Source organism: Sinobaca sp. SA16-1 (assembly GCF_059510515.1).
Genome location: NZ_JCAKFL010000004.1, coordinates 228,483 through 343,825 on the forward strand (window position 1 = coordinate 228,483; position 115,343 = coordinate 343,825).

Below are 115,343 nucleotides of genomic sequence, written 5' to 3' on the forward strand. Positions count from 1 at the left end.
CATCTCCAAGCTGGAAGGCAAGGATTGCTGTCTGCCGGGTCGTGCCGACAATATCGGCAAGCGGGATCATAATAGGCATCGTAATCAGCGCCTGGCCGCTTCCGGATGGAACAAAGAAATTAAATAATCCCTGCGTGCCAAGCATACCAAGTACGGTTACCGAAGACGGCATCGTGCTGACCACGGAAGCCAGTGCAAAAATAATGGTGTCGATAATCTGGCTTTCTTCCATCACGACCGCTACACCACGGGCGATCCCAATAATCATTGCCCCCATCAGCACTTCCCTGAATCCGTTGTTGAAACTGTCGCTGATTTCATTACCGGACATACCGGCAATAATTCCAACAATAATCCCCATTGCCAGGAAGTACCCGGCGAGCGCCACAAAATCCCATTGAAATTGAAGCACTGCAAAGACCATCCCTGCAAACATCAGCAGGGCGGTAATGCCGGCAATTTTTTGTCTTGTATTCATAAATATCTTTTCTTCCTGCACGTCATTGTGTTTCCAGAACTCTTCTGCTTCTGCCGCAGCTATTTCCGGATTTTTCTCTAATTTTCTTGCATACCGGAGCAGAAACAACACGCCGGCCAGAATAATAAAGGAAAGAACGAGGAAGCGGTAAGCTGCTCCGGAATACATCGGCAGATCCGCAATTTGGTGGGAAAGGCCGACCGTTCCCGGATTGGTAATAGCGCCCAGAAAACCTCCCGACGTGGCAATGAGTGCCACACCGGCTGCCATCATTTTATCGTACCCCAGTTTAATCATCAGCGGAATAAGAATCGGTATATACACCAGGCTTAATTCGGGCGTTCCGACAAACGCCGCAATCATGGAAAATACCACCATCAGAATAGGAATAATTAATTTTTTCCTGTGCTGGAATGTGGTCGTTAAGTACTGCACACCAAATTGGATCAGGCCGGTTTCTTTAAAAACATAGAACGCGCCTCCAATCATGAAGGTAAAAAAGACGACCGGCGCTGCATCAATCAGCCCCTGCGGGATTGCAGTCAGAAAATCCATAATGCCGATAGGTGCGGCATCAATATAGGAAAACTCTTCTGCGTTTATCATTTCCCGACCGCCCGGACCTTCTATTCTTTCATACTCCCCCGCGGGAACAATATAAGAAGCTAAACTCATAATAGCGATAAACAAAATAAGAATCACGTATATATGCGGAAAGGAGAACCGGCTTCCTTTTTTCGGAGAATCAGAAGTTTCTATGTTTTTTTCAGAAGAGGGTCCCGGCTTTTTAGCTGACTGCATATGAATAAATCCTCCTTGATTTTAAGCCAATAACGGCTGTTTTTGTTTTGTATAAATGTCCAGTGCTGCCCGGGCGGCTTCGCCTTTGTGAACAGCGGCGCCTGCATAAATAAGAGAAGCCTCCAGTCCCATCAGAACCTGCAGAACATTTTCCTGCCGGCAGCTGTAGCCCATCGTACCGATCCGCCATATTTTCCCCTGCAGCGGACCGAAAGATGAAGCAATTTCAATGCCAAACTGCTGCAGCAGAAAATCCCTGACCTCGTCTCCGTCTATTCCTTCAGGAATAGTAATACACGTTACGGTCGTAAGCTTCGCTGCCGGGTCCCCAAACAAGGTAAGTCCCATAGCTTCCAGCCCGGCTATCAGCGCCTGCTCATGGTAACGGTGCCTGCTGAAGCGCTCTTTGAGTCCTTCTTCCAGCACTACCTGCAGCCCTTCGTGAAGCCCGTATATCATATGTGTCGCTTCCGTATGGTGGTTCAGCCTGCTTTCGCTCCAATAGTCCTGAAGCTGCGTCAGGTCAAAATAATTGCTGTGGATCCTTCTTGGATTGGGGGTTTTTTCCTTTTGTACAAGCCCCTGCTCGATGTTTTTCCGCTCGGCTATTACCTTTTCCACCCGGTCGTTATATGTCAGCGGAGCAAGCCCGGAAGGCACGGAAAGGCATTTTTGTGTACCGCCGATAACTGCATCAATACACCAGTCATCCGTTTTTACATCCATGCCCGTTACAGTCGCTACGGCATCTACCACAAGCAGTACATCCTGGGAGCGGCACGCTTTTCCAATCGCTTCAAGCGGCTGCACGCGTCCAGTGGACGTGTCGCCATGAATCATACCGACTATTTTAGGATCCACCTTTTTTATTTCTGCAATAACATCGTCCGGATCAAATACCGTACCCCATTCGGCATGCATGCGGAATACCTCGGCCCCGCACCGCTCGGCGATTTCTGCCATCAAATAGCCAAACCGTCCAAAGATCGGAATCAATACTTTATCCCCCGGTTCAATCAGGCTGCACATGACTGCTTCAATACCTGCTCTTGACGTCCCATCCACCGGAAACGCCCATTTATTTTTCGTTTGGAAGGCCTGACGCAGCCGCTCCATCGTCTCATCCATAATCGACGTAAAAGCCGGGTCAAACTGGCCCAGCATACGGTTGGACATCGCCTGCCTTACCCGTGGATGAACCTCAACAGGTCCCGGTGTCATGATGGTGCGCTGTGGTATGTGTAATCCTTGCATCATGGTAGTTCCTCCTCTTATTCTGCCAGCCTGCGAATGGTTTCCAGAAGTACATTCGCGCCGTTAATACAGTCCGCCTTATCGCTCCATTCATCCGGATGATGGCTGATCCCCTGTCTGGAGCGGACAAAAATCATTCCAAATGGGACATGCTCCCCAAGGAGTAATGCATCGTGGCCGGCACCGCAGTTCATTTCATATACTGGAAGACCCGCGGAAACGCAGCTGTCTGCGATCATTTTTCTAATCTCTTCGGAGCAGGAAGCCGGCTCCACCTGCTTGGTTATGTGGTGTTCTATGTGTACATTCCGCTTTATCTCCTGTGCCTGAAAGCACTGTTTCACGCGGGAGAGCATTCGCTCTCTTTTGGCTGTATCTGTATGACGGAAGTCAATGGAAAAGGCCGCTTCTCCCGGAATAATGTTAATTCCGTCTGGATATACTTTTAGCTTTCCTACTGTACCAACTCCGCCTTCGTCTACAGCAGCCTGTTCCACCTCCAGCATCACTTCAGCCATCGCCAGGGCCGCATCCGAGCGGATATTCATCGGTGTAGCTCCTGCATGATCGGCCATTCCTTTTACTTTCACCTGAAGCCACAGCGGCCCCTGGATGTCTTTTACCACGCCTACGGAAAGCTGCTGCTCTTCCAGCTGCCTGCTTTGTTCGATGTGCATTTCTATATATGCTTTGACCGTTTCCGGAGCCCGGACAGCTTTATGAAACTCAGCAGGATCAAAGCCTGCCTGCTCATAGGCCTCTCTATACGTCATGCCCTGATCATCTTTAAGCTTCAATGTGTCGTCGCTTATTTTTCCAAACATTCCTCTGCTGCCGGTATAGCCGGCCCCGAAACGAACGCCTTCCTCGTCTTGAAAAGAAACTACTTCTATGGGATGGGTTATAGGAATTTCCGCTTTCATTAACGCTCTCACCGCTTCAACAGCGCCTATTACACCAAGGGTCCCGTCAAAGGGACCGCCATTTATGACCGTATCAATATGGGAGCCCGCAATAACCGCGGGAGCACCAGGAATACTTCCTTCCATTCTTCCAATAATATTGCCTACATTATCAACCCGGACATCCAGGCCGGCTTCTTTCATGTATTCGATCAACCGGCGTCTTGCTTCCATGTCTTCAGGTAAGAGGGCCAGTCTTGTAATGCCGCCTTTGTTATCCCGCCCGATCTGCCGGAAGGCCATTAGTCCATCCCAGAGCTGTTTTTCATCTACTTGGCATACAGCCAGCATCGCCTTCACTCCCGTCTTGTATTAGTTGACGTAAGTATAAGTCGAATTTTTCAGACAATCATTGTTTACCTTGTCCAAAAAAATTATATTCTATTGGTTATTCAGACCAGTAAAAATCAAATATACTTTTTCGTATATGTCACAAAGGCGAAAGTATCGTTTTCTCTTAAACGGCCTTATGGCAGATAATATGACAAAAAAATAAGCGTCCGCTGATGGACGCTTATTTTTTGCTGAGTTTTATTAACCGTGAAGCCGTTACATCAATGCCGCTGCTGTACAGAAGGTGAGGATGGGATACTGGTTCAGCGAAGTGGTTGGCCTGAAACAAGTCATTTTGCGATGCTTTCCAGCTTCCTTTCTCCAACGGCCAGGGTGTATGGGCAATCCGGCCCTCAAATAAGCCGCTTCTGCCTCTGCTCGTGTAAAAAATATATCGTTCTGTTAACCAATGTTCCAGGCTTCCCTTCTCCGCGTAAAAGATCTCTCCATCTCCTTTGTACACGGCGTCAAATCTTGTGTACGTATTCCTTCGCTTATGGGCAAACTGTATCCACTCCGGCGTGGAGGACACAGAAAAATCTGCCTGGTAATAAGGGATCGCGAATAACTTCTTTGCAAGGTAGACGCCCAGTGCTGATGAAGCATCCAAATTAAAAAAATAAACACCCTTTTTTTCATTCAAAGTGACATAAGTGCGCAGGTTCAGCTCGGGAAAAGCAAGCCCGGTCCCGTCCGGCATTACAGCCGGCCGAATATTTTCCATTAGAAAAGGCACTACTCCCAAATAAGCCCTTCCGTTAAATGTATCGAGCTGCAGCCCTTTGGGAAGACGAGCCTCCACTTCGATGGGATCCCAGTCCCAATGCGCAAATAGAGCCTTCTCCCACCTCATTTTTAACAGCCTTGGTTCCATAGGATCAGCTCCTCATTTCCTTTTGGTCCTATAAGTATAAAAGGAAAAGCAGCTTGTAGACAGGATCTTGCTTTTAATTTACGCAAATTGCTTGCAGTTGCCGTTCACGAGCAGTATTATAAAAATATTATATCTTTAGTATTGATACTTTTTACCTAATTAATATTTAAAAATTTCCAAATATTGACGATATAATGAGAAAACAACTATGCTTACTTGTTAACGGAGGGGATTATGGAAGCATTTACCGGATCATATAACTACTGGATTGTCCTTTTATCTGTTTTTATCGCTTCTTTTGCAGCCTACTCCGCCTTGGATTTAACTTCACGTGTGATTCATTCAAACGGCTGGAAGCGCAGAATTTGGCTATATATAGGTTCTTTTGTAATGAGCCTTGGCATTTGGTCTATGCATTTTGTCGGCATGGTGGCGTTCGAAATGGATATGCCCATGGTGTACAACCAATGGATGATGATACTTTCTTTTGCTGCGGCCTACATTGGGTCCCATATTGCCTTTTTTACGATTAACCTGAAATCCAGGCTGAATAACCGACGGCTCGTCCTGGCTGGCTTGTTTATGGGAGCTTCCATTTCTGCCATGCATTATATTGGAATGGCCGCAATAGAAGGCTTTACGATTTCATACGATTATGTTCTTGTCGCTTTATCTATTCTGGTTGCTGTTCTTGCTTCCATGACTGCTTTGAAGATGTTTTATGAGCTGGCCATGAGGGATGCTTCCTTTACATTATTTTTATATAAATTAGTCAGTGCGGTATTGATGGGCATTGCGATCAGCGGCATGCATTATATTGGAATGAATGCTGCATCCTTTACAGGAGACATGAACCACGATCATTCCGGCGGCATTGACTTAACGACGACTGCTATCATTGTGAGCGCCTTTATTGTAATGATTCAGTGCTTTTTTGTAGTTGGTGCTTTTACAGATAAACGCCTCGCTTCCCAGACGGTCATGCTTTCTGATAATGAACACCGCTATCAGTCACTGCTTGACCACAGTATTGATGCTATCTTTACGACCGATCTTAACGGCAGGTTTACGAAGATGAATAAATCCGGTTCCCGGCTGATCGGTATCCCCGAGCACAAATGGAAAAATGTTAACCTGTCCTCAGTATTTTCCGGAGAAGAAATGGATCATCTGTCTTATCAGTTCCGAAAAGTAGTTTCAGAAGAAAAACCTTCCAGTTTTGACTCTATTATTCAATCTAAAGACCATCCCGTTCATTTAAACACCACGTTAATCCCAATGTATTTGGGCAGTGAACTTGAAGGCATTCACGGGATAGTCAGGGATATTACCGCCCAGGTGGAGGCTGAAGAAGAAATCCATGCGATTGCTTACACTGATCAGCTGACCGGCCTGCCGAACCGCCGCTATTTTGTTAATAAGATTGAACAAACGCTGGCTGTATCTACTGAAAAAACCGTTTTATATTTTCTCGACCTCAATCGATTCAAGATGATTAATGACTCGCTCGGTCATTCTGTAGGAGACCTGCTCTTGAAAGGTGCTGCATTGCGGCTGCAGGAGTGTATAGATGACAGGGCTGTCCTCGCCCGGCTCGGCGGAGATGAATTCACCATTCTGCTGCCTATAATAGAGCATGATAATTATCCGACCGAAGTAGCAGAATCCATTATTAGAGCATTCGAGCAGCCCATCCAGGTTCTCGGCCATAACCTGTATATGTCCCTCAGCATCGGCATTGCCGTAGCACCGGAAGATGGAGAAACTTCAGATGAATTAATGAAGCATGCAGATATAGCAATGTACGCAGCGAAATCAAGAAGTAAAAGCACCTATGCGTATTACCACGCCAGCCTTTCTTTAAAAACGGAAACCATGCTCAGGCAGGAGCAGGAATTAAAACACGGTATTACAAACAATGAATTTTTTCTAGCCTATCAGCCGCAGATCAGCTGTATTGATCGTGCCATTGTCGGTGTAGAAGCACTGGTCCGCTGGAGGACAAAATCAGGAGAAATCAAAAGCCCGGGCGAGTTTATTCCACTTTCCGAGGAAACCGGTTTGATTATTCCTTTAGGAGAAGTTATTCTCGATATGGCCTGTCGTCAGGCGAAAAAGTGGGAACAGGCAGGCTCTCCTATCCAGGTTTCTGTTAATCTCTCGCCCAAACAGTTTCAATCCGACGACATTGTTGATTATGTAGCTGCCGTGCTGCACCGCTATGACCTTTCCCCTTCTCTGCTTGAGCTTGAAGTGACAGAAAGCATGACGATGGATCATATGGACCGCTCCATCGGCATTTTGAATAAATTCAGGGATTTGGGTGTGTCTTTATCTATAGACGACTTCGGGACGGGGCACAGTTCGCTTGCTTATTTAAAAGAATTTCCTATTCAGCGGTTAAAAATCGACCGCTCATTTATTAAAGACATTCACTCCGACGACCGAACAGAAAAAATCACCAGTGCCATTATTGCGATGGGACGTCACCTTAACCTTTCCATAACGGCAGAAGGGGCGGAAACAGCCGAACAGGTTTCCTACCTCGAAGATCATCACTGTTCGGATATTCAAGGTTTTTACTTCAGCAAACCGCTTTCTCCCATGGAAATTGAAGCCAACTATTTTGCAAACAAGTCAAACGGCTCCATCTCTTCTTAAATCCCTATCCGTCCGGCCTCCAGAAGTAATCGGGGGCCGTTTTTTCCCATTATCCGGACTTGTCACGGCAGCGGCAATAAGCTTATGATAAAACTAAGCTTTGGCAGAACAAATAAAGTAAATGAAACGTTTAAATAAAAAGAAGGAGTTTTTCCAATGAAACGAATTGCCGTATTCTGCGGTTCAAAAATGGGAAACAGCCCGCAATATAAAGAAGCCGCTTCGGCCCTTGGGTCACTGCTGGCCAGGGAAGGCATCGACATTATATACGGTGGTGCCTCCGTTGGAACGATGGGTGCCCTGGCGGACAGTGCGCTTCAGGAAGGCGGAAACGTCATTGGCGTTATCCCGCAGATGCTTGAGCAGAGAGAGCTTTCCCATCAAGGATTGAGCGAACTTTTTATTGTAAAATCCATGCACGAAAGGAAAGCAAAAATGGAAGAACTTGCTGACGGATTTATTGCTCTTCCGGGTGGCCCCGGCACGCTGGAGGAACTAGCAGAAGTGTTCACATGGGCCCAGCTCGGAGCACATAGAAAACCTGTTGCCCTGCTGAATGTTAATCATTACTATGATCATTTTTTAAGCTTATTTGCACACATGCAGAAAGAAGGCTTTCTCGAAGAAAGCCAACGCTCCATGCTGATATATAATAACGACGCAGCAGCGCTGCTCGCCGGCATGCGCTCTTACGAGCCGCCTCATGCCGCTCCTATTATTGACAGCTCTCAAACTTAACGAAGAAATGGAAATTTGGAAGGATCGTCCTGATGCTGTTCGAAGTATTGAACAGCCGGGGCGATTCTTTCTTTTAAGTCTGTGCATTCAATCCCTGATCCTTCCAGGTCCTGCCTGGCTCTTCTCGTATCAAATGATGCTTTGTATTCAAAGTAGTCCAGCGTTTCTTTGGGAATGCCCAGCTTTCTGCGTAAGGCTCCTGTAGACAACAGCATACGAAGAAGACTTATCGGGACTTTACGCTTTGGTTCGGTGCCATGTATTTCAAGAGCAAGCATACGCTGAATTTCTTTCATTTTATAAGGATTTGGATCCGTCAGGTGATACGTATGATTTTCTCCTATGGCTTCATGCGCCAGATAAAGCGAAGCCCGGATGACGTAATCAATCGGCACAAAGTTTCCTTCTGCTTCCCCGCTTCCCGTATACCCTCGAAACGCAGCCTGTGTTTGGTTCCGCATCGCTTTAATTAAATAATAAAACCCATCGAACTTATCCGTTTCTCCCGTTACAGAATCCCCCATAATAATACCAGGGCGTATAATCGTCACCGGGACGGTTCCCCGCAGCATTTTTTCTACAAGAAATTCCCCTTGAAACTTCGTTTGTTCGTAATTATTTTTAAAGTACTGCTGTTCATTAAGCTGGGATTCAAAAATCTTCCCTTGTCGCTTTCCCGCTATGTAAGCAGTGCTGAAATACGTATAGCGTTTTAGATGCGGCAGCTGTTTTACCCAGTCATTCACCATTCGTGTGCCTGTTACATTGACCGAATAGGCATAATGGTAAGAGACCGCCAGATCGTATACTGCCGCCAGGTGAAAGACGTAGGTCACCTGTTCTTTTATCTGTTTTTCATACGCAGAATCTATGTTTAAACCGGATTTTGTAATATCACCGGGAATAACCTGAATGCGGGTACGTGGAAATTCCCGTGCTTTTGCTGTCTCATTTGCTTTCTCTTCTGCCTCTTCCAGCTTGTCCGGGTGTACGAGAAGATAAATCGACTCGGTATCCGGTTTTTCTTTAAGCAGCTCACGAAGCAGCGCTCCTGCTACAAAACCGGGAAAACCTGTAATAAAATAAGAATTTTTCACGGAATTTCTCCTTTTCCTTTTTATTTTCGTTAAAAACGGGTACACATTTTAAAGAGGAGGGATGACACAATGGCAAATGAAGAAACAACAGCTCAAAAGATGGAAGCAACAACAGAAGAAGCGTTCAAATCTTTAGAAGAAGCAGAGGCGGCAGCTAAGCCGAATCATATTATCGTTTCTAATGATAACGGGGTAACATTTCTAGTTATTCCTGCTGAACGCAAAACAGTAGCGAATTCGCTCGGTTATGACGTACACGAGTAATTGTGAAATAAAAGAAGCTTCTTTCTAGGACTCATTAGAAGAAGCTTCTTTTTTTGCGTTTTTGTACGGACTTTTTATGACCGTCCCAGCAGGTATTTATAAACAGCCTGGGTGCCGCTGTCTTCTTCGCCTGCTTCTGCCATCGCTTCATATACTTTTTTAGAGGTACGCAGGCCGGGTGTTTCAATGCCGAGCTCTTCTGCTGATTCAATAGCAATTCCCATATCTTTAATAAAGTGTTTTACATAAAATCCCGGAGCATTATCTCCTTTTATCATTCTTGGAGCAAGGTTTGTTAAAGACCAGCTGGAAGCGGCGCCGGTGCCGATACTTTCGAGAACCTCTTCTTGATTGAGGCCGGCTGCTTTAGCATAGACCATGGCTTCGGCCACGCCCATCATCGTGGACGCGATGACGATCTGATTGCTCATTTTCGTATGCTGGCCTGCCCCTGCTTCGCCCTGCCATTTGATATTTGATCCCATCGCTTCAAATACGTCTGTCAGTGCGTCAAATGCTTCTTTATCTCCGCCCGCCATAATAGCAAGCGTGCCTCCCTTGGCACCGATGTCTCCACCTGATACAGGTGCATCGACAGCGTGGATATTTTTCTCTTTTGCCTGGTCATAGATAGTCCGGGCAAGTTTTGGTTTGGATGTTGTCATATCAATAACGTAGCTCCCCGGGCCGGCTCCTGCCAGAATTCCTTTTTCTCCAAAGTAAATTTCTTCTACGTCTGAAGGATAGCCGACCATGGTAATGACAACATCTGCCTGCTCCGCCAGTTCTTTGACGGTTGGAATCCATGAAGCGCCTTCTTTAATCAGGTCTTCTGCTTTTTCTTTTGTCCGGGTGAATACGAGCAGCGTATAGCCTGCTTTCATTAAATTCGCTGCCATGCTTTTTCCCATTACCCCTAAACCAACAAAGCCGATTGTCTGCAATGTACGCTTTTCCATAGATTCAGCCACCTTTTCGTTAATTATGTATTCTAGTTTTGTATACCCTTCCATGCGGGAGTCTTAAAACCCTTCTTTCTAAAAAAGACAGAGAAGGCTTTAATATCTCTTACAACGGCTGGATCACCGGTTTTCTTTCTTTATAGTAGCGCCACTCTTTAAAGCCTGTCTCCTTGAGCACCTGCCGGACTTCTTCCCATTCATCGCCTACGCGCTCCGGCACGTGGCTGTCAGATCCAAATGTTACCGGCACACCGTAATGACAGGCCATTTCCAATATACCTGCAGAAGGATACCATCCTCCGCAGTATTTCATTTTCCCGGAGGTATTCACTTCAATCGCTGTTTCTGTTTCTGCAATCACCTTCAGCGTCTGCTCTATTTCCGGAGTGTACAGCTCTGCGATATAAGGGAAATACCCTTTCAGCGCATCAATATGTCCTAGAATATCAAACATGCCGCTCCGCGCGGACTGCTGAATCAAATGATAATATTTATTTTTCACACGGAGCATCTCTTCGTCTGTCATGTCCTTCCAACGGTCCTTATCAAAAATGTTCCTGTCTTCAACGAAATGAACGGAGCCGATAATGTAATCAAGCTCGTATTTAGCATATGCATGCTTATACGTGGAGGCTGCTTTCGGGAAGTAATCTGATTCCACCCCTGCCAGCACGTCAATCCGGCCTTTGTATTTTTGTTTCAATGCTTCTATTTCCTGTATGTACCCTTCAAATTCGCTTGCTGCCATTGTTATGTGTGGATAAGGGTGGTCTGTTTTTTCGGCAAAATAAGGAGAATGATCGGAGATGCCAATAACCTGAAGACCCGAATCCACTGCCGCTTTAATATAATCCTCCATCGTTCCTTTCGCATGTCCACAGCGATAGTGATGAGTATGCATATCAAACTTATTCATAATATCCCCTCCTGTATGTAGTTTAGCAGATATCCGGCCTCTGTTCCCAGCGACTATTGCTTTTGTTGACAGAAAAGGAAAAATCATTATATATTCAAGGAAGTTTATAAGGAAAGGATTTATGTAGAGTGAAATGGAGTTTTGGCTTAACTATTATGTGGACAGGTGTCTTCATATTAGCTGTGCTGTTCTTTGTTGATAACACTGACCTGATGGAAATGACGGAAAATCCTTTTCAACCTGAAGTCTCAGCTGAAGAGATTATAGAATTAAATGGACTGCACCCGAGTGTGGAAGAAAAAAGAGACCGCGTAATACGCCGGGCAGGAGCAAGAGGAATAGATATCGTTATTACAGAGGAGTACCGTACCGAAGAAGAGCAGGAGGCGCTGTATGCGCAGGGCCGAACCGAACCCGGTCAGATAGTAACAGGGGCCCGCGGAGGAGAATCCTATCATAATTATGGTCTTGCCTTTGACTTTGCTGTACTTGATGAAAATGGAGAAGTTCACTGGGATATAGAGAGGGATGGAAACGACAGCGGCACTGCAGACTATAAGGAAGTCGGAGAGATAGGAAAAGACCTTGGGCTGGAATGGGGGGGAGACTGGCAGGGCTTCACGGACTATCCGCACTTTCAGCAGAGCTACGGCTGGAATATCAGCGATCTGCAGCGGGCGGAAGACGCTTTGTAATACCTCTCCGTTTTTTTGACTAAGTGTTCTCTTCATACCGTCCTTCTTTGTACCAGTAGAGCACTTGAATGACCAGAGCAATCACAACGATGAGAACCATCCATAAATAATTGACGTAGCCCGGACGGAAGATGCTCAATATTACAACAAGTCCCGCAATAAACCACGCCATATGCTGGGCATTTTTCCACATGGAATTCCCTCCTATTTGTGCGTCCTCCATCCAGTATACTCTCTTTTGGGAACAGACAAAAACCTTTCCACTCAATAGCGGAAAGGTTCTTTACTGTTCTGTTTTTGTTTCCATTTATAGATTCCCCAAAACGCTGTAATAATAAAAGCAGCAAGGGACACGATAAAGCAGATTCGGAAAAACGGCGGGTAATAAACAAATTCAATGGTATTTTCACCGGGTTCAATTTCTGTACCAAGAAAAGCAAAATTTGACTCTAGCACGTCCCGGGTTTCTCCGTTCACTTTAACATTCCATCCCAGCTCATGAGGAACCGGAAGCGTCAGATGCGTGTGATTTTCTGTATTATCAAATGCAAGCTCCATACGATTTCCATCTATGGTAACCTCTTCATCTTCATGGGTTTCAGAAGATACAGCCTGTTCAAGCGTTTCATAGGTTTCGCCGGCCAGTCCGAGGTTTTCCAGCGTATAGCTTCCTTCCGGCATGCGGATGGAAACAGTATCTGCACTCTCTACACGGATCGTAATGTCATTTACATCCGTCCGGTATAAAGAAGTATGCGATTTACGGTCTGTCTGAAACTCATTCACATCGAGCGGGTAACCAGGGGCCGCGTGATCGTTTTGCTCCAGATAAAAGGATACATAGAGATCTTCCCATGCCTCCGATTCTTCTCCAAGTACAATATCCAGACCGCCTTCTTCTTCTGTGACAGTCAGCTGCCCCTCATTGTACTCGCCGTTAACCGGCACGACTTCTGCTTGTTCCAGAATATCAGGGCTGTTGTTGGGAACCTCGGCAGACTCATCCGGATTTTCCAGTACAATACCTGAGAGCATGGCCTGTTCGCGTTCGGGAATTGAACGGTTTAATGCTTCTTCCCTATCATAAATCGTACTCGACGTCTGCACAAAAGGCAGAATGTTCGTATTTTCATAGATTACATAGTTGTCGCTTTCCATGTATTCTTCAAAACCATACGGCACGACTTCATCTTCTTCCTCTTTCGCATGCATTACATACTTTCCGCGAAGCTCGCTGTATAAATTCGCCCGGTCCCCAAAACCGGAATAACGGCTGACGCTTTCACTTTCCATATCAATTTCCAGGTCTTCATAATACAAAAACAACATAGTCTGATTCTGGATACTGGAATACGCACTTGTCCCGTGAAAACCTTGAATAAAAGGAATATTGTTTCTTTCGTCTTCCCCTCTCCAGTCAAGCCGGGGCATCGTCGTTTCATCCCGGGCCTGGAGACGGTCAATCAGTTCAATCTGTTCTTCATTCATATAGTCTCCGCTCAGCATATATTCACGGGTCACCTGATCTACATTATTGCCTTCGTGAAATTCAATGCGCTGATGGTTGTTCAGCACGAGAATGTTGCCGATCATAATAACCGCGAGCAGCGTGTAGCCAAGAACCGGATTGCGGAACCAGCCAAACAGCACAAATACTACCGCTATGACTGCAGCCTGAATAAGTACCAACATACCCTGGTTCGTATCATTATCTGCTACATCCCCTGTTACATACATGAATGCATACATCACCATAGCCAAAATGCCTGCCGTCAGCAGACGGCTTTTTTTCACTTTAGTCAGCAGCTGCAGGCCAACTGCGGTCATGCCGCCTATTGTGAAGCCAGCAAGGTACTCAAAACGGTTTCTTGGTGCGGAAAAGCCGTTAAATAAACTGCCGGCAAGCGGGCTGAAGTGCAGGATGATCAGCAGCAGACTAATCGACGTAAATAACAGAAACAGTTTATTTTTATAAAACGCTCCTATCCATACAAAAAGTAAAAAAACAGTAGGCAGCAGCAGTGTCAAACTTGTAAATAAAATGTTGTCGGAAAAATCAAATAGCGCTATGCTGTCTTCATAAGGCGGCCGATGGTTGTTAAGATACCCATAAGCCGCCGGAATAAAGCCCGGGGATCCCATACCAAAACCGAGCAGTCCGCCGAGCGTGTAGTGCTTAAACTGCTTTTTAAGCGGTGCTTCTTTCTTTTCAAGCCGGATCAGCCATCTGGCCAGAATATAAATACCAATAAAAATAAGATTAATATAGGCAAAGTAGAAGTTAGAGAAGACCGTCAGCGCAACAGCCACCACAAACCAGGCCGGCTGCTTTTCCCGGATGATTTTTTCTACTCCTAAAACGAGAAGCGGAACCCATAATAGGGCATCCGCAAAAAATTCCCAAAAAACCACGTGGCGGAAGTAAATAGCGCTGATTGCATATAAAGAAGCCCCCACAAAAGCTGGGACTGTCTGGATTCTCATGTAGCGGAAGACCGCCGTCGTGATCAGAATAATGACGGTGACCCGTATAACGCTTATCCATACGTTCGCCTGGGCCCAGAACAGCGCATCCGGCGAATCAATGATTCCTATCGTATCAAGTACAAAAACAACGGCTGCCGAAAAAAGGTATACCAAATTGGTAGAGTAGTAATAGCCGAGCTGACTGTATATTCCTGCTCCCATTCCAAAGGAAAAGGAATAAAAGAAATTTCCGCTTGTGTATTCGTTATACAACAGCGCCTTAAAAGGTGCTATTTGATTCAGACCGTCATTTGGTCCAAGCATGTAGCTGTCGTTCCACCATTCTCTTAGGAAGAAAAAATGGGAGAAGAATGCAGCGGCAAAGGCCGCGGCAATAAGAATAATGATTTTTCTTTTGTTAGTCATAGAGGCCCACCGTTATTTTTTTAGTATTTTTCCAGTAACAATAAATGTAATAGGGATAGTGAAAATCACAGCGAACAGCGGGGCTGCGTTACTGTTCAGCTGAAGCCATTCCACAAAAACAAATACAAGCGTCGAAGACACAGCTACATTGACAAATTGAGTAATCGGAAACTGCAGAAATTTCGACAGTGTCGGCTTAACCCGGTACGTGAAATACGTATTGAGAAAAAAGGAAATTACCAAGCTGACAAGAAAACCAAGAATGTGTGACACCATATAATGTAAAGACAAAAGATTGTGGCAGACTAAAAATACAACATAATAATTAAATGTATTCATGCCGCCGACAAGTACAAAACGAGTGAATTCCGTGTTAAACCGCTTCATTTCTTATTTCTCCTCGTAGTATTTGTCTCCTGGACAAGATAGTGCGGCCGCTGCTTGGCTTCATAGTAAATACGGCCAATATATTCGCCTATTACGCCCAGGCTGAATAAATGCAGCCCTCCCAGAAACAATACGGCTGAGATCGTCGTGAAATATCCCGGCACGCTGACGCCCTGCCGGAAAACCTGTACAAACATAATCGTAATATACACGAGTGAGAGCATCAGGATAAACAAGCCCACATACAAACAGATGCGCAGCGGTTTATGATTAAAGGAAATCATTCCATCGATTCCATAGTTGACCAGGTTCGACATGGACCATTTTGTTTCCCCCTGCTGGCGCTGCACGTTTTCATAGTGGATAATCTTCTGGTCGTACCCAATCCACGAAAACAGACCTTTGGAAAAACGATTGCCTTCTTTTAGTTCCAGCATGGAATCCACCGCGCGGCGGCTTAACAACCGGAAATCGCCAATGCCATTTTTTAAGTCTACATCCACCAGCTTATTCATTAATAAATAATAAAGATTGGAAAGACCGGTACGTACTTTAGAATCGCCTGTTCTATTGCGCTGGGCAATGACCTGGTCATATCCTTCTTCATATCCTTTAAGCATATCCGGAATCAGTGACACCGGATGCTGCAGATCGGCATCAATAATAATGACGGCTTCTCCTTTAGCATGCTCCAGACCGGCAATTAACGCTGCTTCTTTACCAAAATTTCTCGTAAAGGAGATGTAGCACACCTCTTCAAAAGCAGCGGCCAGCTCCTGCAATACCTGCAGCGTATTATCACTGCTTCCATCATCTATATAAACAATTTCGTATTGATAGTTCAGTGATTCAAATTCTTTCCGTAACTCTTCATGAATTAACGGTACGTTTTCCGCTTCATTATACGCAGGTATAATAAAGGAAACGGTTGGCTGCAAACCGCTCATAGCTGCTCCTCCAATTACATTTATCTCTTTTTTATCTTCTTGAACTTAGTTTCTGCTTTCTTACAATCATGCCTGGATCGACCGGCATAAAAGAATCATACCGATAATATAATATACCAGAAGACGGCTCGTTTAGTTTCAAAAGAGCCATGGAAAAGCTATGTGAAATTATGTAATTCTCTGCTTCCTGCATAAAGAAAGCCGGCCGGCTTCAGCCGGTCAGCTGTTATGCTACTCTGCCAGAAAATCCTTAATCACTCTATTTACAATTTCAGGTTGTTCATGATGAACCCAGTGTGTCGCTTCTTCCACAAGAACAAATTTTCCATCCAGGCACAGTTTAAGACTTTCCTTCGGGAGATTTTTGGATAAAAACGTATCATCGGCACCCCAGATAATCTGTACGGGCACAGGTACATTGTTATCTGTCCCCTGCAATTTTGTAGACTTGGAAAGAGACCGGTACCAGTTAAGCATCGTCGTCAATGCCCACGGCTGACTCCACGCTTCTTTATATTTTTTTATATCCTCAGGCGAGAACACGTCCGGCCGGCTGGTTTTAAGCAGTGCTTTTTTCATTGCTAGAAAGTCGTTGGCGCGAAGCGCTTTCTCCGGTGCTTCTGCCATTTGGAAAAAAAGCATGTAAGAGCTTTTAATCCACTGCTGTGGTTCTGTAGCAAGCACTCTTGGCATAACGGCCGGATGCGGGATATTAATAGGAATAAGCTTTTCTACATATTCAGGACGTGTCGCGGCTAAATGCCACCCGACAGCACCGCCCCAGTCGTGCCCGATAATAATTGCTTTATTTTGATTATGATGCTTGATCAAGCCGATAATATCGTCCCGCAGTTTATTTAATGTATAATTTTCCACGCCCGAAGGTTTATCGCTTAGATTGTACCCTCTCTGATCCGGGGCAATCACTCTATAGCCAAGCTCTGCCAGCATGTTTATTTGATGTTTCCACCCATACCAGAATTCCGGGAATCCATGGAGCAGAACGACCAATTCGCCATCGTCAGGGCCTGCCGTCGCTGTATGAAGAAGTATGCCATTTGTTTCTATATATTCAAAAGTGATATCTGCCATAATGTCAGCCTCCCTTTTGCTGGTTATTTCTTTTATATTCCCTCTGGTTAAAGGCGTAAACTTGCAATTGGAGTTCCCTCTGCCGGAAGGGCCTTTTCCTGCGCTTATGAAACCATGTTCTATTCCTTTTAGTTTTGCAGCTCCCAGTCGTTCTGCTTTAAAGAGCTGATCTGCTCATCAATGTTATCCTCGTTAAAACGAATACCGAAATCATCGGGAAGCTCATCGTTCTCTACGCCGGCCATACGATGTGCCATTAAATCACCGAGCGTCTGGTAATAATGATGGGCATCATAGAAATAATCAGGATTTCCCGTCACAGAATTCACATACATAAAATGTTCTACTTCCCCGAATACATCGGTGATGTCATGAAGCCACTGTTCGTAGTCTTCTTCTCGTCCCTCCTGCTGCATCGTGCGAAACAAGTCTTCCGTCACCGGTGTGGTAAACGCTGTGAATTCTGTATCCGGATGCGCCTCCCGCAGCTGCTGCATTTCCTCCTTGAAATTTTCATCATAGGAATATGTTTGTTCATCATACGTTACGTCTTCAAAATCCTGATCTTTTTCTTCAATTCGTTCCTGTGTTTCTTCCAATCCCAGCTTTTCTGTCGTCCCTGCATTACTGCGGTCATAGCTCCGATGAAAAGGTTCGTCATTTAAAGAGGCTGATGCATTTTTAAAAGATTGTTCCAGCATATCTCTTGATAAATAAGCTTTTAGAGGATACAGCCGGTCCTGCGCGTTTTCTATAAATGGTGCCGGATCGGTTACTCCCTTATTCTCAGACGTCGCAAAAAAATCAAACCCTATATACACTTTGTCGAGCGGCTCTCCTCTTTTCTCTTCCACATATTCCAGATAGGGGCCGTATTCCTTATGGCTCATATGCCCGGAGGACATATTGAATACATCCTCATCCCCGAACTCCTGCTGATTTATATAGGTGACACGGCTGCTGCCAATAAGCAGAGTATCAAATTCTTCCCCGGCAAAAGCCACACGATTGATTTTCTGCTGTCTTTCGTCAAAATCTTCCTGGACTTCATTCAGCCGGTTTTCATGATTAAAAAACCAAAGCGGATCGACTATTGCGTTAATAGAAAACATTATAATAAACGGCAGCATAATAATGCTTAGCATCCCACCGGTAAAAGCCGCAGCTTTTTTCTTTCTTATCATTTCTCTCCCGCCTTGTTCTCTCTTAGTATTCTTTTCTTTTATACCCTTAAATCCCCTGCATGCAACATGCTTTGCTGCACCTCTGTATTTTATTTTCTTTCTTTCCCCGTGTAAATAAGCCATCCTGCCTTTTCACTATAAAAAAAGCTTCCGCCGCAGCGGAAGCCTTACTTTATTCGTTTGGAATCATTTCTCTGGAAAGCTCGGTGTCTTTCACATATGCTTTTGGACTCATAATTTCATCAGGGTTAAAGTCATCAAGAGACTTTCCTTTTTGAATCCGGTTAGGAGCATCCGGATTGGCGAGAGCAGCTCTTGCAACGGCCACATAGTCACATTCTCCCCGGTCAATCATGCCGGCCGCCTTATCTGGATCTGCCAGATTCCCTGCTGTAATAACAGGAACGCCGCCGAAGGCTTTTGCCGCTGCTGCCATAGTCATTGTTCCTTCGCCAAAACCGGATTCGGCTGCATCGTCATCGGAAATGTGAATGTAGTCCACTTCAGACCGGCCGATTATCCCGAAAATAGTTTCGGCTTCTTTTTCTCCACCCGACCATTTATGGTTTGGATTGACTACTTTGATTTGGGAGATACGGATACCAAGCACCATATCATCTCCAATCGCTTCTCTTACTTCTTTAATAAGTTCCAGCAGGAAAGTCAGTCGCTTTTCTACACTGCCGCCATACTTATCGGTGCGCTTATTTATACCTTCTGACAAAAATTGATCCAGCAGATAGCCGTTTGCCCCATGAAGTTCGATGCCGTCAAATCCGGCTTCTGCGGCATAAATAGAAGCCTGGACAAATCCGCGCTTTGCTTCATCAATGTCTGCCTGCGTCATTTCGCGTGCCTGCTGAAACATTCCTTCTCCGCCGTAGGCACCGACTTTTTCTGCATTCGGATCGTAAGGAGACGGCGCAATCGTTTCGTCCTTATAGTAGCTGCCCTGCGACTGCGCTCCTGCATGCATAAGCTGAACAATCGCTTTTGAACCGTTTCTTTTTATATCCTCTACGATAGGCTTCCAGGCATCTCTGTGCTTTTCCGTGGCAATGCCTGCCTGATTTTCATAGCCCTGGCTGTACGCTGTATCCGGATAAGTTCCTTCTGTTATCACTGCGGAAAATCCGCCTTTCGCATAACGAACGTAATACTGGTGCACCCGATCGTTGGGCGTACCGTCTGCTTCCGAACTGACTCTCGTCATGGGACCGACCATGTAACGATTCTTAAAAATGTGATTGCTTATATTTCCCTGTTTAAATAAATTGTTATCAAACTTGTCCATTTTTATCACCCTGCTTATTTATAGTTAGTTATGGTAATCGCTATACCCTATACAGATCTATTTATAAACATTTCTTTATGCCTGAACGACGAGAACAATCATAAACGTAATGAGATAAAGGGAAAATAAAATGCCGCCGATACCGGACACAATTCCTGTAACAGCCATCGCCATGCCTTTTTCCTGGGCTGCTTTTATTTTTTTCCGGGCGTTTTTCCCAAAGATAATGGCCATCACCCCAAAAATAATACCAATAACCGGTGCAAATAAAGATAAAATGCCAAATACCATTGCTACAATAGCGTCTCTGTTTACTTCTGCTTCTTGTGCCATATGCTGCTGTCTCCTTTTATATAGAGTACTGCTGATTACAGCCGCTCTCTGCAAAATAGTCTTCAATCACCTGTTCATCTGAATGGGGAATGGACTGTCCTTTTACAATCTGCGCCCCATTTATACAACCGCTCGTCAACAAAACTATATCCCCTTCTTCTGAAAGAGACAATGCTTTCTGAACGGCTTCTTTTCTAGTGGGGGCGGTATGAATGGAAGGATCATCAGGATGTTTAAACCCGGAAAGCACTTTGTCTATGATCACCTGTGGCTCATGCTCACCCGGATGATCTACAGAAACGACAATATGCTCCGCTCTACCCTCAGCTGTTTCTGCCATTCGGGGCATTTTGGAAAAATCACGTATTCCTATTCCCATCAGCATTAATATAATCCGCCGACCGTTCTGCTTTTCCGCTTCCTTTAAAAGCTGATCCATTGCCGTTGGCGTATGGGCATAGTCTATAATGATTTTCTGCTTTTGCTTCCCCCATACTACTTGAAACCTGCCCTCCACCGGTTCTATTTTTTCCGCTGCTTCCAGTACACGGTTTAGCGCATATCCGCCGTGCAGCGCTGTACAGACCGCAGCGAGTACGTTGGCTGCATTGTATTCTCCAAACACCGGCAGAAAAACGTTATGAGTTTTTCCGTTCATTTCTATTATTGCACTCGTTCCCGCATCAGATGGCGTAAGGGCATATGCATGTATATCTGCCGGCACTTCCCGGTCGAGGCTGTACGTTAATACGCTGCCCGGAAACACAGAAAGAATTTCCGCCCCTAATACATCGTCTGCGTTCACTACGGCTTTATCAGCCTGTTTAAATAATTTCAGCTTAGCCTCTCGGTAGTTTTCAAACGTTTTGTGGTATTCCATATGTTCCGGCGACAAATTCGTATGCACGGCGACATCAAATAGAAGCCCCTCCACCCTTTTTTGATCAAGCGCAATAGAAGACACTTCCATCACAGCCGCCTCTTCTCCCTTTTTTACATATTCAGAGAAGATCCGGTGCAGATCAGGCGCCTCCGGAGTCGTCGGGGTACTCCCCCGAAACGCCAGCTTTTCCCTGGAAGACCAGATGCCGTTCGTGCCAATCATTCCGGCAGGTTTCCCCAGCGCATTAAAGATCGAGCGTATATAAGAGGCCACTGTCGTTTTTCCGTTCGTGCCTGTTACTCCCATTAAGAATAAAGAACGGTAACTGTTGTTATAAAATGCGGCGGAAAATTGGGCTGCCGCTGTTCTCGTATTCAATACTTCGATAAATGTAAGATCGGGATAGCGTATACTTAAATCTTTCATTCGTTGCCCGTTCTGACTTACAACCACTGTGCACCCTTTGTTTAGCGCTTCCTCAATAAAGGTTTCTCCGTTTTCGTTAAACCCTTTCATGCAGAAAAAAACAGCGCCTTTCTGGGACTTCCGGGAATCAAATACTATAGAAGTAACCTCGCCGTCTTCTTTGCCGAACACCTTGATGTAATCGAATATATGGTTTCCGGGGAACTGTATATACATTCATTGGCCTGCTCTCTATCTTTATTCGCCATTTATACAAGAGCCTGTTTTTCCTTTTTCCCCCTGCAGGAAAATACAGGCAAGTAATAAGATCGAGTAAAGTGTACCCCGCCGGACACATTTTTTTCAACTTACACCCATTATCATTAACAGCCTTTGTTTTATTTGGCATAATAAGTAAAATAATTCTCTTTATTAAAAAGATTATATAATAGAATAATGTCTCGACAATCTAAAAAAGGCTGCGTCCAAGGGCGCAGCCTTTTTACCTATCGATAGAGACAGCTGTTTCTTTCTGCCCTCTATTTCTAAAATAACGCGTCATTCAAATTCGTTACGACCCGGACCTCTTTAAATGAGATCCCCAGGTTTACCGATTTCTGGGCAATTTCCGGACGCATCCCGGAAAGAATCGTTTCAATACCGATCAGCTTTAAAGCGTGAGACAAATCCATCACTTTCTGTGCAACAAACTGATCTATGCTGAGCACACCGGACAGGTCGATAAATAAATGCTCAATATCTTTCTGCCGGCATTCTTCCAGCGTCTTTTCTGCAATAATCTCACTTCTGGCTGCATCAATATTGCCGATCAGCGGCAGAAGCGCCTGATGCTTTTTCAGAACAATAACCGGGGAGCTGAGTTCATTAATGACGTCTTCCTGCTCTTTTAGCTGCTGATCTGTTTTTTGAATCGCTTCACGCATGAACATTTGTATCGTAAAATCAAAAGCTTTGGTCACTTTTTCATTCCAGGCGAGAAGTTCATCCTGGGAGACTTCCCCGTGATGGCTTTTAACAAAGGATTTAATATATCCCAGCACCATGTCCCGGTAGCGTGAGAATTCTCTTTGCAGTGTAATAAGCGGTGTATTGACATATTCCTCTTCTTTTACTGTATCTGCAAACTTCTTTTCAAATTTCTCATAAAATTCTTCTTCTTCCGTATTAAATATTTCAACAAACTGCTGAATGAATGTAGTATTCATTTCTTTTAGTTTTTTTGTTGTTTCCGGATCATTAGAGGCGTAAATGGATGAGGGATCACTATCATCTATCGAATCATACCATTCTTCGCTTAACTGACTGGAATGAGATAATAAATAATCGTGCAGAAGCTGGTCGTAATTTTTAGCTGTTTTTTCCTTCACGTATACCTACCTCGCATTACTTTTTCTGTTACGTAATTTTCATTGTACCAGCTTATCATAAATTATATGCATTACATAAGTGCCGGCAGTCATATAGTCCAATAATAAAGGACAAATGACATTAACGTCATTTGTCCTTTCTCTATTAGAGCTGCTCTCCTCTGTCCAGGGTCAGCGTCAGCTGTTTTTCTTTTCCTTCTCTAATGACCGTTACGTTTAAGTTATCCCCGATATTTTTATTCGTATATACGTACTGGCGGAGTTCTGACATACTGGCTACTTCTTCGTCATCCACACCCATGATCACATCAAGTTCTTCAATTCCAGCTGATTCTGCAGCAGAACCAGGCTCCACCGACTGCACCACGGCTCCTGTAGTCCTGTTTTCCGGAAGATTAAGCTGCTGCTGGTACTGCTGGGGGAGGGAGGTTAAATCAAGCAGCGCTACGCCTAACGCAGGGCGTTTCACTTCTCCGTTTGATTCGAGGTCATTAATAATTGGCTGGGCGCTGTTGATTGGAATGGCCAGGCCGATTCCTTCCGTCGCTTCCTGGGCAATCTTCATGGAATTAATTCCGATTACCTGCCCCTGGGAGTTGATCAAAGCCCCTCCGCTGTTACCTGGATTAATAGCTGCATCGGTCTGAATGACTTCTGACTGCCAATCTGCGGTGCCGTCTTCATTTACATCGATTGGGATGGAACGCTCTGTTCCGGAGACTACACCTGTTGTAACCGATCCGGAAAACTGTTCTCCAAGCGGATTGCCAATAGCAATGACAGGTTCCCCGGATTTCAGTACGGACGAATCTCCAAATTCTGCCACCGTATCAACACCACTTCCATCTACTTTAAGCACAGCCAGATCGGTCCAGACATCTTCCCCCAGTACTTCTGCTTCTTTTTTGGTTCCGTCTGCGAGCGTAATTTCCACCTGATCAGCGCCTTCGACCACGTGGTTGTTGGTCACCACGTAAGCTTCTCCACTGTCTTTTTTATAAACAACCCCTGATCCTGTTCCTGCTTCCTGTTCCGTCTCTTCGGCGGCGTTCGTGTTCTCTTCGTATAAACCGTTTTGAGCTGCGGCAGCCTGAAGATTAGTCACCCCTACAATGGCATCGCTCGTTTTATCCACAGCCTCGGTCACATCCGAATTCACATCGTAAGAAACCGTTTCTGCAGCAGTCTGTCCGCTTGTCTGTGCATCAGCTCCACTCCCGCTTCCATCCGTTCCGCTTATCTGCGGGCCTGCAGCCATCATAATAACCGCTCCGGCCACCAGCCCGGAGAGACTTGATAAAAAGTAGCCTCTTTTTGTTTTTTTGTCCGACGTACCTTCTGTTTTTTCTTTATAGTATCCCATTGGTCATGCCTCCTTTTGTTTTATATTCGAATCGATGGCAGCGCGTGAAACATATTGATTTCTTTTTTTAGGGTATTCATTTTTTCATCAAGCTCATACAAGGTCCGGGCAGACTCTTTTAGGTTTTCCTGCAGGTACTTGGGCACATCATGGCGGAACTTATAGTACATCTTGTGTTCGAGGCTGGCCCATACATCCATTGCCATCGTCCGGATCTGCTGGTAGTTGTACGGTTTACCGGCACTTCCACTATTAAGTGGAGGCTCTGGCAGCCGTTTGGCTTCGGATTTTCGATATAATCCTTTTTCTGCATAAGAAGAAGGTCTGCCTGATCTTCAATAAGACGGCTGATATGGTAGACATCATCTGTAAACGAGCAGACAATACGCAGTCCGGCTATATCCCGAATATGGTTTTCCGCCATCGCCTCCGTGACCGGAAATCCTTTTCGTGTAAGCTTTTCTTCAATGGCCTGTTGTGATTTGATTCTCGACACCATATGATCAATTGGATTATGCTCGTGCAGCACTGTAAATTCTTCGTTTAGAATGTGCAGTCGCGTTTCCATCTCACAGAGGGCGAATCGCCTTTTCATCAAGCAGATCTCCCAGCTGTTTGCCTTGGTCTGCATCTTTATTCCTGCTCATCTGCTAAGGAATTTTTTATATCGTATTTTTCTTTTGTTTCTTCCAGCCAGGTCGTGTAATTTGCATCAAGCTTCTGGTCTTTCAGTGTTTCTTTGATCTCCGCTCTGCTGTTTTCAAGAGTCGGTTCCTCTGCTTCTTTTTTATCGGTGACGTGGATGATATGGAAACCGTATTCCGTTTCCACCGGCTCACTTATTTCATCTTTCTTCATGGCAAAGGCAGCTTCCTCAAATGCTTCCGCCATTTCTCCCTTGCCGAAAAATCCCAGCTCCCCGTCATTTTCAGCCGAAGCCGTGTCGGTCGAATATTCTTTGGCCAGCTCTGCAAATTCGTCTCCTTCATCAAGCTTTGCTTTTACTTCTTCCGCTGTTTCTTTGTCTTCTGTCAGGATATGGCCGGCTTCTACCTGCGCCGGCTCGCCGAGCGAGTCTTTGTTTTCTTCATAGTATGTTTCAATTTCTTCATCTGAGACGGAAATATCTGCTTCCATCAGCTTTTCGACTTTCAACGTCGTCTTTATCTGTTCTTCCAGATCTTCCATCTTAAGGCCGCTCTGGGATACAGCCGATTCCAGTCCTTCTGCTCCGCCGTAGGACTCTTCCAGTGTTGCTTTTTCTTCATCAATTTCTTTCTGCGTGACCTTCACTTCAGCTTTTTTGGCTTCGGCGTCAACTACTTTTTCTGTAATGATCGTATCCAGCGCTGCTTCTCCGGAAGAGGCAGCCATTTCATCGTACAGCTCATCTTTTGTAATCGTCTCATCGCCGACTTCAGCTACCGCATCGCTGCGGCTGAACCCTGTAATTAAAAGCCCTATTACAGCCGCTGCAATAACCAGCCCAATAAAATATCTCTTTTTTCCTTTTTTAAACATATTGAACGCCTCTTTCTTTTTGTCTGTTCTGGATACTCTTCCAGCATAATCGGGAATTATGAATAAACTATGAACAGACTATGAAAGAACAAAGAAACTTTAAAAAACCGCAGGGGAACTCCCCTGCGGTTTTACGGCTTTACTTAGGAAAACGGACGGTAAAGATCGTTCCCCTCCCTTTTTCACTTTTTACTTCAATTGTTCCTTCATGCAGCTCCACAAGACGCTTTACAATGGAAAGGCCGAGCCCGAACTCCCCAAATGTTACGTTGGCTCTTGAGATATCCGCTTTATAGAAACGGCGCCAGATTGTTTTAATTTTTTCCGGATCAATGCCCTCTCCGGTATCTTCAATCTCCAGTACCGTTTCCGATTCTTCTTCCCGGGCACGGAGCCACACCGTACCTTTTTCTGTAAATTGAATGCTGTTTTTTGTAATGTTCATCAAAATTTGGGTAAGCCTGTCGTAATCAGCAGACACCGTGACATGAGGATCTGCTTCAATAATAATCTGATTCTGCTTTTCTTCGGCCTGAGGGATTAAATGCTCCTTAATAATTTCGAATACTTCTTCGAGCTGCACCGCCTCTTTCTGCAGCACCAGCTGGTTCGAACGAATTCTCTCATAATCCAGGTTTTCATTTACGAGCCGGATCAGCCGTTTTGTTTCTTCATTGATCAAACGCAGCCCTTTTTCTTTCTGTCCTTCTTCAATCATGCCGCTCTCCAGTCCGCCGATCACTCCTTTAATTGTCGTAAGCGGCGTTCTCATTTCATGCGAAACGTCGGCAATAAACTGGCGGCGCCGGTTTTCCAGGCTTTCTATTTCAGCGTTGGAACGCTTTAAATCAGCGGCCATTTCCTGAAAATCACTGGCAAGTTCTCCAATTTCATCAAAATCAGACGAAGGAACGTCTACATCATAATTTCCTTCCGCAATAGAAGACGTAGCGTTTCGAAGCCGCTGGATCCGATTGACATGAAACCTGGACAGCAGGTAGCTGAGAAGCAGCGCCCCTACGAGCGCAATCAGCGCTGTGTAAAGCAGGTACTGATTGATCTGGGCGATGATTTCTGCAGAGCTGCTGATAGGGGAGACGAGCAGCACGCCGCCGGAGAAATCTCCATTTTCAAAAAAAGGCAGCACGACAAGGGAGACCGTCTGGTCAAAGCGTCCTGCATCACGCGTTTCTTCGACGAGCTCCCCATTTTGAATACGGGACCACTCCTCATCCGTCAACTGGGGGTTGGGAAAGCTGCCCGCTTCCGGATAAAGCACCCTTCCTTCATTATCAAACACGCTGAAATTAATGTTCTGCACGCGCAGCACTTCACTATATGGCGAGAGAGATGCCGGACTGACGCCGCTGTCCAGATCTGTTAAAATATCTTCTCCGTAGGCCGTCAGTTCATCTACTTTATCCTGATACACAAATTCCTCCACGAAATTGACAAACAGCAGACCAAGAAGCAGAAGTGCCAGAATCGATACGCCCAGATGACTTGCCAACAGCTGGTACATATACCTAATCTTCATGAGACACAGTTTCCGTTTCTTCAAATTTATAGCCTACACCCCAGACGGTATGGAAAATCGTGTGTTCTTCGCTCTCAATTTTCTTGCGCAGCCTTTTAATATGCACATCCACCGTGCGCTCATCCCCGTAAAACTGATAGCCCCACACCTGCTCGAGCAGCTGCTCTCTCGTAAACACTTGTCTTGGATTCTTTATTAAAAAATGCAGCAGATCAAATTCTTTTGGGGTTAAATGCAGCACCGGCGTCTCTTTATAGAATACTTCTCTCGTACGGTCATTTATTTTAAAATAACGCGACGTAATAATATGATCATCTTCCGCTTCTTCCGTCACACCCGCTGTTCGTCTTGTAACCGCTCGTATCCGTGCCATCAGGGCAAGCGGGCTGAACGGCTTTGTGACATAATCATCGGCACCCATTTCAAAGCCGATCACCTGCTCGGATTCACTGTCTTTAGCCGTAAGCATAATAATCGGCACACTCCCCTTTTCCTGTCTGATCTTCCGGCAGAGCGTCACGCCGTCCATACCGGGAAGCATCCAGTCCAGAATAAGCAGGTCCCATTCTCCCTGCTTATACAGCTCGTATCCCTTCAGGCCGTCTTCTGCAAAGGTTCCTGTAATCCCTTCTTTGGAAAAAAACATATCCAGCATGGAACGAACGCTCGCATTATCTTCAACGACTAAAATTTTCATCAGAGGCACCATCCATTATCTGTATTTGTAAAGGTATAAGCATAATACCATAAGCCTGCCCGGGAAAATAAGCCGGGACATAGAAAAAGACAGCCGAAAAATCCGGCTGTCCCTGCATATCAGCAGTTATTTTCTTAATTTGGAAAAATCAAAAGCAGGAACAATATCTTCCGCTGCTGCACGAGTCAGTAGAGATTCCACCGCGGCAAAGCCGTCTTCTCCAAGATCACGTGTAAATTCATTCACATATAAATCAATATGCGATTCGGCTACGTCTGTAGACATTTCCTGGGCATGCTCCATCACATAGTCCTTTGATGACTCTGGATGCTTCCAGGCATAATCGACCGAAGCCCGTACCCATTCCGTTATTTTGTCTGTATCAAGCGAACGTTTCGCAATAATAGCACCAAGCGGGATAGGAAGGCCGGTGTCTTTTTCCCACCAGTCTCCCAAGTCTTCCATCATATGCAGATTATAGTTCTGATAAGTAAACCGCGCTTCGTGAATCACCAGGCCTGCGTCCACACGTCCTTCCTGTACAGCCGGCATAATATCGTCAAACGGCATCACCTTAATGACAGGCAGGCTGTCCGGCATCATCTGCTTGGCCCAAAAACGGAAAAGCATATACGCTGTAGAGCGTTCGCTTGGCACCGCTACAATTTTGCCTCCCAGTTCTTCCGGTTTTTTCCCGTCTGCTGACAGAATCAGCGGTCCGCAGCCTCGTCCGAGTGCGCCACCGCAGGGAATAAGCGCATAGTCGTCCAGAACGTAAGGAAGTGCCGCAAAGGAAATTTTCATTACTTCCGGGCCTTCTCCTTTGGCTGCTAATGTATTGGTAATATCAATATCTGCGTATTGAACCTCCAGGTCGGGGGCTCCTTCTATTAAGCCATGCGCCAAGGCATGAAACACGAATGTATCATTGGGGCATGGAGAATAAGCTATATTCATTCAATCAGCACCTCCGATAATATAGAACTGGCAGCTTCAAGTGTCTCAAGCGCCTCATTGATTCGCCAGGCCGAGCGGTCACGCGGACCCACAACGTTGGATATAGCCCGAATTTCCATCGAATCCACGCCAAACATTTCTGCAGCTGTAGCGACACCAAATCCTTCCATCGCTTCTGCTGCTGCTCCCGGAACCTGCCGGGACAGCCTTTCTGCTGTATGGGCTGTCCCGGTGACGGTAGACAGTGTCAGCACAGGCCCGATGTTGATCACAAGACCTGAAGAACGAAGCGCACGCTTCACAATCTCTATTTTCCCTTCATCCACGAGCACGCGATCCGGCCCCATGCCTATTTCCTTAATCGTCTGAAAACCCGTTTCTGTTTCCGCTCCCAGATCAGCTGCGATAATTTCATTAGCAATGACGAGGGAACCTACTTCCGCGTGTCCCTCAAATCCTCCGCCAATGCCTGCACTTACAACAAGATCGTAGCGGGTTCGGACCAAAGCGGCGGCTGTAGCGGCCGCCGCCGCGGCCGCGCCGACTCCTGCTGTCACTACATCAAAGCTGCTTGACGCATTGAGACCTCTGAGAACAGCGTCTTTTTCAGCCGAAACAGACGTAACGACAAGAATATGGTAATCTCTGTCTTTATTTATAGGGAAATTCATCATCCTATCTCCTTTTCCATTCACACCATTCGTACGATTATATTCAGTGTAATGCATAGTAGAATAGATTGGCTAGTAGGACTGCCAGAATGAACAAGANTCTGTCTTTATTTATAGGGAAATTCATCATCCTATCTCCTTTTCCATTCACACCATTCGTACGATTATATTCAGTGTAATGCATAGTAGAATAGATTGGCTAGTAGGACTGCCAGAATGAACAAGAAATACAACAGTATAAATGGTACGAATAGAAGATCATGCTGCTCTCAACAAATATAGCGGTGCCGTTACTTTCTTCGTTCTTTTTCAACAATTTCAGCAGAAAGTCTTTCCAAATAATGACTATGGGGCATGCAGAATGTGATACGATAGAAAAAACCTTTTTTCTATCCATCCATACGAAGGGGGTAAGCAAATGAAAGCATCCTCAACTGTTACATTTGTCCGCCGAAAAGAACGTTACGCGGTTCTGCGTGGATTTCAATTACTGATTGATGAAAAGGAAACCGGACGAATCAAACGGAATCAGAAGCTGTCTTACACAGTAGAACCTGGGGTACACCACCTACAGGTAAAAAAAGAAGCCGGGGGCTCGGACGTATTCACCTGTGACCTGGCCCCCGGAGAAGAAGCAACCTTTCTCGTGCTTGGAAACAAAGAGGAGCCGCCTTCCCTGCAGCGACTGGACGAACCTATCTGAAAAAAAATAAGCAGACACGGCCGCGGGGCCGTCTCTGCTTATTTTGCTTTTTCCTTTAATAAAATATCTTTTTCCCCGGTCGCTGCCAGCATTTCATAGCAGACGTTTAACTCAGCAATTTTTGCATCCAAATACTCCATCGTAATTTCCATACCAAAAGGCAGAGCCAGCATATTAATCTGGTCAAATGCTTTATGAATACGTTTAGTCGCTGTTTCAAACTGACCTTCCACCAGGGTGGTAATCGTAAGCTCACATTCTTCGTTAAACGCACGCAGCATCATTTTTTTCATATTCACGTGGGAAGCCGGTACTTCTTCTTCCTCTGAAGCGTCAAAGGCGCCTTCATGGATCAGTACAGCACGGTCTTCCGTAATCATATCACGCTGCTGTTTTTTCCAGCTGTGGTAAAGAGTGCGGTACTCATCCGCTTCTTTAAAATCAAAGGCTCGTTCAAACGCATGAACGTCCTGAAGATTCACTTCTTCTTTCAGCTTCCGGTAGCCTTCCGTGATACTTGCTGTTTCGGCAAGCTCCATGACTTTCATGCCGAGCTGCTCATGTTCTTCTTCCAGATGACGCTTTGATTTCTGTAGCGATTCCATCTGGTCCCCAAAAGAATTCTGCTGATCCCACAGCTTAGTCATTTCCTGGTTTTTCGATTCAATCGTTCTGTCCAGCGCAGCCATTTCTCCAGTCCGCTGCGCCATATCGTGTTCGTACAGCTTTCTTTTGTCGGAGAATTCATTTTCAAGCTGAAGCACTTTTTCTTGGAACCGCTTGTTTAACTCTTTATTCATCTCCTGATAATGGTGGGTAATCGTCAATCGTTTATTTTTCTGCACATTCGCTAAAATAATAGCAGCTACACCGCTTAGAAAAAGCGTAGGAACAGCGAGAATACCCAACACCGTAATAAACCAGGTGGAATACCACCATTGATCTTGATACGTAAATGGTACATACGCAAACGGAACCTGCGTCTGCAGGTCTTCTTTTTCTTCAAGTTCGGTTTCTTCTGCTTCTGCCTGAAATTGCTGAAGCTGATTGGAAAGCTCCGCTGCTACGTCACCGGCTTTCGCCTGTTTAATATCTCTAAGCGTAATGCTGTAAGCCCCGGATTCAAATCCAAACTTCCGCTCATCCAGCAGCTTTATATTTTTTATTTCTTTGTAATCAAATGTGATAGACTCTTCCGGCTTATACTTTTTATTTAAAAACATAGCTCGTTCGTTCGTGACGATAAAAGCGCCTGGAAATTCCTGAGGCCCTGAAAGTTCAGAACGGCACCATCCGTAACAGCTGGCAGTGAGACGTTCGTTTTCCCGTTTCACTTCTTTTGTAAAAATTGTTAGAAGCGTATCGTAGCTTCCCATATGATCCCTCTTTTCAAAAAAATACGTAACTGTTTTCTAGCTTATCACAGTACCAGAGCAAGCGGAAGAAACGAACGATGGTTTCTTTTCCGGGCAGAACATAAAAAAAAGATGCTGCAGAATCCGGCAGCACCTTCCCCGTTTCAGCCTTCTGGATCAGCTGCGCTTTCATCCATATACATTACTTCCCATAGGTGGCCGTCCAGGTCTTCAAAACTCGCTCCATACATAAATCCCTGCTCTGCCGGATCCTGCGGGGATGTTCCGCCGGCCTGGACCGCGCTGCGGATGATTTCATCCACCTTATCCCTGCTGTCCACCTGCAGAGCTGTTATAGCCTCTATGCTCCGGGAGGTGTCGGTGATCTCTTTTTTCGTAAACGTTTGAAAAAAAGGTTCTGTCAAAAGCATAGCAAAAATCGTTTCACTGATTATCATGCACGTGGCATTTTCATCTGTAAATTGAGGATTAAATTCAAACCCGATTCCCGAGAAAAAGTCGATCGATTTCTGTAAGTCTTTTACTGGAAGGTTAACAAAAATCCGTTCTGCCTGCATACTCATTTCAGTCCCCGCTTTCTGTGTTTTATTTATTATAGTATTTATTCTACGCCGGCGATCTGATTCCTTTCGCCGTTCAACGCTGTTCTTCTTTTTCTACGGGGAGAACCTCTTTCAATTCATCCCGGACGCTTCGGCTCGACATCGGCACACCGGAACGGTAAGCGGCCCGGCACATAAGATGACCGGCTACCGGAGCTGTTAAAAACACGAAAAAAATTCCTAATATCAAACGGACGCTGACAAAGTTCTCCATGCCGGCGAAAAAAATGAAAGTGCCGAGCAGCGTACACAATACGCCTAGCGTGGCACTCTTCGTGCCGGCGTGGGACCGGGTATACACGTCAGGGAGGCGGAGAATACCGATCGCACTGAGCAGAGCAAGCGTGGTTCCAATAAGCAGAAGAAGGGCTACAATTGTTTCAATCACCGCGTCTGGACTCAATGATAATCCCCCTTTCAATGTATTTGGAAAAGGCGACGGTTCCGATAAAGGCAATAATCCCCATCAGCAGAATAATTTCCAAATAGGCACTCGTTCGAAAAGTAACGGAGAGTACAGCGACCACTGCAATTAAATTAATACCGATCGCATCAAGCGCAATCACCCGATCCGGCATGGAAGGGCCGATAATGACACGGTACAGGCCGACAAGAATGGAAACGGACAAAAATACAAGGCTGACAGTCATCGCAATATCAAACATCAACGGGTCACCTCCATAATAGCCTGCTCAAACGAATTTTTGGTCGCTATGACTCTATTCTGCGATTCCGGTATGTCCATTGCATGTATATAAAGCACATTGCCTTCAGCTGACACTTCCATTACTACTGAACCTGGTGTCAGCATCAGCAGCATCGCAAGAAAGGTAATTTCCCAGTCGGTGGAAAGTTCTGTTTCCATCTTAAAAATGCCCGGTGTTATGTTCAGGCGCGGCCGCAGGATCTGACGAATAACAAGAATGCTTGACGAAATAAGCTCTCTTATAAAAATAAACAGCAGCTTGATAATGCTCCAGAGCTTCCACATATAAAATTCCTTTGGAAAAAAGCGGCGGAATGAGAAAATAAGCGCCAGCCCGATCGCATAGCCTGTCATTAATGTGGTTACATAAATGCCTTCTTCATCTTGAAAGGATGCCCACAGAACAGCAATCAAAATATTAAGCAGTATTTGCGCCGGCATTTTCTATCCTCTCCTTTTCCATTACGAGTAAGCAGAACCAAGCACTGCTTCGATATAAAAGGCGGGGTTCATTAAGTCAGAAGCCGCTTCTGCAATGTACGGATTCACCCATTCGACTCCAATTCCCAGAAACAGGCTCACGCATATAAGCAGAGTGCAGGGAAGCAGCAGCCCATGCGTGGAGGTTTTTTCATCCTCCTTGCTCAGCTGGTTTTCTCCCCAGAATCCATTCATGAAAATCTTCATGGTGGAATACAATACGGCCAGGCTGGAAAGCAGCCCAATGGCCCCCAGTACATAAAACTGGGTTTCCAGCGTTCCCTGCAGCACAAGCAGCTTGCCAAAAAATCCGCTGAGCGGCGGCACTCCCACTAAAGCAAAAGAAGCAATGAAAAACATCCAGCCCAAGTACGGATGGTTTCGAATCATCCCGCTCATTTCTTTTAACTGGTAGGTCCCAACAAGCCCGACCATCGCGCCTCCAAGCAGAAAGAGCAGGGTTTTTACGATCATGTCATGAATTAAATAGTAAATAGCACCGGTGAGTGCCGCTTCCTGAAACACGGCGATGCCCACCGCAATAAACCCAATCGCAATGACAATGTTGTAAGCCAGTACCTTTTGGATATTACCGTACGCCACAGCCCCAATGCTTCCAAGTATCATTGTCAGGCCCGCCATCCAGGCGATAACGTTATGCGTAATGCCGGGTTCGTGGTAAAAAATCAAAGTAAACATGCGAAAAATGGCGTACACCCCTACTTTCGTCAACAATCCGGCAAACAGAGCAGAAACAGCGACAGGCGGGGCGCTGTAGGATTCGGGCAGCCAGTAAAAAAACAGCAGTGCCGATTTCACCGCAAAGATGACTAAAAACAGCAGCGCGATCGCGGTAAGCAGATCAGGCTGCCCCGCCTCGGCTACACGCACAGAGAGATGTGCCATATTCAACGTTCCTGTGACCGCATATAAGTAGGCAATTGCTACGATAAACAGCATAGAAGAAACAATATTAATCAATACATACATAATACCTGCCCGAAGCTGCTTTTTTAAGCCGCCGAGGGACAAAAGCACATAAGAGGCGAGCAGCATCACCTCGAAAAATACGAACAAATTAAAGATGTCTCCTGTTAAAAAAGAACCGTTAACACCGGTAATAAGAAATTGAATAAAGGCATAGTAATAAAAACGTTCCCTCTCCCATTCAATCGACTGAAAGGAGTAAATCAGGCATCCCAAAGCCACAATGGCGGAGGTGATGACAAGCAGCAAAGAAAAAGTATCCGCTACAAGCACAATACCAAAAGGTGCTTCCCAGCCTCCGAGGTTGAGAATTTGTATGCCTTCCCCTCCGACCTGGCGCAGCAGATGAACCGCTGTTCCCAACACAGCCAGAAACGAGAGGACACTCAACAGCCGCTGAATCATTACATGTTTAGGAAACAAAACGAGCAGAGCCCCTGTTAGAAAAGGAATGACAATAGGCAGAATTACTATATTATTCATGCTCTGTCCCCCGCAGTTTCTTCATGTCGTCGGACTTAAACTCTTGATAGGCCCGGTAGGCAAGCACTAAAAAGAAGGCGGTCGTTCCGAAGTTAATAACAATGGCTGTAAGTATCAATGCCTGCGGCAGCGGGTCCGCGTAAGCGGCCGCCTCTATTCCAAGCAGTGGAGCTTCGCCCTGTTTTAATCCTCCCATAGTCAGCAGCAGCAGGAGTGCTCCGTGCCCAATAATAGATGTTCCTAAAATGATGCGGAGCAGGCTTTTCGTTAGTATTAAGTACGTGCCGATGCTGAAAAACATTCCAATAACAAAGGCCATCACAGTCTCCATTATTCCTCATCCCCTTTGTTGCGGCTGATGCTTACAATCACAGTCATCGTCGTGCCGACGACCGCCATAGCCACTCCTATTTCAAATATAATAGTCGTAGCAATATCTATCTCTTCGTTGACAATCGGCATATAAAACTGCAGATGCGTCTGGCTTAGAAAAGGCACATTGAATACAAAGGAAGCTATCCCTGTTAACAAAGACACGAGCACGCCAAGTCCGGTAATCACTTTATAATTAATCGGAAGCGTTTGAGTAACGGTATCTATATCAAACGCCAGCAGCATTAAAATCAAAGCCGATGAAGTAACCAGCCCGCCGATAAAACCGCCGCCCGGATTATGATGTCCGGCAAAAAACAAATAAATTGCAAAAGTAAGGATAATGAACGTTACTATCTTTGTAACGGTCTGCAGAATGACATCATTAATTTTCACCGTCATCCCCCTTTTCCATCATCCGGAGACTGATTAAGGAATATACGCCCAATCCGGCAATACAGAGAACCATAATTTCGAGCAGTGTATCAAACCCGCGGAAATCAGCCAGAATAGCATTCACCATATTGCTCGAGCCGGCCAATTCGTATGAATCCTCGAAATAAACCGAAACAGAAGGAAACAGTTTATTTCCCTGTGCAGCTAATGTGAAACAAGTGATGAGTACACCCACACCGAGTGAAATAATTAAGTTTGGAATCTGTACGCTTCTTGCCGTTTCCCGGAAGCGGAATTCCGGGAGAAACCGCAGGCAGAGAAGGTACAAAGCAACGGAGACTGTTTCCACTACAAGCTGAGTCAAAGCCAGATCCGGCGCGCGGAAGATGACAAAAAACAGGGCCACCAAGTACCCCACTGCCCCAACAGCAATAATGGCCGTCAGCCTTTTGGAAGCGAGCATGACTGTGAGAGCGCCTGCAACAAGCCCTGCAGCCAGCAGCATTTCATACACTTCCACCGTTGATACATCTACCTGTTGAAAGGAAATACTGTCTGAGAACAGCAGCATTCCTCCGATAAGCAGAATAAGTATTCCCAAAATATATTGAATATAGTCTCTTGTTAAACCGCTCATATAAAGATTTGTAAATGAATACGCTTTTTGTTCGGCTTTTACAATGCCGGAAGCATACGCATTATTGAGCGTGTAGACCTGCGGGAACAAAGTAAACACACCCTTCCACTTGTTCCAGGTCCAAAATAAGATACTTCCAAGCGCGATCACGCCAAAGGTCATGAAAAGTTCGGTATTAAATCCGTGCCAGGCTTCAATATGGATAGAAAAGTCACCGGCATTTCCAGGCAGAACGGAAGCCACCATTGGTTCAAGTACGTAATGAACCAGCACGTTTGGTGCAAAGAAAATACCAATGACGAATGCTGCCAGCACCGCAGGAGAAATCAACATCCCAAGAGGTGCTTCTTTTGGTTTTTTTTCAAGACGCCGCGGACGGTATTTCCCCCGGAACGTATGAAAAATAAGAATCATACTGTAAACAAAAGTGAAAATACTTGCCACCCAGGCAACAGCCGGAATCAGCAGACCAGCCCCTCCTGCTGAAAACACACCAGCTTCCCCAAGGGAAAGAGAACTCGTAAAAAACAGCTCTTTGCTCAAAAACCCGTTAAACGGTGGTAATCCGGCCATGGCCAGGCTTCCGATCAGTGTAAGAGTAAACGAGATGGGCATCAGGCTCATTAACCCGCCTAATTTTCTCGTATCCCTTGTCCCGGTTTCATGGTCAATAATGCCAATCACCATAAATAAACAGCCTTTAAACGTAGAGTGATTTACTAAATGAAAGACTGCCGCCAGCACTGCTGTGGTATACAAAGCAGCTTGTGCTTCCTCCTGGACCGCTAAAGCAAGCGAGCCTATTCCGAGAAGCGATGTAATTAAGCCCAGCTGACTAATTGTAGAAAAAGCGAGAAGCGCCTTTAAGTCGGTTTGTTTCATTGCATTAATGGCGCCCCAGAACAAGGTAATCAGTCCGACCGATGTAATAATCCAAAACCATTCCCCGGTTCCTCCAAAAAACGGAGTAAAGCGGGCGATGGCGTAGATCCCGGCTTTTACCATGGTGGCCGAATGCAGATACGCACTGATAGGTGTGGGGGCTTCCATGGCATCCGGAAGCCAGATATGAAAAGGAAACTGAGCGGATTTTGCAAATGCGCCGATCAAAACAAAAATCATCGCCGGCAGAAACATAGAATGATCCTGCAGCTCTCCGGTCTGGCTGATAATACCGCGGATACTGTATGTACCGGCCATGGAATGAAGCATGATAATACCCACCAGCATTGAAAACCCGCCGCTTACGGTAATCAGCATCGCTTTCTGCGCGCCGTTCCGGGATTTTTTCCGCTGGTACCAAAAGGCGATCAGAAGAAAAGACGAAATGCTCGTCAGCTCCCAGAATAAATAAAAGCCAATCAGATTGTCAGAAAATACAACGCCGAGCATGGCTCCCATAAACAAAAGCATATACACGTAAAAGTTATGTAACAGTTCTCTCGTTTTTGATAAATAAAAGATAGAATATAAAACAACCAGGGCGCCGATTCCACTAATTAAAAAACCAAACACCAGACTTAGTCCATCTACATAAAACGATAAATTAATACCATAGGAGGGAATCCAGGAGAGCGTATAGAGCATCGACTCTCCTTCACTGATATCTACCAGCCAGCTTCCGAGCACAATAAAAATAATAAGGGGCAGCGGCAGGACAAACCAGCCGGTATGAATACGGGAAACATATCGGTAAAGGAAAGGAATCATAAGGGCATATAAAAAGGGTAAAAGTACAACGGAATGGAGCCAGGACAAAATGTAACCTCCTACTCACTGGATACAACAGAATCCATCATTTTTCAGTTTTTTTCTTCCTATATATTAGTATAAAGAAAGCCCGGCTGTTTCGCACATAATAATCACATAAACTTTCTTCGGATCATGATATAATTTAAAAGAGAGCGCTTCCAAAAAACCTCTAATTATTAATTGACAAAACTCACGGCGAGGAGTAGCCTATGGAAGAGCTTTACCAATAATCAAGAATTTATTTACACGAGGTGAAGGATCATGACCGGTAAAGGTACAATGGATGAAAGTATTCTAGTCTGTGTTTATTATGGGCCAAATGGCGCCAAGTTAATACGCAGAGGATGCAAAATAGCTTCCCGTCTTGACTGTCCTTTATATATAGTATCAATTGACCCTGCTCCCGCCGATAACCTGGACCACGAAAAGAGCCAGTATATTGAAAGCTGGAAGAAGCTTGCAGAAGAGTACGGGGCAACCGAGTTTATTCTGAAAGACAACGAAAAACGCCCTGTCGTTAAAGTGATCGGAGAAGTCGCCAGAGAAAAAGGCATCACCCAGATTATTATCGGCCAGACCGCCAAAAGCCGCTGGGAAGAAATCACGAAAGGATCTTTTGTTAATATTCTTTTAAAAGAGCTTCCGTTTATCGACCTCCATATCATTTCTGTTTCCAGAGAACTTAGAGATCATGACGGAGATTATGAAAAAGGCTGCCACGCTTACCTTGTAAGAGATGGAGATCAATATAAGATCAGCTTTAACCATACAAACGACGCGCAGTACGAAGGCATTTTCTTTAAAGAAACCGGTACCGACTTTAATAACGGCACCTTTAAGTTTATGAAAGACGGCGAAATGCTGGAAATTCATGTAACGGAAGACTATGTAACGGAAAGAGAAAAACTCGAAGTATAGGAAAAAGAAAAGACGAAACGCTGCGGCGTTTCGTCTTTTTTTACTTCAGGCGGAAAAACCTTCAGCTGTTGGTGGAACCAGAAGCGACCGCACCAACCATGGCGCCTGTCATAGCTGCCTGCTGGGCCTGCAGAATACTTTCCAGCGAAGTCTGGACAGTCGTTTCTATAATAGAAGCTTCTTCTGCGTACTCACTGACCGAAAGCTGCACGGCAATCGTAAAGTTCATTTTTTTATGCCATTTAAATTCTTTGGAGTCATTCAATGTTTTTTCAATTCTCACAATAAAATCAGCGAGCATTTCTTTTTCTTCGGCCAATGCCATAATTCCCACTTCCGGATAATGAACCGGCCGCACCTTCTTTTCCTGGGCTTCCAGGGTAACGACTACATCTATGGCATGTTTTACGAGAATATCGGTGTCTTCGTTATCACGCAGGGCCAGAATATGGCTCAGCATCTGCAGTTCATTGGATTTTTTAAAACCTTTGTCATTCAAATTCCGGTACAACTCTTCAATTTTCACCATCAGCGGTCCTTCTTCTACCGGCGACGCAGCCAGAAGCACCGCAATCGGATAATCCGAGCTGGACGTTAAAAACATATGGTCTTTTTTCATTAAGTCAAATACACGCTTGGATCTTTTTATCAGATCCATTCTGCTGTCTGCTTCTTTTTTCAAATCGATCACCAGAAGAGCGGAAATATACGTAAAGCTTCCTCTTTGAAAAGAACCGGCCACTAATTGATCATAGACTTCCATCCATTCATGATACTTGTCTTCAGGATCGTCAAAGCGAATGTCGAGCGTAGCCGCTCCTACATAAACCTGGGCGCCGTTTAAAGCACTGAAAACGCCTTTTTTCTTTTTCATGTACTCCGCAATTTCTTTAAACCGATCGACGTCGAGTTCTTTTTTCCGTACAACGTACATGGAAGAAATCAGCATAAGTACTCTTGCATCCACTACCTGCCACTTTAGTTCTTTTTTTAGAATCATATAGTACTTTTCATAGGTTTCCAGCTTGTTCATTAAGTTGTTCTCCATGCGATGTCACCCTTTCCGCATCTCTGTCTCTATCTCATGTACCATTATACTGCTTTACAAACCTAAACAGTACCTCCCTCGATTAAATGCCGGCAGAAAGAAGGCCCCTTCCCAGTGGAAGAGGCCTTTTTATTATTTTAATATAACGGGCTGCTTGGCAGTGCCGGGAAGCGGCTTTGTAAATGTTTTGGTCAGATAAAGCATATAAATGAGCCCCACCCCTACCCAGACCAGCCCTCCAACAATCGTCGGCGGATCGAGAAGAAACAAAAGCCAGAGCATAATAAAGGCTCCTATACCAGGCACTCCAATATAGAACACACGCTGGTACAGGGTCGTTGTTTCTTTCTGGCGGATGGCCAGGGCAATAACGGATATATTCACAAAGAAGAAGGCAGTAAGGGCTCCAAAGTTAACGAAACGAAGCGCCGCATCCACACTGATAAATAAAGCGAGAATGGACAGCACCGAAGCAAGGGCAATGTTGAACACCGGCGTTTTAAATCGTGGATGAATGTATCCGAATAATTTTTCAGGCAGGATGCCGTCTCTTCCCATGACGTAAAGCAGTCTGGAAACGGCAGTAATCGAGGCCAGCCCCTGCGTGAAAATAGCTGCGATTAAAACGGTCATAAAGATAGCATTCAATGCGCTGCCTCCAATAAGCGCCATGAGCTCCATCGCCGCGGAATCTATGTTCACGAACGAAAACGCGGGCTGGGCGAGCTGGATCAAATACGAACTGCTGATATGAAGCACGCTGATAATGCCGATCATAATAAAAATCGCTCTTGGAATCGTTTTCTGTGGGTCTACTGTCTCTTCGGACAGTGTAGTAATCGTATCAAAGCCGAGAAACGAGAAGATAACGACGGAGGCTCCTGCGAGCATAATTGGAACCGTCAGGTCCCCGGCAAAAGGCTGAATCGAGAACAGCCCCCCCGCTCCTTCCCCTGTCCACAGGCCGCGGATAAGAATAATACAAAAGGCAATAATAAACACGATCTGCATAATAACGAACAATCCGCTCAAGTTAGCAGAAGAGTTGATGCCCATTACCGCAATCGCTGCCAGCAGCACAATTAAGCCTATAATCCAAACCGGAGCCGGAATTCCCGGAAACTGTGCATTCAGGAAAACACCAAAGGTGATACAGGCAATAATAGGAGCGAATAAGTAATTAAACAAAAGCAGCCACCCTACTAAAAAACCGGCATTAGGATGAATTGCTTTTTTGGCAAAAGTGTAGGCAGAACCGGAGATAGGAATTTTTTTAGCCATAATAGCATAGCTCGTTCCAGTAAATATAACCGCAACAACTGCAAAAATGTAGGCCGGAGTTAAAAATCCCGAAGACCCTTCAAAAGCTACTCCAAATACGGAAAAATAAATCATCGGTGTGTTCCAGGCCAGACCCATAAAAACAACCTGCCATAATGTTAATGTACGTTTCAACTCAGCTCTTTCAGCCATTGTTTTCCTTCTTTCTGTTGGGATCATTTCCATCGATTAAATTATTCCAATATATCATTTCCTTTAACTAAAACGTCAGCCGGCCGGGCTGGTTGTGCTTGATGATGTTCATTCTCTGGAGTCTTTTTGTTTTAATCAACAACCCTGGCAGAAAATCTATCAACCTATTTTAGCTGGTGGCTTTCATTTTTCTACAAGCTCCAAGCAAAAATAATCGGACTCGAGTGTCTGAGATAACTATTCTAAAAAGTATGTTATATAACCTCACATAAGCGTTGTCTTTCCAAACAGCCTCTACTACACTTTTTATATACACCGCACACATAGCGATCCTCAAAAATAACATAAAGGCCTCCTTGCCTAAGGCATTGAGGGGCGACAAATGCTTTCTAGGGTTCCGCTGTCAGCTTCGCTTCACTGCTGGCAGGGCTGGTCCGAGAGAAAGCGGGCACAGCCGGATCACACGGGCTGCGGCTTACACGGACGGACAAAAGCCTGGGAGATTAAATTCTCTCAGGCTTTTTTTATTACCTTTCAGCCACCTGCTGAATAAGGCTTATGAATCTTAAAGGAGGAAACAATGATGAATAATTATTGGACGAAGTCACTGGAAGCCGGGGAAAAATGGTCGGGGGTTGTTAAAAAAGGCAGCCTGTTCCGCTTAACCGCTTCAGAAAGCACCGCTAATGTATCTATGCTTCTATTCAACGCTCATGATCGGACAGAACGCTACAATATGCCGGATACGCTGAAAGCTCAGCACACCTCCCATTTAACGAAAGGACATGTGTTGATGAGCGACAACGGCAGAGCAATGGCCGGTATTATCGAGGATGACACTGGGTGGCATGATCCTTTTGGCGGCTTTTCTAAAACCGATTGGACGGATGCCCAATTTGGAAAAACAACCTATCAATCCGAGCGGAACGATCGTTATCGCAGCGGAGAAGAGAATTTTTCCATGGAGCTGTTCCGCAATGGTCTGACGATGCGGGATACGGTTCCTGTCTTGAATGTTTTTTCAAAAACAGCCGTCGAGGCTGGAGGCGGCATGGTATTTCATCAAGAAAATGCCGGGGCCGGCCAAGCCGTTACGTTCCGGACCGAAATGGACCTGCTTATCGTCTTATCAAATACGCCCCACCCGCTTGATACGTCCACCGTCTACCCTTCGGTCCCTGTAAAGCTTGAAGCGGGTGCTGCTGAGCCGGTAGCCGAAAATGATATTTGTTTAAACTTATGCGAAGAAAACCGTCGTGCATATGAAAACACATGGGAAGCGCACCTGCTTGCTGAAGGTTTTATTGCTGCTCCTGTTTCCACTAAATAAATTTGGAAAATTCAATTATCTGGGAAGGATGATCGATAGTGACACAAGCAAAAGAAGTAACAACCAGCCACCGAAAAATAGAAGATGCCGTTTATACGCGGACGATTCCAGCCGGAAAAGGCTGGATGTACGATTTAGAACCCGGGCAGGTTTTCAGAATTACAGACCTTGAAGGCAACCAGGCGGCAGACACCCTCTTTTATGACGCCTTAAATCCGGAAGACAGCTATAGTGCGATTGAAACGGTCACCGCCCAGAAAAATATCTACCTTACTACCGGCTCGGTTCTCCGGGCAAAATCCGGCCGGCCGCTTCTCACGATTACCGCTGATTCGGTCGGCAGGCATGACACTGTAGGAGGAGCCTGCTCTGCAGAAAGCAACACGGTCCGCTATGCCCATGAGAAAAAAGCGATGCATAACTGCCGCGATACATTTATGTACGAATTATCGAAACGGGGCAGTCACTTTTCCAAACAAGACCTGGCTCCGAACATTAACTTCTTTATGAACGTTCCTATTACGCCGGAAGGCGGCCTTACCTTTGAAGATGGCGTCTCAGCCCCCGGCTATTACGTGGAAATGCAGGCAGAAACTAACACAACTGTACTAATCAGCAACTGTCCACAGCTTAATAATCCGTGCAACGATTACAACCCCACCCCGATTGAAGTAACCATCTGGAATAACTAATTCATCAATAGAAGAAAGGAGACTGCGTTATGTTTACAAAAGTACTCATTGCCAACCGCGGCGCGATCGCGGTACGAATCGAACGGACATTGAAAAAAATGGGGATTCCTTCCGTCGCTATCTATACAAAAGCCGACCAGGACAGCCTTCACGTGGACCAGGCCGATGAAGCAGTTTTTATTGGAGAAGGAAACGCCCAGGAGAGCTACCTGCATCCGGAAACCATTCTTCAGGCTGCTCTTGATACAGGCGCCGATGCAATTCATCCGGGTTACGGATTTTTAAGTGAAAATGCTCAGTTTGCCCGAACCTGTCAGGAGAAAGGAATTACTTTCATCGGACCTACTCCCGGGCAGATGGAATTATTTGGCTTAAAGCATTCTGCCAGAGAAGCCGCTGCCAACGCAGACGTTCCTCTTCTTCCCGGCACGAATCTGCTGGAGCATGCAGAAGAAGCGGTCGCTGCAGCCGCTGACATCGGCTATCCTGTTATGCTGAAAAGCACCGCCGGCGGAGGCGGTATTGGCATGAGAATCTGCCGCGACAAAGACAGCCTGCTTTCTTCTTTTGATGCCGTAACCCACCTGGCGGAAAATAACTTTAACGACGGCGGCTTGTTTCTGGAGAAATACATCTCTTCTGCCCGCCATATTGAAGTACAGATTTTCGGAAGCTGGAAAGGAGACGTCGTTTCTCTCGGAGAAAGAGACTGCTCCATTCAGCGCAGGAACCAAAAAGTAGTCGAAGAATCTCCGGCTCCCCTGCTTTCAGAGAAGGTTAGAAAAGAAATGGCTGCTTCTGCTGAACGTTTGGCATCTGCTACAGGCTATCAGAATGCCGGCACCGTTGAATTTCTGTATGACCCTGATTCGGAAGCATTTTATTTTCTTGAAATGAACACCAGACTACAGGTAGAACATGGTGTGACAGAGGAAGTAACCGGCGTTGATTTAGTGGAGTGGATGATTCTCGAAGCTGCTCGCGAACTTCCTGCCTTTCCTCCTATTACGATTCAGGGCCACAGCATACAGGCGCGTGTCTATGCCGAAGACAGCTTTCATGATTTCCGTCCGAGCGTCGGTCAGATCGACCGGGTTGAGCTGTCTTCTCTCGCCCGTAACGAATGCTGGGTACGCGACGGTCTTCAGGTCACTACGCTCTATGACCCAATGCTTGCTAAAGTTATCGTTCATTCCAAAGACCGGAACAGCGCGATTCAACAGCTCAGCGCCGCGCTGGCTGAAACCAAAATGTACGGCGTAACAACCAATCTTCTCTATATAAAAAGCCTTCTGCAGGAGCCTGCTTTTCAGCAGGGAGAAGTTCATACCCAGCTGTTAAACAGCTTTTCTCCTTCCGAGATGGCACTCGAAGTAATAGACGGCGGCATTCAGACAACGGTCCAGGACTGGCCGGGACGGGTCGGCCATTGGGATGTAGGCGTTCCTCCCTGCGGTCCGATGGATCCTCTCTCCTTTCGAATCGGCAACCAGCTTTTGCAGAACGATGAAAAAGCAAGCGGTCTGGAGCTGACGTTACAAGGCGGGTCCTATCGCTTTCGTGAAGCTATGTGGTTTTGTATAACAGGTGCCGATATGCAGCCGGCACTCGACGGAAAAAAGATCAGCCTGTACCATCCGACCTTTGCGGAAAAAGGACAGGTCCTCTCCTTCGGCCAGGCCGAAACAGGCATGCGTACGTACCTGCTTATTTCAGGCGGGTTTGACATGCCGCAGACGCTGAACAGTGCTTCTACGTTCACACTGGGCGGATTTGGCGGCCACGGCGGCAGAGCTCTCCGTGCAGGAGACGTGCTGCGTGTAAACGGAAATACTCTTCCTGCTGTCAGTGAACCTTTAGCAGCCTCAGAAAAACCGGCTATTCAAAAAGAGTGGACAATCGGAGTCGTTCCCGGACCACACTGCACGGAGGAATTTCTGCTTCCAGCCTACTTAAAGCAGCTTGAAGACACCGAGTGGGAGGTTCATTTTAACAGCTCCAGAACCGGGGTCCGGCTGATCGGCCCTGCACCGTTATGGGCAAGAGAAGATGGCGGCGAAGCGGGATTGCACCCTTCCAACATTCATGATAATGCTTATGCGGTAGGGACACTGGATCTTACAGGAGATATGCCTATTCTCCTAGGCCCGGATGGCCCGAGCCTCGGCGGATTTGTCTGTCCTGTCACGACAGCCTCGGCAGAATTTTGGAAAATCGGCCAGCTTCATGCCGGAGATACAATCCGCTTTCAGCTGTTAACCCTTGATCAGGCAGAGACCCTCCGCCTGGAACAGGAAGCCTATTTGAAGACGCTTCAGGAAGAATCTTCCCATACTTTACCTGTACTATCTTTTGATAAACATTCGTTTGATCCGAATTACCCTATTCTTGCCCGTGAAACTTCAGGCAGACGCTTTCCAATAACGGTCCGCTGCAGCGGGGATGAGAATGTACTCGTCGAATACGGGGAAATGGAGCTCGATCTGCTGCTTCGTTTTCAGGTGCAGGTGCTGATGGAAGCAATCCGCCAGGAAGAGGATTTTCCTATCATGGACCTGACGCCGGGAATTCGTTCTCTGCAGATCCGCATCAATCCACTGGAAAATAATGTCCAGCAGGTTTGTGAAAAAGTGCTGGAACTCGATAAGCAGCTTCCCGCTTTAGAAGATATTACAATTCCATCGCGGATTGTGAAGCTTCCGCTTTCCTGGGATGATCCGTCCACCCAGCTTGCCACCGAACGGTACCAGCAGAATGTCCGGCCGGATGCACCATGGTGTCCCGATAATCTGGAATTTATCCGCAGAATCAACGGTCTCGACAGCATTAACAGCGTAAAAGACGTCGTGTTTGATGCCAACTATCTCGTGATGGGGCTCGGGGACGTTTATCTTGGAGCACCAGTGGCCACCCCAACGGACCCAAGGCACCGGCTCGTAACGACAAAGTATAACCCGGCTCGTACGTGGACACCTGAAAATGCCGTGGGCATCGGCGGAGCCTATATGTGCGTTTACGGGATGGAAGGACCGGGCGGCTATCAGTTTGTCGGCCGCACCATTCAAATGTGGAACAAATTCCGCGAAACAAAAAGCTTTGAACCCGGCAAGCCATGGCTGCTCCGCTTTTTTGATCAGATTCAATATTACCCGGTCAGCGCCGATGAACTGCTCGAACTTCGGGAGGACTTCCTGCGCGGCCGGTTTGAAGCAGATATTACCGAAACAACGTTTTCTCTTAAAGAGTATATAGAAGACTTACAAACTGTAGAATCCGGTGCTGTTCAATTTAAACAGCATCAGCAGAAAGCCTTCCAGGAAGAACGACAGCGCTGGAAGGAACAGGGCCTGGCAGAATACGTGTCTGAACAGGATGTAAAGACCGAGCAGCCCGCTGAAGGACTGCCGGAAGGGACGTCTCCTGTCACCTGCTCCATTCCCGGCAGTGTATGGAAAGTATTAGTCGAGGACGGATCCGAAGTAAAGCAGGGGGAAACGCTTATTATAGAAGAAAGCATGAAAATGGAATTTATCATCGAAGCTCCCTGTGATGGATATGTGACCGGCCTGTCGATCAAGCCGGGAGATGAAGTCCATCCTGGACAAACTATTTTAGGGATCACCGAAAAAAAGGAGGTTTCTGTTTAATGCATGCTTATCAATCTATTGCTGCCTTAAGAAAAGCCTATACGTCCGGACAAATAGCTCCGGAATCTCTAATTGATCAGCTGATAAGCCAGGCCCGCGAGGAGGAATCCTATCACATTTGGATTACTCCCCCTTCCCTTTCCTTTATTCAGCCTTATTTGGACAGACTCAAGGACCTGCCGATAGAAGAAGCCCCTTTATGGGGAGTACCCTTTGCTTTAAAAGACAATATTGATCTAGCCGGTGTTCCGACAACTGCCGGATGCGAAGCATACAGCTATATACCTGAAAAGCATGCCACAGCCGCTGCCCGTTTGATCGATGCAGGAGCAATCCCTGTCGGGAAAACGAACCTCGATCAGTTTGCAACCGGACTGGTCGGCACACGAAGTCCTTATGGGGAGACAAAAAATGCCTGGGATCCTGATTTAATCAGCGGTGGATCGAGTTCCGGCTCGGCTGTCTCTGTCGCAGCAGGACAAACTCTCTTTTCTTTAGGAACAGATACGGCCGGATCCGGACGGGTGCCTGCCGCCTTAAATAATTTAGTCGGATGGAAATCAAGCTTAGGTGCCTGGCCTGTAAGCGGCATTGTGCCGGCCTGTGCAAGCATCGACTGTCTAACCGTATTCACGAATACGATAGAAGACGCCTCTCTCGTAGACTCGGTTATTCGCGGATTCGATGAAACAGATTCATGGTCGCGGTCCACCCCTGCTTTATCAGAAACAAAGCCGCAGTCTTACCTGCTCCCGGATAAAGAACCGGCGTTTTTCGGGCCCTTTGCCGAAAAATACCGCCAGGCATGGACGCGCACGGTGGCCGCACTGGAACAATCCGGTCTTCCGATCAAGTATGTATCTACAGCATTTATGGAAGATGCCGCCGCTGTTTTATATGACGGACCGCTCGTGGCAGAGCGTTGGGCGGAACTGGGCGGATTTGCAGACTCCCATCCCGGGGCTCTCCTGCCTGTTACCGAAAAAGTACTCCGTTCCGGCACGAATCCTGATTACACTGCTGCTGCGTTGTTTCAAGCCAGGCATCAGCTTAAGGCCTATACGAGAAAAGCAGAGGCTCTGCTGCAAAACAACGTACTTATCCTGCCTACCGCCGGCGGAACATGGAGCCGAAACGACGTAAGGGAAAATCCTATTCAGACGAACAGTGACATGGGACGCTATACCAACCACTGCAATCTGCTTGAGTTATGTGCTGTTTCCCTTCCCCAGCCTTTTGCAGATCACAGCCTTCCTTTCGGCATCACGGTATTTTCCAGTCAGGATAATGACTCTCTTCTGGTTGGCGCCTCGAGAGAAATACAGCGCTGCAGCAGCCGGCCGGAAGTAATGGTTGCTGTGTGCGGCCTGCATATGAGAGGATTTCCGCTTGAAAAACAGATGATCTCCCACGAAGCGTATTTTGTAAAAGAGACAATGTCCGCTTCCAGCTACAAGCTGGTTGAAGTACCGGGATCCCCGGCTAAGCCCGGCATGATTCGTTCCGAAAAGGGAGGCTCTCCCATTGCACTGGAGCTATGGAGCATGCCGCTTGATCAGCTGGGCTCATTTACAGCGGGCATTCCCTCCCCGCTTGGAATCGGCAAAGTAGAATTGGAAGATGGAACCTTCACCCCCGGCTTCATCTGCGAGGCAGATGCCGCTGAGTATGGAAAAGATATCACCTCCTTTGGGAGCTGGAAAGCCTATCAGAGCAGTTCTATATCTCTTTAAAAGCCTGCCGGTTGTTTCACGTGAAACAGACCGGCAGGCTTTTCTTATGTTTGTCGAAAATCGTACGTTTTCTTTGAGACGTTGTGTTTTACATAAGGAACTGTTTTAATATGTATTATATATACATATTAAAAGGAGGCATTTTATGACGACTCAAGGAACACTTTCCACCCGCACGATTGATATTGTAAAAAGCACCGCCCCGGTTTTGGCTGTGCATGGAGAAGCCATTACGACAAAGTTTTACGCTATGCTGTTTGAAGCCCATCCGGAGCTGCTGAACATGTTTAATCATACCAATCAGGCAACCGGCGCCCAGCCAAAAGCTTTGGCGCAGGCTCTGCATGCCGCTGCCTCTTACGTAGACCGTCTTGAAATACTGGAGCCCTTTGTGGAAAAGACAGCCCAAAAACATGCCAGCGTCGGCGTGAAGCCGGAACATTATCCAATCGTCGGCCATTATTTAATCAAAGCGATGGAAGACGTGCTTCAGGAAAATGCCACACCCGATATTTTAAACGCATGGACCGAAACCTACGATACCGTCGCTGCTATTTTTATTCAGGCCGAACAGAAATTATACGAAACAAAAGCCGAAGAACCTAAAGAATGGACAGGTTATAAAGACTTTACGGTGGTCGATATTGTACAGGAAAGCAGCAGAATGAAGTCATTTTACCTTCAGCCTGCCGACGCCTCCCCCGTGCCTTCTTTCCTGCCCGGCCAGTACGTCAGTCTGCGCTGTTCCATCCCCGGAGAAGAATACACACATGTACGCTCCTACAGCCTGTCTGACGCTCCCGGAACCGGCTGCTATAGAATTACGGTCAAGCATGAAGAAGATGGGATCGTTTCTTCCTATCTGCATGAACAGACAGCGGCTGGACAGCATATCGAGCTGTCTGCTCCATATGGCTCCTTTGTGCTTCAGACGGACGATCACAAACCTATTGCCTTCATCAGCGCAGGTTCCGGCTTGACACCGCTTGTCAGTATGATAAAGTCCCTGCCTGATTCCTACAGAGCTCCTGTTACGTTTATTTATGCTGCCAAAAACCACAGCCGTCATCCTTTTCAACAGGAAATCAGCAGTGCCGTCCAAAAACTTCCCGTTTCCCAGGCGCTGACTTTGTATACAGCTCCCGAAGCAGACCACCCGTCTTCTGCTCACTTCGGAACGGAAACGACGCTTACGCCGGAAACACTTCAATCCGCCCTGCCGCAGGAAGATACCCGCTGCTACATCTGCGGACCTCCTGCTTTTGTGGAAGCGGCTGTCTCCTGTCTTCATGAAATGGGCCGGCATGACATTTTTACCGAAAACTTCGTCCCTGTTTCTTAATCTCCATCCTTCTTATGTTAAGATAATGCATAGAATGAAGAAGGAAAGAGAGTTGTACTGTTTGTGTTTACATTAATTGATTTCTTTTATTTGCTGCTTTCCGCCCTTGTGATCCTTCCTGTCGTTTCCATCATCCGGGAGTCCGGCTACTATTTAGTCGTGAGCCTGCTCGGCGCTACCAATAAGAAACTGACGGTAGGAAGCGGTCCCGTGCTGTTCCGAACCGAAACGATTGAAGTCCGCCGCTATTTCTTCATGTACAGCTGGTTTGAATACGATGAAATCAACCCGGATAAAAAATTCTGGCACGGTTTGATTTATGCTTCTCCTATGCTGAGCAATATTATAGTAGCTGTTACCATCAACAGCTTGATTATAGGAGGAATCCTCCCGGACTGGGGATTTTGGAACCAGTTCTTGTTTTATGTATTCTATTTTGTACTGTTTGACGCTCTTCCCGTTTACCTTCCCGACGGCCAGCCCTCGAACGGCCGGGCTATTTTTGATTTGATCTGGCACGGTCAGCGCTCGGATTATTCAAAAGAAAAGCAGGAAGACCAGGAGGGCCGGACACAGGCCCAGGAAGAAACAATGCGAAACCGGGACAAAGATGAACGAGAACGTGATGACCACTCCCGTATGCGTTCAAGAAACACCAGAAAACGATGATAAAAAAGCCGCTCCCTCTAAAAGGAGCGGCTTTTTACTATTTCGTAAACGTATTTTCCAGTGTGCCTATTTCATCAATCGTACATTCCACCTTGTCGCCTTTTTTCACAAATTCTGCGCCAAGCGGGCTTCCTGTTAAAATCACATCACCCGGCTCAAGCGTCATCACTTTGGAAAGATAAGACACCATCCGCTTTAGAGAAACGATCATCAGATCGGATTTGCTGTTTTGTTTTTCTTCTCCATTCACAAATGCTTTCACGTACACATTGAGCGGATCTAAATCCGTCTGAATCGCCGGTCCGAGCGGTGTAAACGTATCAAATGATTTACCCACGGTCCAGTGCCCGGCTTCATGGAAAAACTGCGGGGCCGTCACGTCGTTTCCTACCGTATAGCCGAGAATGCTGTCGAGCACCTCATCTTCTTCGATGTTTTTCGTTCGCTTTCCAATGACTACAGCCAGTTCAGATTCAAACTTAATCTCATCCACGCCTTCCGGAATGCGGACTTCCGCTCCTGAACCAATCAATGAGGAGGCCGGCTTGTAAAAGAAGACCGGAATCTCCGGCTGTGTATCCGGCAGATCTTTTTTGTCTCCTACATAATTGGCTCCAATGCCGATAATTTTCTCCGGCTCTACAGGGGCCAGCAGGGTAACATCTGCATGCCCGTGTGTTTCTCCGGTTGCTTCTCTTCCTGAAAACAGATCCCCTTTAAACGGCTTAAGTCCTTCTTCGGTCCATTCTCCATAATAGTGATTCGACTGGTATTCATATCTGCATAGTTTCATCGTATTCTGCCTCCATTTATTAGGGTTCTGTTACTGTACAGCTTTTTTTACTTCCAGGCAGCGGCCGGGCATCGGAAAGAGCTTGCCCTGGTTCAATAAATTGCCCGGATTGAATACTTCCCGGATTCTCGTTTGTGCTTCGATCTCTTCATCCGAAAAGATAAACCGCATTTCTTCAATCTTCTCAATCCCTACTCCATGTTCTCCCGTTATTGATCCACCCGCGTCAGAGCAGGCTTTCAAACAAGCTGATCCGGCGTCTACCGCCTTCTGGGTTTCTCCTGGATTTCTGGAATCAAACAGAATCAGCGGATGAAGATTGCCGTCCCCTGCGTGAAAGATGTTGGCAATACGCAGTTCGTACTTCCGGCTGATATCATTGATCTGTTCCAGCACTTCCGGCAGACGGCTTCTTGGAATAACACCATCCTGGACCAGATAGTCAGGGGAAATGGCTCCCATCGCTCCAAACCCGGTCTTACGGTTGGCCCACCATCTGCCGCGTTCCGCGTCGTCTTCCGCCACTTTCACTTCTTTGACGTGATTGTTCCGGCAGACGGCAAGAATTTCTTCAATCTGCTCGTCAATACCAGCGGCAATTCCATCTACTTCAATTAACAGCAGCGCTGCAATATCCCGGGGGTGTCCGACAGGGAACGATCCCTCTTCCACCCCTTCTATCGCCGTCTGGTCCATCATTTCCAATGCCGCCGGCACAATGCCTGCGGAAATGATGTCTGATACGGCACGACTGCCGTCTTCCACCTGGTCGAAGTAAGCCAGCACCGTCTGCTTCATTTCAGGATTCTTTAAAATACGAACTGTGATTTCTGTGACGACACCAAGCGTCCCTTCCGAGCCGGTAAGAAGGCCGAGCAGGTCATACCCGGGGGAGTCGGGCACGCCGTCTTCCCCAATCGAAATAATGTCTCCGTTTGGCATGACTACTTCAAGGCCGAGAATATGGTTGGTTGTAACACCGTACTTTAAACAGTGGGCGCCGCCGGCATTCTCTGCTACGTTCCCTCCAATTGTACATACATACTGACTGGATGGATCCGGCGCGTAGTAATAGCCTTTACTGGAAATGGAATTGGTTAAGTGCAGATTCACATAGCCCGGCTGCACGACTGCTTTTCGATTTTCATAATCGACACTCAGCAGCCCTTTCATTTTCACAAGGCTGATGATTACTTCCTTATTGAGCGGTGTTGCACCTCCGCTCAGCCCTGTTCCGGCACCACGGGCCAGAAAAGGCAGGTCGTTTTGAGAACAATATTTAACAAGTTCCGCTACTTCCCTTGTGTTTTTTGGAAACACGACGGCCTTCGGCGAATGTTGATGAATCGTGAAGCCATCGCAGTTATAGGAAAGCATGTCGACATCTTCAAACAGCACTTCTTTTTCTCCGACTATCTTAAAGAATGCTTCAATATGATGGTCCTGGTTTGCACTGATTTTCTTTTTTCTTCTCATTAACTGCATGCCATTTACCCCTTTCCAGAAGTTTGTAACTGCCGCTGTTCTTCTTTTTGTTTTTTATAAGCCCAGTCCAGCAGTTGAATGGTGTGGACAATACGCTCGCTTCTGCCGTATTTCTGTACGCCCATCGCCATCTGCAGCATACAGCCTGGGTTCCCCATCGAGATCATTTCCAGATTTTCCGGTATATTTTCCATTTTCCGATCCAGGACGGCATTGGCCATATCAGGATTTGTCAGGTTGTACACGCCGGCGCTTCCACAGCACGTATCGGCATTTGGCATCTCTACCACGTCCACCCCTGGAATGTCCCGTAGGATTTGACGGGGCTCATCTCTTACTCCCTGCCCATGGGCAAGGTGGCAGGCATCATGATAGGTAATTCTTGTTTTCATTTCAGTCTGCGGTTTCTCATACCCTGTATCGTACAAGTACTTTGAAATATCCTGAATTTTTTCGGAAAATTCTTCAGCTTTTTCTTTCCAGGCCGGCTCGTCTTTAAATAGTTCCGGGTATTCCTGCAGCGCGCATCCGCACCCTGCTGAATTAATTACAACCGTATCGGAATCGCTGAATGCTTCAATATTCTGCTTCGCCAGCTTGCGCCCGGAATCCCGATCGCCTGCATGCACATGAAGCGCTCCGCAGCAGGTCTGATTTTTCGGTATGACTACTTCGCTGCCGTTATGCGTCAGAACATCGATGGTCGCGTCATTAATATCGCTGAACATGACGTCCATGATACAACCTGTCATAAAGGCTACTCTGCCTTTGACTTCGTCGCCCTTCGCAGGAATAACCGGCATGTTTTTGTATTTCTCACGAACAGGATGACCGACGTTAGGCATAATGGCTTCCATGCCGGAAAGATGATCAGGCATCAGGTTCATCGCCCCGGATTTCCGTGTGAGGGACTGAAGGCCGCTGCCCTGATAAAAGCGGAGCAGGCCGCCGACTTTATTTAAGCGGTTCGTGTGTGGAAACAGCTTTTCCAAAATGGTGGAACTGAAGGCTTTCTTCCAGCCGGTGAGCGGCTCCGCCCGCCGGATCTGACCCCGGGCTTCTTCAATCAGCCCGCCGACTTCCACGTCCGCCGGACAGGCGGTAACGCAGGCCCGGCAGTCCAGACAGGTAAAGACAGCGTCCGAGAACGACTGATCCATCTTGATTTCCCCTTCAGCAACGGCGTGAATTAAATGCACGCGCCCTCTTGGGGAGTGCTGCTCCTGACCGGTTTCTAAATAGGTGGGACATGCTTCGAGACACATGCCGCAGTGAACACAGTCATCCCATTTGGCTGGATCAGGATGGTCTTCCGGGAAATAGTTGCTTAAGCTTTTTGTCGAACAGGCCGGCTGCTTTTCCATTGTGTAATCTTTTGCCATACTCATTTTATATCCCTCCGACAAATCGACCCGTGTTCAATACTTTCTCAGGGTCTGCTTGTTTTTTTATACCGCTTAGTAAAAAGAAATAGGACGGCTGATTTCCCCATACGCTGATCTGACGGCGTACAGCAAGCGGAAGATGGGTAATGACAGCATACCCGCCTAATGCTTCTGCCTTCTCCCGAATACTCTTAATTGCTGTCGTGACACTACTTTCCGGACCTTCTATATACATCTTTGCCACACCATGACCGAGTCCGCCGTGCGCATAAACGGAAGCTCCGCTCTCCTGATGCAGACGATCGGTTTCCACCATTAAATGAAACACGTCCATATTTTTACTGCCTGTCTTTACAGACGCTTTAATGTCAGAAGTGGACGATGGCTCTTTAGGTGACAACTCCGTGAAACGCTTCCAAAAAGAAGCAGCTTCGTCTTTTTCCATGACAGTCATGCTCATTTCTGCCGGTTTGTTTTCCGCCAGCCAGTTCTCCTGAAACGCGACCGCTTTTTCAACGTCTTCAAAGGCAACTGCGAGCGTGTAGCTTTCTATACCGGCTAATTTTTTCGATAAAGCAGGATTCATCAGTTCCAGCGAGACAGGTTCCAGCGTGGAATCCAGAAAACCAACCGTAAACGGACGAAGCTTTTCCCACTGGTCTTTAGAAAAGGAGAGCAGTACGAGCTTTTCCTGTTTCGGAAGCGGACGAAGCTTCAGCGTAATCTCTGAAATCACACCGAGCGTTCCCATGGAGCCGACAAACAGCTTGTTCATGTCGTAGCCGGCGACGTTTTTAACGACTTTTCCGCCGGTACGGGTAATCCTTCCATCCGGATAAACGACCCGCATTCCGATCACATGGTCTCTGGCAGAGCCGTACTTTAACCGTTTCGGGCCGCTGTTGTTGCTTGCCACAATGCCTCCGATCGTCGAATATTCCGGCCATTCCGGGTCAAGCGAGATCATTTGGTTATGGCCTGCCAAAAACTCTTGAATGTCTTTCATCACTGTCCCGGGCTTCACTGTAACCGTCATATCACCGGGAACATGCTCAATTACGCCGGCAAATTTTTCAAGGGAAAGCAGAATATCGTCATTGTCTTTTGTGCCGCCGAATCCCCGCTTGGTGCCTCCGCCTATTATCGATACACTTTTCTGGTTTTCACTTGCATAGGTTAGAATCCGGGCAATTTCTTCTTCTGTTTCGGGATATACGGTATGATCGCCCCCATTACCAAGTGCGTGGGCCTGCTCTGTTTTTGTTATCTGCTGGGGGGATACCACTTCTTCAAGTTCCATATCAAACACTCCTTTCCTTATCTTCCCATAGAATACTTTCCTGCATCTTCTGTTCGACGTACGACAAATGCTTTACCATCGCCTGACGCGCACTTTCCGGATCCGCTTCTTGAATGCAGCGGACAATGTCAGCGTGCTGAGCAATAATTTTTTGAGAGGAAGCCGGATCAGCTGCCAAATACAGATGAAAATCAATCATCGCTTTTTTTGTCGTGGACGATAGAAATTCCATCAGCTGCACAAGAATCGTATTACCTGCGGCTTTGGCGATTGATTGATGGAAGGCGTAATCCAGCTCCCAGCTGTCCGGACCAAGTGCTGCTTCCATCGCTTTTGCAGCTTCGGCTACTTCGTCTGCCTGCCTGGGCGTCCGGTAGCTCGCTGCCTCTTTCACCATTTCCGTTTCCAGCATTTTTCTTACTTGAAACAGCTCCTGAATTGCCTGCTGGTCTGGAAGAAGAACACCGGAACGAAACAGTTTTGCTGCATCAAAAGGAGAAACAAAAGTACCTTCTCCTTTTTTCACATAGACAAGCCCTTTTCCTTTTAAAGTCGAAATGGCATCACGTACAGCGGACCTTCCTGTTTCAAACAGGACACACAGCTCTCGGACGGACGGCAGTTTTTCGTGGGCTTCGAACGTGCCGGTTTGAATCTGGGTTTCGAGTTCGGCCGCAACGTGTTCCGAAATGTGGACAGCGGGAACTTTTTCCACCTCCATAATCAGTCTCCTTTCTTTGTTATCACATATCAGACAACCTATGTTGAAAAGAAAAGCCGATCCTTACGATGCAGGTACCGGCTTTCTATAGATCGTGTAAAAAAAGGATCACTAACCACGTGATCCTTTTTATTTGTTATTTTCTTCCGCTTACAAGCGCTTCTTTCACTTCACGGCGTCTTCTGTGCAGAATTGGCTCCGTGTAACCGCTTGGCTGTTCCGTTCCTTTAAACACAAGATCACGGGCAGCCTGGAAAGCGATCGATTGATCCGGATCATCACTCATATTTCTGTACTCCGCATCATCGGCATTCTGCTCATCCACTACTTTGGCCATGCGGAGCAGCGTTTCTTCAATCTGCTCTCTCGTGCATATGCCCTGGTGCAGCCAGTTTGTCATATGCTGGCTGGAAATACGGAGGGTCGCTCTGTCTTCCATTAAGCCGACGTTGTTAATATCCGGCACCGTCGAGCAGCCAACACCGTGTTCTACCCAGCGTACAACGTAACCTAAAAGTCCCTGGGCATTATTATCAAGTTCTTCCTGGATCTCTGTTCTGTTCCAGGCGGCCTGTTTATCAACTGGAATAGTAAGAATGTTATCTTTATGATCTTCATTTCGTCCGGCAAGCTCTTCCTGCACGTCGTGCACATTTACCTCATGGTAGTGAAGAGCATGCAGGGTAGCAGCTGTCGGTGAAGGAACCCAGGCTGTGTTCGCGCCTGCTTTAAGCTGTCCGCTTTTTTGTTCAAGCATCAATGCCATCAGCGAAGGCATCGCCCACATTCCTTTTCCAATCTGTGCTCTGCCTTTAAGGCCTGCACCCAGTCCTACATCAACGTTTGATTTTTCATAGCTGCCAAGCCAGATGGACGATTTCATTTCGCTTTTGCGGATCATTGGCCCGCATTCCATTGATGTATGAATTTCATCGCCCGTTCTGTCGAGGAAGCCTGTATTGATAAAGACAACTCTTTCTTTTACTTCTTTGATGCAGTTTTTCAGGTTAATGGTCGTGCGGCGTTCTTCGTCCATGACGCCGATCTTTAACGTATTGCGCTTTAATTCAAGCAGATCTTCAATGCGTTCGAACAATTTATTGGCAAATGCCACTTCCTTGGAACCGTGCATTTTCGGCTTAACGATATAAACGGATCCTTCTCTTGAATTGTGCAGTTCGCCGGTACCGAGAACGTCATGCTTGGCGGCAAGGCTTGTGATTACGCCGTCCATAATGCCTTCCGGTACTTCATTTCCATTTTCATCCAGAATTGCATCTGTTGTCATGAGATGTCCTACGTTTCTCATGAATAAAAGTGCTCTGCCGTGCAGACTCATTTTCCCACCGTCCAGAGACGTGTATTCCCGGTCTGCATTCAGCTTTCTCGTCATCGTCTTTCCGCCTTTATTAAATTCAGCGGTAAGCGTACCTTTCATCAGGCCTAAAATATTGCTGTACACGTTTGTCTTGTCTTCTGCATCTACGGCAGCTACTGAGTCTTCGCAGTCGATGATCGTTGTCGTCGCAGATTCCAGCACAACGTCTTTTACGCCGGCCCCATCGGTTTTGCCGATCGGATGACTGCGGTCAATTTGAATATCTGCATGCAGGTTATTATGCTTAAGGAGAATCGAAGTCGGCTCATCGGCAGAACCCTGGTAGCCCTGAAGCTGGCTTTCGTCTTCAAGCGGCACGGTATCTCCGTTTTCCAGTTTTACGTTCAGGCTCTTTCCTGAAATGCTGTACTGCACAGCATCTGTGTGGGAAGCGCCTTTAAGCGGCACGGTTTTATCGAGAAACGACTTTGCGTACTCCACTACTTTGGCCCCGCGCTTTGGATTGTAGTCTGATCCGGCTTCAGCTCCGTCTTCATCGCTGATCACGTCGGTACCGTATAAAGCGTCGTACAGGCTTCCCCAGCGAGCGTTTGCTGCGTTTGCCGCATATCGTTTATTGTCGGCCGGTACCACTAACTGCGGTCCTGCCTGTTTGGTGATTTCTTCATCCACATTGCTTGTGCTGATCTTAAAATCATCTGTTTCCGGCTCTAAATAGCCGATTGATTCAAGAAATGATTTGTATCTTCCAAAATCCCCCCGGCCGTTTTCTTTATGCCAGTGGTCAATTTTTTTCTGAAGCTCTTCTCTTGTTTCCAAAAGCTTTTTATTTTCCGGAATTAAATCATGAAGAAGTTCATCGAAGCCTTTCCAAAACGTATCCTGGTTCAATCCACTTTCGGGAAGTGCCTCGTTGTTAACGAATTCATATAATTCAGAAGCCACCTGGAGTCGTCCGATTTTCTGGTAATTTTGCATATATACATTCCTCCTTCAGGAATTTATTCGATAATATATTTTATTTTCTGATTATATTCATTGTATATGAAAGCGCTGTTTTGTAAAAATACTTATCTGGAATACGTGTTATGCCTTTTGGCTATAGAAAAGAATTGAATACACGTTATAATAGAAAGAAAGCGATTTCTAAAAGGAGAGAACAACATGGATATTCAACATTTGAAATATTTTTCGGAAGTTGCCAGGCAGCTTAATTTCACAAAAGCATCTGCTTCTCTCCACATCTCCCAGCCTTCTCTAAGCAAAGCTATCAAGCATATTGAAGAAGAAATAGGCGTGCCCTTATTTTACCGCTATTCTAAAAAACTCGAATTAACCGATGCCGGAAAGGCAGTACTGGTGAATGCCAAAAAAGTACTGGAAGCCTTTGACAATATGAACGAAGAATTAAGCGACATTATTGAATTAAAAAAAGGCGAAATCCGCATCGGAATTCCGCCTATTATTGGGGCTGCTTTTTTTTCGCAGCTCGTCAGCCGTTATAAGGAAGCCCATCCTTCCATTGATCTTCTCCTGACCGAGGTCGGCACGAAGTCCATCAAACAGGGGGTGGATGAAGGAACCCTTGATATCGGCCTGATCTGCAACCTGCCGGTCGAACAGAAAAATTTCGAGATGGAAAAGCTGCTGAAAGATCCTTTAATGCTGATTGTTCCTATCGGCCATAAATTCGAAGGCCGTGCTTCTGTTGCTATAGAGGAACTCGCAGACGAACGCTTTATTTTATACCGAAACGACTTCTCTTTGTATGATCGGATTATTGAAGAGTGTGAACAGTACAGCTTCTCCCCCAATATTGTCTGTGAGAGCTCGCAGAAAGATTTTATGGTCGACATGGTCGAAGCAACGCTTGGCGTAGCGCTTCTCCCAAGCAGAATCTGCCGGGATATTCACCAAAAACAGATTGCTGCCATTCCTCTGCATGACTCCAATTTACACCTCGAGCTCGGCATGATCTGGAAAAGAGATAAGTACCTGGCATTTGCCGTTCGGGAATTCATTTCTATGTCCCAAAATCATCTGGTTCACTCGACTTGACCGGTCAGCCAGCTTTGCATGATATCCACTGTTTGGCTCGTCTGCTCCGCTGAAGAAATAGAGGCTTCACCGTCACCTCTCTGCGGCCCGTAGCTTCCAAACCCGGCATGATTGCCGCCTGCCAGGTTCGCGGACTCAGTAGTGTCCGGCAGATAAGCCGCCGCTTCATGGTAATTTCCCTGATTAAGTACGCCGTCCTGTTCGGCGGTGATGCTTAAAACGGGAAGGCCGGTTTGATCGAGCCGGCCGCCTTCATCCGGATACGAAGCAAGAAAAAAGACGCCCTGCACTGCCGTTTCGTTTTCAGCTGCATACCTTGATGCCATAGAGCCTCCTAAAGAGTGGCCGCCAATAACAAATGCTTTGTCCGAATTCTCCTCGAGGACACCATTTGCCCGGTTTGGGGCCATCACGGCCAGATTGAAAGGCATTTTCATAATGTATGTTGTGAATCCTTCTTCCGCCAGTCCCTGAGCCAGCGGAGCATAAGCCTGTTCCTCCACAAGACCTCCCGGATAAAAAATAACCGAAGGACCCTGTTCCTGTTCTGCCTGAAATACAATCCAGCTATCTTCTTCCAAGGCAGCCCATTCTGTCATACTTTCCCTGGCTGCAGCATCCGGTGGATAGGGCCGCAGGTATACAAACAATGCGACGGCTGCAGCTGTCATTATAACAACAGCTCCAATAAGCAGACGCTTTCGTGAAAACAGTTTTTGTTCATCCTACTGCCTTCTTTTCTGTTGTTTTTTGTTTGTTTTTTTATCCTTCTGCTTAAACCAGCGAACCGCATAATTGACGCAGTCCTCCATTTTAAAAAGCCTGATATGGGCAGAGCCGATTTTGCCAAACCCTACGTCCTCTTCTTTTTCAAAATCTGCTCCCAGCTCCACAAATAACTCTTCCCTGAATTCAATATCTTCCCGGGCTTTCCAAATGGTTTCTCCATTTTCAATGACCGGGTGACTTGTTTTTATCTTATCCTGGTAGGTAATCCGGTATTCAGCCAGATGAAAACTTGTGTTGCTGTCAAATTCCACTCCCAGCAGAAGCACATACGCACCTGCTTTGTATAACTTTCCGAGGGGGCTGTTTTCTCCAAGAGCAAAATCATGGGGGTGGCCTTCCATTAGAACGTCTTTGTTTTTCCCCCAGGCAGCAAAAGAAACCGCCGGGTGACTGCTTCTTCTGACATTTTGAAAGGTACGGAAGGTTTCAGGAATGGTCCCCATACCGGATGAAGGAGAATAAGCCGGATGATATCCCGGCATATCCGCTTTCAGGCGGGCATGCCATTCTTCCGGGACGGGAGGATCATTCCATTCGTACGGATCAGACAGCATCGGGGTCTGGGTCGGCATCACAATGGTGCCCTCTTCGGTTACCGTATCCATCAGTGCCAGTATGACGTTCACAGCACCTCCGCTCACCCATCCAATGGAGGAAAGAGAAGAATGGACGATCAGCGTCATCCCTTCTTCTATTCCAATGGAGCGCATATCTTCTATAAGAGACTCTCTCGTTTGGAGCCTTTTTTTCGTATCTATCTTTTCAGTCATTGTGAACCTCCGGTGGTTGTGGTATTTTTAATGCTGTGTGTCTTTTATTTTACCGTGAGAAAGACCAGAAAGTATAGATATTAACAAAATGGAGGTTCTTTTTATGATTTATCAATTAAAACTGCAACTAAAGCAGAGCAAGCCTCCTGTCTGGAGACGTGTTCAGCTTGACGGCCAAACACCACTTGCCGATGTTCATTCTATTATAGCAACCAGCTTTCTGCTTGAAGAGAAAGCTTCTTATACTTTTTCTATAGAAAATACGCCGCTTGATCACGAAGCTTCCCTGGCTTCTGTTCTGAAAGAAGAAAAAGACCAGGCGCTTTACGAATCAGACGCAGACAGCGCAGCCGGCTACCTCGTTCAACTTGAAAAAATCGTGGATGCAGATTCAAAAAAAACATACCCGCTCTGCATTAAAGTAACAAAGCCTTTAGAACAGCACGGCGAAGAGTTCAATGAAACAAAAGAAAAACACCGCTTGAATGAAGCATTTGCCTCCCTGCAGGCAGCATCCAACCAAGGCGTGACGTCCGGCAGCAGCAAAAACATTGCTGTACCAGGTATTCCTTCGGCTGAGCAGGCAACTGCATCCGAATGGAAAAACCTCTTCGAACAAGCAAAAACATTTCATCGCCTCGCTCCATGGGAGCGGATCGAAGACCAGGAAATCTTTATTGTCCGGGATGAACAGACGGACGAAACAGCTTACTGCAGCATCCTGAAAGGAAACACCAGCGTGCACGGGATTGCCGTCTATCATGGAGAAGAAGGCAAAGACGCTCTTTACAGCCTTCTTCACGGAAATAATTACCAGGCACTACATCAAAAGTGCATCATTCTAACGTTTGACAGACAAGAAGACCTGGAAACAGACGATGCCCGCATTATTGAAGAAGCTGGTGCTTCCTTTGGCGAAGGACAGCAATGGCCCGTTATCCGCAGCATGCTGCCGGGTTACTATCCGTGGTTTTTAACTTCTTCGGAAGCCGTATTTATGGCGAAAGTGCTTGAACAGGCCGCTGTCATTGATGATCACGTTCGAAACGACGAGAACTTCCTCGAAGAAACGTCTAAAAGACAGCGCCGGGCCCGTCTATATACAGGCAGCGAATGGGTCGACACCGAGCTTCCTTTTACGTCTTCAGACGAGCCTCTCCGCTATACCGGAGGGTTGAAAGTAGACCAGTGGACAATGACCCGCCTCCAGAAGCAGCCGCAGATTAAAACAAAACTTGCGCTCGGTGTTTTTACACTTCCCAATGCTCTTCAAAGCGAAGAAGAAGAGCGTCCACTGCTTGTAGAAAGCTCTATCTGGTTTAACGCAAATAACGAAAAAATGATTGACCATAAAGAATTTCCATTCTTAAAAAGAGCAGCGTACCTGCAGAATAAACTAGTAAACATTATTTTTAACCATTTAAAAGGACGCCCTTCCCAGATTTTAGCCGCTGATCCGGAAATCTGTGACATACTCATGCCTGTCGCTAAACAAATTGGAGTCGAAGTGTATTTAACATCCAAACTCCCTCCAATGGAGAAATTGATGAAGCAGATGGCCCAGTCCAAATAATAAAAAAAACAAGGCAGATTTTTATATCTGAGCCTTGTTTTTTTATTTATAAAGCGGGATAGTTATAGTATATAAATGTCATTACTGCGCTTTTCTCTTTTTAGTACCCAGACTTTATAAAAAAGGAGGCGGCAGAAAATGAAAGCTTTAGAAGGCAAAATTGCGCTTGTTGCCGGTGCCACCCGCGGAGCCGGCCGGGGAATCGCAGTCATGCTCGGGGAAGCCGGGGCAACGGTCTATTGTACCGGACGAAGCACCCGGGGCGCTCCATCTGACTTGAACAGACCGGAAACGATTGACGACACCGCAGAAATGGTGACTGCTTACGGCGGTGAGGGTATTCCGGTACGAACGGATCATACGGTTGTTTCCGAAGTGGAAGCTTTATTTGAACGAATAGACCGCGAGCAGCAGGGCCGGCTCGATCTCGTCGTTAATGATATTTGGGGCGGAGAAAAATGGACGGAATGGAACACTCCCTTCTGGAAGCACAACCTTTCCAACGGCCTGATGATGCAGGAACGCGCTGTTCACAGTCATATGATTACAAGCTATTATGCCGCTCGGCTGATGATCAAAAAACGAAGCGGTCTGATCGTGGAAATAACGGACGGCACCGATTACAGCTACCGCGGCAATCTCTACTATACACTAGCCAAATCTTCTATTATTAATCTTGTTACTTCGATGTCCGAGGAGCTGAGCCCTTATAATATAGCTGCTGTTTCGATCACGCCGGGCTTTCTCCGCTCCGAGGAAATGCTGGATCACTTTGGGGTTAGTGAAAGCAACTGGCAGGATGCGGCTGTTCAGGATTCGCATTTTTCCCAGTCGGAGACGCCGTTTTTCGTCGGACGCGCGATAGCTTCGCTTGCCGCTGATCCAAAGGTTTTTTCGAAAACGGGCCGCCACCTTTCCAGCTGGGGGCTGTCCGAAGAATACGGCTTTAAAGACATTGATGGAAGAAAGCCGCATTGGGGCAATTACTACAAAACCATTAAACATATGTATTAGCCCCCAGGGGGGCGGGGAATTATTCTGCTTCCCCTACAACGGTAAAGCGTTCGTTAACGTGCTGCGGATGTTCTATTTCATCGAGTACAGCTGCTGCGTAATCGGGATAGCTGATATAGCTGTCCCCTTTTTTGTTTACAAGCAGGTGATCCTTCCCTTTTTCGTAAGAACCAGTTTTCACACCATCTGCATCAAACATGGCAGAGGGGCTCAAAAACGTCCAGGTGATATTTTCTGCTTTTTCAAGATGCGTCAACAGCTCTCCCATGCCGCCGGCCATCGGTTTATAAGCATCCGGGAACTCCGGCGTATCAATAAGCCGGGTCGTTTTATCTTTATCAACGTACAAGCTTCCTGCTCCTCCTACAACGAGCATCTTAGTATCGACTGCCTGCAGTGCCGGGATCAGCACTTCCCCCGCCCTTACATAAGGTTCTCTTTCAAAGGAACCAAACGCGTTAACTACTACTTGATAAGGTGCCAGGTCTTCTCCTGTAAGGTCAAATATATTTTTCTCCACTACAGATACATCGGCCGTATCGACTTTGGATGCATCCCGAACCATTGCCGTTACTTTATGTCCTCTGTTCAATGCTTCTTTTGTAATAAATTTCCCTGCTTTACCCGTTGCTCCAATAATTCCAATATTCATCTGTCATCCTCCTGTTTGTAACTATTTTTGTTACATTACGGTGGTAAAAAAAATCTCTTTCTTAAGAAAAGAGATCATTCATAATATTTTTCAGCGTTAAACCGGCCAATTCCTTTTCCATTGCCTGCTGGGCGCTGTGAAAAGCTGTATCGAGAGCACCTTGAATGTTTTTTCCCACCGGACAGTTCGGGTTAGGACTTGGATGTATCGCAAACAATGCCTCTTCTTCTTTCTGCACCGCCTGATAAATATCCAAAAGCGTGATTGCTTCCGGTTGTCCAGCCAGCGCGAAACCGCGGATGCCCGCCTGTGATTCAAGGAGCCCTGCTTTTTTCAGCATGCTTCCTATTCTGCGAATAACGACCGGATTCGTATTTACGCTTCCGGCAATATATTCAGATGTCAGCTGCTCTCTCGGCACCGTAGCAGATAGAGCCAAAATATGGACAGCTACTGAGAATCGAGTATTAATCATTTCTTCACCACCATTGTAACCATTATAGTTACAATATAATGTATTGTCAATCGTTTTGTTATTTCATAAAAAAAAGCGCCGGGAAGGCGCCTTTCAATGATTATCGTGTATTCATTTCACTTGGAAGCGGTCCTTTTCTTTCCCCGCGGTCCAATTCGTTTAATTTCTGCATTTCTTCTGAAGTCAGCTCGAAGTCAAACACATCAAAGTTCTCTTCAATCCGGGATGGGGTAACGGATTTAGGAATGACAATAGAATTGTTCTCCAGGTGCCAGCGCAGAACAACCTGTGCCGGCGTTTTGCTGTGCTTTTGTGCGATACTCTGCACAGCCTCATCTTCCAAAACATCTCCACCCTGCATTAATGGGCTCCACGCTTCCACAAAAATATCATGTTTGGCACAGAATTCCTTTACTTCTTTCTGGGCAAGGTATGGATGGCATTCAATCTGATTGAGCACCGGCTTAACGTCACACTCATCCAACAGACGCTGCAGATGATCCACATCAAAATTACAAACGCCGATTGCCTTTACTTTTCCATCGTTATACAGCTTTTCCATTGCTTTATACGTATCGACATAATTATCAAATTCCGGTGTCGGCCAGTGGATCAAATAAAGGTCAACGTAATCCATACCCAATCTTTCCAGACTCTCGTCAAAAGCACGAATCGTATTATCGTAACCTTGATCAGCGTTCCATACTTTTGTTGTTATAAATAAATCCTCACGATTAATACCGCTGTTTTTAATTCCCCGGCCTACGCCATTTTCGTTTTTATAAATCATTGCTGTATCAATGGAGCGGTAGCCTGTCTGAATCGCTTTTTCTACTGCGGATGCTGCTTCATTGTCCTCAACCTGCCATACTCCAAACCCAAGCTGGGGCATGCTCAATCCATTATTCAATGTTACGTGCTGCATAGTATCGCTCCTTCAATTGATATTTCGAATCCAGAAATAATTATACCATTCCTTTTTCAAAGGTGCTTGTTCCTTGCTTACCAGGGTTTTTTTACGAAATTTGTTCGTTATAAGAAATTAATATAAATAAAATATATCGTTGTACACACTGTGATGAAAGGAAAATGTAAATACTTTCCCAGAAAAAACACAATACCCTGTTGTGTTTTATAAAGAACGAGTCTATACTATCGTTACGTTCGTTATAGAGTTTCATAAATAATTTTTTAAAGAACAGGAGATTGCGAATGCCCGCTTGGTTTGAATCATCTAATCAGTTTATACAATGGTCGTCCCCGTTTGTGTTCCTTGCTCCTTTTTTACTGTCGCTATTCTGGATAGCCGGAGCCTTAATTTTTGCCTGGTACAGGGAGCGCAGAGAGCCGCTCGATTTAAATGAAATTGATTGGCCTCATGTTAATATCTTAGTACCCTGTTACAACGAAGAAGAAACTATAAGGGAAACGATACGCCTTCTTCACGAACTTCCATATCCGTCTTTTGATATTATCGCGGTTAATGATGGAAGCAGTGATCATACAAGCGATGCCCTTCATGACCTTGTTGAACATTATCCGAATTTAAGAGTAATTGACTGCCTTGAAAATAAAGGAAAAGCAAACGCCCTCCATATGGCGGCTCATGCTTCCAACGCAGAATACCTTGTCTGTGTAGACAGTGATGCCATTTTGGATCCTTATGCAATTCACCACCTTGTCCGTCACTTCTTTCATAAAGGAGAAAGAGTCGGTGCCGTTACAGGAAACCCGAGAATCCGTAACCGTGACACGCTACTCAGTCGTATGCAGCTTGTAGAATATGCTTCTATTATCGGCTCCATTAAAAGAACACAGCGTGTTATCGGAAAAATCATGACCGTTTCCGGTGTTGTGGTAGCCTTTCGTAAAAAAGCACTCATTGACGTAAAGCTGTGGGACCGCGACATGATTACAGAAGACATTGCGGTCTCCTGGAAACTTCAGGCTAATTTCTGGGATATCCGTTTTGAGCCGCGTGCTTTGTGCTGGATGCTTGTTCCGGAAACCGTTAAGGGAATATGGAATCAGCGCGTCCGTTGGGCCCAGGGCGGCCAGGAAGTAATGTTCCGTTACTGGTACTTAATGTTCAGCTGGAAACACCGCAGACTTTGGCCGATTTATATCGAGCAGTGTATCAGCACAGTCTGGTCCTTTGCGTGGGTAACTGTCACCTTCTATTTGATTATGTTTTCCAACTCACCGCAGGATCTGCTTATCTGGCTGACCTTTACGTCATTTGCTCTTGTGCTTTTATGCTTGATTCAACTGTTTGTTTCGATACGAATCGACTCTCAGTATGACCAGATTAAACGTTATTACTTCTGGGCTGCCTGGTACCCTATTTTCTACTGGTTTATTAACGCATTTGTTGTTGTAGCCGCTATGCCGAAAACAATTAAGTCCCGTCTTAAAGGAGGATACGCTACATGGAACAGCCCCGATCGTGGCCAGCGCAAAACCGATTCATAATACAGTCCCGCCAGTCTTACCTGACATCTTTTGTCTCTATTATTTTGACTCTGGTGCTGTGGGCTTACAGTGCTATGGTCGCCTGGTTCTTTATCAGCGCCGCCTTGTATATTAACGATCCCTATTCGCGATTGTTAAAAATTACTTTTAAAATAACGAATGGCGAAATACGGGTATTCATGCTGAGTACGCTTGCTGCATTTGCCGTGATGGTCGCTTTGCTGTTGATCTGGAGAAAATACAATTACCACCGTTTCGGCTCTTTACGAAGAAGAAGCTATCCAAAAACATCTACAGTAAAAGACATGGCAGATCTGGAGCTTATGTCTAAAGAGGATATAGAAAAACTAAAAAGTTCACGCTATGTCACCTTTACCAAAAGTCCGGTAACGGAAATTCTTAAAGAGAGGAAGCGGTCATGAGATTGAAAAAAGGAATGAGCATACTTCTGGTTATTGCGGTTATAGGAGGAATGGCTGCATTTCTTATTCCCCATTACCAGGCTGAAAGCGAAAAAATTCACCAGCTTGAGGAACCGTTGAACAACGACGGGTGTCTTGGTCTGAACTATCACCGGATAAAAGACAGCAACGCTTTTACTAAAGGCGTCGAAACGATGACCAATTCTGATGAACTGACAACGTATACGGTTTACTCTGACGACTTCGAAGACCAGCTCGATAAGATGATCGAAGAGAATGCCACTTTTGTTACTCCGGATGAACTTCGTGAGTATCAGGAGCAGGGGGAGTTTCCTCCCAACTGCGTATGGATTTCTTTTGACGATGCAGATAAAAGTATTGTAGACGAAGCTCTTCCTATACTCGAAGAACGGGATATACCTTTTACTGTATTTGTTATTTCCGGCCAGGTCGGCGAATACGATTTTGAAAGCCAGCCGCTTGCGGACTGGGGAGACCTCAGAACCCTCCGCGACAGCGGACTGGCCACAATCGGCTCGCATACCCATGATCTTCATAAGCTCGCTGAGGAAAATCAAGACAAAGCTATTTTCCTAAATGAAGAAAATCATGATATGTTTGCGGAAGACCTTGCCAAAAGTGTAGACGTGCTTGAATCTGAACTCGATATTGAAGTAACCGAGTTCGCTTATCCGTTCGGAGCAGGCTCTGAGGAGCTTGCAGATATTTCCAGGGAACAAGGCATGGAAGGCACTCATATCCTTGCCCCCCGGGTAATTATGGCTGATGAAGACCCGCATTGGACAAACCGTATTCTACTGAGTACTCCATTTTACGAAGAAAATATTGTGCCGTATCTGGAAGAGAACAACCCAGAAGCATCATAACGATACAAAAAGAGAAAGCAGCTACGCTGCCTTCTCTTTTTTTGTTTACCATGGAAGCCACTTTTTATAAAAAGGCTTTTTCTTTTTGTCAGTGGTTTTGTTTATATGAAAATAATCCAGCACGTCCCCGTCATCGGCTTTCCATATGCCGATACCCCCATATCCCCGGGACCGTGCCGTCCGCTCGGCCCTTTCTATCGTAAGAGGCGACGAAAAATAGCAGGCCGCCTCTTCTGTTTCCCAGAAGCATTCCCCGTCTTTGTATTCTTTAATATACGCTTTATGAAGAACCGCTTCTGCAACCGCTTCATGGGTAGTCACATACCTGCCTTGAAAGGAGCCGTCCTCCTGCTTTGTCCATATGCGGCCAAACGCATTCACACCGACCAGAATTTTTTCTCGATCTTTTTTTCTGATCGATTGGTCCACGTAATCATACACCTTCTGATGAAACGCATCCGGGGCGTGGGGCTGAGGAGGCTCATCGTCCACCCCCTCCGTGTAGGACATGATTTTCAAAGCATCTACGCGTTCCGCCAGAAATCGATAATCCGCCCAGCCTGTCCATTCCTCCAAATCATAGGAAGTACCGGTTACAGCCGGAACCGTTTGATGCAGCAGCCTCTCCTTCCGATGAAGAACGGAGGCTAATTCGGATATAAACTCATTCATCGCCTCCCGGTCCCCGGGATACACCCACTCCAGATTAATGGTGACTCCGTCCCAGCTGCCTTGTTCGCAGATTTCTGCAATTTGAGTAATATAAGTAGATCTATTTTGAAGAACGCTGTGAGCCACAGCTCCATCCGGTTCATCCAGTTCAAAGCTGAAATTGGAAAACACAAGCAATACAGCCGCTCCATGGTCTTTCGCCGCCTGCTTATCTTTGTCATTTATGCGGCCCGGCTCAATGTGTCCGTCATGTTCAAAGTAATACGTATCAAAAGCAGCATACGCAAAAGAGTGGCGCCGCAGCACCGCCGTTCCGGCTGCATCGTATTCAATGGATATCTGCCTCGGGGGCTTTTGCTTCCGCTCCGATTTCTGATGGAAAAGGCCGCCCGTGTAAACATCCAGCTGCCGGAGAATCGACGCGTTGTCTTCATCTCCGTATACCATAAACCTCGGAAGGGCATAGCGGTCATGCCGCAGTCCCGGTTCGGCTGGTTCTGCCTCGGGACGAATGCGTTCCGGATAAACACTCCACCCCGTCTGCAGGTTTTCTTCTTCGAGAACCTCCCGGATTACAGGGTGTACTGCGGTTCCCGCTTCCTTCCATTGAGGATAGTAGGCACCAAACGGAAAACAAAAACCATCCGCCTTCCGCTGTTTGTTTCGTACCGCCGCTTCCATAAAAACAAAAGGGCTTGTATCCTGTCTTACTGTTAGAAAACCCTCTTTTTCGGCAGGAAGCCCTTTTGTTTCCAGCGTTACTATATAGGTTCTTCCTTTCTGAAACCTGTATGGTTTTATTGCCACTTCCTCTTCTTCCCATCCGGGAACATAAGAAGCGGCTTCCATGCGGGTTCCGTTCTCTAATTCCTGGATAGTAACGTTCATTCTGAATGGATACCAGGAGCCTTCCGGGCGGCCCCAGTTGAATTGTAGGAGCTCCCCTGTGAAATCAGCCGGGGCTTTGTAGGAAAAAACAGCCTGTATTGTGTCTCCAGCCGAATCTGTGCCGGCTGTGCCTTTTTCGACCGGATGCTTTTGTTCTATTTCTCCTTCATGCCAAATCCACTCTGCGTCCAGGTACGTTTCCACTGCAGAAGTCCAACGCTGCATATCTTCCCGGATCAGCTGCTGATAATTCCGGTCGTTCATCGGCGAACCTTTGCCGCTGCCGAGTATCCCTAACAGTTTTACCGGCCAGGGATTACCGGCTGTGAAGTCCGCGGACACGTCCGTACTAAAGGCGGTGCTGTTTTGTTTGGTATTGAGCCTCGCATGCGCACGAAACATACCGGTGCCTTGACTACTGGTAATAAAGCGGACGGTCGTCTCTTCTCCGTGCTTTACTTTTATGTTTTCATTAAAAGAAAACACCGTCCAGTCATTTTCCGTCCAATCCGGTGAAAGAGGGCCCTTAAATACGGATGTTTCATTTATCCGTATCTCCACCTCTGCCTCGTAAGGCTTTCCGACATGCCCGCAGGCAAATAGGGTAAGGTCCTGAACATCCGCAGTTTCCACCGGTTGAAAGGTAATGGAGGATTCAATGGGCCGGTTCGCTTCCAAATCCGTGCCGAACAGAGGAAAGGCCAATGAGTCTTCCACCAGCCTTCGTTCATATACTTTCGGCGTTTCTGCCTCTTCTTCCCAAATCACAATTCCGTCTTCCATCCACGGCGGTCCTTCCAGAAAAGGCACCCCTGCGGCTGTCCCCTCTTCTTTATTTAATACATAATGATGGGCATCATACGTATGATGCAGCAGTTCAGTCCAGCCGCTCTGCACATAGGCTGCGAGCTGAGCCCACGATAAGTACCCTTCTTCCGGTACGCGCTTTCGCTGTCTTGAAGCAATAACCGCAACACCAAAGGGAATCTTTTCTTGTATGAGCCACTGCGCGGCCGGGTCCATGCTTTTCAGAGCGTCATCAAAATGAATGACAGCCGGTGGAGGGCCGGCGGGGCGTCCCTCGTACCATGCTGCAAACTCTGAAGGGTGGATAAATATATAGCCTTTGTCCCGCAGCATGTTTACTTGTTCTTTTATATCACCAATATAGGAAACCAGCTCATCCGTTTCGCTTTTATCCTCTGTCACGCCGTGATAGCATAAAATAACCGGATATCTGTTCATGGCGGGCCTTCTTTCTTTTTATATCGTATTCTTCTTTTTTACCCATACGCTGACGGCTAAAAACATAATTCCGGCCATAACATGAGCAAGTGTCCAAAGAATATTGCCGGTGAAAAAATAAACAGCCGCCCCGAGCCCAAGATTCCACACGCCGAGCAGAATCCAGATGACTACGAGAAAGATCTTAAATTTACTATGCTTCATTTTTTTCCTCCTTTTCTTCTCCACTTCTGTTACGTATTTATACACGATTAATGGTAAAATATTGGTATTCATACTGGGAAAGAAGGAATACCCATGTTACGGATGCTGCTTTTCCCTTTGCTTTCTTTCATTCTTTTAATGTGTCTGACCGGAACGTATTTATTACTAGAGCCATATGAACAGGCTCTTTTTTCACTGCTTTCCAGAGATTTGCTTCTGCTGTTGACAGGCGGGGCTCTTGTTCTTTTTTTATTTTCCATGCTTCCTGTTTTCACAGCGCTCTATAAAAAGCGCAGCAATTCAAAATCCCAGCAAAAGAGGTGAAAATAAATGGATTCTTTCATTATATACGTAATTCTGGGATTTATTTATTTCCTGGCTGCTCTTGCTGTCGTTGTTTTCCTGCTCGGAAGCCAGCCTATCGCAGCCTTTGTTATTCTCGCAGTGCTTGCTGTCACCATCTATCCTGCTAAAAAAAAGGTGGATGGCTGGAACAGGCGCTGGATCGACAAAAAACAACGCTGATTAAAAACAAGCAAAGCAGGCTCCCGTCTGCTTTGCTTGTTTGTTTCACAGCTTGATCACCGGACACGGCTTAAGCGCCGTCTCTGCGACAGCTTATGCCCTTGAATGATAATAACGGTGCATACGCCAATTAACAGCAGGCCGATCGCTGCTGCAAGCCACAGCCCTCCAGCCGCAGCAAGAATTGTAAACATCGCCGTCATCAAGACATAAACAACAGCAGCCCTCGGTTCCCAGTAGGCGGAACGATTCAGCTTAAAGCCGGCATGATTGCGCAGGACGAAGAACAAAAGCGCATGCATGAGGATGCCAATAATAAACCAGCCCTGGAAATTAGAAAAAGGAATATCATAATACCAGCCTCCTTCATTCCACAGCCAATATTCCTGGAGCTTGTAGTTAACCGGATCGAGTACAAAATCAATGCCGACTACCAGTAAACCTCCCAGAAAAATAAACCCCGGCGCCCGGCGCCACCTGCTTGCTGTTGGAAGCAGCCAGTATATATACTTTACGATGTTGTGCGATGTCGCTACAATTGCCACCCAGGCGGCACCAATTGTAAGCGGCACGCCAAGAATCATAATTCCAAAATCAGAATTGTACTCGTAGCTTCCGAAAAACAAGTTATACTGGACGCCGATCCCTTCCAGCGTCATTGAAAAGAAGAAAATAATCACTGCCAGTACAGTACCAAGCGCCGTTCCGTAGGTTCTCGCCAGATAAACAGCACCGATCAGTCCGGCTCCCCATAAATAAACAGCGTTGGCCCATTCCAGCCAGGACGGCACAAGATCAAGCAGCAGAAGAACGACACCAATACTGTACCAAACTAGAAAAAAACGAAACAACCAGTGATCCCAATCAGTATTTCTCATCTAATACCCCGCTTTACCTATGTATTGTACTTTCTCTAATATACAGAAGCCCCCGTTAGAAGAAAAGCAAAGCGCCGTTTGAGACAAAAGAAAAGATCCCTGCATCAGCCGGGACCTTTTTCGTTTACTTTGAAACAGCCTGCGGATGATTGTCAGTAACAATATCCAAGTCTGCAGCTTTTGCGTTCGCTTCTACCTGCTCCGGATTTTTACAGCCGGGAATTACGGTGGAAACAGCCGGGTGCTTCAGGCACCATGCCAAAGCCCACTGAGACATGGGAACACCTTCCGGTACTTCCGTATTATACAGTGTTTCTACCATTTCCAGCTTCCGGCGTGTCTCTTCTTTGTCGTGCCGGTGACGGACATCGTTGTCGGCAAAGACCGCGCCGGGCTTATACTTGCCGCTTAAATAACCGCTTGCCATAGGAACGCGGGCCATGACGCCAAGATCCTGCTCTTCGCAGAGGGCAAATACTTCCTCTTCCGGCGTCCGGTCGAGACGGTTATATACAATCTGCATGCTTTTGGCTCCAACGTCTGTGGCATGCTTTGTCTGATACGTATTATCATTCTTGCTGATGGACAGGCCGATATGCCCTATCTTGCCGGCTTCCACCTGCTTATCAAGCATCGTCCACAACGCGTCATTATCAAATTCTTCATCCACGCCGGAATGAAACTGATAAATATCAATATAATCGGTGCGCAGGGCTTTCAGGGAATCCTCCAGCTGCTTTTGCACCTCTTCTGCATCATAATGGCGGGTACGCTCATACAAATCATGAAACTTATGACCAAACTTCGTGGCGAGCACCCAGCGCTCCCTGTTATTTTCAATGGCTGCTCCTATGAATTTCTCAGATAAGTGATCTCCATAGCATTCTGCCGTATCAATAAAGTTGATGCCGGTTTCCTCCGCTTTGGCGAAGATGGCATCTACTTCTTTCTGTTTGTAATCGACGCCCCATTCTCCCCCAAACTGCCACGTTCCCAGACCAATGACAGATACATCTAAATTTGTTTTTCCTAATCTCCGGTACTTCATATTATTCGCTTCCTTTCTGTGCTGAAAGTCTTTTCTATTATATCTTCCCATAAAAGCATGTATCCACACTTTTCCTGCTGTATGCATTAGAAAAAAACACGCCCTGCTGCGGCGTGTGTTGTTTCTTTCATTAAGACGTTTTCTTTATGCGCGCGGAGCCTTCTTTTGTCTGCTCCAGACGTGTCAGGATGATCCCGGGAGACACTTCGAGTTCCTCGGCCTCCTGAAAACCGGTGCTTTTATAAAGCGAGAGTGCGGGCTCATTCACACTTCCGGTACATACTGTAGCAAGGTCCCAGGAAGGCTGGCGGAGTACAAAATGGACAAGCTGCCTGCCGATGCCTCTTCTAAAATATGAAGGAGATACGACCAGACGACAGAGTTCAAGCATACCATCTTTCAGCTGGTAGGAGACCAGTCCAATCACGGCACCGTCCCGTTCATAGCCATAAAAAGATTCCCCGCACGTTCTGAGAGCGGACTCATTGTCGCGCATAGGGGGAATATCATCTGTTTCCATCATATCTGCTTCAATCCGATAGGCCGTACGCTGCAGATCCAAAATACACTGCGCGGTATCTGCGTCTTCCAAATCTAATGGAATAATCATATATCCGTGCTCCTTGTCCGTTCGCGAAAGCCTTCTCCAGCGAAGAAGGCCTTCTGAGTAACCATTATTTTATCACACTTCCGCTTTTTCTACATGAATGCGTCCGGAAAAGAACGTTGCTCCGCCGCCCATGTCTGCCAGCCTGTCCGGTGTCAAGTCATTCACGCGCCTTGCCGTACCTGGTGCTTCTGCCCAAAGCCCCTGCGTGACAACTACGCCGGAGAGAACCGCATCTCCAACCGATACCGGAAAACGGCACTCCCCCCGTGGGTTATACAGGCGCACCATATCCCCATCCTTAATTCCCAGAGATTCCGCGTCCTTATCATTCAGAAATGCTTTAGGTTGTTTTTCAAGTTTGGTGTGCTTCGCATTATGGGCAAAAGTAGAGTTCAGAAAATGGTGATTGGGCGCCGGAATAAACAGAAAATCCCCTTCTTCGTCAGGAAGCGGCTGATATGTCGGCACCCCGGGGAACCCGGCTTTCTCCATTTTCTCTGAAAACAATTCAATTTTTCCACTCGGCGTAGCAAGACGTTCCAGCCAGGCTTCGGAGCGCTGTGCTTTTATATAATGATCCTGTTTCAAGTTTCCCAGTGTAACATGCGCCGCGCTGTCATTTCCAGTGTTTCTAAAAGCCTGGGCAATCATCTCTTCGTCATCTTCATACAAAGCCGGCTCATCAAATGCCATTGCTTCGGCCAGCAGACGGAAGACTTCGGCATTATTTTTGCTTTCCCCGTAAGCGTCTATTACCGGCTGCTGCATCTGGACGTAATGATGCCAGTACGAGGTATAAAAATCAGTACTTTCAAAGCTGGAGGCCGCCGGGAGCACGATGTCGGCGTAGCGGGCAGTTTCCGTTGCAAACATATCGTGGACAACCAGAAATAAATCCTCGCGCGCCAACCCTTGATGCACTTTATTAGTGTCCGGTGCCACAAGCGCCGGATTGCTGTTATACACGTACATCGACCGGACCGGGGACTCTGTTTTTGTTGCCAGCGCTTCACCAATCTGGTTCATGTTAATAGTGCGCGTTCGTTTATCCGCCAGTAGATCCGGGCGCTGCATGGCGGTTGTATTAAAAGCAAGAACGGCGCTGTTGCCTTTAATGGCTCCGCCTCCTTTTTTCAACCACTGGCCGGTCAGTGCCGGCAGACAGGCAATCGTACGGACGCACATACCGCCATTGTCATGGTGCTGAATGCCGTTGCCGATGCGGATAAACGCCGGCTCCACCTTGCCGTACATCCGCGCCAGCTCATATAAATCGTCGATGCGGACCCCGGTAATAGCTGCCACCACTCCGGGAGTGTAGGAGGCCGCTTCCTGTTCCAACTTGTCACAGCCGACCGTATACTTTTCCAGAAAATCACGGTCTACAAGCTCTTCTGCAAATAAAATATGCATCATCCCTAAAGCCAGGGCCGCATCTGTACCGGGCTTTATAGGAATGAACCAGTCGGCAAAACGGCCGGTCTGGTTTTTATGAACGTCAATGACGACTACTTTGGCGCCTTTTTTTCTTGCCCTTTGAGCCAGGGTAATCTGGTGCATGTTTGTGCTGACCGCATTAATCCCCCAAAAGATAATTAATTTCGCTTCCTCTGTGTCTTCCGGATCGGTCCCTATGCTCGATCCCATCGTATAGTTATAGCCGACGCCGCCGGCAGTGGAACAAATCGTCCGCTCGAGGCGGCTGGCGCCCAGGTAATGAAAAAAGCGATGCCCCATTCCTTCCGCGCTGAGGTTTCCCATATTTCCGTAAAAGCTGTACGGCAGAATGCTCTGCGGCCCTTCCGTTTCTATCAGCTGGTTCCAGCGCGTTGTTATTTCCTCTATTGCTTCTTTCCAGGTAATACGTTCAAAGGTGCCGTCTCCTTTTTTACCGGTCCGCCTCAAAGGGTGAGTCAGGCGCTTGTCATCATACAGCCGTTCTGTCATATGACGAACTTTGTTGCAGATCGCTCCTTTTGTTACCGGATGATCGGGATCGCCTGCTATTTTTTCAATACGACCTTCTTTTTTATGAATCAGCAGCCCGCACTGATCCGGACAGTCAAGCGGACAAACCGACTTATATATACCATCCTGCTTCACTTGTTCCATGCTACTCCTCCTCTATTTTCAGTAATATTTCTTCAAGAGAATGAACGGCGGCAGACAATTTATCAAGGTCGCCGGCTTCCAGAGACTGCAGTTTCCCTGCCACACTTTCATGAAATAAGCCATGCTGTTCTAACAGGAAACGTTCTCCTTCTTCTGTCAGATTTACATACATGACCCGCTTGTCTTTCTCATCTCTGCGCTTTTCCGCCAGCTTGTGTTCAAGAATCTTATTTAACAACGGCGTTATATTTGATTTTTGAATGCCCATTTCTTTCGCAAGATCAGTCGGCCGTATGTTGTGCTTTTCCTGAAGCATGCGCAGGATAATAAAATGCGTATGATGCAGGCCGTCGAAGTGGAGGGTCTGCATAGGGGGCATTAGCTTTCTTTTAATAAGCGGAAATACGGCAAGCAGCCGATCTGCTGCCTGCTGTTCTTTTGTTAGTGTCATCGTCGCACCTCTATTTTATCTTTCCTGTCTTTTTCTGTATAGATCAATTGACTTCCCTTCGTAAAAGAGGAATAATTAGTTATGATATCATAACTAATTATAACAGAAGCAGGTGGCAGAATGAATAATATTATCGAAGTTCGTCAGCTCATCAAAACATATAAACACAAAAAAGCCGTTGATAGCATTGATTTCGACGTCAAGGAAGGAGAAATTTTCGGTTTCCTCGGACCGAACGGAGCCGGGAAAAGTACCACCATCAACATGATCTGCACGATGCTTGCCCCGACAAGTGGAAGCATTACTATTAACGGCTTTGACGGGAATAAAGACCGCCGTGATGTCCGAAAAAGCATCGGCATTATTTTTCAGGAGAATACGCTTGACGAGAAGCTGACGGCAAAGGAAAACCTGATGCTTCACTGCCGGTTTTATAACGTGCCCCGTGCCAAGAGAAAAGAACGGATTCAGGAAGTGCTGATGATCGTGGACCTCGTGGAAGAAAAAGAAAACAGAGTGGAAACGTTCTCCGGTGGAATGAAAAGGCGCCTCGAAATCGCCCGCGGCCTGCTTCACTATCCGAAAGTGCTGTTTCTCGATGAGCCTACAGTCGGCCTTGATCCACAGACAAGAGCCCATATCTGGGAATATATTCTCCGCTTAAAAGAAAAAGAAGGCATCACGATGTTTCTAACCACCCACTACCTGGATGAAGCGGAAATCAGCGACCGGATCGCTATTATGGATCATGGCAGAATTATTGCAATGGACTCTCCGGAAAACTTAAAGAACACGCTGGGCGGTGACATTATTGAGCTTTCCACCCAGGACAATGAAAAAGCACTTCTTGAAATTCAGGCAAAAGCTCCTGAAGCGGAAGTAACCACAAAAGAAGATATGATCTATTTAAAAGTAGCAAGCAGTGATGCTTTTATTTCCGAATTCATTAAAAATCTGGATGTACCTTTAACCCGGCTGAACATTAGAAAGCCAACATTAAATGACGTATTTCTTTCTTTTACCGGACGGAATATCGGCAGCACGGAACCTAACAAACAGTAGAAGGGAGGCATAAAGCTATGGAAGGTATTTTTGCAATATGGATTAGAGATATCACCCGTTTTTTCAGGGATCGTGCCCGTTTGATCGGCTCTTTTTCGATGCCCATTTTATTTCTGCTTATTTTTGGCGGAGGCATGAGCGGCACGATGGAGAGCTTGATTGGAAGCAGCATGCCCGATGCCGGAGATGATTTTCATTACCTGCAGTTTGTTTTTCCGGGGATTGTTTCGATGACTCTTTTGATGACTTCGATTTTTTCTTCATTATCTATTATTGAAGACAAGAACTTCGGCTATATGAAGGAAATACTCGTTTCTCCAATTTCAAGAGTAAGCATTGCAATCGGAAAAGTATTAAGCGCTTCTACGATTGCTACTTTTCAGGGAATCATGCTTTTTCTTCTCATCCCGTTTCTTGGGATTGATTACAGCCTCACTTCCCTGCTGCTTGTGATACCATTTATGTTTCTGCTCGCCTGCGCTCTGTCTTCATTTGGATTATTGATTGCAAGCTTTCTGCGTTCCACTCAGGGCTTTCAGCTCATTGTTCAGATTCTTGTTATGCCGATGATCTTTTTATCAGGTGCGCTGTTTCCTATTAACAATATGCCCGCCTGGATGGACGTCGTCGTCAAACTCAACCCGGTTACTTACGGTGTCGATGTGATGAAGAAAATAATGATAGATGTGGAGAACCTCTCCCCTATGATTCGGGAAGCGATGGGCCTCAACCTTCAGCTGTTCGGAACCACGCTTACCGTTGCGATGGAGATCGCATTTATTTTTGTTTTTACCGTCATTCTTATTCTATTAGCTACGTTAAGCTTTAGACGTGCCAATGCCTGATACCCTGCCCTATTTCTCGTATAAATAGATAATATATCTTCATTACTGTAAAAGCGGACCTCATCCAAAAAAGATGAAAGGCCCGCTTTTTTTATCCTTAGGTGAACATTTTTATTGCACATATGAATAATGATACAATTAATATACAAGCAGCGCATAAAAAATACAGTACTTATATACCAGGAGGTATTTTATATGAAAAAAATGACTGTTCACAGTTTCTTCATCTTATGTTTTCTTGTTATAGCAGCCTGTGGAGATGATGCTCTGCCGGAAGAGAACCTGCCGGAAGACATGCCAAACCCTGCAGAAGATGAACCTGAAGAGGTAGAAGTAGAGATTACTGAAGAAGATTGATGAACACTTTACTATATTGTAAATATATAATAAATTCCCTCTTTAACTAGTTTAGAGCAGCAATATTTATTTCCTCACCAAAAAGCACGGAGCTTATTTTTTATAAGCATCCGTGCTTTATTCTTTTCTATTGCGATGATTGTTAAATTGCTTGTAAAAATGGCGCCCTAGACAGGATTCGAACCTGTGACCTACAGCTTAGGAGGCTGTTGCTCTTCCTCTGAGCTACTAGGGCATAACTGCTTCTGTATTGCCTTTATGATTATGCGCTATTTTGAAATAACTGTAAACCGAACATATGTTCAATTTCTAAAATAAACGGACAGTGGTTATCGCATTCTGTTTATAGGGTATAGAGTAGTATTCTTTCATATAAAGGAGCGTGACGGAGTTGAATAAATCCCGGGGATACGATAGTTTAATGAACAGTACGTTTTTTGTTGCCTTTGCATCCGCTCTATTAACAAACCTGTTCCTGCATTACATTGTGGATTTGAACGTAAACTGGTTTTTGAATACGCTTGTATTTATCTTCTTCTTTCTTGTTTTCTTTTTCGTCATCAAATATATATACGTCACGTATTTCACGAAAAACCGAAGAAAATAAACAAAGCAGCCGTACTCCCCTTTCACATGGAGAGTACGGCTGCTTCTTTGTTTTATGATACAGCTTTTCTGTTTTGAATGTCGTTCTTTAATCTTTTGTTGTTGGTCGCGATAATGTAAACAACGAAGAATACAATAGCCGCTGCAATGATGGTACCGAGATTAAAGAATCCTTTTTCTCCGACCCATACTATAGAGTAGCCGATCGAACCTGCAATCAGCGCATAGTAGAAGAAAGGAAGCAGTGTTTTCCGGATAATTAATCCTTCTTTACCGACCAGTCCTACTACCGCACACGCGGCTACTACGTTATGCACACAGATCATGTTTCCGGCTGCCCCGCCGACAGCCTGCAGTGCAACCACCCAGTTTGGATTAACACCAATCTGCGTACCTACATTGTATTGGAATAAGGAGAACATCATATTACTTACCGTATTACTCCCAGCAATAAATGCCCCAAGTCCCCCTACAAAGGTTGCAAAGATCGGCCATAATTCTCCGGTAAGCGAAGCAACGCTGTTTGCCAGTACAACCGGCATTTCATCATATCCGGCGGTGCCTCCCGAAGAGTTCAGGAAGACCTGCACCATAGGGACTGTAAAAATGAGAGCTACAGAAGCGGCCAGCATCGTTTTTCCTGACTGCGCCCACGCCCTTGCGTAAGCCTGGGTGTTCATGCCATGAATGAAAAATGTAATCACCGATACAACGATAAACGTGAAGCCCGGTGAGTATAAAGGTTGAAAGCTTGCTGTTATGTCAGATCCAAATATACTTGGATACTCCAGCGTTAACGACTGAAGCATTCCTTGAAACGGAAGAAACGCCTGTCTGGATAAAACCAGGAATAATCCAATTAATACATATGGCGTCCAGGCTTTTACCATGCTCATGCTGCCACTTTTATGACCAATATCCTTAATTTCAATACTTCCAGTCCATTCCGGATCCCATTTGGATTTTTCGTCGAAATCCCAGATGTCATCACCTTTTGGCATAAGAAATCCTTTTTTGGAAGCTGTAATAACAATCAGAAGACCGACAAGTCCGCCAATCATGGACGGAAATTCAGGACCAAGCACATTCGCTACGATAACGTAGGGAACAGTCATTGCCAGAGAAGCAAATAACGCAAATTTCCATATTTTAATACCTTCGGCAAATGATTTGTTTTTTCCGAAAAATCTGGTCATGACTGCCACTACAAACAGCGGAATGAACAATCCGGCAATCGCATGAAGAATGGCTACTTGTCCGGCAATTTCCGTAGTAAGGGCAAGAAAGTTAGATGTGATGGATGCGTCTGCGGAAAGCCCTGTCTGTACGCCCACAAGCATCGGCGTTCCGGCTGCTCCAAAGGAAACCGGCGTACTTTGGATGATCATTCCGGCAACAACGGCTGCCATCGCTGGAAATCCAAGTCCTACCAGAAGCGGAACTGCCACTGCCGCCGGCGTTCCAAACCCTGCTGACCCTTCAATAAATGAGCCAAACAGCCAGGCAATGATAATAACCTGAACACGGCGGTCCGGCGAAATATCAGTAAAGCCCTGGCGGATCGTCCGCATCGCTCCGCTTTCCTGGAGGGTGTTTAATAGAAGAATGGCTCCAAAAATAATAAACAACAACGTTCCGGCTGTAATGAGACCGTTTAGAGAAGCAGCGGCAACTACATTTCCCGGTACCCCCCAGACAAATAATGCAAGCAGCACTGCTACAAGTAAAGACAGCGGCATCGCTTTACTTGCCGGCCACCTTAACCCGACAAGAAATATTCCTACAACTAAAATAGGAAGCAGCGACAGTAATGCTAATAAACCTGTGTTCATAGTGTTTCCCCCTTCGTAATCATTTTTATAAAAAATAGTATATAGTGCATTGTTTCTCAATAAGAAACTGCGTTTCTTTTTATAATAAAAGCATACAATGAAAGCGCTTTTATTACAATCAACATTTTTCTCTATTTTCTGTAAATTCTGTCATACTCTACTTCTTTTTTTATCGTAATATTCTCCCCGACAAATAGATATGGATGAGTATACAAATTTAAGCGCTTACAAATTGTATATATATATAAACTAAAAAAGCCGGGAACCTAAAGCATTCCGACAAGTCCTATATCGCTTTAATATATCCCAATCTTGAAGAAATTCGATTCGTTACTTCTATTAGGAGCGGGCTGACTTTTTGAATACGTTCTTTAGACATTCGGATGGAAGGGCCGGAAATACTGACTGCCCCTGTAATCCGTTTTTTATTATCAAACACCGGCGCTGCAATGCACGTAATACCGAGCTCATTTTCCTGCTCTTCCACTGCGTACCCCCTGTTTCTGACTGTTTCCAGTTCTTTTAACAGCGCTGCTTTATCAGTAATAGTGTAGGACGTGTGCGGAGCCATTCCCTGCACCTGAAGCACATGATCCACTTCTTCAGAAGACAAATGGGCCAGAATCATTTTCCCCACACTGGTACAATGAGCCGGAGCCCGCCTCCCTACTTTTGAATGCATACGGAGGGTTTCGTACCCTTCCAGCTTGTCGATATATACCATCTGCCCTTGGTCCATCACCACAAGGTGAATCACTTCATTTGTCTCTTCTTCCAGTTCCTGAAGAAATGGACGGGCCTGCGTACGGATATCCATTGAGTCCAGAAGAAGAGAACTCAGCTCCAGGTATTTGTAGCCCAGCTTGTATTTCTTCGTCGTTCTGTCCTGTTCTACATAACCGTGCTCCACCAGAGTAGTAAGGATTTTGAAAGCCGCACTCTTCGTAACTTCCACCTCCTCTGCTAAGCCGGTTACCCCTATCCCTTCTTTATATCTGCTGATGATAGATATCATTCGTAGTGCGCGGTCCACCGACTTAACCATGGGAAGAGCCTCCTCTTATGGCAGCGTTTTGGGTTTAGTATAGCATAAGCTTTCGGTTTTAAAATAAATACCTTTTCAGCACGTCATACCACATGCTGTACCCTGTATCATTTGGATGAATTCCGTCTTCAAGAATGTCTTCAATGTTATACCCCTGCTCCTGCCGCTGCGCTTCTATTTCTGTATAGCTGTCTACATAATTCCAGTTATTTTCTATAATATAATCCTGTGTCTCTGTTAAATAATCTAAATATGTATTGCCTCTAATATTAGCTGAGGATGTTTCGAGCGGGTTGGGAGACATAACAACAATCTCTGCATCCGGCAGCTCTGTTTCCAGTTGTTTCATTAAGGTATCAATGGAATCGATCGTTGTATCGAGAGCTTCCCCCTGCCGGTAACTGTTAATCACACTTGTTTCAAATACAATAAAATCCGGTCTGGCCTGAATCATATTGTCTACTACACCTTCTTCAAGCAGGTCTTTCGCTTTGTACCCATTCATTCCAAAATTACCAAATGTAATTGTCGTTTCCTGCAGTTCTTCTCTTGATTCCAGATCGCTTTTCAGCAGCCCGGCCCAGCTGGTTGCAGCGGAACTTGCCCCCATTCCTCTGGCCACACTGCTGCCGATTACAGCGACCCGCAGTTCTCCATTTTCCTGTGCCTGTTGTTCAAAATAATCCATATAATCCCCTCTTTGGGTTTCTTCTTCTGCAAGCTGGTCTTCCTGCTGTCTCTGCTCTTCCGGATCGCCTTTGTAGACCAGATGGTAGAGGGAATATGCCCCTGCGGCAAGCAGCAGCAGGGCTGTTAAAGCTATCCATCTTTTTTTTAACACTATCGTTACTCCTTTATTTTTTCTGTGTTCTTTCCTGCGCTGTTATCTTTTCCCCTGATAGGGAATAGAGGAAATACTGTGTTCATTACGCTATTGGTACATGCTATTACATTCATAAAAATATTTCCACTATAATCCTTAAAGGAGTTTTTACGATGATTATTCGTATTGGTTATGTCTCGCAGGCGCTTCATCTGTGGGAGGCGACCCCCGCAAGCACCGTGACACTTTCCCGTTGGAAAGCCTGGTCCCCTGCTGAAAGAAAAGATAAACTGCATCAGGCTGTCGAAAAAAATTTAACAAATACCATCCGTATGCTTCATTATAACGCAGCTCAGGAAATCAAGCTGTATCGTTTTTCCTCTTCGCTTGTGCCTCTTGCCACCCATAAAGAGGCAGCCTGGGATTACATCACACCGTTCAAAGATCTGTATAAAGAAATCGGCACCCTTGTAAAAAAACACGACATCCGTCCGAGCTTTCATCCCAATCAATTTACACTGTTTACAAGCGATAAACCGGAAGTAACGGAAAACGCTGTAAAAGACATGGAATATCACTATGAAATGACCAAAGCGATGGGAATAGAAAAAGACACCTACATTAACCTTCACGTTGGCGGAGCATATGGAAATAAAAAAGCCGCCGTTGAACGGTTTCATGAAAATATTAAAAGCCTTCCCTTGCCTATCAAAAAGCAGATGACGCTTGAAAACGACGATAAAACGTATACCACATCCGAAGTACTTGATATCTGCGAGAAAGAAGGCATTCCTCTAATGTTTGATTACCATCACTTTGCTGCCAATCACAGCGATGATGAAAAATTGAGCACGCTTCTTCCACGCTTTTTCAACACCTGGGACAGGACCGGCCTCCCTCCCAAAATTCATGCCTCTTCTCCGAAAACGGAAAAAGAATTCCGCAGTCATGCGGATTACGTGGATTCGACGTTTCTCGACCCAATGATGAAAGAGCTCCGGAAATTAAATACGTCCGTCGATTTTATGGTCGAAGCCAAAGCAAAAGACCGGGCTGCCCTCCAGCTGGCAGAGGATCTATCTGCAGTCAGAGGGGTCAAGCGGATCGCTGCTGCCACTCTTAAGCTCTGAAAACAGCAAGCCTTGAGCCACCTTATAAAAGGGTGGCCTTTTTATTGACTAAAAGAAGTTTATGGGGTAAACTTCTTTTAGTTTAGGGGGTATACTACTATGAACCAAAAGCTTCAGCGGGCAACCGAATTATTCAGTGATGTCATGGTCTACGGAAAAAATAAAGTATACGAGCACATTAATTATGAAATCCAGGGGGAATTTTCCATTGAGCAGATGAAAGTGCTCGAACTTCTTCATACCCATCATTCGTTAACGTCGAAAGAACTGCAGTCGATGCTTGGCATCCATAAGAGTGCCATCTCCAACCGCTTGAAAAAGCTGAGCGACCGGGGCGATATTGTATTGATTCAAGAAGACAAAGACCAGCGCGTCAAGCACGTTAAGCTGACGGAGCAGGGAACAGAAGCCTACGTTGAAATATCCGCGCAGGTAGATGAATACTTAAGTCACCTGCTCGGTGACATTAAAGACGAAGAGCTCGACCAGCTTATTGCTACTTTCGAAAAAGTAAAAGATATTTTCCAAAAAAACTAATCTACTATCTAAAGGGGTCTATCCATGCGTACTATATTGAAATTCAGATGGCTTATTGCCTCTCTTTTACTCATTATTACAGTGGTATCTGTCTTTATATCACCGAGTTTAACGGACATCGCTGGAGAACAGGATGGGTTCCAGCTTCCTTCTGACATGAGTTCTCAGATTGCAGGCGATGTGCTGGAAGCCCAGGGAGAAAGCGGCGAAACCATCAGTATCGTCCTTGAATGGGAAGAGGCCATAACCGGGCAGCAGGAAGAAGAGCTGGCCCAGTACATTGCAGATATTCAAAACGAGGAGCTGGTGGCGCACATCAGCAGCGTAACTGATCCTTTGGAAAGTGAAAACACACGGGAACAGCTCGTTTCTGAAGACGAAAATGTCGTACTTATTCCGATCGGCATTGATGGAGGAAGCGATGAGTCCATCGCTGCTTCTGATGATATAGAGGAGCTGACTACTCCTGCAGGAACCAATTCCTACATCACCGGCAACTCTATTATCAGTCATGAAATAGACGAACAGACGCAGGAGGGTCTTGAACGCACGGAAGTTATTACCGTGCTGCTTATTCTAACGCTGCTCGTGCTTGTTTTCCGGTCGCTTGTGGCCCCGCTTATTCCGCTGTTCTCTGTTGCCATTGCTTTTCTATTAAGTCAGTCAGTTGTTGGATTTTTAGGAGAGTGGTTTGGTTTTCCGGTAACAACCTATACACAGGTATTTCTCGTTGCCGTGCTGTTTGGTATAGGAACCGACTATTGTATTCTGCTTCTCAGCCGGTACCGTGAAGAGCTGGCATCTGGTAAGGACACACATGAAGCGATTATCCACACATACAAAACTGCCGGAAAGACGTTGTTTTTCAGCGGGCTCGCGGTTTTTGTCGGCTTTGCAGCTTTAGGATTTGCTGAATTTGCCATGTACCAGGCTACCGTCAGTGTAGCGATCGGTGTCTTTATATTAGTACTTGTTCTTTATCTGCTGCTTCCCTTTTTCATGGCAGTTTTAAAAGAAAAACTGTTCTGGCCATCTAAAAAACCGGCCTCCCACAGCCATAACAAGCTCTGGAAGCAGCTTGGCAGACTCTCTATTTTCCGGCCCGTGCTTTCGCTGCTCATTGTAGCGGCGATTACGCTTCCCTTTATTTTAACGTATGACAACAATACTTCTTATAATAATACAGACGAAATCAGCGGCGGTACACAGTCGCTGGACGGACTTGAAGTGATTGCGGACGCCTTTGGGGAAGGCCAGGCACTGCCTCTTGAAATTATTATTGATGGAGAAGACAACCTGATCAATGAAGAAACGATGGCCTACACAGAGGCGTTATCTGCCGCGATTGCGGAATCCGATGACGTCTCAGAGGTTCGGAGCGTGACGCGTCCGGCCGGCTCCATTATTGATGAGCTGTATGTTGATACCCAGATGGTAACCGTATCGGAAGGACTTCGGGAAGCCCGTGACGGCCTCTCCGATATTGAAGAAGGCTTGACTGACGCAGACAGCGGCTTTGATGAAACGAGCTCAGGTGCTTCGGACATAGAAGCCGGACTCGGCGAACTTGAAAGCGGCCTGTCCGAACTCGACGCAGGCTTTACCGAAGTAAACAGCGGCTTGAATGAAATTACAGCCAGCCTCGGCGACGTGCAGTCCGGGGCAGAAGAACTCGAAGCCGGACTGGAAAGCATTGAAGCCGGACTTCCGGAAGGCCGGGAAGCAGCCGGCGGCTCCCTCGATGAACCGGTAGCAGCCTTAAACGAGATCAATGAGCAGCTTGCTGCCATACCAGGCCAGCTCCAGCAGGCTCAATCGCCGGAGGAAATTAGCGCTGTCGCTCAACAGACAGCTGCGCTTCAGGCTGCACTGGCCGAAGTGGAAGCCGGACTTGCTGAAGGAAATGAACAGCTTACCGCCCAGCAGGAACAGGCTTCCGGACAGCTGGATGCGTTAAGTGACGGAATCAATGAACTAACGGCAGGAGCCGGTGAACTCTCTGCAGCGTTAGGCGAAATTCAAGCCGGCCTGGAAGAGGTTACAGCTGCAAATGAACAGCTCGCAGACGGCACAGCAGAACTTGAGGAAGGAGCCGGTACACTCGAAGAAGGATCCGGTGGATTGGTTTCCGGGATCGAGCAGCTTCAGGACGGCATAGCGCAGGCCAATAGCGGACTCGGCGAAGTGAATACCGGGCTCGAAGAAGCCGAGGCGTTCACACAGGATATCTCTGAAGCGTCTTATGTTAGAGGAACCGGCGTGTTCGTACCGGAAGAATTCCTCGATAACGATGATTTTCAGGAGTCCCTCGACACCTATATTTTTGATTCCGAGGAAGGCATGACCTTGAGTGTCAGCCTTACTGATGACCCTTACTCACTGGAAGCTATTGAAGCAACTGAAGAAATTAAGCAGCTGGTCAGTCAGCAGGTGCAGGGGACACCATTTGAGGATGCCTCTATTTCCTACAGCGGCGTTTCAAGCTCCAATGCGGATCTGGAGGAAATTTCAAGCGCAGACTTTACCCACACCATTACGATTATTCTAATTGGACTGTTTGTGGTGCTTACCATTTTACTGCGCTCTTTATTTAAACCAATTGTTATACTTGGAGCTCTCCTGCTCACTTACTATACGTCAATGGGGATTACAGAAATGATATTCGTCAACGCCCTTGGCTACCCGGGCATTATGTGGCCCGTTCACTTTTTTACTTTCATTATGCTTATTGCCCTCGGCGTAGATTACTCTATCTTTCTTTTTGACAGGTATCAGGAAGAAGCCGGTCTTGGCGTCCGTGAAGGCATGATGCAGGCAATGATTAAAATGGGAACTGTTATTATTACAGCCGTTATTATTTTGTGCGGTACGTTCGGAGCGATGATTCCATCCGGCGTCTTAACCCTGATGCAGGTTGGTACCGGTGTTGTTACAGGGCTTCTGCTGTTCGGTTTGATTATACTTCCTCTTCTCGTCACTGCGATTATCAGCCTGGAAGAACCGAAAAAGCTTAAGTCGAAAAAAGAATAAACAGCTGTACCCCGGCCTTTCTTTATAGAAGGCCGGGGTTTTTATATGTCCATTGTCATCTTCTGTTTTTTCCTATATACTCTGTTGTTATATTCTGAATACAGAGGAGGTCTATTATGAATGAACCGGCACACCACCCTAAAAAAAGATGGGAAATGCCTGATACATATGTGATCTTATTTGGCGTGCTGCTGTTTGCTTTTCTTTTAACCTACCTGCTTCCTTCCGGTTCCTTTGAACGGGAAACCGTCGATGGCGTCGAGCGGGTCGTACCGGGAACTTTTTCTTTCAGCGAAGCCGGAAGTGTAGGTATTATGGACTTTTTCTATGCGATACAGATGGGAATGGTCGAATCAGCTGACATTATTTTCATGGTACTCTTCACCGGTGGTGCTTTTGAAATCATTGAACGCTCCGGCGCTCTGCGCGGAGGAATCAACCGTGCGGTTTCTCTCACCCAGGGAAAAGAATTCTGGATGATTGCTTCTATTTGTACGATTTTTGCGCTCGGAGGAGCGGTGGGCGCGGTAGCAAACGCCGTCATCGCTTTTGTCGTAATCGGCGTTATTATTGCACGTACATTAAAGCTTGACCCTATCGTTGCCGTTGCTATTACGTTCGGCGCTAATTTCGCCGGATTTAATGTAGGTTTTATTAACCCGTATACGCTTGGCATTGCCCAGGATATTGCCGACCTGCCGCTGTTTTCCGGCTTGCTGCTCCGCATCATTGTTTTTGTATTGATTTTATCCGTGACTATTTTCTACATATGGCGGTACACGAAACGAATTCTTAAAGACCCTTCCAAAAGTTTAATGAATGTATATGAAGAAGAAGAAACGGAAGGGCTGGAAGCTCCCTTCACACGTCGTCATAAAGCGATGCTCTTCTTTATCGGAGCGGCCCTTATTTTCTTTGTCTATGGTTCAATTCAACTTGGCTGGACAATTGACCATATGGCTGCATTTTTCGTCTTTCTCGGGCTGAGCTGCGGTATTATCGCTGGCATGCACTATAATACGATTGCCATCACCTTTTTACAGGGGGTCCAGAAGCTTGCCTACGGTGCTCTTGTCGTCGGACTGGCACGTGCTATTATCGTTATGCTTGAAGAAGGTACCGTGCTTGATACGATCGTGTACGGCCTCGCTGTACCGTTGGAGAACCTGCCACCTGTTCTTGCGGCGCTTGGTATGTTCGGTGCGAACGGGGTGCTCAATTTTCTCGTGAATTCCGGAAGCGGCCAGGCTATGATTGCTATGCCGATGCTTGTGCCTCTTGCAGATATGATTGGCGTGACCCGCCAGGTGGCTGTACAAGCCTTTCAATTTGGAGACGGCCTGACTAACATTATCTTCCCTACTTCGGGCATCTTAATGGCAAGCCTGGCCGTAGCAGGCGTTCCCTGGACCACATGGGCACGATGGGTTTTTCCTCTATTTTGTATTTGGGCCGGGATAGCAGTGATCACGTTAACCGTCGGCGTTCTGATCGGATGGGGACCTTTTTAACTTTTCCGCAAAACAAGGAGGACACATGAAAATATATACAGTAGATGCTTTTACAGACAAACCTTTTTCCGGGAATCCGGCAGCTGTCTGTCTGCTTGAGCAGCCGGCCGAAGAAGCCTGCATGCAGAATATTGCTATGGAAATGAACTTATCAGAAACCGCTTTTCTCGTTAAAGAGAAGCCCTTCTATTATCAGCTCCGTTGGTTCACCCCTTCGTCGGAAGTTGATTTGTGCGGACATGCGACGCTCGCCTCTGCTCATATTTTATGGGAGAAGGCTTCGGTTCCTGCTGAGGAGACACTGCATTTCCAAACGAAAAGCGGACGGCTGTCTGCCACTTACAACGAGGGCCGGATTATCCTTGATTTTCCGGTAGAAACCCCTTCTGCCTGCCCGGTTCCCGAGACTTTGGCCGAAAGTTTGGCCGTTCCTATTGTAAGTATAGAAAAAAACAGACTGGAATATATCGTGGAAACGACCGATGAAGAAACCGTTCTTCAGGCGGAACCCGATATCCGGCGGTTTCTGGAACTGGATACACGCGGCGTTATTTTAACAGCCAAAGGCAGCCGGCAGGAATGCGATTTTGTTTCCCGCTGTTTTTATCCAGCGCTCGGCATAGAAGAGGATCCTGTCACCGGCTCCGCCCACTGCGGTCTGGCTCCTTTCTGGGAAAAGCGCCTGCATCAATCCTCTTTTTCAGCCAGACAGGCGTCCAGACGCGGAGGCGACTTATTCGTTTCTATAAAAAAAGACCGATGTCTGATCGGCGGTTCGGCCGTTACTGTATTAGAAAGCACACTCTTTTCCTAATTAAAAAAGCTTTCTCTGTTTAAAGCAGAGAAGGCTTTTTCTACGGAACTATTTGACTATTTTCCGCTTTCACTTAAAACTCTTTTATATGCTCTCCTCTTCCGGAAAACCCCTGTTAACCGGGATTTTATGGTACAATAGAGTCAGCATATACACTGAATTTCGGGAGGTTTTCCATGTCAGTCGTCGAGAAAAATAAGGCATTTGATAATGCTCTTGCCTCCATGGAAATGGAAGGATTCACTTATTCTGCTCATGAAATGAAAATCGCCGAAGATTTCTGCAGAGGGCATATTTCCCGGGAAGAAATCCTGCAGATGATCAAAGAAAAGAAAGCTTAACCGATGACAAAACAAACATATATGTATCCCGGCACTAACGTTCTCAGGAACAAGCTGCACATACAAAATAAAGAAGAACTTGAGCAGGCAGAAAAATATTTTACACTTAAGCGAATGGTAGAGCTTTATAACAGCAGGCGGGTTTCCGGTTCCTTTAATCGGGAGCATATTCAAGCCGTCCACTATCATATTTTTCAGGATCTATACGAGTGGGCCGGCGAATGGCGAACCGTACAGATTCAAAAAGGCTCTACCAATTTCCTGGCCACGTCTTTTCTTCATATCGGGCTGAGTGATCTGGAAAAACGCCTGCTTAAGCTTAATGCACGGGGATTTAAGACGAAAGAAGCGTTCTCTGAAGCGGCAGCTGTGATTTACACCGACCTGAATTATATTCACCCCTTCCGGGAGGGAAACGGCCGGACCCAGCGTGAATTCATCCGCCAGCTCGCTTTGTATCATGGATTTGAAATGGACTATATTGATGAACGCCGCGAAAAGCTGTTCGAAGCAAGTGTAGTCGACGATTACACGATGGCAAAAGAAGCGCTGTTGGCTATTATTAAAAACAATACCGTGGATATCGCTTTAAAAGAAAGAGTACGCTATGACGACGAAGAAGACAGCTGACAAGCTGCTCTCTTTTTTACAATATAAACAACAGCCGCTTATATGAAAGCGGCTGTTGTTTTCTTATTTTTTGGCTAAATAAAAACCGATGTTATGCAGGGCCTGTTCAAGTGTTCCTACTACTATCGTCTCCTTGAGATCCTTCTTTACATCCATCGCGATGGCTTTAATCGCAAGGTCCGGACGGATTCCTGTTAATATAGGCTCAACGCCAATCAGATCAAGAATTTTGATAATTTTCAGCAGGTAGGCTCCCACTTCATTATTTATGTTCAAAATACCCGAAAGATCAATAATAAGATAATCGAGCTTGTATTCCTGGCTTTTTGTCAAAGCGGTATGAATAATGCTGTCTGCCCGTTTTTCATTCACATCGCCGATAATAGGCAGGACCGCCACCCCTTTTGTAATGGGCACAAGCGGCGCAGAAAGACTTAAAACCTGCTCATGGGCTCTTTCAATTTCAATAACATGTGTCAACAGGGCAGCCATTGCTTTAAACAATTCCCTGTGCTTATCTGTGAACTCAAACTGTTTCGTATCAATACCGCAGATGGTACCGTAATTTTCCCCGTCCCCGTAATACACAGGGACGCCGATGAAAGAACCTCCACCCAGCTGCTTTGTGACTTCCAGCTGTTTTGTGGACTCATGAGCATTCAAATCTTCGATCACAAAAACATCGGAGCCCCGCTGCACACTTAAATAACAGAAAGTTTCCTTAAAAGGAGAAATATCTCCTTCTATAAGAAGCGGCGAATCCACATTCAGCACTTTCACCATCTCATTGTGGCTGCCGTCATTTTTAGCGATAAATAACGTGTTGATATCTATAAATTCACTCATTAACTGCAAAATATTGGCTGTTGCTTCTTCAAATGTTTGAAGAATCGGTGCAGGCTGCTTTGATTCCATATTTAATAGCATAAGAGGTACCTTTCTGTTTATTGGGATAACTATACATTATTTACTTCATCTATTTTACTATAATTAGTATAATTTGTAATACATAACCTCTCAGCCCATTACGTACGGGAAGAAGGATCATAATTTCCCGGAAGCTGCACCTGATATTTTTCTTTCAAACGCTTGTTGCTGTCTACATACTTTTCTTTAAGCATTTTATGGAGGCTTTCCGGCAGCTGATAGCGCTTGTAGTGAAGCTTGAAGCTTGCTTTGCTTTGGAGAACCCGTCTCGGGGAGACTTTACCCACAATAGGCAAACGACGGATAGGAATTTTCCCACTAGGGTTCAGGTTGGTTTTAAACAGATAATTCAGGCGTCTTCCTATTTTGGCCTGTGCTGCACCAAAGCTTCGATTTACCTGGGTGTTGGAATAATTAGGTACCGCAGCTTCCCCCATGTATTCGAGCAGTTCCAGAAGCCCCTTGTTGATATCCTCATTAAATGTTTCATACACCATACAGTAATAGCTGTCTTTGCCAAAAATGTCTTCTACCATTTCCAGGTAGCGGTCATAATAAAAATGATCAAGCACGCCAAATTCCTGCATCTCTTTAAAATAGGCTTCCGGCTTTTGCGTTCCTCCTTGATGAATATACTGAAGATATAAAGATGTAACCAGCTTTACCTGCTCACGAATTCCAATAATAATGCGTACTTCATAAGCGTCCGCCGGAAATACACGTCTTAAATCCTTTAGTATCGACTGCTGCTGCTTGGACCGTTTCTGGGAGAACGGACTGCCTGAGAGCCCCTCGTATGAAATCAACAGCGGGATGCCCTCATCCCATTTATCAAAACGACCCCGGATCAGTTCGATGTTGCCATCTGTTAAAGATTTCAGGCGGATATCGTAAAGTGTTTCACTAATGTGCTTATTTTTAATATGAGTGACCTTCTGCATCTTCGGATAAATACGGCGCTGCAGAAAAGTCGTTGCCGTTTTATGAAAACCTACATGTATGTATACTTTTTTCATGATTTTAACCCCTGTGTAAATAATAATTGTCCGGCTTTCTCAGCCATCTTTGAAACCTCCGGGCTGTTTTAAGTGATAAAAGCTTCCGGCTTTTTTTTCCAAATAGAAAAACGCCGATCCTCGTCTTTTCTCTTCTGCCAGTCCTTCTTTGACAAATAATAAGAATATACGCCATCTTTTACTATTTCTGTCCGCTGAAAATACAGCTTTTCCATTAAACGCTGAGAAGAAATATTTTCTATTTTGACCTGCGCTGTGATTATTTCCAAATTCATCTCACGAAATCCATACTCCAATATAACATGCATTGCATGAGTCATGATATGGCGTTCCCAAAATGCGGGATGAAGTTCCATAGCCGTTTCTGCGCGGCCGCTTTTTTGATGCCAATTATGAAAGCCGCAGCTTCCAATTACTCTGTCGTTATGCTGCAGCGCAATGCCGAACCGGCACCCCGTTCCATCGGATTCTATATCATGATACCACTGAATCTCTTCTACCGCTTCCTTAAGATTGCGAAGTGGATCCATTCCATAGTGCTGGACAACTTCCTGCCGGGATAAGTAGTCCCATACGTCGGCTGCATCATTTTCTGTTAACGCACGCAGATAGAACAGAGGCTGTTCCTGGAAGTACCCTTTTTTCAAACTCATTATACCTACCCCCTCTCTTTTAATTCAGCGTCTCATCTGCTTCTTTTCTTTTGAACTAATAGGTATTTTATCCTAACATTAATTTTCCGCCATACAGTACTTTTCCTGTAAGAATATCTCGCATCTTTATTTTATTTATTATTTCCATTCATATTTTCTATTTAATACCGATATAACAGGATATAACACACTATTAAAGGAGAATATCATGAGAAAAAAAACACGGAAAAAAACTTCAAAAAACTTATCATTACGCAATAAACTGTTTCTTTCTTTTTTATTAATATTAATCGTTCCCGGTCTTATTATAGGATCTTTGTCCTATAATTCTGCAAAAGCAGAAGTTCGTAACCAATTAGTCGAGAATATGGACAACAGCGCCTTGCTGTTGAATGAGCAGGTGGAAAGAGAAATCGCTTCTAAAAAAGACGATATTACGTTCTTTGCGTCAGATATAAACGAAGAGGCCTTTGAAGACAGCGATCCAGCAATGGAAAAGCTGAATGCATACATTGCACAAAATGCTGACGTATTGTCTATTTACACCGGATCTGCTGAAGGCGATATGGTGATGGCTCCGGAGGCGGAACTTCCAGACGATTATGATCCAACAACGAGAGACTGGTACACCCTTGCAGAGGCATCCCCTGATGAAGCGGTTGTCACAGAACCGTATATTGATGCCGTAACCGGTAACTTAACTGTTACCATTGCAAAAATGATGGAGGACGGCTCCGGTGTAGCAGGCATTGACTACGACCTGACAGCTCTCATGAGCTTTGCCGACAGTAATACTATTGGCGAGAATGGGTACATGATTATCAGCGATACGCAGGGTAACTATCTCTATAATCCGGATGCCGAACCCGGCACGCCGCTTCAGGACAGTGTGTCTTCAGGCATGGGTGACGCTGAAGAAGCTGTCTTCACGTATGAAATTGATGGGGAAGATAAAGTAATGGATTTTGAAACAAATGCGTCCACTGGTTGGAAAATTGGGGCCACGATGTATGAATACGAAGTAACAAACGCCGCCTCCGGTATTCTAAAGGAAATGGCTGTTGTTATCGGAATTTCTATTTTAATTGGTTCACTCCTTGTATTTTTCATTGTCCGCTCCATTATTCAGCCGCTCCGCCGCCTTTCCAGCAGTGCGGAACGCATCAGTGAAGGCGATTTAACCGAATCCGTGGACATTACTTCTACTGATGAAATCGGCCAGCTTGGTACCAGCTTTAATAAAATGGCAGAATCGCTTCGAACGGTAATTACGAAGCTTAACAACTCCATTGACCAGATGAGTTCTTCTTCCGAGCAGCTTCTTGCAAGCTCTGACCAAACTGCCGCAGCTACCAGAGAAGTCGCTTCTGCTACCGAACAGGTCGCCAGCGGTGCAGAAAACCAGACTGTCAAGATCGAGCAGACGAACGGGGAAATAGAAAAGGTGTTCTTGGGCGTACAGACCATTGCTGAACGTTCGTCTCTGGTTTCGGAACTAACCTCCGCGGCCTCTGATCGTGCCAAAGAAGGCGAAAAGCATGTGAAACATAACCTGGAGCAGATGGAATTCATTCATCAATCCGTATCCAGCTCCAATACAGTCATTCAATCTTTGGCAGAACGCTCCAAAGAAATAGGCAATATTCTTGAAGTAATCAGCGGTATTTCCAGCCAGACCAACCTGCTTGCTTTAAATGCTGCTATTGAAGCGGCCCGGGCCGGTGAACAGGGCAAAGGCTTTGCTGTAGTTGCCGATGAAGTTCGAAAGCTTGCTGAGCAATCTTCTGAATCCGCCAAGCAGATTGGCACACTGATTACGAGCATCCAGCAGGATACAGAACAGTCTGTCCAGCAGATGGGTGCGGTCTCGGTTAATGCCGAGCAGGGCCTTGTCGTAACCAAAGAGACATCCAATCAGTTCCAGGAAATTCTGCAGAGCATGGAGCAGATTGCGCCGAAAATCCAGGACGTCTCTTCAACAGCCAAACAAATCACAGACCGCATCAGCGGCGTGACGGCTTCTGCAGAAGACATCTCCACTATCGCCCAGGAAAATGCAGCTTCCTCCGAGGAAGTAGCTGCATCAACGGAAGAACAGCTGGCTTCTATGGAAGAAATTAATTCAGCGGCTCAGTCGCTGAACCGTATGTCTGCTGAACTTAAAGATTTAGTCAATTCATTTAACATCTAACTGGTGAAAAGAAATTCAAGTGCCGTTCTTTTACGGATCATTTGGGTTTCTTTTTTTTACGGTAACTCAACAAAAATACAAAATAAATACTCCTGACGAAACAATCATTTCGAATAGGAGCATAGATTTCATCTTATTTGCCCTCCGGAAAAAGCTCAGGCATCAACGGCCCCTCTTCATCAGGTTCCGTTTTTTTGTCTTTTGGAGTAACGTGCAGAGAGGACTTCCGGTATTTAAATTCCTCTATCAGCTGCTCTCCCTGAAATCCTTCTGCGATCAACTGCTCTAATATTTCTTCCGATACATCTTCGAACTGCTCCCGGTAAGGAGTAATGATCAGCTTTTTGTTTTCGATGTTTTCAATCATTACTTCTTCTTCTATATCCAACGCCTCAAAAAATTCTTTCGGAATACTCATCTGTCTTTTGGATGAGACTGCAATTCGTTTTATTTTCCGCTCTTTTCTTTTTTCTTCCATGCTATCTGTTCCTCTCTATCGCCATTCTGCGGCTTCTTCTTACAGCTAGTTTATCATAATTGACCCTTTGCCCTCCATTAGTGCATAAAGGCTGCTGTTTACCTTGTGATTTCCTGAATTAATTGGGATTTATTTAGCGGAGGGTAATGATAATAACCCTGAACCTGACCACAGCCGGCTTTTTTTAAAAAATCAAACTCTTCTTCTTCTTCGATTCCTTCCGCGAGCACATCCATCTTTAAATCGTTGGCCATACGGACGATGAACTGAACGATGTGCTGTTTTCTGGAACTCATGTGAATGGCCTGAATAAATTCTCTTGGAATTTTAATTTTATCGAGCGGAAAACTCTGCAGGACATACAAAGACGAATATCCAGTTCCAAAGTCATCAATCGCAATACGAACGCCGTTTAACCGCAAAAGCTGCAGCTGCATTTTTGCTTCTTCCATATGAAGCGCCAGGACATGTTCTGTAATTTCCAGCTCCAGTGAATCCGGTGGAAACCCTGTTTCATTCAAAACAGCGAGAACCTTTTCTGCAAAACCGGTGTGAGTAAGCTGCTGCGGAGAAATGTTAACCGCCACTTTCATCCGGCCCGCGGCAGCCCATTCTATCGTTTGTCTGCAGGCTTCCCTAATCACCCATTCGCCAAGTGGATGGATAAAGCCGCTTTTTTCTGCAATCGGTATAAAAGTATCAGGAGATATAAACCCTTTCTCTGGTTCCTCCCAGCGCACTAAAGCCTCTACTCCAGTAATTTCCCCTGAATCTGTTTCACATTGCGGCTGAAACAGCAGGCTGAATTCATTACTAAGTGCTCCCGGTGTCATTCGATTTGTGATGAACATCCGGTACTCCGATTCTTCCGACAGTTTTTCGGTGCAGACTACTGCTTGTCCACCTCCTTTTTGCTTTGCTTCTCTCATGGCATATTCAGCGCTGTTTATCACATAAGCTGTATCTGTTCCCACTTGGGCCGAAGGAGCCATTCCTACACTTGCCTTCAGCAGAAACTGTTGATTGTTGTATTGAATTGGTTCATGAACAGCTTGAAGCAGCCTCTCTTCCAGCCCCTCATGCTTCTGCCGGAGGGGTTCAGGTAAATAAATAAGAAAATCATCCTGTTGACCTCTTGCAAAGTAAGCTTCTTGTGGAAGAACAGCGGCTATTCGCTCTTTTATCTGGCGCAGCACGTTATCACCCGTCTGATAGCCGGCAATTTCATTAATAACCTGAAATCGGTCAATATTAATGACCCAGATGTGAAAATGCGGCTCACCCTTCCACTCTTCCAGCTTGTGTTCGAATGCCCGGCGGTTGGGCATCTGCAAAATGTTGTCTGTTAAAGAAGCATTTTCTATTTCCTCTGTGTAGGCAAGCATCATACGTTCTTTACTGATAGACAACGTATTGATCCAAAAAGCAATCAGCAGGGCAATCATTATTAACGAAATTCTGGCAATGTGATCGGACATCTGTAGATAAAGGGTAGCTTCCGGAAGGTGCCACCAGAGCATAAAGAGCGTGAATAAACCGGTAATACCAGCGGAAATAAGAGGAAGCCTCGATAACGAGAATAAGGAAAATATAATAAAAACAAATATTAATGCCCAAATCGTCTGTCCCCCCACTACAGCGTAACGCAGGTTCAGCAAAGGAACGATCAAAGCCAAAAGAGAAATGGCATAGGTCTGGGTTTTAGGAGAAAGGCTGCTTTGGGTTACCCACAAAACAATCAAAGCCAGAACAATAATCCCCAACCCTATTAAAATAGAATAAGGCATATCGGAAAAATAATAATCCACCGCTGCAAATGAAATAGCTCCTGTAATTAGAGCCGTGCATATAATCTGCCCTAACGTTTTTGTATGGCTTCGAAGAAATGCTTCTTTTCGTTCCAAATAGGGTTCAATTCGATTCATTCCCGGACTCCTTCCGGCTTTTCCCTTTAGTATAACCTTCTTTTCTCACACTTTCCGGCACGAGGCCGCCTCCAGTCCCCCAGATGATATGAGTTACCGTTTCCGGATCCACTCCATATGCCTGCATATAGCCGGAGGCGGAGGCCTTTTCCGGTCCTGCCATGCCGGCGAGAGCAGAAGGCTCTAAGTAAATCTGCTCCGTATTCATTAAGAGGACCAGATACTCATATAACCGGCTGTCTGCTATCGTATAGGCCCCGCTCAATAAAGGCGCCATGACTTCAGAAGCAAGGGCAGAAGGACGTCCCACAGCCAGACCGTCCGCTTCCGTTTGATTATCGAGCCCCAGATCCTGGACGCATATTCGGTCATGCTCTCCTGTAATAAGCCCAATGAGCATTGCCGGAGAATGGGTTGGTTCTGCAAAAAAACAGTGTACATGCTCACCAAACAAGCGTTTTAATCCAAAGGCAACCCCGGCAGGTCCTCCGCCAACACCGCAGGGCAGGTATACAAATAGAGGATGTTCTTCACTTGGATAAAGCCCGGCTTCCTGCAGCTGCTGAGCAAGCTCCGCTGCCGCTGTCGTGTATCCTGCAAAAAGAAGCGTGGATCGTTCATCGTCAACGAAATGGCATTTCTGTTCCTGCCGGCACTGCCGACGGCCTTCTTCTACCGCCCTGCTGTAATCATCCGCATATTCCAAAACCTGGACCCCGCTGTTTCTCAGCCTATCTTTTTTCCATGCTTTAGCATCTTTTGACATATGTACGTTGGATTTAAAGCCAAGTGCGGCTCCCATTATGCCTATACTCATCCCTAAATTCCCGGTTGAGCCTACTGCTATCGTATAAGACGAAAACAAGGCTTTTGCTTCCGGTGTATTTAATTTGCGGTAATCATCCATGTGTCCTGTTAGTAAACCGTGCTGCAAAGCAAGCTCTTCCGCCCAGGCAAACACTTCATGAAAACCGCCGCGTGCTTTTATGGATCCAGCCACCGGAAGCTCACTATCCTGTTTGATAAACAGCCTGCCCTGAACCTGCAGCTCCTGCTGCAGGTTCTTTACCTCTGTCAACGGTGAACGGTATGGATCTTCAAGGGAGAACACTTCCTGCATCCACGGTTTGAACCGCTGCAGCCTTTCCCCCGCTTCTTCTGCAATATTTTCTTTCATAACAGCTGTATGTACAGAATGAACGGGAGAAAAAGAAGGATTAAGCCACATCATTTCCTTTGCTGCCGCGGCCCGCTGCAGTACAGGAAACTTTTCTATCCACTGTTGAATATCCATAATACCCCTCTATTCTTTTTTGCATTTTATGAAACAAATGATTACATTTATTAAAGGACGGGTAAAGCTATTTAATAGAGACCAGCATTTAAAATAACTATTATTTAAAAGGAGACTAACAATGGCAAAGCAAACAAACACAAAAGCCGGCAGCAAAATCGGCCTTGGTATTGCTCTTGGTGCCCTAAGCGGCGTAGCATTCGTCCTAACGAATTCTGCTTCAAGAGAAAAAGTGAAAACGAGCTCTTCCAAGCTCAAAGAATCAGGAAACAAAATGGTTCAGGAGTATAAAGAAGATCCGGAAGGCAGCAAGGAGCGTATTAAAAACCGCACCCAGAATACGATTACGATCGTAAAAGAAGCTGTAACCAAAATCCAGGAAATACTGGATGAAAGAGGATCAGAGCTTGGAGAGCAGGCTCAAAAAGTAAAAGATGATTCTCAGGATATTATCTCTTCTGCCAAAAACACCGAGCAGGATATCAAAGACGTAGGAGAAAAAGTGAAAGAAGCAAAATCAGAATTGAGCGGAGACAACACGTCAAGCACATCCGGTTCTTCTGAAACAAACACTTCCGGCACAGATTCTTCAAGCCAAAGCACGTCCGAGGACTCTTCCAATCAAAATACGTCTAATCAATCTTCAAATGATGATGACACAGATCACCATGTGACAAATCGTCCCGTTTAATACATTATATGGGATAAAGCAGCCTTTTAACAGGCTGCTTTTTTTATGTGTTTTTGTTTAATTGTTCTTGCAGAAAGTCTTCAATCTGTTTTTGATATGCCTGTTTATTTTGGCTGAAGGCCTGGCCGTGCCCGGCTCCTTCCACTACATACAGCCGCTTGGCCGCTCGTGTTTGTTCGTAAAGCTTATATACCATCTCTGTTGGTACATAGAAGTCCTCTTTTCCGTGAATATATAGAATAGGAACCGCAGCTTTTTTCACCTGTTTTAAAGCAGAAGCTTGTTTAAAGAAGTGTCCAGCATACCATTTATTAATAAGGCTTGCAGCAGGCATTAAAGGAAAGGGCGGCAGGCCGAAAGCCTGTTTAAGCTGATGGGCGAGCTGATCATGCATGGAGGTGAAGGCGCAGTCTGAAACAATGCCTTTCACCTGATCAGGCAGAGATTCACCGCTCACCGCAAGAACGATGGCTCCTCCCATAGATACACCGTGTAGTATAATTTCCGCCTGCTTCTCTCTTTGCATTACTAAATTGATCCACTCGAGGTAGTCTTTTCGATCTGTCCAGCCAAATCCAATTGTGTTTCCTTCACTTGCTCCATGGGCCCTGTTGTCAGGGCAGAGCACGTGAAAACCAAATTCTTCATGATACATCTTAGCCAGAGAAGCCATATCGCGAAGTCCAACTTCCGCTCTGTACCCATGTGCCAATATGACCGTCCGGCGGATCGGCTTTTCTGCCCGGAGAAAAATCCCTCTAAGCTGAAGTCCGTCATAGGAAGTAACCTCCAGCGATTCAGGATGAAGGCTTAACGCCCATTCATAGTCCCGCCGTGACTGCTCATTCATTTCTTCTACAGCAGCGGAGGACTTTCCTTCTGTCTGCTTTAACATCGTTCTGTTTCTCCTTGAAAGGGCATAACTGTGCATATACAATCCTGCGCCTCCGAGAAGAAAGCCTCCTCCTGTTACCAACCCCGCCGCCCATAAACGTTTCACGGGACTTCACACCCTCTCTTTATTGAAAAATCTCCTCCAGCATGTTGTTTTCTTTTTGGTATAGTTTATGCATGAAATACATTAAAATAATCAGCGCAAATATAGATGTATTTTCTTCCACTTCTTCACTCACCTCATAGGTCACTTTAAAAAAAGTGGCTCCCGGGTACACAGAAGCCAGCTTTCGGCCTTTCATGGAAAGATTCAGGCCTTCTTTCCAATTTTCTTCTAAAACAACCGGCTGTTTGTCGATTTTTCCTTCTACACGGAAATACAATAGGGAGCCGGCGGCTTTGCTTTTTAAATAATATGTACGTGTTTCTCCTGCCAGTCCATATTCTATAGATATTTTAGGAAAGCGTGACGATTTTCTGCCCAGATAATGCATTCGCCCCTCTGTATTTTTATACGTGAATCCTTCTTTGTCTATATAGCCGCGGCGATCTTCCTGATAGATCGAGCCAACTTCTTCTCCCAGATTGTTTTCTACTGTAATCGCTGTAAGGTTGGATAAAAAACCGCTGTCTTTAAATACATACTTCCGCATTGCTTCCTCCTTCTGCTTTCTTTTCATATACCCTTTCTAAATGAGGATAAAAACAAAGGTACGAGGTTTCATGTCTCAGGTGAAAGGTCCGCCGGAGACAGCCCCGGCGGACCTTTTCAAATGTAGGATTCTACCGATAATGAGCTTCCGCCGGCGGGCCGTTGTTGTAGAACCTGTTCAAGAGCCTCTGCCACTTTTTCCGGTGGAAGCAGCATTCCTTCTTTTTTATAAGACTTAAATTGTTCCAAATCACGGAAATTGTCTTTGCTGACTGACCGAATCGATTCCTGCATCGGAGTATCTACGATTCCCGGAGAAAATGCATAGATAAACACAGGGTGAGGGGCGTCCTGCTGCTCCATTGCAGCCGTTTTGGTAAACTGCTCCAGTCCTGCTTTGGAACTGCTGTAGGCACTCCATCCGAAAATAGCGGAATGGGCGGCTCCAGAAGAAATGTTTATAACAGTTTTGGGAATGCTGCTTTTCTCCAGGCTTTTCATAAAATGAGCGGCACATACGATCGGCGCAGACAGGTTAAGCTCCATATGCCTTGATACATCTTCACTTTTGTAAGAAGAGGCGGTGCCGACCGGATCAACCATGCCGGCATTATTAATGAGAACAGCTTCGTCCAGCGTATTCTGCTTCATCTCTTCTTTGGCTGCCTCCATCATCTTATCGGCTTCTCCGCTCACCGATAAATCCGCCTGAAAAACAGAAACCGAAGCTCCCCGCTTTTCAATCAGCGGAACCAGTTCTTCCAGGCTTGACCGGGCCGACAAAAATAGATGCGTTTCTTTTTTTGCAAACTGCAGCGCTGCCGCCCGTCCGATGCCTTTGGAAGCTCCGGTAATAATAATATATTTCATGATATGTTCCTCCTTTATAAAAAAAAGCCTCTACATTAAAGTATAGGCTTTCTGTCAAATCATACTGCATCATTCTGAGTCTTCTTCATTACTTCCCAAGGCTTTTACGAAATACGCGGAAGGCAGAAGCACGCCAATACTTGCTTGAATTAACGCAAAAAAACGGGCTGAGCCTACGGGCACGAGATCACCGTACCCGACCGACAATATTGTCACCCCGCTGAAGTAAAGACAGTTTAGAAAGCCTGTATCCGCAATGGCATCGGTTGGATCATTGATGACCAGTATAACCTCATTAAAAGACAATAAGTAATACAACAGCGCAAAGCCGAATGTTACAGCGACCAAAACAAAAAACAGCTTGTAAAATAAAGCTGAGTCAAAACCGCTTTTTTTATGTGTTTTATTCGTAAAAAAGTAATATAGGTTTGCAATAACAAACAGAATGGTCATCCCAATCAATATTGTTGAAATCATAAGGCTATCTCCCTCTCTCCTCTACCTTACTTCCCTTGGGAAAGAGGGAGAAAACCTTTTTATTATTATATGCGTATTTCTTATTTCTTTCCTGTGTACTCTTTAAGAGCTTCCAGTATTTCCTCTGCTCCCTCGGGACTCAATACAATTTGTCCATTAGCAAGCGAGAGATTGTCATCATCGACATCTCCTGTTACGATGCAGGCGTGATTTGCTTTATATTTCTGCAGAATGATTTTTTCGCCGTCCACATAAATTTCCAGGGGGTCTCTCTGTTCAATGTCGAGAGAGCGTCTTAATTCTCTTGGAAGCACGACTCTTCCTAATTCGTCTACTTTACGAATGATACCTGTTGATTTCATTAATTACTTCCACCTTTAATTTTCTATTCCAGTACCCTTTGTTCCGTAGCTGCCCCTGTTTCTGTTTCTGTTTTTTCGAAACCGAGCTTATCTTCTCCTTCGGAATCAATATCTGAAACAAACATTGTAAATTCTACCAGCTCAAGCCCTGTCATTTGGGCAAGATTTTCTTTTATCTTTTGTTTCGCTTCATCATATGCTTTTGGAACACTGGATCCATATTTAATCACAACACTTACATCAATTGCAGCCTGCTTTCTGCCTACTTCTGCTGTAAGGCCTTTTGTTAGGTCTTTTCGGCCAAGACGCTCTGTTAAATTACTACCCGCTCCACCGTCCATCGATAGAATTTCCGGAATAGTATTCAAAGTAAGAGCTGCTATTTTTTCTATAACTCTGTTTTCAATGTGCAGGTCACGCTGACTTGCATTTGCTTCAGCCATAAGGATCCACCCTTTGCTATTAAATTTTCCAGTACTGTTTAAACGTAAAACAAAAGATAAGTTATTCCGTATTTCCCCTCCTTTCTTAGAGTTTCAATGTAACAAATGCCCTCACGAAAGACCAATCCGCCTTTGGGGTATATAAGAACCTATAAAAATCACTGCCCTCCGGCACCTCTTTCAATTAGATCAAACTTACATTTTCTCCTGTATGCTCTCATTTACATTCACTTACAAGCATGAGAGGACACAAAAGCCACTCATTGGACACATATTCTTTCTTTCTATTTCTTACGCTTAGTATATAACATATTCAATTGTATAAAAAGAAATAATTCATAATATTCCACCTTCTAAAGGGTGAAAAAAGCTCCCCCTTTAAAGGGAAGCCTGTTTTTTGATTATGCATCATAAGCATTTAGAGCATTTACACCGTGAGCCAGCGCAGAGCCGGCTTTTAACGCTGAAGCCACCATAATAATTTCCGCCGTCTCTTCCAATGACGCTTCGGCAGCTTTTGCTGCTTTTGTATGCACTTCTATGCAATAGGGACAGCCGGTCGTATGGGCGACTGCGACCGCAATCAGCTCTTTTTCTTTAACCGAAAGCGCTCCCTCTTTTACTGCTTCTGCATCAAACGCTGCAAAGGCTTGAAACGCCTCCGGAACCAGCTTGGAGAATTCAGACAGTCTGTCAAAATATGATTGTTTATAAAGCGTATTGTTTTCCTTTTCATCATAAGCATTTAGGGCGTTGACCCCATGAGCCAGGGCGGATCCGGCCTTCAACGCCGCTGCTGTAAGCACTGCCTCTCCCATTTCTGCTTTCGTGGCTCCTGCTGCTTTAGCGTTTTCTACGTGCAGTTCAATACAATACGGGCAGCCCGTCGTATGGGCGACCGCGATTGCAGCCAGCTCCTTTAGTTTAAGATCGATCGATCCGCTCTCCATCACCTGCTGATCGAAAGCAACAAAAGTACGGAATGCTTCCGGAGCTAGAGAGGCAAATTCCTGCAGACGGGTAAAATGCTGTTTCTTGTATAAGATTCCTTCTTCCATGATTCCACCTCTTTTTTTCTTATTGACTGCACCCTTCTCTTTTGCAAAATCCGTGCCAGACCGAAGAGGTGGTGCGGCATGCCTGTTCCCGAGAAAAAAGAGCTTATTACCATACAAAAAAGACAAATTTACGGCTTGATCCGGCTTTATTTCGGCCTGACCTTTCTGGCCGGCTCTACGTGGACATGAACGTCATAAACATCAAATTGCTGAACCAGCATATCTTCCACTTGTGTAGAAATATCATGGGCCCGTTCAATGCTGAAATCCGATGGAACGCTGAGCACAATATCCACAACCGTATTATTGCCGTATTTTCTTGCCCGAATATCGCTCACCTCCGACACTCCCTGGATAAGAAAAGCGGCTTCTTTATAGGAAGTGAGTTTTTCTTCGCTGAATCCGTCCGTCAGATAATGAGACGTTTCTCTAAATATTCCCCATGCTGTTTTGCAGATTAATAACCCCACCGCAATCGCTGCCACAGAATCCAGCCACGGAAGATAGAACCGGGCCCCTATAATCCCCATAACCGCACCGACACTGACCCACACATCGGTTAAATTATCTTTTGCTGCCGCCTTAACGGCCTGGCTGTCTATCCTTTCTCCGAGGCGGCGGTTAAACCGGTAGATGCCGTACATAAAGGCAGCACAAAAAATTCCGGCAGCAGCTGCTGTCCATTCCGGTGTCACGTGCTCTCCAGCCAGCACAGACCTTACCGCACCGGATAACACCTGGATTCCTACTGCCATCATAATAAAAGAAGCGATAAGCGAAGCAATCGATTCTGATTTCCAGTGGCCGTAAGGATGATTGCTGTCGGCCGGCTTTCGGGAGATCATTAAGCCCACTAAAATGGCAGCCGAAGCTGCTATATCGGTTACGTTGTTCCACCCGTCCGCTGTTAATGCTTCCGAGTTTGCTGCATCGCCCACAAACAGCTTAAGAGAAGCTAAAAAAAGATAAGCTGCTATACTGAGCATGGCGCCTCGTTCACCCATTTTTATTTTTTTATATTTTTCTTCATTCTTCATGACTACGCCTCCGTTTGACTGCTCTTTATTATTTTATCAAGCGGAGTCATGGTGGGGATACAGCAACGTTTTGTCTTCCTGCTTACTTAGTATCAAGCTGCTAACAATGTTTCATTCAGCCAAAAAAACCGATGCAGTATTTCTCTGCACCGGTGGTGTTCTAGTTATCTGTCATTCTTTTTGTATAAACTACCCAGGCGGCAGCAAGAGCTGCTGCAAACCAAGCCGTAATAATTAAAAGGGGCTGCCACGCTTCCGTGAATCCGCCTCCTGCTTCCATCCGGGCAGCCAGCTCAACAAGCTGCATATTAGGCATATATTCCAAAAAGGAGAAAGCGGAATACTGATTAATAATGGCATCAATTAAGGGGGTAAATCCAAAGACAAACATGATCGGCAGCAAGGCCACCGAGGCTTCCATTACCGTTTTTGTCAGAAGACCCAGCAGTGTTCCCAGTGCTGTATAAAACAGAACGGAAATAAACAAAGCTGTAACAATCACAGGTACATTAGGAATTTCATAACCGACCAGAAAGATGCTCAGCGCCAGCGTAATTCCTGTAAAAGCTATCGTCAGCAGACTTTTCCCTATGAGTATTTCTCCCACAGAAGCCGGGGAAAGCATTAGTCCTCTGAGCGTATTTTTTTCTTTTTCTTCTGCAATGATAGCAGCCTGAACGAAAACAGCTACAATCGCAAACGTAAAGTTAATAATGAAGTAATACATGTCTATTGGGATATTATCCATTCGTCCGTAAAAAACTGCCAGAATAAGAGGAGTTAATGCGGTAGTGGAAATATACATATTTTTCGATACGTCTTTCATATCTTTCTGAAAAATAGCATACATACGTCTCAATGCCAGTGTCATACTAGCTCCCTCCCAGTCAGTTTGACAAAAATGTCTCCCAAGGTTGGTTCGTTTGTGTGTATCGAAGCAATTCGCTCGTCTGCCATGTAGGTGTACATGGCTTTGGCGTTCTCCGGAATGTTGTCTATCGTAATCTTTTTGCCGGTCGTTAACTCTACCGTCATCGTATTATCAGCAAACCGGCGCCGCAGTTTCTGCGGGGCATCCAACAGCTGAATTTTTCCATGATCCAGAAAGGCCACCCGATCACAAAGTATTTCCGCTTCGTGCATATTGTGCGTCGTTAAAAAGATCGTCGTTCCCTTTTTGTTCAGTTCCCGCAGGCTGCGGTAGATGTGTGCTGCATTGGCGGGATCAAGAGCAGAGGTGGGTTCATCCAAAAACAAAAGATCCGGGGCATGTAGAAAGGCCCGGGCCAGCATCGCACGCTGGGTCATGCCTTTCGAAAGCTTTCCAACCGCTTTATTTCCCGTTTCTTCAAGATTCACCATTTCAAGTACTTCTTCAATACGGCGGTACGATAGATTATACAGATCGCAGTACAGCTTTAGATTTTCATAAACGCTCAGTCTTTCATACAAAGCACTGTTATCGGTCAGCACACCCATCCGCTGCTGAAAATCATCTTTCCAGCTTTTGGTCATGGACCGGCCTAATACTAATGCTTCTCCATCCGTCGGTCTGATCTGGTTGGTCAGCATTTTAATCGTTGTTGTTTTTCCAGCTCCGCTCGGACCTAGAAAACCAAAGATCTCTCCGGTGGCTACCTTAAAATCAAGGTTCTTCAGCGCTTCATAATTGCTGAAAACTTTGGACACATTATTCACTTCAATACTGTACTCCATCATTATCCCTCCTGGATGTCAGCTGTTCTGCTGCTGATTCCAGAATAAAAGAAACGCCGGTGCCCCGCCTTATATTTACGATAAACAGCGTCAGCCGGTAGGCGAATGGAGCAGATGGCGGGGTGAATGAAGCACTATTTCATGCCGATCATCGCTTTTAATTCCGCCATTTTTGTTTTAGACAGAGGGATTTCTGTTTTATTGTTGTCCTCTAAAATAAGCGTATAGCTGTTTCGGGTCCATGTAATCACTTCTCTTACTTTCTGCAGGTTCACGATATAGGAGCGGTGGCAGCGGAAAAAACCGAAAGGCTGAAGCCTGCTTTCCAGTTCGGTTAGTGTGAAAACGCCGGGAAATCCTTCTCCTTTTATATGAATGAGCACCTGACCGGCTGATGTTTCCACAAAATCTATCTCGGTAGGGTCAAATAAAATAATCTTGTCATCAATTTTTGTGGGAATCTTATCAAACTGAACCACCGGCTTTATTTCTTCAATAGAAGCCTCGTCTTCCAAAGCTTCCGGCACATCTTCTTGTTCCATTTCAATAGAACGAAATCCTGTTTCATCGAGCCTGTACACATGATCAGCCATTGTAATGGCACTTTCCATATTGCTTGTAAGCAGCAGGATACTTTTTCCCATTTGTTTTAACTCCTGAATAAGCTTGATAAAAATACGCTTTGTTTCCATATCTACATTTTGGTCTGCTTCTTCAAATACAAACAGAGCAGGATTCTGAAAAAGCAGGCGCGCTGCCTGCACACGGCGCTGTTCTGAATAGGAAAGGTGTTGTATCCGGACTTTATGCTTCGTTTCGAGCTGCAGCATATGAAGAACGTCCGGGATGCTTCTGCTGGAGTTGTAAAGGCTCCGGTAAAATGTAAAGACATCTTTTACTGTAAGCCTTGGATACAGCCCGTCGTCCAGATAAGAAACGCCCATACATGTATAATCCGGCTTCGCAAACGTGGAAATGGGTTTATTCAGGACATGAATGTCTCCACTCGACCCCGTCATATCTCCATTCAGCATGCGCAGGAGAATGTTTCGTATGTTTGTACTCGAATGGACAGCCACTGCCTGACCGTGGGAAACTTCCAGTCCGAACGCCGGAAAAATAACCGTGTCTTCATTCTGTTTTTCCAAAGCTTCAATTTTTAATACCGCCATAAAAACATCCCCTGTTTTTTATTTAACCGCAGCCTCACCATGATTGATTAAAGTCGTTTGTAAAAAACATTTCTATCCGGTCATTTTTTTAAACGTATTTATTCCGGCCGGCACCAATTCCTGCTGTCATTTGGCAGACCGCGATAACCATTAAGAAAATCAGGCCCGCACTCCACGTAGCCGTCCAGTCGTACAGTACGCCTACCACCAGCGGTCCAAATGCGGCCAATAAGTATCCGACCGACTGACCCATGCCTGAGAGCTCGGCCGCTTTACCTGCCGTTTTTGCACGCAGGCCAAACAATGCCAGCGCCAGACTGATGCTTGCCCCCTGTACCAGGCCGATACATAGAACTGCTGCAATAAGCATAGGAAAAGATGAAGCCGTAAGCAGCAGCGTCAGCCCCGTTAATGCGGTAAGACCTATCGCAATGATGATCCCAATTTGATGGCGAAAGCGTTCTGCTAAAATCGGTGTCACGAAAGACGCAGGGAGGCTTGCCGCCTGCATCATTGCCACCATCCAGCCGGCACTTGTTAATGCCACGCCGCCGGTTTCCACCAGAATGTCCGGAAGCCATGTGATCATGACGTAAAAACCGATGGATTGAAATCCCATAAATAATGTTACCTGCCAGGCAAGGGGCGATTTCCAAATAAGCGCCGTTCGCCCGGCTTCCTTTACGGGCGGTGCTTTTTTCTTTTCTCCATTTAAAATAAACGCCCATAAAATAATGCCGGCTAATGCCGGAAGTGTCCATAAAAGAAGCGCGCCCTGCCATCCTGTTCCCGACTGCTCAGCAATGGGGGCTGACAGTCCGGAAGCAAAAGCGGCCGATATAGCCATGCACGTCGTATAAATACTTGTCATCAGCCCCATTTTTGTTGGGAATGACCATTTAATGACGCCGGGCAGCAGCACATTGCATACGGCGATGCCTGCTCCCACCGCCACGCTTCCGGCATACAAAAACCATAAATTAGGAACTGTTCGGATAAGAATACCGGCCACCAGGACAATCAGGCCTAAAAATAAGGCTCTCTGATGGCCCACTCTGTTTCCAAATCTGTATGCAATCGCCGACACTCCTGCAAACGTAAGCAGCACCATAGTAGTCAATACACCGACCGAGCTGTGGTCTACGCCGAGATCTTCCCGAATAAAGCCCAGTACCGGTCCCACCGACGTAATCGCTGCGCGGAGATTAAAAGCAATTAGGATAATTCCTATAATAAGAAGCATATGGTATTTTTTATTCTGGTCTTTTTCCTGCATCGTTTCTAATGACATGAGGTTCCCCGCTTTTTTTCTACTTCGTATTATTCTTCTTTCTATGCTAATGAAAAAGAAAAGGTTTGTCTCGTTATTTTAGAAAAATTTACAATTAATACTTTTTGCGTATCTATTTACATAAAAAACGATCAATAGGATTTTCATCCATTGATCGTTTTTTTTACTGAATTTATTATACTTTTAGAGGCTTTTACTATTTCCTGATGGGACTCTTTATAAAGAGGACTGCCTATACTTACAGCCGCGGCTCCTTTTTCCAGCCACTCCTCTGCATTTTCTGCGTTCACTCCGCCGGATGGCATTAGATTGGCTTGAGGTAAGGGACCTTTTATCGCCTGCAGTCCTGAAGGCCCGCTCATATTGCCCGGAAAAACTTTTATTATATCTGAACCGGATTCCAACGCCTGTACTATTTCCTGTGTCGTATAACATCCTGGTATATAGGGAACCTGATATCTATTGCATAACTTAGCTGTATCTTCATTAAAAGAAGGAGAAACAATAAATCTGGCTCCGGCCAGGATAGCAAGCCTTGCTGTAATATCATCTAATACTGTCCCTGCTCCAATAATCCAATCTGAGCTCTGGCCTCTGAGTTTTTTTATTAACTCCGTAGCCCCTGGAATCGTGTATGTGATTTCCATTACACGAATGCCTCCTTCGTAAGCTCCTAAAACAACATCTTCCGCTTTTTCAGAAGTCTCTCCACGAATAACGGCTACCACTTTCTCTTCGTAAAGTGCAGCTAATGTTTCTAATTTTTGATTCATAGCTTAGGTACCCCTTTGGATGATGTTTACTGATTTTTATAAACGTCGTTATTATTCTAAATTTGCATGTTTTTTATTCATTTCTTCGTAGGAAATTTGGTGATTTCTTATTGCGTATATAATCAAAGAGTCCAACAATAAGTGCAGACTTTGATCAAATTGATTTCCAAGCGGTTGAATAGTCGAAGGCTCCCCTTCTTTTCTATGTTTAGTTGCTGCTTTGACATGAACTGTATCTTCACAAAGCTCAGCTAATTTAGAAGTCTTGTCCGTAGTAAAACAAAGTAACGAGGCACCTGTTTTTTTTGCAGCAGCCGCAGCGTTTATTAAACTGTCTGTTTTACCAGAACCGGATAATAAGATTAATAAATCATTCTCTTCAATGCTTGGAGTTATTGTTTCCCCTTGCACATAAACCTCGTAACCACTGTGCATTAAACGCATAGCAATCATTTTGCCGACCAACCCTGACCTTCCCTCGCCTGCAATAAATATTCTTTTAGCCTGGTCAATGATGGTTGATAAATAAGAAAAATCCATTTCTTCCGATGTGCTTTCCAACACATGTTGAACTTCTGTATATACCTCTTGAGTAATTTTATTCATTTTTTAACACCTCTTTTATTTTAGCAGCACTGCTTTTTGGATTATCTGCTTTAGTAATGGCTCCACCGACAATAATCGTATCCGGATTGGCTTTTAATACAGCAGGAATGGTATGTACACTCATTCCACCTGCCACCGATATTTTCATATCAGAAAACGTATTTAATACATCCACATTTTCTTGAGAGAAGGATTGTGTCTGCTGTTGATCTTTACCAATATGAAGAGAAACAAGGTCTACACCTAAATTATGAAGTTCTTGGTACCTCTGAGTATCTTTAATATTCAATAGATCAATCATGATTTTTTTTTCAAACTGCGCTCCGGCTTTTAACGCTTCTTTTATACTATTGTCATCACTGAATCCCATCACCGTAGTAATATCAGCGCCGGCTTCAAAAGCTTGTTTTGATTCGGCGAATGCTGCATCACAGGTTTTCATGTCGGCTACCAGCGTATGCTGGGGATATTTCTCTCTTATTTCCCGGATGATACCCATACCATATTCTTTAATTACCCCTGTGCCAATTTCTATCCAATCAATATATTCAGCCGTCTCTTCTAAAATGTGTAAACATTCTTCCCGTGATAATCGATCAAGGGCGAGTTGGAGATGCATTTTATTTCCTCCTACCTTTCAATCTTTTCATATTCACCTAAGGCTTGCTGCACTTCTTTTAAGTACGGCAGTCCTTCATTATCTCCAGATACTGCTACGACCATCGCCCCAATTTTATTGGCAAATACAGCACTCTTTTCTAAACTCCACTGGTTTAAAATCCCATATAAGAACCCAACATTAAAACCATCACCCGCGCCCACTGTATCTACAACATTTTTAACCGGAAACGAAGGTGAATAATGATTTGTCTTATTGTGCAGAGAGCAGACCACCCCGCCTTCTCCATTTTTAATAGCAATATACTCAATATCATACTTTTTCAAGCTTTCCATATGATCTTCCGTACGTTGACGTCCAAAGATCATGTCTGCTTCTTCTTTCCCTGCCAGCAGGATATCTACATCCGGTAATATGTCCAGGAGGAAATTTCCGGCTTCTGTTTTGCTCCAAAGTTTGAGTCGAATATTCGGATCTAGAGCAATCCGTACGTTATGATCTTTTGCAATGGTTATCGCTTTTTTTATTAATTTTCTATTTTGACTAGAAAAAGAAGCAAACACACCTGATATATATAAAATTTTTGATTCTTTGATAGAAGAATTTTCTATATCCTCGATCTGTATGGATTCTGTCGGAGATGGAAAGCGATAATAGAAAGTCTGTCCACTTCCGCTTTCTGTAATCTCTTTGAAATTCAGCGGAGTATTATACTCCGCTTCCAAGTTTACGGAAGAAACATCAATCCCTTCTCCTCTCATATAATTGAGAATATACCTGCCGAATTCATCATCTCCCAGCCTGCTTATCCAACTGCTTTTCAAACCCAGACGGGCACAGCCGATTGCTACATTCAACTCTGCTCCTCCTATTTTCCTTTCGAATTCATTGGAAAATCGCAGAGGTCCTTTTGTTTTAGGATTCATTGTTATCATTCCATCACCAATCGTTGTAACATCCACTGTGAATTTCCCCACTTTCTCTTAATTAAAAATGTTATACATTAAAAAGATTTGGAAGCCACATAAATACACCTGGTATAAATGTAATGATTAAAATAACAATTAATATTACTCCAATGTAAGGAATGGTGGCATGAAATGACTGACCGATAGGTAGTTTGGCAATTTTACTTGCCAGTAATAAACATAGTCCGTATGGCGGGGTGACCAGCCCTACTGCCAGACACATCATAATAATAATTCCAAAATGAATAGGATCTATCCCCAATTCCAAAGCTGCCGGTAAAACAATTGGCACAAATAGAATGATAGAAGGCACTGTGTCCATGAACATACCCACTATTAAAAAGAGAACAATAACAACTAACAAAAACATCCAGTCAAATGGGAGCGCTCGTTCAAAGAAACCGGCAATAGCTCGAGGAAGATTGTAATAACTTATCAATCGTCCCAATGAGGTCGCTGTAGCTAAAGCAAATAGGGTCAAAGAACTCAACTTCAACGTGTCATATACAATCTCAGGTAAATCTTTTATTTTAATTGTTTTGTATATGAAAAAGGAAAGGAAAAATGCGTATAAACAAGCTAAAACCGCTGCTTCAGTCGGGGTCACAAACCCCCCTACAATTCCCCCCAGGATAATAACCGGAGTGAGCAAAGGCGGTATCGCCCGCATGCCTTGTACTACTACTTCTTTAAACTTCAAACGCTGATGTTTAGGATACTTTCTTCGATGGGAAATGATTCCAACTAAAATCATTAAACTAATCCCGATTGCCAAACCAGGTATAATACCGCCTAAAAACATCCGCCCTACTGAAACCCCGGCAATACTGCCGTAGATAACCATAGGAATACTCGGCGGGATAATCATTCCCATTGTGGAAGAGGCGGCTGTCACGGCTACAGACGTTCCTTTACTATAGTTTTCCTTAATCATGCTTGGAATTAAAATTTTACCTACTCCAGCTGT

111 protein-coding genes, 1 tRNA gene and 1 riboswitch (2 of these 113 cut by a window edge) are annotated in these 115,343 nt (G+C 45.6%); of the genes, 32 read left to right on the forward strand and 80 right to left on the reverse strand.

Translation table 11 applies throughout. The annotated features are described in order from the left end of the window. From AC5W2J_RS12940 to AC5W2J_RS12955, 4 genes are all read right to left on the reverse strand, one after another. Positions 1-1,279: the 5' portion of a YfcC family protein gene (locus AC5W2J_RS12940; RefSeq protein ID WP_496059870.1), read on the reverse strand. The gene continues 173 nt to the left of window position 1, outside the view; 1,279 of the gene's 1,452 nt are visible here — the first part of the coding sequence; the start codon lies at positions 1,277-1,279; its stop codon lies beyond the left edge, outside the window. A gap of 21 nt (positions 1,280-1,300) precedes the next feature. Further along, positions 1,301-2,536 carry a pyridoxal-phosphate-dependent aminotransferase family protein gene (locus AC5W2J_RS12945; RefSeq protein ID WP_496059871.1) on the reverse strand — a complete coding sequence of 412 codons (1,236 nt, stop codon included), beginning with the start codon at positions 2,534-2,536 and terminating at the stop codon, positions 1,301-1,303. 14 nt (positions 2,537-2,550) lie between these two features. Further along, complete coding sequence (locus AC5W2J_RS12950) at positions 2,551-3,786, reverse strand: Zn-dependent hydrolase (RefSeq protein WP_496059872.1); 1,236 nt, start codon at positions 3,784-3,786, stop codon at positions 2,551-2,553. A 223-nt stretch (positions 3,787-4,009) separates the two neighbouring features. Further along, positions 4,010-4,702, reverse strand: coding sequence for a YqjF family protein (locus tag AC5W2J_RS12955; protein WP_496059873.1), 693 nt, complete (start codon positions 4,700-4,702; stop codon positions 4,010-4,012). A 234-nt stretch (positions 4,703-4,936) separates the two neighbouring features. On the opposite strand from AC5W2J_RS12955, the gene AC5W2J_RS12960 reads away from it, so the two are divergent. Continuing rightward, the gene (locus AC5W2J_RS12960; RefSeq protein WP_496059874.1) at positions 4,937-7,363 is read left to right on the forward strand and encodes an EAL domain-containing protein; all 2,427 of its coding nucleotides are present in this window, start codon (positions 4,937-4,939) and stop codon (positions 7,361-7,363) included. 156 nt (positions 7,364-7,519) lie between these two features. After that, positions 7,520-8,101 (forward strand): LOG family protein, encoded by a 582-nt coding sequence (locus AC5W2J_RS12965; RefSeq protein ID WP_496059875.1) that lies wholly within the window; start codon positions 7,520-7,522, stop codon positions 8,099-8,101. Here the strand turns inward: AC5W2J_RS12965 and AC5W2J_RS12970 are convergent. Continuing rightward, positions 8,098-9,198, reverse strand: coding sequence for an SDR family oxidoreductase (locus AC5W2J_RS12970; RefSeq protein ID WP_496059876.1), 1,101 nt, complete (start codon positions 9,196-9,198; stop codon positions 8,098-8,100). The two genes, AC5W2J_RS12965 and AC5W2J_RS12970, sit on opposite strands and share 4 nt — an antisense overlap. A 69-nt stretch (positions 9,199-9,267) precedes the next feature. On the opposite strand from AC5W2J_RS12970, the gene AC5W2J_RS12975 reads away from it, so the two are divergent. After that, positions 9,268-9,462 (forward strand): hypothetical protein, encoded by a 195-nt coding sequence (locus AC5W2J_RS12975; protein ID WP_496059877.1) that lies wholly within the window; start codon positions 9,268-9,270, stop codon positions 9,460-9,462. A gap of 74 nt (positions 9,463-9,536) precedes the next feature. Here AC5W2J_RS12975 and AC5W2J_RS12980 read toward each other — a convergent pair whose 3' ends face one another. Together AC5W2J_RS12980 and AC5W2J_RS12985 are read right to left on the reverse strand one after the other, a co-directional pair. Then, positions 9,537-10,421: an NAD(P)-dependent oxidoreductase gene (locus AC5W2J_RS12980; protein WP_496059878.1), complete on the reverse strand. Its 885-nt coding sequence runs from the start codon at positions 10,419-10,421 to the stop codon at positions 9,537-9,539. A 109-nt stretch (positions 10,422-10,530) separates the two neighbouring features. Continuing rightward, the gene (locus AC5W2J_RS12985) at positions 10,531-11,340 is read right to left on the reverse strand and encodes a histidinol-phosphatase (RefSeq protein ID WP_496059879.1); all 810 of its coding nucleotides are present in this window, start codon (positions 11,338-11,340) and stop codon (positions 10,531-10,533) included. A 128-nt stretch (positions 11,341-11,468) separates the two neighbouring features. Here AC5W2J_RS12985 and AC5W2J_RS12990 point away from each other — a divergent pair, with 128 nt between their 5' ends. Then, complete coding sequence (locus AC5W2J_RS12990) at positions 11,469-12,035, forward strand: M15 family metallopeptidase (protein ID WP_496059880.1); 567 nt, start codon at positions 11,469-11,471, stop codon at positions 12,033-12,035. 19 nt (positions 12,036-12,054) lie between these two features. Here the strand turns inward: AC5W2J_RS12990 and AC5W2J_RS12995 are convergent, their stop codons facing one another. The 17 genes from AC5W2J_RS12995 to AC5W2J_RS13075 all read right to left on the reverse strand — a co-directional run bounded on the left by AC5W2J_RS12995 (position 12,055) and on the right by AC5W2J_RS13075 (position 29,586). After that, positions 12,055-12,228, reverse strand: coding sequence for a hypothetical protein (locus AC5W2J_RS12995; protein WP_496059881.1), 174 nt, complete (start codon positions 12,226-12,228; stop codon positions 12,055-12,057). Positions 12,229-12,299: 71 nt separating this feature from the next. Then, a complete protein-coding gene (locus tag AC5W2J_RS13000; protein ID WP_496059882.1) occupies positions 12,300-14,927 on the reverse strand; it encodes a YfhO family protein in 2,628 nt (875 codons plus the stop codon). Positions 14,928-14,939: 12 nt separating this feature from the next. Beyond that, complete coding sequence (locus AC5W2J_RS13005) at positions 14,940-15,314, reverse strand: GtrA family protein (protein WP_496059883.1); 375 nt, start codon at positions 15,312-15,314, stop codon at positions 14,940-14,942. Continuing rightward, the gene (locus AC5W2J_RS13010) at positions 15,311-16,261 is read right to left on the reverse strand and encodes a glycosyltransferase family 2 protein (protein ID WP_496059884.1); all 951 of its coding nucleotides are present in this window, start codon (positions 16,259-16,261) and stop codon (positions 15,311-15,313) included. Before AC5W2J_RS13010 ends, AC5W2J_RS13005 begins: the two co-directional genes overlap by 4 nt. 231 nt (positions 16,262-16,492) lie before the next feature. After that, positions 16,493-17,353 carry an alpha/beta fold hydrolase gene (locus AC5W2J_RS13015; RefSeq protein WP_496059885.1) on the reverse strand — a complete coding sequence of 287 codons (861 nt, stop codon included), beginning with the start codon at positions 17,351-17,353 and terminating at the stop codon, positions 16,493-16,495. A gap of 128 nt (positions 17,354-17,481) precedes the next feature. Then, positions 17,482-18,537: a hypothetical protein gene (locus tag AC5W2J_RS13020; protein WP_496059886.1), complete on the reverse strand. Its 1,056-nt coding sequence runs from the start codon at positions 18,535-18,537 to the stop codon at positions 17,482-17,484. Between the two features lie 172 nt (positions 18,538-18,709). After that, positions 18,710-19,831 carry an NADH:flavin oxidoreductase gene (locus tag AC5W2J_RS13025; protein WP_496059887.1) on the reverse strand — a complete coding sequence of 374 codons (1,122 nt, stop codon included), beginning with the start codon at positions 19,829-19,831 and terminating at the stop codon, positions 18,710-18,712. A gap of 75 nt (positions 19,832-19,906) precedes the next feature. After that, the gene (locus tag AC5W2J_RS13030; RefSeq protein WP_496059888.1) at positions 19,907-20,164 is read right to left on the reverse strand and encodes a DUF4190 domain-containing protein; all 258 of its coding nucleotides are present in this window, start codon (positions 20,162-20,164) and stop codon (positions 19,907-19,909) included. Positions 20,165-20,180: 16 nt separating this feature from the next. Further along, positions 20,181-21,689 carry a UDP-N-acetylmuramoyl-L-alanyl-D-glutamate--2,6-diaminopimelate ligase gene (locus tag AC5W2J_RS13035; protein ID WP_496059889.1) on the reverse strand — a complete coding sequence of 503 codons (1,509 nt, stop codon included), beginning with the start codon at positions 21,687-21,689 and terminating at the stop codon, positions 20,181-20,183. Between the two features lie 308 nt (positions 21,690-21,997). Then, entirely contained in the window at positions 21,998-22,840 is an 843-nt protein-coding gene (locus AC5W2J_RS13040) for an STAS domain-containing protein (protein ID WP_496059890.1), read from the reverse strand. Between the two features lie 145 nt (positions 22,841-22,985). Beyond that, positions 22,986-24,203 carry a S1C family serine protease gene (locus AC5W2J_RS13045; RefSeq protein WP_496059891.1) on the reverse strand — a complete coding sequence of 406 codons (1,218 nt, stop codon included), beginning with the start codon at positions 24,201-24,203 and terminating at the stop codon, positions 22,986-22,988. Positions 24,204-24,321: 118 nt separating this feature from the next. Next, positions 24,322-24,834 carry a GTP pyrophosphokinase gene (locus AC5W2J_RS13050; RefSeq protein ID WP_496059892.1) on the reverse strand — a complete coding sequence of 171 codons (513 nt, stop codon included), beginning with the start codon at positions 24,832-24,834 and terminating at the stop codon, positions 24,322-24,324. Positions 24,835-24,836: 2 nt separating this feature from the next. Beyond that, entirely contained in the window at positions 24,837-25,724 is an 888-nt protein-coding gene (locus tag AC5W2J_RS13055) for a peptidylprolyl isomerase (protein ID WP_496059893.1), read from the reverse strand. A 139-nt stretch (positions 25,725-25,863) separates the two neighbouring features. Further along, positions 25,864-27,261 (reverse strand): sensor histidine kinase, encoded by a 1,398-nt coding sequence (locus tag AC5W2J_RS13060; RefSeq protein ID WP_496059894.1) that lies wholly within the window; start codon positions 27,259-27,261, stop codon positions 25,864-25,866. Further along, a complete protein-coding gene (locus tag AC5W2J_RS13065; protein ID WP_496059895.1) occupies positions 27,251-27,958 on the reverse strand; it encodes a winged helix-turn-helix domain-containing protein in 708 nt (235 codons plus the stop codon). The genes AC5W2J_RS13060 and AC5W2J_RS13065 overlap by 11 nt, the downstream gene beginning before the upstream one ends. A 126-nt stretch (positions 27,959-28,084) precedes the next feature. Continuing rightward, the gene (locus AC5W2J_RS13070; RefSeq protein ID WP_496059896.1) at positions 28,085-28,915 is read right to left on the reverse strand and encodes a 1,4-dihydroxy-6-naphtoate synthase; all 831 of its coding nucleotides are present in this window, start codon (positions 28,913-28,915) and stop codon (positions 28,085-28,087) included. Beyond that, positions 28,912-29,586, reverse strand: a complete 675-nt coding sequence (locus AC5W2J_RS13075) for a futalosine hydrolase (RefSeq protein ID WP_496059897.1) — start codon at positions 29,584-29,586, stop codon at positions 28,912-28,914. Before AC5W2J_RS13075 ends, AC5W2J_RS13070 begins: the two co-directional genes overlap by 4 nt. Before the next feature lie 418 nt (positions 29,587-30,004). Here AC5W2J_RS13075 and AC5W2J_RS13080 point away from each other — a divergent pair, with 418 nt between their 5' ends. Continuing rightward, positions 30,005-30,289: a hypothetical protein gene (locus AC5W2J_RS13080; RefSeq protein ID WP_496059898.1), complete on the forward strand. Its 285-nt coding sequence runs from the start codon at positions 30,005-30,007 to the stop codon at positions 30,287-30,289. 38 nt (positions 30,290-30,327) lie between these two features. On the opposite strand, the gene AC5W2J_RS13085 is transcribed toward AC5W2J_RS13080, so the two are convergent. The 9 genes from AC5W2J_RS13085 to AC5W2J_RS13125 all read right to left on the reverse strand — a co-directional run bounded on the left by AC5W2J_RS13085 (position 30,328) and on the right by AC5W2J_RS13125 (position 38,086). Further along, positions 30,328-31,665: an SNIPE associated domain-containing protein gene (locus AC5W2J_RS13085; RefSeq protein ID WP_496059899.1), complete on the reverse strand. Its 1,338-nt coding sequence runs from the start codon at positions 31,663-31,665 to the stop codon at positions 30,328-30,330. A 143-nt stretch (positions 31,666-31,808) separates the two neighbouring features. Then, positions 31,809-32,228 carry a VOC family protein gene (locus AC5W2J_RS13090; RefSeq protein WP_496059900.1) on the reverse strand — a complete coding sequence of 140 codons (420 nt, stop codon included), beginning with the start codon at positions 32,226-32,228 and terminating at the stop codon, positions 31,809-31,811. 73 nt (positions 32,229-32,301) lie between these two features. Beyond that, positions 32,302-32,670, reverse strand: a complete 369-nt coding sequence (locus AC5W2J_RS13095) for a Na+/H+ antiporter subunit G (protein WP_496059901.1) — start codon at positions 32,668-32,670, stop codon at positions 32,302-32,304. Beyond that, positions 32,648-32,932 carry a Na(+)/H(+) antiporter subunit F1 gene (locus AC5W2J_RS13100; protein ID WP_496060095.1) on the reverse strand — a complete coding sequence of 95 codons (285 nt, stop codon included), beginning with the start codon at positions 32,930-32,932 and terminating at the stop codon, positions 32,648-32,650. The genes AC5W2J_RS13095 and AC5W2J_RS13100 overlap by 23 nt, the downstream gene beginning before the upstream one ends. Then, positions 32,932-33,414, reverse strand: a complete 483-nt coding sequence (locus AC5W2J_RS13105; RefSeq protein ID WP_496059902.1) for a Na+/H+ antiporter subunit E — start codon at positions 33,412-33,414, stop codon at positions 32,932-32,934. The genes AC5W2J_RS13100 and AC5W2J_RS13105 overlap by 1 nt, the downstream gene beginning before the upstream one ends. A 21-nt stretch (positions 33,415-33,435) precedes the next feature. Then, positions 33,436-34,923, reverse strand: a complete 1,488-nt coding sequence (locus tag AC5W2J_RS13110) for a Na+/H+ antiporter subunit D (RefSeq protein ID WP_496059903.1) — start codon at positions 34,921-34,923, stop codon at positions 33,436-33,438. Continuing rightward, complete coding sequence (locus tag AC5W2J_RS13115; protein ID WP_496059904.1) at positions 34,916-35,254, reverse strand: Na(+)/H(+) antiporter subunit C; 339 nt, start codon at positions 35,252-35,254, stop codon at positions 34,916-34,918. The genes AC5W2J_RS13110 and AC5W2J_RS13115 overlap by 8 nt, the downstream gene beginning before the upstream one ends. After that, the gene (locus AC5W2J_RS13120) at positions 35,254-35,691 is read right to left on the reverse strand and encodes a Na(+)/H(+) antiporter subunit B (RefSeq protein WP_496059905.1); all 438 of its coding nucleotides are present in this window, start codon (positions 35,689-35,691) and stop codon (positions 35,254-35,256) included. The genes AC5W2J_RS13115 and AC5W2J_RS13120 overlap by 1 nt, the downstream gene beginning before the upstream one ends. Beyond that, positions 35,681-38,086, reverse strand: a complete 2,406-nt coding sequence (locus AC5W2J_RS13125) for a Na+/H+ antiporter subunit A (RefSeq protein ID WP_496059906.1) — start codon at positions 38,084-38,086, stop codon at positions 35,681-35,683. The genes AC5W2J_RS13120 and AC5W2J_RS13125 overlap by 11 nt, the downstream gene beginning before the upstream one ends. A gap of 255 nt (positions 38,087-38,341) precedes the next feature. Here AC5W2J_RS13125 and AC5W2J_RS13130 point away from each other — a divergent pair, with 255 nt between their 5' ends. After that, positions 38,342-38,998, forward strand: a complete 657-nt coding sequence (locus AC5W2J_RS13130) for a histidine kinase (protein WP_496059907.1) — start codon at positions 38,342-38,344, stop codon at positions 38,996-38,998. Between the two features lie 61 nt (positions 38,999-39,059). Here AC5W2J_RS13130 and AC5W2J_RS13135 read toward each other — a convergent pair whose 3' ends face one another. Next, the gene (locus AC5W2J_RS13135; RefSeq protein ID WP_496059908.1) at positions 39,060-40,046 is read right to left on the reverse strand and encodes a DUF4003 family protein; all 987 of its coding nucleotides are present in this window, start codon (positions 40,044-40,046) and stop codon (positions 39,060-39,062) included. 132 nt (positions 40,047-40,178) lie between these two features. Then, a complete protein-coding gene (locus AC5W2J_RS13140; protein ID WP_496059909.1) occupies positions 40,179-41,519 on the reverse strand; it encodes an APC family permease in 1,341 nt (446 codons plus the stop codon). A 378-nt stretch (positions 41,520-41,897) separates the two neighbouring features. Continuing rightward, positions 41,898-42,023: riboswitch (guanidine-I (ykkC/yxkD leader) on the forward strand. A gap of 79 nt (positions 42,024-42,102) precedes the next feature. Between AC5W2J_RS13140 and AC5W2J_RS13145 the strand changes: the two genes are divergently transcribed. The 6 genes from AC5W2J_RS13145 (at position 42,103) to AC5W2J_RS13170 (ending at position 50,932) form a co-directional block, all read left to right on the forward strand. Next, positions 42,103-42,849: an urea amidolyase associated protein UAAP1 gene (locus tag AC5W2J_RS13145; protein WP_496059910.1), complete on the forward strand. Its 747-nt coding sequence runs from the start codon at positions 42,103-42,105 to the stop codon at positions 42,847-42,849. A gap of 38 nt (positions 42,850-42,887) precedes the next feature. Beyond that, a complete protein-coding gene (locus AC5W2J_RS13150) occupies positions 42,888-43,541 on the forward strand; it encodes an urea amidolyase associated protein UAAP2 (RefSeq protein WP_496059911.1) in 654 nt (217 codons plus the stop codon). 29 nt (positions 43,542-43,570) lie between these two features. Then, positions 43,571-47,188, forward strand: coding sequence for an urea carboxylase (gene uca / locus AC5W2J_RS13155; RefSeq protein WP_496059912.1), 3,618 nt, complete (start codon positions 43,571-43,573; stop codon positions 47,186-47,188). After that, complete coding sequence (locus AC5W2J_RS13160; RefSeq protein ID WP_496059913.1) at positions 47,188-48,921, forward strand: allophanate hydrolase; 1,734 nt, start codon at positions 47,188-47,190, stop codon at positions 48,919-48,921. The genes uca and AC5W2J_RS13160 overlap by 1 nt, the downstream gene beginning before the upstream one ends. A 145-nt stretch (positions 48,922-49,066) precedes the next feature. After that, a complete protein-coding gene (gene hmpA / locus AC5W2J_RS13165) occupies positions 49,067-50,263 on the forward strand; it encodes an NO-inducible flavohemoprotein (RefSeq protein WP_496059914.1) in 1,197 nt (398 codons plus the stop codon). A 63-nt stretch (positions 50,264-50,326) separates the two neighbouring features. Further along, positions 50,327-50,932, forward strand: coding sequence for a hypothetical protein (locus tag AC5W2J_RS13170; RefSeq protein ID WP_496059915.1), 606 nt, complete (start codon positions 50,327-50,329; stop codon positions 50,930-50,932). 37 nt (positions 50,933-50,969) lie between these two features. Here the strand turns inward: AC5W2J_RS13170 and AC5W2J_RS13175 are convergent, their stop codons facing one another. The 6 genes from AC5W2J_RS13175 to AC5W2J_RS13200 form a co-directional block, all read right to left on the reverse strand. Beyond that, positions 50,970-51,725 carry a fumarylacetoacetate hydrolase family protein gene (locus AC5W2J_RS13175; RefSeq protein ID WP_496059916.1) on the reverse strand — a complete coding sequence of 252 codons (756 nt, stop codon included), beginning with the start codon at positions 51,723-51,725 and terminating at the stop codon, positions 50,970-50,972. A 30-nt stretch (positions 51,726-51,755) separates the two neighbouring features. Next, the gene (locus AC5W2J_RS13180; protein WP_496059917.1) at positions 51,756-53,210 is read right to left on the reverse strand and encodes an FAD-linked oxidase C-terminal domain-containing protein; all 1,455 of its coding nucleotides are present in this window, start codon (positions 53,208-53,210) and stop codon (positions 51,756-51,758) included. A gap of 5 nt (positions 53,211-53,215) precedes the next feature. Beyond that, positions 53,216-54,598, reverse strand: coding sequence for a (Fe-S)-binding protein (locus AC5W2J_RS13185; RefSeq protein WP_496059918.1), 1,383 nt, complete (start codon positions 54,596-54,598; stop codon positions 53,216-53,218). 1 nt (position 54,599) lies between these two features. After that, on the reverse strand, positions 54,600-55,895 hold the full coding sequence (locus tag AC5W2J_RS13190; RefSeq protein ID WP_496059919.1) for an FAD-binding oxidoreductase: 1,296 nt from the start codon (positions 55,893-55,895) through the stop codon (positions 54,600-54,602). A gap of 1 nt (position 55,896) precedes the next feature. Beyond that, the gene (locus AC5W2J_RS13195; RefSeq protein ID WP_496059920.1) at positions 55,897-56,616 is read right to left on the reverse strand and encodes a FadR/GntR family transcriptional regulator; all 720 of its coding nucleotides are present in this window, start codon (positions 56,614-56,616) and stop codon (positions 55,897-55,899) included. 136 nt (positions 56,617-56,752) lie between these two features. Further along, entirely contained in the window at positions 56,753-58,933 is a 2,181-nt protein-coding gene (locus tag AC5W2J_RS13200) for a malate synthase G (protein ID WP_496059921.1), read from the reverse strand. Positions 58,934-59,119: 186 nt separating this feature from the next. Between AC5W2J_RS13200 and AC5W2J_RS13205 the strand changes: the two genes are divergently transcribed. Continuing rightward, positions 59,120-60,013 (forward strand): LysR family transcriptional regulator, encoded by an 894-nt coding sequence (locus AC5W2J_RS13205; protein WP_496059922.1) that lies wholly within the window; start codon positions 59,120-59,122, stop codon positions 60,011-60,013. On the opposite strand, the gene AC5W2J_RS13210 is transcribed toward AC5W2J_RS13205, so the two are convergent. Both AC5W2J_RS13210 and AC5W2J_RS13215 read right to left on the reverse strand, forming a co-directional pair. Beyond that, on the reverse strand, positions 60,001-60,684 hold the full coding sequence (locus AC5W2J_RS13210; protein ID WP_496059923.1) for an alpha/beta fold hydrolase: 684 nt from the start codon (positions 60,682-60,684) through the stop codon (positions 60,001-60,003). The two genes, AC5W2J_RS13205 and AC5W2J_RS13210, sit on opposite strands and share 13 nt — an antisense overlap. Before the next feature lie 54 nt (positions 60,685-60,738). Next, positions 60,739-61,572 carry an AAC(3) family N-acetyltransferase gene (locus AC5W2J_RS13215; RefSeq protein WP_496059924.1) on the reverse strand — a complete coding sequence of 278 codons (834 nt, stop codon included), beginning with the start codon at positions 61,570-61,572 and terminating at the stop codon, positions 60,739-60,741. A gap of 103 nt (positions 61,573-61,675) precedes the next feature. On the opposite strand from AC5W2J_RS13215, the gene AC5W2J_RS13220 reads away from it, so the two are divergent. Both AC5W2J_RS13220 and AC5W2J_RS13225 read left to right on the forward strand, forming a co-directional pair. Further along, positions 61,676-63,145 (forward strand): DUF7309 domain-containing protein, encoded by a 1,470-nt coding sequence (locus AC5W2J_RS13220; protein WP_496059925.1) that lies wholly within the window; start codon positions 61,676-61,678, stop codon positions 63,143-63,145. Between the two features lie 138 nt (positions 63,146-63,283). Further along, positions 63,284-64,159 (forward strand): SDR family oxidoreductase, encoded by an 876-nt coding sequence (locus AC5W2J_RS13225; RefSeq protein ID WP_496059926.1) that lies wholly within the window; start codon positions 63,284-63,286, stop codon positions 64,157-64,159. Between the two features lie 19 nt (positions 64,160-64,178). On the opposite strand, the gene AC5W2J_RS13230 is transcribed toward AC5W2J_RS13225, so the two are convergent. From AC5W2J_RS13230 to AC5W2J_RS13240, 3 genes are all read right to left on the reverse strand, one after another. Beyond that, on the reverse strand, positions 64,179-64,811 hold the full coding sequence (locus AC5W2J_RS13230; protein ID WP_496059927.1) for an NAD(P)-dependent oxidoreductase: 633 nt from the start codon (positions 64,809-64,811) through the stop codon (positions 64,179-64,181). A 61-nt stretch (positions 64,812-64,872) separates the two neighbouring features. Beyond that, entirely contained in the window at positions 64,873-65,286 is a 414-nt protein-coding gene (locus AC5W2J_RS13235; RefSeq protein WP_496059928.1) for an Rrf2 family transcriptional regulator, read from the reverse strand. A 100-nt stretch (positions 65,287-65,386) separates the two neighbouring features. Continuing rightward, positions 65,387-66,211, reverse strand: coding sequence for an aldo/keto reductase (locus tag AC5W2J_RS13240; RefSeq protein WP_496059929.1), 825 nt, complete (start codon positions 66,209-66,211; stop codon positions 65,387-65,389). Between the two features lie 287 nt (positions 66,212-66,498). Between AC5W2J_RS13240 and pgaC the strand changes: the two genes are divergently transcribed. From pgaC to AC5W2J_RS13255, 3 genes are read left to right on the forward strand one after another with little or no spacing between them, the layout of a single operon-like run. Then, entirely contained in the window at positions 66,499-67,758 is a 1,260-nt protein-coding gene (pgaC, locus tag AC5W2J_RS13245; protein WP_496059930.1) for a poly-beta-1,6-N-acetyl-D-glucosamine synthase, read from the forward strand. Next, complete coding sequence (gene pgaD / locus AC5W2J_RS13250) at positions 67,716-68,180, forward strand: poly-beta-1,6-N-acetyl-D-glucosamine biosynthesis protein PgaD (protein WP_496059931.1); 465 nt, start codon at positions 67,716-67,718, stop codon at positions 68,178-68,180. Before pgaC ends, pgaD begins: the two co-directional genes overlap by 43 nt. A gap of 14 nt (positions 68,181-68,194) precedes the next feature. Continuing rightward, entirely contained in the window at positions 68,195-69,067 is an 873-nt protein-coding gene (locus tag AC5W2J_RS13255) for a polysaccharide deacetylase family protein (protein ID WP_496059932.1), read from the forward strand. A gap of 45 nt (positions 69,068-69,112) precedes the next feature. Here the strand turns inward: AC5W2J_RS13255 and AC5W2J_RS13260 are convergent, their stop codons facing one another. Both AC5W2J_RS13260 and AC5W2J_RS13265 read right to left on the reverse strand, forming a co-directional pair. Beyond that, positions 69,113-71,872, reverse strand: coding sequence for a glycosyl hydrolase family 18 protein (locus AC5W2J_RS13260; protein WP_496059933.1), 2,760 nt, complete (start codon positions 71,870-71,872; stop codon positions 69,113-69,115). A gap of 18 nt (positions 71,873-71,890) precedes the next feature. Further along, positions 71,891-72,076: a hypothetical protein gene (locus tag AC5W2J_RS13265; RefSeq protein WP_496059934.1), complete on the reverse strand. Its 186-nt coding sequence runs from the start codon at positions 72,074-72,076 to the stop codon at positions 71,891-71,893. 330 nt (positions 72,077-72,406) lie between these two features. On the opposite strand from AC5W2J_RS13265, the gene AC5W2J_RS13270 reads away from it, so the two are divergent. After that, the gene (locus AC5W2J_RS13270; RefSeq protein WP_496059935.1) at positions 72,407-72,601 is read left to right on the forward strand and encodes a hypothetical protein; all 195 of its coding nucleotides are present in this window, start codon (positions 72,407-72,409) and stop codon (positions 72,599-72,601) included. Between the two features lie 56 nt (positions 72,602-72,657). On the opposite strand, the gene AC5W2J_RS13275 is transcribed toward AC5W2J_RS13270, so the two are convergent. The 5 genes from AC5W2J_RS13275 to AC5W2J_RS13295 form a co-directional block, all read right to left on the reverse strand. Continuing rightward, positions 72,658-73,479, reverse strand: coding sequence for a carotenoid biosynthesis protein (locus tag AC5W2J_RS13275; RefSeq protein ID WP_496059936.1), 822 nt, complete (start codon positions 73,477-73,479; stop codon positions 72,658-72,660). 124 nt (positions 73,480-73,603) lie between these two features. Next, positions 73,604-74,527 carry an aldo/keto reductase gene (locus AC5W2J_RS13280; RefSeq protein ID WP_496059937.1) on the reverse strand — a complete coding sequence of 308 codons (924 nt, stop codon included), beginning with the start codon at positions 74,525-74,527 and terminating at the stop codon, positions 73,604-73,606. Between the two features lie 130 nt (positions 74,528-74,657). Beyond that, positions 74,658-75,137 carry a GNAT family N-acetyltransferase gene (locus AC5W2J_RS13285; RefSeq protein ID WP_496059938.1) on the reverse strand — a complete coding sequence of 160 codons (480 nt, stop codon included), beginning with the start codon at positions 75,135-75,137 and terminating at the stop codon, positions 74,658-74,660. A 72-nt stretch (positions 75,138-75,209) separates the two neighbouring features. Beyond that, positions 75,210-77,249, reverse strand: a complete 2,040-nt coding sequence (locus tag AC5W2J_RS13290) for a molybdopterin-containing oxidoreductase family protein (RefSeq protein WP_496059939.1) — start codon at positions 77,247-77,249, stop codon at positions 75,210-75,212. Position 77,250: 1 nt separating this feature from the next. After that, positions 77,251-77,700 carry a MarR family winged helix-turn-helix transcriptional regulator gene (locus AC5W2J_RS13295; RefSeq protein ID WP_496059940.1) on the reverse strand — a complete coding sequence of 150 codons (450 nt, stop codon included), beginning with the start codon at positions 77,698-77,700 and terminating at the stop codon, positions 77,251-77,253. 120 nt (positions 77,701-77,820) lie between these two features. Between AC5W2J_RS13295 and AC5W2J_RS13300 the strand changes: the two genes are divergently transcribed. The 3 genes from AC5W2J_RS13300 (at position 77,821) to AC5W2J_RS13310 (ending at position 79,964) form a co-directional block, all read left to right on the forward strand. Next, positions 77,821-78,762, forward strand: coding sequence for an ATP-binding cassette domain-containing protein (locus tag AC5W2J_RS13300; RefSeq protein WP_496059941.1), 942 nt, complete (start codon positions 77,821-77,823; stop codon positions 78,760-78,762). 17 nt (positions 78,763-78,779) lie between these two features. Beyond that, a complete protein-coding gene (locus tag AC5W2J_RS13305) occupies positions 78,780-79,607 on the forward strand; it encodes an ABC transporter permease (protein ID WP_496059942.1) in 828 nt (275 codons plus the stop codon). A 195-nt stretch (positions 79,608-79,802) separates the two neighbouring features. Continuing rightward, complete coding sequence (locus tag AC5W2J_RS13310) at positions 79,803-79,964, forward strand: hypothetical protein (RefSeq protein ID WP_496059943.1); 162 nt, start codon at positions 79,803-79,805, stop codon at positions 79,962-79,964. A 160-nt stretch (positions 79,965-80,124) separates the two neighbouring features. Here the strand turns inward: AC5W2J_RS13310 and AC5W2J_RS13315 are convergent. Next, positions 80,125-80,199 (reverse strand) — tRNA-Arg (locus AC5W2J_RS13315). A gap of 156 nt (positions 80,200-80,355) precedes the next feature. Between AC5W2J_RS13315 and AC5W2J_RS13320 the strand changes: the two genes are divergently transcribed. Next, the gene (locus tag AC5W2J_RS13320; protein ID WP_496059944.1) at positions 80,356-80,571 is read left to right on the forward strand and encodes a hypothetical protein; all 216 of its coding nucleotides are present in this window, start codon (positions 80,356-80,358) and stop codon (positions 80,569-80,571) included. 52 nt (positions 80,572-80,623) lie between these two features. Here the strand turns inward: AC5W2J_RS13320 and AC5W2J_RS13325 are convergent, their stop codons facing one another. The 3 genes from AC5W2J_RS13325 to AC5W2J_RS13335 form a co-directional block, all read right to left on the reverse strand. Further along, the gene (locus AC5W2J_RS13325; RefSeq protein ID WP_496059945.1) at positions 80,624-82,402 is read right to left on the reverse strand and encodes an L-lactate permease; all 1,779 of its coding nucleotides are present in this window, start codon (positions 82,400-82,402) and stop codon (positions 80,624-80,626) included. A 286-nt stretch (positions 82,403-82,688) separates the two neighbouring features. Then, positions 82,689-83,447 (reverse strand): IclR family transcriptional regulator, encoded by a 759-nt coding sequence (locus AC5W2J_RS13330; protein ID WP_496059946.1) that lies wholly within the window; start codon positions 83,445-83,447, stop codon positions 82,689-82,691. Between the two features lie 58 nt (positions 83,448-83,505). After that, positions 83,506-84,288, reverse strand: coding sequence for an SGNH/GDSL hydrolase family protein (locus tag AC5W2J_RS13335; protein WP_496059947.1), 783 nt, complete (start codon positions 84,286-84,288; stop codon positions 83,506-83,508). Positions 84,289-84,443: 155 nt separating this feature from the next. Between AC5W2J_RS13335 and uvsE the strand changes: the two genes are divergently transcribed. The 7 genes from uvsE to AC5W2J_RS13370 all read left to right on the forward strand — a co-directional run bounded on the left by uvsE (position 84,444) and on the right by AC5W2J_RS13370 (position 92,263). Next, positions 84,444-85,400 carry a UV DNA damage repair endonuclease UvsE gene (gene uvsE, locus AC5W2J_RS13340; protein ID WP_496059948.1) on the forward strand — a complete coding sequence of 319 codons (957 nt, stop codon included), beginning with the start codon at positions 84,444-84,446 and terminating at the stop codon, positions 85,398-85,400. A 99-nt stretch (positions 85,401-85,499) separates the two neighbouring features. Continuing rightward, entirely contained in the window at positions 85,500-85,937 is a 438-nt protein-coding gene (locus AC5W2J_RS13345) for a MarR family winged helix-turn-helix transcriptional regulator (RefSeq protein ID WP_496059949.1), read from the forward strand. Between the two features lie 24 nt (positions 85,938-85,961). Then, positions 85,962-88,967 (forward strand): MMPL family transporter, encoded by a 3,006-nt coding sequence (locus AC5W2J_RS13350; protein WP_496059950.1) that lies wholly within the window; start codon positions 85,962-85,964, stop codon positions 88,965-88,967. Positions 88,968-89,083: 116 nt separating this feature from the next. Beyond that, positions 89,084-90,478, forward strand: a complete 1,395-nt coding sequence (locus AC5W2J_RS13355) for a YfcC family protein (RefSeq protein WP_496059951.1) — start codon at positions 89,084-89,086, stop codon at positions 90,476-90,478. 25 nt (positions 90,479-90,503) lie between these two features. Next, complete coding sequence (locus AC5W2J_RS13360) at positions 90,504-91,292, forward strand: PhzF family phenazine biosynthesis protein (protein ID WP_496059952.1); 789 nt, start codon at positions 90,504-90,506, stop codon at positions 91,290-91,292. A gap of 176 nt (positions 91,293-91,468) precedes the next feature. Beyond that, entirely contained in the window at positions 91,469-91,633 is a 165-nt protein-coding gene (locus AC5W2J_RS13365) for an antitoxin VbhA family protein (RefSeq protein ID WP_170146882.1), read from the forward strand. 3 nt (positions 91,634-91,636) lie between these two features. After that, the gene (locus AC5W2J_RS13370) at positions 91,637-92,263 is read left to right on the forward strand and encodes a Fic/DOC family protein (RefSeq protein ID WP_496059953.1); all 627 of its coding nucleotides are present in this window, start codon (positions 91,637-91,639) and stop codon (positions 92,261-92,263) included. A 63-nt stretch (positions 92,264-92,326) separates the two neighbouring features. On the opposite strand, the gene AC5W2J_RS13375 is transcribed toward AC5W2J_RS13370, so the two are convergent. From AC5W2J_RS13375 to AC5W2J_RS13385, 3 genes are all read right to left on the reverse strand, one after another. Continuing rightward, entirely contained in the window at positions 92,327-93,178 is an 852-nt protein-coding gene (locus tag AC5W2J_RS13375; protein ID WP_496059954.1) for a GAF domain-containing protein, read from the reverse strand. 110 nt (positions 93,179-93,288) lie between these two features. Further along, the gene (locus AC5W2J_RS13380; protein ID WP_496059955.1) at positions 93,289-94,206 is read right to left on the reverse strand and encodes a sulfotransferase domain-containing protein; all 918 of its coding nucleotides are present in this window, start codon (positions 94,204-94,206) and stop codon (positions 93,289-93,291) included. A 68-nt stretch (positions 94,207-94,274) separates the two neighbouring features. Further along, positions 94,275-94,859, reverse strand: a complete 585-nt coding sequence (locus AC5W2J_RS13385) for a GNAT family N-acetyltransferase (RefSeq protein WP_496059956.1) — start codon at positions 94,857-94,859, stop codon at positions 94,275-94,277. Positions 94,860-95,067: 208 nt separating this feature from the next. Here AC5W2J_RS13385 and AC5W2J_RS13390 point away from each other — a divergent pair, with 208 nt between their 5' ends. Further along, positions 95,068-97,050: a methyl-accepting chemotaxis protein gene (locus tag AC5W2J_RS13390; protein WP_496059957.1), complete on the forward strand. Its 1,983-nt coding sequence runs from the start codon at positions 95,068-95,070 to the stop codon at positions 97,048-97,050. Positions 97,051-97,183: 133 nt separating this feature from the next. Here the strand turns inward: AC5W2J_RS13390 and AC5W2J_RS13395 are convergent, their stop codons facing one another. The 3 genes from AC5W2J_RS13395 to dsdA all read right to left on the reverse strand — a co-directional run bounded on the left by AC5W2J_RS13395 (position 97,184) and on the right by dsdA (position 100,747). Next, a complete protein-coding gene (locus AC5W2J_RS13395) occupies positions 97,184-97,528 on the reverse strand; it encodes an AbrB/MazE/SpoVT family DNA-binding domain-containing protein (RefSeq protein ID WP_496059958.1) in 345 nt (114 codons plus the stop codon). 98 nt (positions 97,529-97,626) lie between these two features. Then, positions 97,627-99,453 carry a putative bifunctional diguanylate cyclase/phosphodiesterase gene (locus AC5W2J_RS13400; RefSeq protein WP_496059959.1) on the reverse strand — a complete coding sequence of 609 codons (1,827 nt, stop codon included), beginning with the start codon at positions 99,451-99,453 and terminating at the stop codon, positions 97,627-97,629. Next, positions 99,440-100,747: a D-serine ammonia-lyase gene (gene dsdA / locus AC5W2J_RS13405; protein WP_496059960.1), complete on the reverse strand. Its 1,308-nt coding sequence runs from the start codon at positions 100,745-100,747 to the stop codon at positions 99,440-99,442. Before dsdA ends, AC5W2J_RS13400 begins: the two co-directional genes overlap by 14 nt. A gap of 121 nt (positions 100,748-100,868) precedes the next feature. Between dsdA and AC5W2J_RS13410 the strand changes: the two genes are divergently transcribed. Beyond that, positions 100,869-101,438 carry a hypothetical protein gene (locus AC5W2J_RS13410; protein WP_496059961.1) on the forward strand — a complete coding sequence of 190 codons (570 nt, stop codon included), beginning with the start codon at positions 100,869-100,871 and terminating at the stop codon, positions 101,436-101,438. 43 nt (positions 101,439-101,481) lie between these two features. Here the strand turns inward: AC5W2J_RS13410 and AC5W2J_RS13415 are convergent, their stop codons facing one another. The 17 genes from AC5W2J_RS13415 to AC5W2J_RS13495 form a co-directional block, all read right to left on the reverse strand. Continuing rightward, complete coding sequence (locus AC5W2J_RS13415; RefSeq protein WP_496059962.1) at positions 101,482-102,333, reverse strand: alpha/beta hydrolase; 852 nt, start codon at positions 102,331-102,333, stop codon at positions 101,482-101,484. A 124-nt stretch (positions 102,334-102,457) separates the two neighbouring features. Continuing rightward, the gene (locus tag AC5W2J_RS13420) at positions 102,458-102,985 is read right to left on the reverse strand and encodes a hypothetical protein (protein ID WP_496059963.1); all 528 of its coding nucleotides are present in this window, start codon (positions 102,983-102,985) and stop codon (positions 102,458-102,460) included. Between the two features lie 116 nt (positions 102,986-103,101). Then, on the reverse strand, positions 103,102-103,854 hold the full coding sequence (locus AC5W2J_RS13425) for an SDR family NAD(P)-dependent oxidoreductase (protein WP_496059964.1): 753 nt from the start codon (positions 103,852-103,854) through the stop codon (positions 103,102-103,104). A 69-nt stretch (positions 103,855-103,923) separates the two neighbouring features. Further along, positions 103,924-104,331: an ion channel gene (locus AC5W2J_RS13430; protein WP_496059965.1), complete on the reverse strand. Its 408-nt coding sequence runs from the start codon at positions 104,329-104,331 to the stop codon at positions 103,924-103,926. Between the two features lie 80 nt (positions 104,332-104,411). Next, positions 104,412-104,693 (reverse strand): AbrB/MazE/SpoVT family DNA-binding domain-containing protein, encoded by a 282-nt coding sequence (locus AC5W2J_RS13435; protein ID WP_496059966.1) that lies wholly within the window; start codon positions 104,691-104,693, stop codon positions 104,412-104,414. 23 nt (positions 104,694-104,716) lie between these two features. Continuing rightward, entirely contained in the window at positions 104,717-105,136 is a 420-nt protein-coding gene (locus tag AC5W2J_RS13440; protein ID WP_496059967.1) for an Asp23/Gls24 family envelope stress response protein, read from the reverse strand. A 401-nt stretch (positions 105,137-105,537) separates the two neighbouring features. After that, positions 105,538-106,194 (reverse strand): carboxymuconolactone decarboxylase family protein, encoded by a 657-nt coding sequence (locus tag AC5W2J_RS13445; RefSeq protein WP_496059968.1) that lies wholly within the window; start codon positions 106,192-106,194, stop codon positions 105,538-105,540. A 146-nt stretch (positions 106,195-106,340) separates the two neighbouring features. Then, positions 106,341-107,231 carry a cation diffusion facilitator family transporter gene (locus tag AC5W2J_RS13450; protein WP_496059969.1) on the reverse strand — a complete coding sequence of 297 codons (891 nt, stop codon included), beginning with the start codon at positions 107,229-107,231 and terminating at the stop codon, positions 106,341-106,343. A 160-nt stretch (positions 107,232-107,391) separates the two neighbouring features. Further along, positions 107,392-108,102 carry an ABC transporter permease gene (locus AC5W2J_RS13455; protein ID WP_496059970.1) on the reverse strand — a complete coding sequence of 237 codons (711 nt, stop codon included), beginning with the start codon at positions 108,100-108,102 and terminating at the stop codon, positions 107,392-107,394. Then, a complete protein-coding gene (locus AC5W2J_RS13460; RefSeq protein ID WP_496059971.1) occupies positions 108,099-108,947 on the reverse strand; it encodes an ABC transporter ATP-binding protein in 849 nt (282 codons plus the stop codon). Before AC5W2J_RS13460 ends, AC5W2J_RS13455 begins: the two co-directional genes overlap by 4 nt. Positions 108,948-109,081: 134 nt before the next feature. Further along, positions 109,082-110,119: a LytTR family transcriptional regulator DNA-binding domain-containing protein gene (locus tag AC5W2J_RS13465; RefSeq protein WP_496059972.1), complete on the reverse strand. Its 1,038-nt coding sequence runs from the start codon at positions 110,117-110,119 to the stop codon at positions 109,082-109,084. A gap of 88 nt (positions 110,120-110,207) precedes the next feature. Continuing rightward, a complete protein-coding gene (locus tag AC5W2J_RS13470; protein ID WP_496059973.1) occupies positions 110,208-111,410 on the reverse strand; it encodes a CynX/NimT family MFS transporter in 1,203 nt (400 codons plus the stop codon). A 143-nt stretch (positions 111,411-111,553) separates the two neighbouring features. After that, a complete protein-coding gene (locus tag AC5W2J_RS13475; RefSeq protein ID WP_496059974.1) occupies positions 111,554-112,183 on the reverse strand; it encodes a bifunctional 2-keto-4-hydroxyglutarate aldolase/2-keto-3-deoxy-6-phosphogluconate aldolase in 630 nt (209 codons plus the stop codon). Positions 112,184-112,234: 51 nt separating this feature from the next. Next, positions 112,235-112,789 (reverse strand): 6-phospho-3-hexuloisomerase, encoded by a 555-nt coding sequence (gene hxlB / locus AC5W2J_RS13480; protein ID WP_496059975.1) that lies wholly within the window; start codon positions 112,787-112,789, stop codon positions 112,235-112,237. Next, positions 112,782-113,408: a 3-hexulose-6-phosphate synthase gene (hxlA, locus tag AC5W2J_RS13485; protein ID WP_496059976.1), complete on the reverse strand. Its 627-nt coding sequence runs from the start codon at positions 113,406-113,408 to the stop codon at positions 112,782-112,784. The genes hxlB and hxlA overlap by 8 nt, the downstream gene beginning before the upstream one ends. 11 nt (positions 113,409-113,419) lie before the next feature. Further along, entirely contained in the window at positions 113,420-114,370 is a 951-nt protein-coding gene (locus AC5W2J_RS13490; protein WP_496059977.1) for a sugar kinase, read from the reverse strand. 34 nt (positions 114,371-114,404) lie between these two features. Further along, positions 114,405-115,343: the 3' portion of a TRAP transporter large permease gene (locus AC5W2J_RS13495; protein ID WP_496059978.1), read on the reverse strand. Its footprint extends 342 nt past the window's final position; the window shows 939 of its 1,281 coding nt (coding positions 343-1,281); the start codon falls outside the window, past its right edge — the gene reads right to left on this strand; its stop codon occupies positions 114,405-114,407.

Bases quoted from the DNA above. Each gene is read 5' to 3' on its own strand.
- AC5W2J_RS13225 (WP_496059926.1), top strand. From the start codon at position 63,284: ATGAAAGCTTTAGAAGGCAAAATTGCGCTTGTTGCCGGTGCCACCCGC.
- AC5W2J_RS13085 (WP_496059899.1), bottom strand. From the start codon at position 31,665: ATGGGAAGCTACGATACGCTTCTAACAATTTTTACAAAAGAAGTGAAA.
- AC5W2J_RS13215 (WP_496059924.1), bottom strand. From the start codon at position 61,572: ATGACTGAAAAGATAGATACGAAAAAAAGGCTCCAAACGAGAGAGTCT.
- AC5W2J_RS13330 (WP_496059946.1), bottom strand. From the start codon at position 83,447: ATGGTTAAGTCGGTGGACCGCGCACTACGAATGATATCTATCATCAGC.
- AC5W2J_RS13370 (WP_496059953.1), top strand. From the start codon at position 91,637: ATGACAAAACAAACATATATGTATCCCGGCACTAACGTTCTCAGGAAC.
- AC5W2J_RS13290 (WP_496059939.1), bottom strand. From the start codon at position 77,249: ATGGAACAAGTGAAGCAGGATGGTATATATAAGTCGGTTTGTCCGCTT.
- AC5W2J_RS13360 (WP_496059952.1), top strand. From the start codon at position 90,504: ATGAAAATATATACAGTAGATGCTTTTACAGACAAACCTTTTTCCGGG.
- AC5W2J_RS13130 (WP_496059907.1), top strand. From the start codon at position 38,342: ATGACCGGTAAAGGTACAATGGATGAAAGTATTCTAGTCTGTGTTTAT.
- AC5W2J_RS13115 (WP_496059904.1), bottom strand. From the start codon at position 35,254: ATGGAGACTGTGATGGCCTTTGTTATTGGAATGTTTTTCAGCATCGGC.
- AC5W2J_RS13020 (WP_496059886.1), bottom strand. From the start codon at position 18,537: ATGATAAGAAAGAAAAAAGCTGCGGCTTTTACCGGTGGGATGCTAAGC.
- AC5W2J_RS13015 (WP_496059885.1), bottom strand. From the start codon at position 17,353: ATGGCAGATATCACTTTTGAATATATAGAAACAAATGGCATACTTCTT.
- AC5W2J_RS13075 (WP_496059897.1), bottom strand. From the start codon at position 29,586: ATGAATTTCCCTATAAATAAAGACAGAGATTACCATATTCTTGTCGTT.
- AC5W2J_RS13185 (WP_496059918.1), bottom strand. From the start codon at position 54,598: ATGAGTATGGCAAAAGATTACACAATGGAAAAGCAGCCGGCCTGTTCG.
- AC5W2J_RS13220 (WP_496059925.1), top strand. From the start codon at position 61,676: ATGATTTATCAATTAAAACTGCAACTAAAGCAGAGCAAGCCTCCTGTC.
- AC5W2J_RS13455 (WP_496059970.1), bottom strand. From the start codon at position 108,102: ATGACACTGGCATTGAGACGTATGTATGCTATTTTTCAGAAAGATATG.
- uvsE (WP_496059948.1), top strand. From the start codon at position 84,444: ATGATTATTCGTATTGGTTATGTCTCGCAGGCGCTTCATCTGTGGGAG.
- AC5W2J_RS13180 (WP_496059917.1), bottom strand. From the start codon at position 53,210: ATGCAGTTAATGAGAAGAAAAAAGAAAATCAGTGCAAACCAGGACCAT.
- AC5W2J_RS13385 (WP_496059956.1), bottom strand. From the start codon at position 94,859: ATGAGTTTGAAAAAAGGGTACTTCCAGGAACAGCCTCTGTTCTATCTG.
- AC5W2J_RS12985 (WP_496059879.1), bottom strand. From the start codon at position 11,340: ATGAATAAGTTTGATATGCATACTCATCACTATCGCTGTGGACATGCG.
- AC5W2J_RS13345 (WP_496059949.1), top strand. From the start codon at position 85,500: ATGAACCAAAAGCTTCAGCGGGCAACCGAATTATTCAGTGATGTCATG.
- AC5W2J_RS13365 (WP_170146882.1), top strand. From the start codon at position 91,469: ATGTCAGTCGTCGAGAAAAATAAGGCATTTGATAATGCTCTTGCCTCC.
- AC5W2J_RS13145 (WP_496059910.1), top strand. From the start codon at position 42,103: ATGAATAATTATTGGACGAAGTCACTGGAAGCCGGGGAAAAATGGTCG.
- AC5W2J_RS12975 (WP_496059877.1), top strand. From the start codon at position 9,268: ATGGCAAATGAAGAAACAACAGCTCAAAAGATGGAAGCAACAACAGAA.
- AC5W2J_RS13415 (WP_496059962.1), bottom strand. From the start codon at position 102,333: ATGTTAAAGCAGACAGAAGGAAAGTCCTCCGCTGCTGTAGAAGAAATG.
- AC5W2J_RS12955 (WP_496059873.1), bottom strand. From the start codon at position 4,702: ATGGAACCAAGGCTGTTAAAAATGAGGTGGGAGAAGGCTCTATTTGCG.
- AC5W2J_RS13380 (WP_496059955.1), bottom strand. From the start codon at position 94,206: ATGAAAAAAGTATACATACATGTAGGTTTTCATAAAACGGCAACGACT.
- AC5W2J_RS12950 (WP_496059872.1), bottom strand. From the start codon at position 3,786: ATGCTGGCTGTATGCCAAGTAGATGAAAAACAGCTCTGGGATGGACTA.
- AC5W2J_RS13445 (WP_496059968.1), bottom strand. From the start codon at position 106,194: ATGGAAGAAGGAATCTTATACAAGAAACAGCATTTTACCCGTCTGCAG.
- AC5W2J_RS13205 (WP_496059922.1), top strand. From the start codon at position 59,120: ATGGATATTCAACATTTGAAATATTTTTCGGAAGTTGCCAGGCAGCTT.
- AC5W2J_RS12945 (WP_496059871.1), bottom strand. From the start codon at position 2,536: ATGATGCAAGGATTACACATACCACAGCGCACCATCATGACACCGGGA.
- AC5W2J_RS13395 (WP_496059958.1), bottom strand. From the start codon at position 97,528: ATGGAAGAAAAAAGAAAAGAGCGGAAAATAAAACGAATTGCAGTCTCA.
- AC5W2J_RS13035 (WP_496059889.1), bottom strand. From the start codon at position 21,689: ATGTATATACAGTTCCCCGGAAACCATATATTCGATTACATCAAGGTG.
- AC5W2J_RS13160 (WP_496059913.1), top strand. From the start codon at position 47,188: ATGCATGCTTATCAATCTATTGCTGCCTTAAGAAAAGCCTATACGTCC.
- AC5W2J_RS13260 (WP_496059933.1), bottom strand. From the start codon at position 71,872: ATGAACAGATATCCGGTTATTTTATGCTATCACGGCGTGACAGAGGAT.
- AC5W2J_RS13375 (WP_496059954.1), bottom strand. From the start codon at position 93,178: ATGGAATCAAAGCAGCCTGCACCGATTCTTCAAACATTTGAAGAAGCA.
- AC5W2J_RS13025 (WP_496059887.1), bottom strand. From the start codon at position 19,831: ATGGACAAGTTTGATAACAATTTATTTAAACAGGGAAATATAAGCAAT.
- hxlA (WP_496059976.1), bottom strand. From the start codon at position 113,408: ATGCATCTCCAACTCGCCCTTGATCGATTATCACGGGAAGAATGTTTA.
- AC5W2J_RS13350 (WP_496059950.1), top strand. From the start codon at position 85,962: ATGCGTACTATATTGAAATTCAGATGGCTTATTGCCTCTCTTTTACTC.
- hxlB (WP_496059975.1), bottom strand. From the start codon at position 112,789: ATGAATAAAATTACTCAAGAGGTATATACAGAAGTTCAACATGTGTTG.
- AC5W2J_RS12965 (WP_496059875.1), top strand. From the start codon at position 7,520: ATGAAACGAATTGCCGTATTCTGCGGTTCAAAAATGGGAAACAGCCCG.
- AC5W2J_RS13275 (WP_496059936.1), bottom strand. From the start codon at position 73,479: ATGAGAAATACTGATTGGGATCACTGGTTGTTTCGTTTTTTTCTAGTT.
- AC5W2J_RS13100 (WP_496060095.1), bottom strand. From the start codon at position 32,932: ATGTTTGATATTGCGATGACTGTCAGCCTTGTATTTTTGTCCGTTTCC.
- AC5W2J_RS13265 (WP_496059934.1), bottom strand. From the start codon at position 72,076: ATGAAGCATAGTAAATTTAAGATCTTTCTCGTAGTCATCTGGATTCTG.
- AC5W2J_RS13235 (WP_496059928.1), bottom strand. From the start codon at position 65,286: ATGATTAATACTCGATTCTCAGTAGCTGTCCATATTTTGGCTCTATCT.
- AC5W2J_RS13450 (WP_496059969.1), bottom strand. From the start codon at position 107,231: ATGAAGAATGAAGAAAAATATAAAAAAATAAAAATGGGTGAACGAGGC.
- AC5W2J_RS13430 (WP_496059965.1), bottom strand. From the start codon at position 104,331: ATGATTTCAACAATATTGATTGGGATGACCATTCTGTTTGTTATTGCA.
- AC5W2J_RS13030 (WP_496059888.1), bottom strand. From the start codon at position 20,164: ATGGCACAAGAAGCAGAAGTAAACAGAGACGCTATTGTAGCAATGGTA.
- AC5W2J_RS13140 (WP_496059909.1), bottom strand. From the start codon at position 41,519: ATGGCTGAAAGAGCTGAGTTGAAACGTACATTAACATTATGGCAGGTT.
- AC5W2J_RS13060 (WP_496059894.1), bottom strand. From the start codon at position 27,261: ATGAAGATTAGGTATATGTACCAGCTGTTGGCAAGTCATCTGGGCGTA.
- AC5W2J_RS13355 (WP_496059951.1), top strand. From the start codon at position 89,084: ATGAATGAACCGGCACACCACCCTAAAAAAAGATGGGAAATGCCTGAT.
- AC5W2J_RS13475 (WP_496059974.1), bottom strand. From the start codon at position 112,183: ATGAATCAAAAATTAGAAACATTAGCTGCACTTTACGAAGAGAAAGTG.
- AC5W2J_RS13080 (WP_496059898.1), top strand. From the start codon at position 30,005: ATGAAAGCATCCTCAACTGTTACATTTGTCCGCCGAAAAGAACGTTAC.
- AC5W2J_RS13005 (WP_496059883.1), bottom strand. From the start codon at position 15,314: ATGAAGCGGTTTAACACGGAATTCACTCGTTTTGTACTTGTCGGCGGC.
- AC5W2J_RS13280 (WP_496059937.1), bottom strand. From the start codon at position 74,527: ATGAAGTACCGGAGATTAGGAAAAACAAATTTAGATGTATCTGTCATT.
- dsdA (WP_496059960.1), bottom strand. From the start codon at position 100,747: ATGGATATTCAACAGTGGATAGAAAAGTTTCCTGTACTGCAGCGGGCC.
- AC5W2J_RS13055 (WP_496059893.1), bottom strand. From the start codon at position 25,724: ATGTTTAAAAAAGGAAAAAAGAGATATTTTATTGGGCTGGTTATTGCA.
- AC5W2J_RS13305 (WP_496059942.1), top strand. From the start codon at position 78,780: ATGGAAGGTATTTTTGCAATATGGATTAGAGATATCACCCGTTTTTTC.
- AC5W2J_RS13470 (WP_496059973.1), bottom strand. From the start codon at position 111,410: ATGTCATTAGAAACGATGCAGGAAAAAGACCAGAATAAAAAATACCAT.
- AC5W2J_RS13425 (WP_496059964.1), bottom strand. From the start codon at position 103,854: ATGAAATATATTATTATTACCGGAGCTTCCAAAGGCATCGGACGGGCG.
- AC5W2J_RS13210 (WP_496059923.1), bottom strand. From the start codon at position 60,684: ATGACAGCTGCAGCCGTCGCATTGTTTGTATACCTGCGGCCCTATCCA.
- AC5W2J_RS13090 (WP_496059900.1), bottom strand. From the start codon at position 32,228: ATGAGTATGCAGGCAGAACGGATTTTTGTTAACCTTCCAGTAAAAGAC.
- pgaC (WP_496059930.1), top strand. From the start codon at position 66,499: ATGCCCGCTTGGTTTGAATCATCTAATCAGTTTATACAATGGTCGTCC.
- AC5W2J_RS13300 (WP_496059941.1), top strand. From the start codon at position 77,821: ATGAATAATATTATCGAAGTTCGTCAGCTCATCAAAACATATAAACAC.
- AC5W2J_RS13270 (WP_496059935.1), top strand. From the start codon at position 72,407: ATGGATTCTTTCATTATATACGTAATTCTGGGATTTATTTATTTCCTG.
- AC5W2J_RS13310 (WP_496059943.1), top strand. From the start codon at position 79,803: ATGAAAAAAATGACTGTTCACAGTTTCTTCATCTTATGTTTTCTTGTT.
- AC5W2J_RS13255 (WP_496059932.1), top strand. From the start codon at position 68,195: ATGAGCATACTTCTGGTTATTGCGGTTATAGGAGGAATGGCTGCATTT.
- AC5W2J_RS13465 (WP_496059972.1), bottom strand. From the start codon at position 110,119: ATGGCGGTATTAAAAATTGAAGCTTTGGAAAAACAGAATGAAGACACG.
- uca (WP_496059912.1), top strand. From the start codon at position 43,571: ATGTTTACAAAAGTACTCATTGCCAACCGCGGCGCGATCGCGGTACGA.
- AC5W2J_RS13420 (WP_496059963.1), bottom strand. From the start codon at position 102,985: ATGCGGAAGTATGTATTTAAAGACAGCGGTTTTTTATCCAACCTTACA.
- AC5W2J_RS13200 (WP_496059921.1), bottom strand. From the start codon at position 58,933: ATGCAAAATTACCAGAAAATCGGACGACTCCAGGTGGCTTCTGAATTA.
- AC5W2J_RS13195 (WP_496059920.1), bottom strand. From the start codon at position 56,616: ATGGAGGTGGAAAAAGTTCCCGCTGTCCACATTTCGGAACACGTTGCG.
- AC5W2J_RS13000 (WP_496059882.1), bottom strand. From the start codon at position 14,927: ATGACTAACAAAAGAAAAATCATTATTCTTATTGCCGCGGCCTTTGCC.
- AC5W2J_RS13390 (WP_496059957.1), top strand. From the start codon at position 95,068: ATGAGAAAAAAAACACGGAAAAAAACTTCAAAAAACTTATCATTACGC.
- AC5W2J_RS13050 (WP_496059892.1), bottom strand. From the start codon at position 24,834: ATGCAGACCAAGGCAAACAGCTGGGAGATCTGCTTGATGAAAAGGCGA.
- AC5W2J_RS13105 (WP_496059902.1), bottom strand. From the start codon at position 33,414: ATGCCGGCGCAAATACTGCTTAATATTTTGATTGCTGTTCTGTGGGCA.
- AC5W2J_RS13460 (WP_496059971.1), bottom strand. From the start codon at position 108,947: ATGGAGTACAGTATTGAAGTGAATAATGTGTCCAAAGTTTTCAGCAAT.
- AC5W2J_RS13410 (WP_496059961.1), top strand. From the start codon at position 100,869: ATGGCAAAGCAAACAAACACAAAAGCCGGCAGCAAAATCGGCCTTGGT.
- AC5W2J_RS13065 (WP_496059895.1), bottom strand. From the start codon at position 27,958: ATGAAAATTTTAGTCGTTGAAGATAATGCGAGCGTTCGTTCCATGCTG.
- AC5W2J_RS13295 (WP_496059940.1), bottom strand. From the start codon at position 77,700: ATGACACTAACAAAAGAACAGCAGGCAGCAGATCGGCTGCTTGCCGTA.
- AC5W2J_RS13045 (WP_496059891.1), bottom strand. From the start codon at position 24,203: ATGGGATACTATAAAGAAAAAACAGAAGGTACGTCGGACAAAAAAACA.
- AC5W2J_RS13285 (WP_496059938.1), bottom strand. From the start codon at position 75,137: ATGATTATTCCATTAGATTTGGAAGACGCAGATACCGCGCAGTGTATT.
- AC5W2J_RS13190 (WP_496059919.1), bottom strand. From the start codon at position 55,895: ATGGAACTTGAAGAAGTGGTATCCCCCCAGCAGATAACAAAAACAGAG.
- AC5W2J_RS13440 (WP_496059967.1), bottom strand. From the start codon at position 105,136: ATGGCTGAAGCAAATGCAAGTCAGCGTGACCTGCACATTGAAAACAGA.
- AC5W2J_RS13400 (WP_496059959.1), bottom strand. From the start codon at position 99,453: ATGAATCGAATTGAACCCTATTTGGAACGAAAAGAAGCATTTCTTCGA.
- hmpA (WP_496059914.1), top strand. From the start codon at position 49,067: ATGACGACTCAAGGAACACTTTCCACCCGCACGATTGATATTGTAAAA.
- AC5W2J_RS13135 (WP_496059908.1), bottom strand. From the start codon at position 40,046: ATGGAGAACAACTTAATGAACAAGCTGGAAACCTATGAAAAGTACTAT.
- AC5W2J_RS13010 (WP_496059884.1), bottom strand. From the start codon at position 16,261: ATGAGCGGTTTGCAGCCAACCGTTTCCTTTATTATACCTGCGTATAAT.
- AC5W2J_RS13435 (WP_496059966.1), bottom strand. From the start codon at position 104,693: ATGAAATCAACAGGTATCATTCGTAAAGTAGACGAATTAGGAAGAGTC.
- AC5W2J_RS13070 (WP_496059896.1), bottom strand. From the start codon at position 28,915: ATGAATATAGCTTATTCTCCATGCCCCAATGATACATTCGTGTTTCAT.
- AC5W2J_RS13230 (WP_496059927.1), bottom strand. From the start codon at position 64,811: ATGAATATTGGAATTATTGGAGCAACGGGTAAAGCAGGGAAATTTATT.
- AC5W2J_RS13175 (WP_496059916.1), bottom strand. From the start codon at position 51,725: ATGAAACTATGCAGATATGAATACCAGTCGAATCACTATTATGGAGAA.
- AC5W2J_RS13240 (WP_496059929.1), bottom strand. From the start codon at position 66,211: ATGCAGCACGTAACATTGAATAATGGATTGAGCATGCCCCAGCTTGGG.
- AC5W2J_RS12980 (WP_496059878.1), bottom strand. From the start codon at position 10,421: ATGGAAAAGCGTACATTGCAGACAATCGGCTTTGTTGGTTTAGGGGTA.
- AC5W2J_RS12960 (WP_496059874.1), top strand. From the start codon at position 4,937: ATGGAAGCATTTACCGGATCATATAACTACTGGATTGTCCTTTTATCT.
- AC5W2J_RS13325 (WP_496059945.1), bottom strand. From the start codon at position 82,402: ATGAACACAGGTTTATTAGCATTACTGTCGCTGCTTCCTATTTTAGTT.
- AC5W2J_RS13110 (WP_496059903.1), bottom strand. From the start codon at position 34,923: ATGAATAATATAGTAATTCTGCCTATTGTCATTCCTTTTCTAACAGGG.
- pgaD (WP_496059931.1), top strand. From the start codon at position 67,716: ATGGAACAGCCCCGATCGTGGCCAGCGCAAAACCGATTCATAATACAG.
- AC5W2J_RS12995 (WP_496059881.1), bottom strand. From the start codon at position 12,228: ATGTGGAAAAATGCCCAGCATATGGCGTGGTTTATTGCGGGACTTGTT.